The organism is Pseudoalteromonas rubra (genome assembly GCF_000967655.1).
GTDB classification, from domain to species: domain Bacteria; phylum Pseudomonadota; class Gammaproteobacteria; order Enterobacterales; family Alteromonadaceae; genus Pseudoalteromonas; species Pseudoalteromonas rubra_A.
This window is the reverse complement of the sequence record NZ_JXYA01000001.1, coordinates 1-115,343: the sequence shown is the minus strand read 5'-3', so window position 1 is coordinate 115,343 and position 115,343 is coordinate 1. Positions and strand designations below refer to the sequence as shown.

113 protein-coding genes, 5 tRNA genes and 1 riboswitch (1 of these 119 running past the window's edge) are annotated in these 115,343 nt (G+C 49.5%); of the genes, 61 read left to right on the top strand and 57 right to left on the bottom strand.

What is annotated here, in order from left to right; genetic code table 11:
• Positions 1-177, top strand: partial view of a bifunctional D-glycero-beta-D-manno-heptose-7-phosphate kinase/D-glycero-beta-D-manno-heptose 1-phosphate adenylyltransferase HldE gene (hldE, locus tag TW77_RS00580; RefSeq protein ID WP_046003017.1) — the end only. 1,269 nt of this gene lie to the left of the window's left edge; 177 of the gene's 1,446 nt are visible here — the last part of the coding sequence; the start codon falls outside the window, past its left edge; the stop codon is at positions 175-177.
• A 23-nt stretch (positions 178-200) separates the two neighbouring features.
• Here hldE and TW77_RS00575 read toward each other — a convergent pair whose 3' ends face one another.
• The gene (locus TW77_RS00575) at positions 201-1,067 is read right to left on the bottom strand and encodes a 3-deoxy-D-manno-octulosonic acid kinase (RefSeq protein ID WP_240479437.1); all 867 of its coding nucleotides are present in this window, start codon (positions 1,065-1,067) and stop codon (positions 201-203) included.
• A gap of 2 nt (positions 1,068-1,069) precedes the next feature.
• Between TW77_RS00575 and TW77_RS00570 the strand changes: the two genes are divergently transcribed.
• The 6 genes from TW77_RS00570 to glpG all read left to right on the top strand — a co-directional run bounded on the left by TW77_RS00570 (position 1,070) and on the right by glpG (position 6,367).
• Complete coding sequence (locus tag TW77_RS00570; RefSeq protein WP_046003016.1) at positions 1,070-2,113, top strand: glycosyltransferase family 9 protein; 1,044 nt, start codon at positions 1,070-1,072, stop codon at positions 2,111-2,113.
• A complete protein-coding gene (gmhB, locus tag TW77_RS00565) occupies positions 2,110-2,667 on the top strand; it encodes a D-glycero-beta-D-manno-heptose 1,7-bisphosphate 7-phosphatase (protein WP_046003015.1) in 558 nt (185 codons plus the stop codon). The genes TW77_RS00570 and gmhB overlap by 4 nt, the downstream gene beginning before the upstream one ends.
• 172 nt (positions 2,668-2,839) lie before the next feature.
• Positions 2,840-4,036 carry a glycine C-acetyltransferase gene (locus TW77_RS00560; RefSeq protein ID WP_046003014.1) on the top strand — a complete coding sequence of 399 codons (1,197 nt, stop codon included), beginning with the start codon at positions 2,840-2,842 and terminating at the stop codon, positions 4,034-4,036.
• An 82-nt stretch (positions 4,037-4,118) separates the two neighbouring features.
• Complete coding sequence (tdh, locus tag TW77_RS00555; RefSeq protein ID WP_046003013.1) at positions 4,119-5,144, top strand: L-threonine 3-dehydrogenase; 1,026 nt, start codon at positions 4,119-4,121, stop codon at positions 5,142-5,144.
• 87 nt (positions 5,145-5,231) lie between these two features.
• Positions 5,232-5,549: a thiosulfate sulfurtransferase GlpE gene (gene glpE / locus TW77_RS00550; protein WP_046003012.1), complete on the top strand. Its 318-nt coding sequence runs from the start codon at positions 5,232-5,234 to the stop codon at positions 5,547-5,549.
• Entirely contained in the window at positions 5,546-6,367 is an 822-nt protein-coding gene (gene glpG / locus TW77_RS00545; protein WP_046003011.1) for a rhomboid family intramembrane serine protease GlpG, read from the top strand. Before glpE ends, glpG begins: the two co-directional genes overlap by 4 nt.
• A gap of 24 nt (positions 6,368-6,391) precedes the next feature.
• Here the strand turns inward: glpG and TW77_RS00540 are convergent, their stop codons facing one another.
• The gene (locus TW77_RS00540) at positions 6,392-6,787 is read right to left on the bottom strand and encodes a flagellar basal body-associated protein FliL (RefSeq protein WP_046003010.1); all 396 of its coding nucleotides are present in this window, start codon (positions 6,785-6,787) and stop codon (positions 6,392-6,394) included.
• 176 nt (positions 6,788-6,963) lie between these two features.
• Between TW77_RS00540 and TW77_RS00535 the strand changes: the two genes are divergently transcribed.
• Together TW77_RS00535 and ubiA are read left to right on the top strand one after the other, a co-directional pair.
• On the top strand, positions 6,964-7,470 hold the full coding sequence (locus TW77_RS00535; protein ID WP_162197929.1) for a chorismate--pyruvate lyase family protein: 507 nt from the start codon (positions 6,964-6,966) through the stop codon (positions 7,468-7,470).
• On the top strand, positions 7,467-8,333 hold the full coding sequence (gene ubiA, locus TW77_RS00530; protein ID WP_046003008.1) for a 4-hydroxybenzoate octaprenyltransferase: 867 nt from the start codon (positions 7,467-7,469) through the stop codon (positions 8,331-8,333). Before TW77_RS00535 ends, ubiA begins: the two co-directional genes overlap by 4 nt.
• A gap of 148 nt (positions 8,334-8,481) precedes the next feature.
• Here the strand turns inward: ubiA and TW77_RS00525 are convergent, their stop codons facing one another.
• From TW77_RS00525 to TW77_RS00515, 3 genes are all read right to left on the bottom strand, one after another.
• Positions 8,482-9,387 (bottom strand): LysR family transcriptional regulator, encoded by a 906-nt coding sequence (locus TW77_RS00525; RefSeq protein ID WP_046003007.1) that lies wholly within the window; start codon positions 9,385-9,387, stop codon positions 8,482-8,484.
• A gap of 109 nt (positions 9,388-9,496) precedes the next feature.
• Positions 9,497-11,023 (bottom strand): DUF3369 domain-containing protein, encoded by a 1,527-nt coding sequence (locus TW77_RS00520; RefSeq protein WP_046003006.1) that lies wholly within the window; start codon positions 11,021-11,023, stop codon positions 9,497-9,499.
• Positions 11,024-11,082: 59 nt separating this feature from the next.
• Positions 11,083-11,481 carry a DUF2721 domain-containing protein gene (locus tag TW77_RS00515; RefSeq protein WP_046003005.1) on the bottom strand — a complete coding sequence of 133 codons (399 nt, stop codon included), beginning with the start codon at positions 11,479-11,481 and terminating at the stop codon, positions 11,083-11,085.
• A 63-nt stretch (positions 11,482-11,544) separates the two neighbouring features.
• On the opposite strand from TW77_RS00515, the gene TW77_RS00510 reads away from it, so the two are divergent.
• The 3 genes from TW77_RS00510 to tsaD are packed head-to-tail and all read left to right on the top strand — an operon-like array spanning position 11,545 to position 13,507.
• Positions 11,545-11,877 carry a DUF2007 domain-containing protein gene (locus tag TW77_RS00510; RefSeq protein ID WP_046003004.1) on the top strand — a complete coding sequence of 111 codons (333 nt, stop codon included), beginning with the start codon at positions 11,545-11,547 and terminating at the stop codon, positions 11,875-11,877.
• Complete coding sequence (locus TW77_RS00505) at positions 11,861-12,457, top strand: YjaG family protein (RefSeq protein WP_046003003.1); 597 nt, start codon at positions 11,861-11,863, stop codon at positions 12,455-12,457. The genes TW77_RS00510 and TW77_RS00505 overlap by 17 nt, the downstream gene beginning before the upstream one ends.
• 36 nt (positions 12,458-12,493) lie before the next feature.
• Positions 12,494-13,507, top strand: a complete 1,014-nt coding sequence (gene tsaD, locus TW77_RS00500; RefSeq protein ID WP_046003002.1) for a tRNA (adenosine(37)-N6)-threonylcarbamoyltransferase complex transferase subunit TsaD — start codon at positions 12,494-12,496, stop codon at positions 13,505-13,507.
• A gap of 10 nt (positions 13,508-13,517) precedes the next feature.
• Here the strand turns inward: tsaD and plsY are convergent, their stop codons facing one another.
• A complete protein-coding gene (gene plsY / locus TW77_RS00495) occupies positions 13,518-14,108 on the bottom strand; it encodes a glycerol-3-phosphate 1-O-acyltransferase PlsY (RefSeq protein ID WP_156158562.1) in 591 nt (196 codons plus the stop codon).
• 109 nt (positions 14,109-14,217) lie between these two features.
• Between plsY and folB the strand changes: the two genes are divergently transcribed.
• Genes folB through TW77_RS00480 form a run of 3 tightly spaced genes read left to right on the top strand, consistent with a single transcriptional unit; the run spans position 14,218 to position 15,858 of the window.
• Entirely contained in the window at positions 14,218-14,568 is a 351-nt protein-coding gene (gene folB, locus TW77_RS00490) for a dihydroneopterin aldolase (RefSeq protein WP_046003001.1), read from the top strand.
• Between the two features lies 1 nt (position 14,569).
• A complete protein-coding gene (folK, locus tag TW77_RS00485) occupies positions 14,570-15,058 on the top strand; it encodes a 2-amino-4-hydroxy-6-hydroxymethyldihydropteridine diphosphokinase (RefSeq protein WP_046003000.1) in 489 nt (162 codons plus the stop codon).
• Positions 15,055-15,858 (top strand): undecaprenyl-diphosphate phosphatase, encoded by an 804-nt coding sequence (locus tag TW77_RS00480; protein WP_046002999.1) that lies wholly within the window; start codon positions 15,055-15,057, stop codon positions 15,856-15,858. Before folK ends, TW77_RS00480 begins: the two co-directional genes overlap by 4 nt.
• A gap of 34 nt (positions 15,859-15,892) precedes the next feature.
• On the opposite strand, the gene TW77_RS00475 is transcribed toward TW77_RS00480, so the two are convergent.
• Positions 15,893-16,432: a GNAT family N-acetyltransferase gene (locus TW77_RS00475; RefSeq protein ID WP_082078771.1), complete on the bottom strand. Its 540-nt coding sequence runs from the start codon at positions 16,430-16,432 to the stop codon at positions 15,893-15,895.
• A gap of 63 nt (positions 16,433-16,495) precedes the next feature.
• Here TW77_RS00475 and TW77_RS00470 point away from each other — a divergent pair, with 63 nt between their 5' ends.
• From TW77_RS00470 to TW77_RS00450, 5 genes are all read left to right on the top strand, one after another.
• Positions 16,496-17,164: a tRNA-uridine aminocarboxypropyltransferase gene (locus TW77_RS00470; RefSeq protein WP_046002998.1), complete on the top strand. Its 669-nt coding sequence runs from the start codon at positions 16,496-16,498 to the stop codon at positions 17,162-17,164.
• A 718-nt stretch (positions 17,165-17,882) separates the two neighbouring features.
• On the top strand, positions 17,883-18,887 hold the full coding sequence (locus tag TW77_RS00465) for a Fe(3+) ABC transporter substrate-binding protein (RefSeq protein ID WP_046002997.1): 1,005 nt from the start codon (positions 17,883-17,885) through the stop codon (positions 18,885-18,887).
• Entirely contained in the window at positions 18,888-20,519 is a 1,632-nt protein-coding gene (locus TW77_RS00460) for an ABC transporter permease (protein WP_046002996.1), read from the top strand.
• The gene (locus TW77_RS00455; protein ID WP_046002995.1) at positions 20,519-21,550 is read left to right on the top strand and encodes an ABC transporter ATP-binding protein; all 1,032 of its coding nucleotides are present in this window, start codon (positions 20,519-20,521) and stop codon (positions 21,548-21,550) included. Before TW77_RS00460 ends, TW77_RS00455 begins: the two co-directional genes overlap by 1 nt.
• A gap of 142 nt (positions 21,551-21,692) precedes the next feature.
• Positions 21,693-22,607: a Dyp-type peroxidase gene (locus TW77_RS00450; RefSeq protein WP_046002994.1), complete on the top strand. Its 915-nt coding sequence runs from the start codon at positions 21,693-21,695 to the stop codon at positions 22,605-22,607.
• A gap of 6 nt (positions 22,608-22,613) precedes the next feature.
• Here the strand turns inward: TW77_RS00450 and argR are convergent, their stop codons facing one another.
• Positions 22,614-23,081, bottom strand: coding sequence for a transcriptional regulator ArgR (argR, locus tag TW77_RS00445; protein WP_046002993.1), 468 nt, complete (start codon positions 23,079-23,081; stop codon positions 22,614-22,616).
• Positions 23,082-23,354: 273 nt separating this feature from the next.
• Here argR and mdh point away from each other — a divergent pair, with 273 nt between their 5' ends.
• Positions 23,355-24,287, top strand: coding sequence for a malate dehydrogenase (gene mdh / locus TW77_RS00440; protein ID WP_046002992.1), 933 nt, complete (start codon positions 23,355-23,357; stop codon positions 24,285-24,287).
• Positions 24,288-24,379: 92 nt separating this feature from the next.
• On the opposite strand, the gene serA is transcribed toward mdh, so the two are convergent.
• The 5 genes from serA to TW77_RS00415 all read right to left on the bottom strand — a co-directional run bounded on the left by serA (position 24,380) and on the right by TW77_RS00415 (position 29,321).
• On the bottom strand, positions 24,380-25,609 hold the full coding sequence (gene serA / locus TW77_RS00435; RefSeq protein WP_046002991.1) for a phosphoglycerate dehydrogenase: 1,230 nt from the start codon (positions 25,607-25,609) through the stop codon (positions 24,380-24,382).
• Between the two features lie 12 nt (positions 25,610-25,621).
• Entirely contained in the window at positions 25,622-26,275 is a 654-nt protein-coding gene (rpiA, locus tag TW77_RS00430; RefSeq protein WP_046002990.1) for a ribose-5-phosphate isomerase RpiA, read from the bottom strand.
• A 134-nt stretch (positions 26,276-26,409) separates the two neighbouring features.
• Complete coding sequence (locus TW77_RS00425; protein WP_046002989.1) at positions 26,410-27,027, bottom strand: 5-formyltetrahydrofolate cyclo-ligase; 618 nt, start codon at positions 27,025-27,027, stop codon at positions 26,410-26,412.
• A complete protein-coding gene (locus TW77_RS00420; protein WP_046002988.1) occupies positions 27,027-27,569 on the bottom strand; it encodes a hypothetical protein in 543 nt (180 codons plus the stop codon). The genes TW77_RS00425 and TW77_RS00420 overlap by 1 nt, the downstream gene beginning before the upstream one ends.
• A gap of 225 nt (positions 27,570-27,794) precedes the next feature.
• On the bottom strand, positions 27,795-29,321 hold the full coding sequence (locus tag TW77_RS00415; RefSeq protein ID WP_046002987.1) for a S10 family peptidase: 1,527 nt from the start codon (positions 29,319-29,321) through the stop codon (positions 27,795-27,797).
• A 337-nt stretch (positions 29,322-29,658) separates the two neighbouring features.
• On the opposite strand from TW77_RS00415, the gene TW77_RS00410 reads away from it, so the two are divergent.
• From TW77_RS00410 to mrcB, 4 genes are all read left to right on the top strand, one after another.
• Complete coding sequence (locus tag TW77_RS00410; protein ID WP_046002986.1) at positions 29,659-30,894, top strand: GGDEF domain-containing response regulator; 1,236 nt, start codon at positions 29,659-29,661, stop codon at positions 30,892-30,894.
• Positions 30,895-31,087: 193 nt separating this feature from the next.
• Positions 31,088-31,426: a P-II family nitrogen regulator gene (locus TW77_RS00405; protein WP_046002985.1), complete on the top strand. Its 339-nt coding sequence runs from the start codon at positions 31,088-31,090 to the stop codon at positions 31,424-31,426.
• Between the two features lie 11 nt (positions 31,427-31,437).
• Complete coding sequence (locus TW77_RS00400; RefSeq protein ID WP_046002984.1) at positions 31,438-32,667, top strand: ammonium transporter; 1,230 nt, start codon at positions 31,438-31,440, stop codon at positions 32,665-32,667.
• Positions 32,668-32,773: 106 nt separating this feature from the next.
• Positions 32,774-35,116, top strand: a complete 2,343-nt coding sequence (mrcB, locus tag TW77_RS00395; RefSeq protein ID WP_046002983.1) for a penicillin-binding protein 1B — start codon at positions 32,774-32,776, stop codon at positions 35,114-35,116.
• 17 nt (positions 35,117-35,133) lie between these two features.
• Here the strand turns inward: mrcB and TW77_RS00390 are convergent, their stop codons facing one another.
• The 5 genes from TW77_RS00390 to TW77_RS00370 all read right to left on the bottom strand — a co-directional run bounded on the left by TW77_RS00390 (position 35,134) and on the right by TW77_RS00370 (position 41,810).
• Positions 35,134-36,972: a methyl-accepting chemotaxis protein gene (locus TW77_RS00390; RefSeq protein ID WP_046002982.1), complete on the bottom strand. Its 1,839-nt coding sequence runs from the start codon at positions 36,970-36,972 to the stop codon at positions 35,134-35,136.
• 137 nt (positions 36,973-37,109) lie between these two features.
• On the bottom strand, positions 37,110-38,396 hold the full coding sequence (gene hemL, locus TW77_RS00385) for a glutamate-1-semialdehyde 2,1-aminomutase (RefSeq protein WP_046002981.1): 1,287 nt from the start codon (positions 38,394-38,396) through the stop codon (positions 37,110-37,112).
• A gap of 78 nt (positions 38,397-38,474) precedes the next feature.
• Entirely contained in the window at positions 38,475-39,491 is a 1,017-nt protein-coding gene (locus TW77_RS00380; RefSeq protein WP_046002980.1) for an aspartate carbamoyltransferase, read from the bottom strand.
• 173 nt (positions 39,492-39,664) lie between these two features.
• Complete coding sequence (locus TW77_RS00375) at positions 39,665-40,099, bottom strand: CopD family protein (protein ID WP_046002979.1); 435 nt, start codon at positions 40,097-40,099, stop codon at positions 39,665-39,667.
• A gap of 28 nt (positions 40,100-40,127) precedes the next feature.
• Positions 40,128-41,810 (bottom strand): chloride channel protein, encoded by a 1,683-nt coding sequence (locus TW77_RS00370; protein ID WP_046002978.1) that lies wholly within the window; start codon positions 41,808-41,810, stop codon positions 40,128-40,130.
• 400 nt (positions 41,811-42,210) lie between these two features.
• Between TW77_RS00370 and erpA the strand changes: the two genes are divergently transcribed.
• Positions 42,211-42,549 (top strand): iron-sulfur cluster insertion protein ErpA, encoded by a 339-nt coding sequence (erpA, locus tag TW77_RS00365; RefSeq protein WP_010382953.1) that lies wholly within the window; start codon positions 42,211-42,213, stop codon positions 42,547-42,549.
• A 136-nt stretch (positions 42,550-42,685) separates the two neighbouring features.
• Here erpA and TW77_RS25565 read toward each other — a convergent pair whose 3' ends face one another.
• Positions 42,686-42,862, bottom strand: coding sequence for a hypothetical protein (locus TW77_RS25565; RefSeq protein WP_164488155.1), 177 nt, complete (start codon positions 42,860-42,862; stop codon positions 42,686-42,688).
• Positions 42,863-43,202: 340 nt separating this feature from the next.
• Between TW77_RS25565 and TW77_RS00360 the strand changes: the two genes are divergently transcribed.
• Entirely contained in the window at positions 43,203-43,448 is a 246-nt protein-coding gene (locus TW77_RS00360) for a helix-turn-helix domain-containing protein (protein ID WP_046002977.1), read from the top strand.
• A gap of 76 nt (positions 43,449-43,524) precedes the next feature.
• On the opposite strand, the gene TW77_RS00355 is transcribed toward TW77_RS00360, so the two are convergent.
• From TW77_RS00355 to TW77_RS00340, 4 genes are read right to left on the bottom strand one after another with little or no spacing between them, the layout of a single operon-like run.
• On the bottom strand, positions 43,525-44,922 hold the full coding sequence (locus TW77_RS00355; RefSeq protein WP_046002976.1) for an AmpG family muropeptide MFS transporter: 1,398 nt from the start codon (positions 44,920-44,922) through the stop codon (positions 43,525-43,527).
• 56 nt (positions 44,923-44,978) lie between these two features.
• A complete protein-coding gene (locus TW77_RS00350; protein ID WP_156158566.1) occupies positions 44,979-45,587 on the bottom strand; it encodes a peptidylprolyl isomerase in 609 nt (202 codons plus the stop codon).
• A gap of 30 nt (positions 45,588-45,617) precedes the next feature.
• The gene (locus TW77_RS00345; RefSeq protein ID WP_046002974.1) at positions 45,618-46,181 is read right to left on the bottom strand and encodes a YajG family lipoprotein; all 564 of its coding nucleotides are present in this window, start codon (positions 46,179-46,181) and stop codon (positions 45,618-45,620) included.
• A gap of 2 nt (positions 46,182-46,183) precedes the next feature.
• Positions 46,184-47,347, bottom strand: coding sequence for a methyltransferase (locus tag TW77_RS00340; RefSeq protein ID WP_046003085.1), 1,164 nt, complete (start codon positions 47,345-47,347; stop codon positions 46,184-46,186).
• 85 nt (positions 47,348-47,432) lie between these two features.
• Here TW77_RS00340 and TW77_RS00335 point away from each other — a divergent pair, with 85 nt between their 5' ends.
• From TW77_RS00335 to ung, 21 genes are all read left to right on the top strand, one after another.
• On the top strand, positions 47,433-48,014 hold the full coding sequence (locus tag TW77_RS00335; RefSeq protein WP_046002973.1) for an alpha-ketoglutarate-dependent dioxygenase AlkB family protein: 582 nt from the start codon (positions 47,433-47,435) through the stop codon (positions 48,012-48,014).
• Positions 48,015-48,069: 55 nt separating this feature from the next.
• Entirely contained in the window at positions 48,070-48,387 is a 318-nt protein-coding gene (locus TW77_RS00330; RefSeq protein WP_046002972.1) for a BolA family protein, read from the top strand.
• A 72-nt stretch (positions 48,388-48,459) separates the two neighbouring features.
• Positions 48,460-49,650, top strand: coding sequence for an enoyl-ACP reductase FabV (gene fabV, locus TW77_RS00325; protein WP_046002971.1), 1,191 nt, complete (start codon positions 48,460-48,462; stop codon positions 49,648-49,650).
• A 381-nt stretch (positions 49,651-50,031) separates the two neighbouring features.
• Positions 50,032-51,375: a Na(+)-translocating NADH-quinone reductase subunit A gene (locus TW77_RS00320; protein WP_046003084.1), complete on the top strand. Its 1,344-nt coding sequence runs from the start codon at positions 50,032-50,034 to the stop codon at positions 51,373-51,375.
• A 1-nt stretch (position 51,376) separates the two neighbouring features.
• Positions 51,377-52,576: an NADH:ubiquinone reductase (Na(+)-transporting) subunit B gene (locus TW77_RS00315; RefSeq protein ID WP_046002970.1), complete on the top strand. Its 1,200-nt coding sequence runs from the start codon at positions 51,377-51,379 to the stop codon at positions 52,574-52,576.
• On the top strand, positions 52,569-53,315 hold the full coding sequence (locus TW77_RS00310) for a Na(+)-translocating NADH-quinone reductase subunit C (RefSeq protein WP_046002969.1): 747 nt from the start codon (positions 52,569-52,571) through the stop codon (positions 53,313-53,315). Before TW77_RS00315 ends, TW77_RS00310 begins: the two co-directional genes overlap by 8 nt.
• Positions 53,315-53,947 carry an NADH:ubiquinone reductase (Na(+)-transporting) subunit D gene (locus TW77_RS00305; protein WP_010382928.1) on the top strand — a complete coding sequence of 211 codons (633 nt, stop codon included), beginning with the start codon at positions 53,315-53,317 and terminating at the stop codon, positions 53,945-53,947. Before TW77_RS00310 ends, TW77_RS00305 begins: the two co-directional genes overlap by 1 nt.
• Before the next feature lie 10 nt (positions 53,948-53,957).
• Positions 53,958-54,566, top strand: coding sequence for an NADH:ubiquinone reductase (Na(+)-transporting) subunit E (gene nqrE, locus TW77_RS00300; RefSeq protein WP_010382927.1), 609 nt, complete (start codon positions 53,958-53,960; stop codon positions 54,564-54,566).
• 20 nt (positions 54,567-54,586) lie between these two features.
• Positions 54,587-55,813 (top strand): NADH:ubiquinone reductase (Na(+)-transporting) subunit F, encoded by a 1,227-nt coding sequence (gene nqrF, locus TW77_RS00295; RefSeq protein WP_046002968.1) that lies wholly within the window; start codon positions 54,587-54,589, stop codon positions 55,811-55,813.
• A 182-nt stretch (positions 55,814-55,995) separates the two neighbouring features.
• Positions 55,996-56,973 (top strand): FAD:protein FMN transferase, encoded by a 978-nt coding sequence (locus tag TW77_RS00290; protein WP_240479441.1) that lies wholly within the window; start codon positions 55,996-55,998, stop codon positions 56,971-56,973.
• Positions 56,974-57,082: 109 nt separating this feature from the next.
• Positions 57,083-57,295 carry a (Na+)-NQR maturation NqrM gene (gene nqrM / locus TW77_RS00285; RefSeq protein WP_046003082.1) on the top strand — a complete coding sequence of 71 codons (213 nt, stop codon included), beginning with the start codon at positions 57,083-57,085 and terminating at the stop codon, positions 57,293-57,295.
• 64 nt (positions 57,296-57,359) lie between these two features.
• The gene (locus TW77_RS00280; RefSeq protein WP_082078769.1) at positions 57,360-57,974 is read left to right on the top strand and encodes a histidine phosphatase family protein; all 615 of its coding nucleotides are present in this window, start codon (positions 57,360-57,362) and stop codon (positions 57,972-57,974) included.
• A 29-nt stretch (positions 57,975-58,003) separates the two neighbouring features.
• Positions 58,004-58,122, top strand: a riboswitch (cobalamin riboswitch).
• An 80-nt stretch (positions 58,123-58,202) separates the two neighbouring features.
• Complete coding sequence (locus TW77_RS00275) at positions 58,203-59,000, top strand: ABC transporter ATP-binding protein (protein WP_046002966.1); 798 nt, start codon at positions 58,203-58,205, stop codon at positions 58,998-59,000.
• Positions 58,997-59,989 (top strand): FecCD family ABC transporter permease, encoded by a 993-nt coding sequence (locus TW77_RS00270; RefSeq protein ID WP_046002965.1) that lies wholly within the window; start codon positions 58,997-58,999, stop codon positions 59,987-59,989. Before TW77_RS00275 ends, TW77_RS00270 begins: the two co-directional genes overlap by 4 nt.
• A gap of 16 nt (positions 59,990-60,005) precedes the next feature.
• A complete protein-coding gene (gene cobT, locus TW77_RS00265) occupies positions 60,006-61,070 on the top strand; it encodes a nicotinate-nucleotide--dimethylbenzimidazole phosphoribosyltransferase (RefSeq protein ID WP_046002964.1) in 1,065 nt (354 codons plus the stop codon).
• A complete protein-coding gene (locus TW77_RS00260) occupies positions 61,067-61,843 on the top strand; it encodes an adenosylcobinamide-GDP ribazoletransferase (protein ID WP_046002963.1) in 777 nt (258 codons plus the stop codon). Before cobT ends, TW77_RS00260 begins: the two co-directional genes overlap by 4 nt.
• Entirely contained in the window at positions 61,840-62,382 is a 543-nt protein-coding gene (gene cobU, locus TW77_RS00255) for a bifunctional adenosylcobinamide kinase/adenosylcobinamide-phosphate guanylyltransferase (protein WP_046002962.1), read from the top strand. Before TW77_RS00260 ends, cobU begins: the two co-directional genes overlap by 4 nt.
• A complete protein-coding gene (locus TW77_RS00250; protein ID WP_046002961.1) occupies positions 62,379-63,860 on the top strand; it encodes a cobyric acid synthase in 1,482 nt (493 codons plus the stop codon). Before cobU ends, TW77_RS00250 begins: the two co-directional genes overlap by 4 nt.
• The gene (gene cobO / locus TW77_RS00245; RefSeq protein WP_046002960.1) at positions 63,857-64,456 is read left to right on the top strand and encodes a cob(I)yrinic acid a,c-diamide adenosyltransferase; all 600 of its coding nucleotides are present in this window, start codon (positions 63,857-63,859) and stop codon (positions 64,454-64,456) included. Before TW77_RS00250 ends, cobO begins: the two co-directional genes overlap by 4 nt.
• Positions 64,456-65,337, top strand: coding sequence for a cobalamin-binding protein (locus tag TW77_RS00240; protein WP_082078768.1), 882 nt, complete (start codon positions 64,456-64,458; stop codon positions 65,335-65,337). Before cobO ends, TW77_RS00240 begins: the two co-directional genes overlap by 1 nt.
• Positions 65,338-65,339: 2 nt before the next feature.
• On the top strand, positions 65,340-65,999 hold the full coding sequence (gene ung, locus TW77_RS00235) for a uracil-DNA glycosylase (protein WP_046002959.1): 660 nt from the start codon (positions 65,340-65,342) through the stop codon (positions 65,997-65,999).
• A gap of 45 nt (positions 66,000-66,044) precedes the next feature.
• Here the strand turns inward: ung and TW77_RS00230 are convergent, their stop codons facing one another.
• Both TW77_RS00230 and tal read right to left on the bottom strand, forming a co-directional pair.
• Positions 66,045-66,236, bottom strand: coding sequence for a DUF3545 family protein (locus TW77_RS00230; RefSeq protein WP_046002958.1), 192 nt, complete (start codon positions 66,234-66,236; stop codon positions 66,045-66,047).
• A gap of 299 nt (positions 66,237-66,535) precedes the next feature.
• Positions 66,536-67,486, bottom strand: a complete 951-nt coding sequence (gene tal, locus TW77_RS00225; RefSeq protein ID WP_046002957.1) for a transaldolase — start codon at positions 67,484-67,486, stop codon at positions 66,536-66,538.
• A 124-nt stretch (positions 67,487-67,610) separates the two neighbouring features.
• Between tal and TW77_RS25900 the strand changes: the two genes are divergently transcribed.
• The 4 genes from TW77_RS25900 to TW77_RS00210 are packed head-to-tail and all read left to right on the top strand — an operon-like array spanning position 67,611 to position 70,067.
• Complete coding sequence (locus TW77_RS25900; RefSeq protein ID WP_275041919.1) at positions 67,611-67,742, top strand: hypothetical protein; 132 nt, start codon at positions 67,611-67,613, stop codon at positions 67,740-67,742.
• Positions 67,743-67,786: 44 nt separating this feature from the next.
• Positions 67,787-68,566, top strand: a complete 780-nt coding sequence (gene yaaA, locus TW77_RS00220; protein WP_046002956.1) for a peroxide stress protein YaaA — start codon at positions 67,787-67,789, stop codon at positions 68,564-68,566.
• A gap of 13 nt (positions 68,567-68,579) precedes the next feature.
• Entirely contained in the window at positions 68,580-68,837 is a 258-nt protein-coding gene (locus tag TW77_RS00215) for a hypothetical protein (RefSeq protein WP_046002955.1), read from the top strand.
• A gap of 54 nt (positions 68,838-68,891) precedes the next feature.
• Positions 68,892-70,067 (top strand): MFS transporter, encoded by a 1,176-nt coding sequence (locus TW77_RS00210; RefSeq protein ID WP_046002954.1) that lies wholly within the window; start codon positions 68,892-68,894, stop codon positions 70,065-70,067.
• Here the strand turns inward: TW77_RS00210 and TW77_RS00205 are convergent.
• From TW77_RS00205 to srmB, 4 genes are all read right to left on the bottom strand, one after another.
• A complete protein-coding gene (locus TW77_RS00205) occupies positions 70,039-70,839 on the bottom strand; it encodes a hypothetical protein (RefSeq protein ID WP_046002953.1) in 801 nt (266 codons plus the stop codon). The genes TW77_RS00210 and TW77_RS00205 overlap by 29 nt on opposite strands.
• A 69-nt stretch (positions 70,840-70,908) precedes the next feature.
• A complete protein-coding gene (locus TW77_RS00200; RefSeq protein WP_052712983.1) occupies positions 70,909-72,888 on the bottom strand; it encodes a flavohemoglobin expression-modulating QEGLA motif protein in 1,980 nt (659 codons plus the stop codon).
• On the bottom strand, positions 72,878-73,924 hold the full coding sequence (gene gshB / locus TW77_RS00195) for a glutathione synthase (protein WP_046002951.1): 1,047 nt from the start codon (positions 73,922-73,924) through the stop codon (positions 72,878-72,880). The genes TW77_RS00200 and gshB overlap by 11 nt, the downstream gene beginning before the upstream one ends.
• A 169-nt stretch (positions 73,925-74,093) precedes the next feature.
• A complete protein-coding gene (gene srmB / locus TW77_RS00190; protein ID WP_046002950.1) occupies positions 74,094-75,326 on the bottom strand; it encodes an ATP-dependent RNA helicase SrmB in 1,233 nt (410 codons plus the stop codon).
• 67 nt (positions 75,327-75,393) lie between these two features.
• Here srmB and TW77_RS00185 point away from each other — a divergent pair, with 67 nt between their 5' ends.
• Positions 75,394-76,092 (top strand): tRNA1(Val) (adenine(37)-N6)-methyltransferase, encoded by a 699-nt coding sequence (locus TW77_RS00185; RefSeq protein ID WP_046002949.1) that lies wholly within the window; start codon positions 75,394-75,396, stop codon positions 76,090-76,092.
• Between the two features lie 134 nt (positions 76,093-76,226).
• Positions 76,227-76,760: a hypothetical protein gene (locus TW77_RS00180; RefSeq protein WP_046002948.1), complete on the top strand. Its 534-nt coding sequence runs from the start codon at positions 76,227-76,229 to the stop codon at positions 76,758-76,760.
• 68 nt (positions 76,761-76,828) lie between these two features.
• Here the strand turns inward: TW77_RS00180 and TW77_RS00175 are convergent, their stop codons facing one another.
• The 12 genes from TW77_RS00175 to xseB all read right to left on the bottom strand — a co-directional run bounded on the left by TW77_RS00175 (position 76,829) and on the right by xseB (position 89,212).
• Complete coding sequence (locus tag TW77_RS00175) at positions 76,829-77,062, bottom strand: helix-turn-helix domain-containing protein (RefSeq protein WP_046002947.1); 234 nt, start codon at positions 77,060-77,062, stop codon at positions 76,829-76,831.
• Between the two features lie 440 nt (positions 77,063-77,502).
• A complete protein-coding gene (locus tag TW77_RS24065) occupies positions 77,503-80,109 on the bottom strand; it encodes a fibrinogen-like YCDxxxxGGGW domain-containing protein (protein ID WP_052712978.1) in 2,607 nt (868 codons plus the stop codon).
• Positions 80,110-80,363: 254 nt separating this feature from the next.
• Positions 80,364-80,915 carry a phage tail protein gene (locus TW77_RS00165; protein WP_046002946.1) on the bottom strand — a complete coding sequence of 184 codons (552 nt, stop codon included), beginning with the start codon at positions 80,913-80,915 and terminating at the stop codon, positions 80,364-80,366.
• 216 nt (positions 80,916-81,131) lie between these two features.
• The gene (locus TW77_RS24060; RefSeq protein ID WP_052712977.1) at positions 81,132-81,749 is read right to left on the bottom strand and encodes a phage tail protein; all 618 of its coding nucleotides are present in this window, start codon (positions 81,747-81,749) and stop codon (positions 81,132-81,134) included.
• A gap of 317 nt (positions 81,750-82,066) precedes the next feature.
• Positions 82,067-82,687, bottom strand: a complete 621-nt coding sequence (locus tag TW77_RS00155) for a phage tail protein (protein ID WP_046002945.1) — start codon at positions 82,685-82,687, stop codon at positions 82,067-82,069.
• Between the two features lie 116 nt (positions 82,688-82,803).
• Positions 82,804-83,304 (bottom strand): hypothetical protein, encoded by a 501-nt coding sequence (locus TW77_RS00150; RefSeq protein ID WP_046002944.1) that lies wholly within the window; start codon positions 83,302-83,304, stop codon positions 82,804-82,806.
• 85 nt (positions 83,305-83,389) lie between these two features.
• On the bottom strand, positions 83,390-84,112 hold the full coding sequence (deoD, locus tag TW77_RS00145; RefSeq protein WP_046002943.1) for a purine-nucleoside phosphorylase: 723 nt from the start codon (positions 84,110-84,112) through the stop codon (positions 83,390-83,392).
• On the bottom strand, positions 84,112-84,876 hold the full coding sequence (deoC, locus tag TW77_RS00140; protein WP_046002942.1) for a deoxyribose-phosphate aldolase: 765 nt from the start codon (positions 84,874-84,876) through the stop codon (positions 84,112-84,114). Before deoC ends, deoD begins: the two co-directional genes overlap by 1 nt.
• 540 nt (positions 84,877-85,416) lie before the next feature.
• A complete protein-coding gene (locus TW77_RS00135) occupies positions 85,417-85,647 on the bottom strand; it encodes a hypothetical protein (RefSeq protein WP_046002941.1) in 231 nt (76 codons plus the stop codon).
• Positions 85,648-85,999: 352 nt separating this feature from the next.
• Entirely contained in the window at positions 86,000-87,868 is a 1,869-nt protein-coding gene (gene dxs / locus TW77_RS00130) for a 1-deoxy-D-xylulose-5-phosphate synthase (RefSeq protein ID WP_046003078.1), read from the bottom strand.
• Positions 87,869-88,078: 210 nt separating this feature from the next.
• Entirely contained in the window at positions 88,079-88,966 is an 888-nt protein-coding gene (ispA, locus tag TW77_RS00125) for a (2E,6E)-farnesyl diphosphate synthase (protein WP_046002940.1), read from the bottom strand.
• Positions 88,967-88,969: 3 nt separating this feature from the next.
• Positions 88,970-89,212: an exodeoxyribonuclease VII small subunit gene (xseB, locus tag TW77_RS00120; RefSeq protein WP_046002939.1), complete on the bottom strand. Its 243-nt coding sequence runs from the start codon at positions 89,210-89,212 to the stop codon at positions 88,970-88,972.
• 241 nt (positions 89,213-89,453) lie between these two features.
• Here xseB and pomA point away from each other — a divergent pair, with 241 nt between their 5' ends.
• The 3 genes from pomA to TW77_RS00105 all read left to right on the top strand — a co-directional run bounded on the left by pomA (position 89,454) and on the right by TW77_RS00105 (position 91,853).
• Complete coding sequence (gene pomA / locus TW77_RS00115; protein WP_010382858.1) at positions 89,454-90,221, top strand: flagellar motor protein PomA; 768 nt, start codon at positions 89,454-89,456, stop codon at positions 90,219-90,221.
• 2 nt (positions 90,222-90,223) lie between these two features.
• Complete coding sequence (locus TW77_RS00110; RefSeq protein WP_046002938.1) at positions 90,224-91,156, top strand: flagellar motor protein MotB; 933 nt, start codon at positions 90,224-90,226, stop codon at positions 91,154-91,156.
• 172 nt (positions 91,157-91,328) lie between these two features.
• On the top strand, positions 91,329-91,853 hold the full coding sequence (locus tag TW77_RS00105) for a hypothetical protein (protein ID WP_046002937.1): 525 nt from the start codon (positions 91,329-91,331) through the stop codon (positions 91,851-91,853).
• A 182-nt stretch (positions 91,854-92,035) separates the two neighbouring features.
• Here the strand turns inward: TW77_RS00105 and TW77_RS00100 are convergent, their stop codons facing one another.
• The 3 genes from TW77_RS00100 to putA all read right to left on the bottom strand — a co-directional run bounded on the left by TW77_RS00100 (position 92,036) and on the right by putA (position 98,235).
• The gene (locus TW77_RS00100; RefSeq protein WP_162197928.1) at positions 92,036-92,974 is read right to left on the bottom strand and encodes a hypothetical protein; all 939 of its coding nucleotides are present in this window, start codon (positions 92,972-92,974) and stop codon (positions 92,036-92,038) included.
• A 47-nt stretch (positions 92,975-93,021) separates the two neighbouring features.
• Entirely contained in the window at positions 93,022-94,242 is a 1,221-nt protein-coding gene (locus tag TW77_RS00095; RefSeq protein ID WP_046002935.1) for an aromatic amino acid transport family protein, read from the bottom strand.
• Between the two features lie 189 nt (positions 94,243-94,431).
• Complete coding sequence (gene putA, locus TW77_RS00090; RefSeq protein ID WP_046002934.1) at positions 94,432-98,235, bottom strand: bifunctional proline dehydrogenase/L-glutamate gamma-semialdehyde dehydrogenase PutA; 3,804 nt, start codon at positions 98,233-98,235, stop codon at positions 94,432-94,434.
• A 371-nt stretch (positions 98,236-98,606) separates the two neighbouring features.
• Between putA and TW77_RS00085 the strand changes: the two genes are divergently transcribed.
• From TW77_RS00085 to TW77_RS00075, 3 genes are all read left to right on the top strand, one after another.
• A complete protein-coding gene (locus tag TW77_RS00085) occupies positions 98,607-99,095 on the top strand; it encodes a winged helix-turn-helix transcriptional regulator (protein WP_046002933.1) in 489 nt (162 codons plus the stop codon).
• A gap of 143 nt (positions 99,096-99,238) precedes the next feature.
• Positions 99,239-102,463 (top strand): S41 family peptidase, encoded by a 3,225-nt coding sequence (locus tag TW77_RS00080; protein WP_046002932.1) that lies wholly within the window; start codon positions 99,239-99,241, stop codon positions 102,461-102,463.
• Positions 102,464-102,582: 119 nt separating this feature from the next.
• Entirely contained in the window at positions 102,583-103,329 is a 747-nt protein-coding gene (locus tag TW77_RS00075; protein WP_046002931.1) for an SDR family oxidoreductase, read from the top strand.
• Positions 103,330-103,751: 422 nt separating this feature from the next.
• Here the strand turns inward: TW77_RS00075 and TW77_RS00070 are convergent, their stop codons facing one another.
• From TW77_RS00070 to miaB, 8 genes are all read right to left on the bottom strand, one after another.
• Positions 103,752-105,710 carry a discoidin domain-containing protein gene (locus tag TW77_RS00070; protein ID WP_046002930.1) on the bottom strand — a complete coding sequence of 653 codons (1,959 nt, stop codon included), beginning with the start codon at positions 105,708-105,710 and terminating at the stop codon, positions 103,752-103,754.
• A 353-nt stretch (positions 105,711-106,063) separates the two neighbouring features.
• Positions 106,064-106,597, bottom strand: a complete 534-nt coding sequence (locus TW77_RS00065; RefSeq protein WP_052712976.1) for a GNAT family N-acetyltransferase — start codon at positions 106,595-106,597, stop codon at positions 106,064-106,066.
• Positions 106,581-106,841 (bottom strand): helix-turn-helix domain-containing protein, encoded by a 261-nt coding sequence (locus TW77_RS00060; RefSeq protein WP_046002929.1) that lies wholly within the window; start codon positions 106,839-106,841, stop codon positions 106,581-106,583. Before TW77_RS00060 ends, TW77_RS00065 begins: the two co-directional genes overlap by 17 nt.
• Before the next feature lie 318 nt (positions 106,842-107,159).
• Positions 107,160-108,740, bottom strand: a complete 1,581-nt coding sequence (lnt, locus tag TW77_RS00055) for an apolipoprotein N-acyltransferase (protein WP_046002928.1) — start codon at positions 108,738-108,740, stop codon at positions 107,160-107,162.
• Entirely contained in the window at positions 108,718-109,596 is an 879-nt protein-coding gene (gene corC / locus TW77_RS00050; protein WP_046002927.1) for a CNNM family magnesium/cobalt transport protein CorC, read from the bottom strand. The genes lnt and corC overlap by 23 nt, the downstream gene beginning before the upstream one ends.
• A 22-nt stretch (positions 109,597-109,618) precedes the next feature.
• Entirely contained in the window at positions 109,619-110,077 is a 459-nt protein-coding gene (gene ybeY, locus TW77_RS00045; RefSeq protein ID WP_046002926.1) for an rRNA maturation RNase YbeY, read from the bottom strand.
• On the bottom strand, positions 110,077-111,159 hold the full coding sequence (locus TW77_RS00040; RefSeq protein ID WP_046002925.1) for a PhoH family protein: 1,083 nt from the start codon (positions 111,157-111,159) through the stop codon (positions 110,077-110,079). The genes ybeY and TW77_RS00040 overlap by 1 nt, the downstream gene beginning before the upstream one ends.
• 53 nt (positions 111,160-111,212) lie before the next feature.
• Positions 111,213-112,646 (bottom strand): tRNA (N6-isopentenyl adenosine(37)-C2)-methylthiotransferase MiaB, encoded by a 1,434-nt coding sequence (miaB, locus tag TW77_RS00035; RefSeq protein WP_046002924.1) that lies wholly within the window; start codon positions 112,644-112,646, stop codon positions 111,213-111,215.
• Positions 112,647-112,972: 326 nt separating this feature from the next.
• Between miaB and TW77_RS00030 the strand changes: the two genes are divergently transcribed.
• Positions 112,973-114,136 carry an FAD-dependent oxidoreductase gene (locus TW77_RS00030; RefSeq protein ID WP_046002923.1) on the top strand — a complete coding sequence of 388 codons (1,164 nt, stop codon included), beginning with the start codon at positions 112,973-112,975 and terminating at the stop codon, positions 114,134-114,136.
• Between the two features lie 133 nt (positions 114,137-114,269).
• Here TW77_RS00030 and TW77_RS00025 read toward each other — a convergent pair.
• The 5 genes from TW77_RS00025 to TW77_RS00005 all read right to left on the bottom strand — a co-directional run bounded on the left by TW77_RS00025 (position 114,270) and on the right by TW77_RS00005 (position 115,292).
• Positions 114,270-114,354: transfer RNA gene (locus TW77_RS00025), tRNA-Leu, on the bottom strand.
• 372 nt (positions 114,355-114,726) lie between these two features.
• Positions 114,727-114,811, bottom strand: a tRNA-Leu gene (locus TW77_RS00020).
• Positions 114,812-114,838: 27 nt separating this feature from the next.
• Positions 114,839-114,913, bottom strand: a tRNA-Gln gene (locus TW77_RS00015).
• Between the two features lie 117 nt (positions 114,914-115,030).
• Positions 115,031-115,115, bottom strand: a tRNA-Leu gene (locus TW77_RS00010).
• A 102-nt stretch (positions 115,116-115,217) separates the two neighbouring features.
• Positions 115,218-115,292, bottom strand: a tRNA-Gln gene (locus TW77_RS00005).
• Between the last annotated feature and the right edge of the window lie 51 nt (positions 115,293-115,343).

The window sequence follows — 115,343 nt, the reverse complement described above, 5'->3', positions numbered from 1 at the left end:
GCTAAGCTGATTGAACAGATCAGCCCACATATTCTCGTCAAGGGCGGGGATTATCAGGTGTCAGAAATTGCAGGTGCCGATCATGTCCTTGCCATGGGCGGTCAGGTTGAGGTGTTAGCCTTTCTCGACGGATGCTCCACATCCAATATCATTGCCAAGGCCAGAGAGACTGAGTAGCCTTGTCTGACAAAAAAGCCGGTTTACGCCGGCTTTTTTGTCATTGCACCCTGGTAAGTATCAATAAAACTCTGCCAGTCCTGCTCTGTGCAGAAAAACTGTGTGGAACGCGATGCCTCTTTTTTTAGCGAACGGGCAAGCCGCTCAATGTTGGCCATGTGCCATTCTTTTGCAGGCGTTTTGAGCGCACCTTTGTCAAAATCAATCAGATAGACTTTGCCCTGATCATCAAACAAAATATTGTTGCAGTTTAAATCGTCGTGATAGGCACCGGCGTGATGAAAGCGTGCCAGCGTGGTTGCGACTTTCTGCCAGTCCTGCGACGGCAGCGGTGCTGATTGTAGCCTTTCACACAAGCTTTGTGCGCCTGAGATGGCGTCCGTCAGAATATCCGCACGATAAATACCTGTCGACACGGTGACTCTGGCGCCCAGCGGCGTTGGAACTGGTAAGCCCAGGCTGGCAAGTTGAGTGAGCAAGTCCAACTCGAGATACACGCGGGTGTTTTTTAGACCGGTGAACAGATACTGATCTTTGAGCACTTTACCAATTAAGCCCCCGCGCCAGTAGTGTTTGAGGACCGCAACCTGTTGCGAAGCATAGCGCACAAACCAGGCTGCAGCGCGCCCCTGCTTTGAGGTTACAACGGCGTTTTGCCGTTGCCAGAATGCCACGTCGAACCAATCCGAAGACAAAGACTCTGGCGTATGGCGGGTACGCAGCAAGTAGTGATTATGGTGTTGTTCTATTTTTAACATGACTTCTCTGAAGTGGCACTGCAACGACAAACGCCCAGTGTAACGACTTTTCTTGTCGGGGAAAATCTCATAGGTTGCAAAATAGTGGGTTTTATTTAAGATCGGGTGCTTATTTTCAGTTACGGGCGACATGTGTGTCTCAGGCAATTTCTTCCATTTGTATTCTCCGTCTTTCAGCCATCGGTGATGTGTGTCATGCCGTTGCGGCTGTTCAGGCCATCCAGCGCGCGCATCCACAGGCAAAGATCACCTGGGTGATAGGCAAAGTTGAAGCCATGCTACTGGCAGATATGCCTGGGGTTGAGTTTGTTATTTTTGACAAGAAACAAGGTAAGGCTGCATTTAAGCAGCTTAGGGCGCACTTTAAAGGCCACAAGTTCGACGTCCTTTTGCATATGCAAGTGGCGTTTCGCGCCAACCTGGCTGCACGTTGCATCCCCGCCCGAGTCAAAATTGGTTTTGATAAAGGCCGCTCTAAAGAGCTGCATTCACTGGTGATCAACAAGCGGATCACCCCACAGAGTGAGCCCCATGTGTTGGAAGGTTTTCAGAATTTTGCCCGCGCCATCGGGGCTGAGTGTGACGCACCAACATGGGATATGCCTGTGAGCGAGGCGGATAAGCAGGAAGCCCGTGAACTGCTGCAAGGCCTGACGCGCATTTTCGTCATTTCTCCGGCAGCCAGTAAAGCAGAACGTAATTGGCTGCCAGAGCGTTATGCCGCGCTGGCTGATTATGCCGCAGCGCAGGGGTTTAGCGTGGTGCTGACAGGCGGACCGACCGAGCTGGAGCGCAAGCTCAGTGATGCCATCCTGACGCATGCACAGTGCGATATCACCAATCTGGTGGGCAAAACCAAACTTAAAACCTTACTGTGTGTGCTGGCGCAGGCGCAACTGGTGCTGGCACCGGATACCGGACCTGCTCATATGGCGGTAACGGTTGGCACGCCAGTCATTGGTTTGTATGCGCATTCAAACCCCAAACGCACTGGTCCGTATTTGTATCAGGATTATGTGGTCGAGGTGTACCATGACAACCTGATGGCACAAAAAGGCAAAAGTGCACAGCAGCTTAAATGGGGTACGCGTTTAAAAGGCAGTGATTTGATGAGCCAAATCTCAGTGGAGCGGGTGACACAGATGTTCGACCAGGTAGTAAAACAGGAACAATTATGACACACAAAGCGGTATTTCTGGACCGGGACGGGGTGATCAATCAGGATCATGCCTACGTGCATAAAATCGAGGACTTTGAGTTTATTGATGGGGTGTTTGAGGCATGTCAGCAATTTCAGGCTCAGGGTTACAAGCTGGTGGTGGTGACCAACCAGTCAGGTATTGGCCGGGGATATTATGATGAAGCTCAGTTTGCACAGCTCACTGACTGGATGTGCAAGCAGTTTCTGGCCCATGGCGTGTCGATTTCAGGCGTGTACTTTTGCCCTCATCATCCGACAAAAGCACAGCCACAGTACCTGCGTGAGTGTGAATGCCGCAAGCCGAATCCCGGTATGTTGCTACAGGCAATTGAAGAACATGACATCGACCCAACACGCAGCGTGATGGTCGGCGATAAGGGCTCGGATATGCAGGCTGCACAGGCCGCGGATGTACGCACTAAGATTTTGGTTGAGTCGGGTCAGACGTTCAGTGAGGAGGTACGCGCGTCTGCCGACTATGTGTGTGGAACATTGCGTCAGGTACTTGATGTGCCTCCGTTTATCTCATAAGCGTTTACAAAGCGTCTGCGAACAAGATAATCACAATCCGTGCAATTGAGGTGCGAACCTTTTAAAATATAAGCAACGAATTTAATGACACAGCCGGTATTGAAAATAAACGATATCGGCGCTTCAGTGTGTGCCTGTCGCACACACCCCGTGCAACTAATGGAGACTCCCGATGAGAGCAGCGGCATTTTTCAGCCAGCTTCAGCAACAGATTGAAGAAGTAAAAGCAGAGGGTTTATACAAAAAAGAGCGTGTGATCACCTCTCAGCAGCAAGCAGAAATCGCAGTATCAACCGGCGAAAGTGTTATCAACTTCTGTGCAAACAATTACTTAGGTCTTGCTAATCACCCTGACCTGATTGCGGCTGCTCAACGCGGCCTGGATGATCATGGCTTTGGTGTGGCCTCTGTGCGCTTTATCTGTGGTACTCAGGATATCCATAAAACTCTGGAAGCTAAAGTCAGCGAATTCCTGCAAACGGAAGATACCATTTTGTACTCTTCTTGTTTTGACGCCAATGCCGGCCTGTTTGAAACCATTTTGGGCCCGGAAGATGCGATTATCTCGGATTCTTTAAACCATGCGTCTATCATTGATGGTGTACGCTTGTGTAAGGCAAAGCGTTTCCGTTATGCCAATAATGACATGGCAGATCTGGAAAAGCAGCTGATCGCAGCTGATGAAGCCGGTGTAAAAACCAAGCTGATCGCAACCGACGGTGTATTCTCTATGGACGGGGTTATTTGTAACTTGTCTGAGCTATGCGATCTGGCAGATAAGTACGATGCCCTGGTTATGGTCGATGACTCACATGCCGTTGGTTTTGTCGGTGAAAACGGTCGCGGTACACCAGAATACTGTGGCGTGATGGACCGAGTGGACATCATCACAGGCACCTTAGGTAAAGCACTGGGTGGTGCATCAGGTGGCTATACTTCAGGTAAAAAAGAAATTGTTGAGTGGCTGCGTCAACGTTCTCGTCCGTACTTGTTCTCAAACTCACTGGCACCGTCTATCGTAACGGCGTCTATCAAAGTACTGGACATGATGAAAGAAGGCCAGGCGCTGCGTAACAAGCTGTGGGAAAATGCCGCGCACTTCCGTAGTAAAATGGAAGCCGCAGGCTTTACCTGTGCGGGTAAAGATCACGCCATCATCCCGGTGATGCTAGGCGATGCGAAAGTGGCCTCAGACATGGCGGATCGCTTACTGGCTGAAGGCATTTATGTTATTGGCTTCTCTTACCCGGTTGTACCGAAAGGTCAGGCGCGGATCCGTACTCAGATCTCTGCGGCACACACCACAGAGCAGCTGGACAAGGCGATTGATGCCTTTATCCGCATCGGTAAAGAACTGGGCGTGATTTAATCATTGCCCGACAGCCACCTTTGGCTGTGAGCGATTTATAACGCAAGCCACCGGCTTGCGTGTTTCTGACGAGTGAAAACACATGAAAGCTTTATCCAAGTTAAAAGCACAAGAAGGGATTTGGATGACGGATGCGCCCAAACCGGAAGTTGGGCATAACGATCTGCTGATCAAGATCCGTAAAACGGCCATTTGTGGCACCGATGTTCACATTTATAAATGGGACGAGTGGGCACAAAATACCATTCCAACACCTATGGTAGTGGGACATGAGTACGTAGGCGAAGTTGTAGATATGGGCCAGGAAGTACGTGGCTTTGAAATAGGCGATCGCGTATCTGGCGAAGGCCACATTACCTGTGGACATTGCCGTAACTGTCGCGCTGGTCGTGTACACCTGTGCCGCAATACCATAGGCGTGGGCGTAAACCGTGAAGGGGCGTTTGCGGAGTACCTGGTTATCCCAGCGTATAACGCGTTTAAGATCCCCGATAACATTTCTGACGAGCTGGCCTCTATCTTCGACCCATTTGGCAATGCTGTGCACACAGCGCTGTCTTTTGACTTGGTTGGTGAAGATGTGTTGATCACAGGGGCAGGCCCGATTGGTATTATGGCTGCCGCAGTGGCTAAGCATGTGGGCGCACGCCATGTGGTGATCACCGATGTCAACGAGTACCGACTAGAGCTGGCACGTAAAATGGGTGCAACGCGGGCCGTGAATGTTGCCGAAGAAAAGCTTGAAGACGTGATGAAAGAACTGGGCATGACAGAAGGGTTTGATATCGGCCTGGAAATGTCGGGCGTGCCGGTGGCGTTCAACAGCATGCTGAACAACATGAATCACGGTGGTAAAATTGCCATGCTGGGCATTCCGCCAGGTGATATGGCTGTTGACTGGAATCAGGTTATTTTTAAAGGCTTAGTGATCAAAGGTATTTATGGTCGCGAGATGTTTGAAACCTGGTACAAGATGGCGAGTCTGATCCAGTCAGGCCTGAATCTGGAACCTATTATTACCCATCAGTTCCATATTGATGAGTTCCAGCAGGGCTTTGATACCATGATCTCTGGTCAATCAGGTAAAGTGATCTTAAACTGGGACTAAGGTCCAAACGATCCTAATTCAGAACACCTCGGGTCTGTGGCCGTTAACGAGGTGTTTTTTGTGTCTGCTTATTAAATTGAGAGTACTATGAGTTTTAAACATATTTCAGTGGCCCAAACCAAAGAGATGTTGGCGCAATCTGAGCTGGTTATCGCCGATATCCGTGATGCGAATTCGTTTGCGCAAGGACACATTCCTGGTGCAGAGCATTTATCGAATGATAACCTGGGACATTTCTTACAGGAAAAAGAGTTTGAGCAACCGATTATTGTGGTCTGCTATCACGGAGTCAGCTCGCAAGGGGCTGCCAATTACCTGGCAGAGCAGGGCTTTGAAGACGTGTACAGCATGGACGGTGGTTTTACACAGTGGGCGCAAGAGCTTCCGGATAACGTAGCAAAATGAAACATCTGGGCTCCTTTGATAACCCACGCGCGGTTCAGGGAGTCGCAGACTATCTGAAAACCCGGCATATTGCGTGCCGTGTTACCAGCGAGGACGGACAGGTGACGTCGTTGTGGGTTGATGAACAGCACTGGTCTCAGGCCAATGAGATCTGGCAGGAGTTTATCGCTGACCCTTATCATGAAAAGTATCTGGCGGCGTCCTGGCAACTGTCACCATCAGAGTCGCCACTGGTATATCAAGGTACTAAGCTGAATCTGTGGCAACGTTTCACCGCGCTGAGCTGGATGCTCAAAGCGGTGTTTATTATCTCTGTGGGGATATTTTTAAGCTTTTTTGTTTATGGGGTTGAACCCGTCTTTGCCGCTTTTCAGTTTGAACCACAGACCCCCTGGCGTTGGATCACACCTGCTTTTTTACACTTCGGATTGCTGCACCTGGTATTTAACCTGTCGTGGTGGTTGTATCTGGGTCACATGATTGAGCATCGCCTGGGCAGCTGGGTACTCTGGGTTATTTTTGCCGCCGGTGCATTGCTGAGTAACTGGATGCAGTACTTGCTAGCCGATGCAAACTTCGGTGGTCTCAGTGGCGTGGTCTACGCTTTGCTCGGGTTTTGCTGGATCCACTCAGCAAGGCACCCACAGTCGCCACCTTTGATTAGCACCCCGATTGTGGGCTTTATGCTGATCTGGATGGTGCTGGGCTTCACAGACGTGTTATTCGTCAACATGGCAAACTGGGCACATTTATTTGGCTTACTGGCAGGTATGGGCGTTGCTGTGTTATTGCCTGTGCGCGGCAGCAGTCAGGATTAATGCAAGGCCACTGGCCTTGCTGCGCTAATGGTATAAATACTTAGTAAATAAAACTTCCCGGATGATTTCTTGTCCGGTTTCTTCTTTCAATAACGTTTTGAGCTTTTCTGCACAACGCTGGCGTATTTCTTCCCGTCCCGTCAGCGATTTAATGGTCTCTTCCGGCTCTTTACTTAAGATTTGCACAATGGCGTCGCGAAGCAGGGGGGTGTGGTGTTCAACGACGGCGATATTGCTGACATCATCGAGCATCAAATCAACGGTAACCCGGACATAACCAAGCTTCTTATTGGACTGCCCGATGTAATTGGTGATGATATCAGGCTCAAATCCAAAGTAGCCGACGGTTGATTCTGCGCGTGAGTTTGTACTCACACAAATCAGCACAAGTGCCATCAACGCGATACAGATCCGATTCATAATAGCCTGAAAATACTTAACTAAATACCAACAATAGGATTAGTTTATACGTAAAACCGGGTTATGAACAGCAGTGAGGAAGGGAAAGGTAAACTTTTTTGCCGGAGTAAGCTTTGCTATCATGGCGCGGTTATTACCTGAATTGAATTACTGACTTGTTTAATCTGCCAAATTTATTGCGATCAAGCTGGGAACCTCTGGCCCGGCACCAGGACATTCCGGACGCCCTGCGCCCACTGTTGTGTGAAACTGGCTCTCTGACGGCTTTGCTGCGCGCGCAATGTCGTGTCTTGCATGTGGAAGTGCTCAACGAGCAGGTGCGTCAGCTTGATGGTGAAGTGCAGACGATTCTCGGTTGTGACCGCGCCCTGTGTCGGGAAGTCGTGCTATATTGTGATGATATTCCGGTGGTTTATGGGCAGAGCTGGCTCCCGGATAGTGCTGCGGTACTCGGACTCAACAATATTGGCAATACGCCACTGGGGGAGCGCTTGTTTGACCAGCAGGCCTGGCAACGCGGTGCAATTGAGGTTGCGATGCTGGATAAAGCAATGCTGCCCTCGTTTTTCCCGTTGAAAGAGACATCGAACAGTGATCTGTGTTACGCAAGGCGCAGTGTATTTACGCGTCAGAATAGCAAGGTTCTGGTGTGCGAAATTTTCCTAAATGGAGTTAAGGTATGAAGCTATTGTTGCTTCGCTCTGATCATATAGAGGAATACAAGCAGCTGATGCGTGTTGAGAAACCCATCGGCACTTTGTTGTTAATGTGGCCAACACTCTGGAGTCTGTGGATAGCGTCCGATGGTATGCCGCACTGGCACTTACTCCTTATCTTTGCGCTGGGCACTTTTATGATGCGCAGTGCAGGCTGTGTGATCAATGACTTTGCCGACCGTAAGGTTGATGGCGCTGTAAAAAGAACCGCACAACGTCCGCTTGCAAGGGGGGCAGTCAGTGAAGGCGAGGCACTCACTTTGTTTGCCCTGTTGATTGGGGCGTCTTTTGTACTGGTATTGCTGTTGAACTGGCAGACCATTTTACTGTCGTTTGGTGCTTTAGCACTGGCCAGTGTTTATCCTTTTATGAAGCGCTACACGCATTTACCTCAGGTCGTGTTGGGGGCAGCCTTCAGCTGGGGGATCCCCATGGCCTTTATGGCAGTGCAAGAGAGCGTGCCTGCCATTGCCTGGGTGTTATTTATCGCTAATCTGCTTTGGACTGTGGCCTACGACACAAAATATGCCATGGTGGATAAGGATGACGATCTTGTCATTGGAATAAAATCCACCGCTATTCTGTTTGGTCGTTGGGATCGACATGTCATTGCGGTGCTCAATCTGACGTTTTTAGCCTGTATGGCCTGGGTGGCAACTCAGGTTACTATGTCTATATGGTTCTGGTGTGGATTTACCATTGCCGGGGTGTGGCTGGTGAAACTGCAATGGCAGATCAATGACAGAAGCAGAGATAAGTGCTTTAAGGCCTTTCTGAGTAATAATTATGTTGGTTTGGCGATGTTCGCCGGTGTGGTCGCTGGCTTGTGATGGAAACAGGGGGGAAGTGAGTGAGCGAATTTTGTTTGACTCTATTCCTACGGTTGAAAACCGCGATACCCGAACAGAATATCTAGCTTAAAACTCGCTCAAATCTCCCATTTATCCAAACAGATAAGAAAACAGTTAACGCTTCCTGTTAACTGTTTACCGCTGTTGCAACGGCATTTTTCTGTGCTGTTTGCTCAATTAATGACAATAAATTACTGACGTGTGAACCACTGCCAAGCTGGTGGCTGGTTTGCACGACAATTTGTTCATGACTCGCATCCTTGTTAGTCTTGAGTAAGATCAGATCAGGGTCTTGTGCTATGACCTTAGAATGTTCAATGCTGGCTATTGCAAAGCTTTGGCTATTCTTCAGTCCGTCAATCACCTGGCTGATATTACCAATTTTGACATTGGTTGACTTGTTAAGCCCTTCAACCGCTTCATTCAACATGTTCTGTACCTGTTTAGACTGAGAGAAACAGCCATACATAGGGTACTGAGCAAGCTCGCTGCGGCGAATGCTGTCTTGTGTTGCCAGCGGATGTTGTTTGGCGACAAACAAAATCAGTTGGTCTGGCAGGTGGATATCACTCACTAAGCTGGTTGCAGATTCAAGATAAACACTGATATCTATTTCGCCAAGCTGGAGCTTGCGAAGCAGATCGTGTTCACTCAAAAGTTGCATTTCAACTTTGACGTTGGGGAAATCCGCCAAAAACTGTCCACATGACGTTGGCACTATGCTACTTGCTTGAGCAGTGTAACCAACAACAACGCGCTGTTGATCACGACCAAACAAGCTTTGTTTGATAGTGTTTCTGGTTATGTCTAATTCCGATAAGGTCGACTTACAATAATTGAGAAAAAGTTCACCTTGTTCGGTCAGTTTGACGGAGCGGGTCGATCGTTTGACAAGTTCACAGCCAATCTCATCTTCCAGTGTCTGAATGCTTCTGGTGAGTGCGGAAGTACTGATATTGGTTTGTTCTGCGGCTTGCCTAAAGTGGCGTAAATTGCCTAAAGCAACGAATTGCTCGAGTTGTTCAAATCTCATGTGAAATTCCTTTTATTTCAACAAAAATGCAATGACAACGTTGATTCCCTAATACTAATACAGTTTAGAGAAACATCCAAGTGAATTTTTTACATTTCGCTTACAAAAACTAATCTGGGTATTGATCACGTATTGCGACGAATTGTTCCAGATTTTCTACAAACAGATCAACCAGTTTGGGATCAAATTGTTGACCACGCTGGCGTTTTATCTCTGTTAGAATTTCTTCAAGTGTCCAAACCGGCTTGTAACACCGCACGCTTCCGAGTGCATCGAACACATCCGCCAGCGCTGTAATTCTTCCGGCAATGTCTATTTGCTCACCTTTCAAGCCTTGCGGATAACCACTGCCGTCCCACTTTTCATGGTGCTGGTGTGCGATGATTGCGCCGCATTGCAAAATATCATTTGTTGAGTTTTTTAGTATTTCATAGCCCTGTTGGGCATGAGTCTTCATTATTGCCCATTCATCGTCATTCAGTTTTCCGGGTTTATTTAGAATGACATCCGGGATGCTAATCTTGCCAATGTCGTGCAAAGGTGAAGCAAGTTTTATAATTTCGGCCCTATAATCGTTTAATCCGACCAATTTAGCCAGTAATAAACTGTAATGTGCTACTCGCTTTACATGAGAGCCGGTTTCTTTAGAACGTTTTTCTACCGCTTCACCGAGGATATAAGACAGCTCTTTTTGTGACTCTTTGACGGTTTCTCTGAGATTCAGGTTGTCGTACGCCAGCGCAATGTTATTAGCGAAAAAGGCCAGTAACTGGCAATCTGTAGGCTGCAACAGGCCTTTCTTACTAACATAGAGCATAGTCTCTAAACCAGCCTGACTGGTAAAGTAACCGACATACTCATGATCAGACTTGCTGGACGTTTTACGGTTATGGGTCTCTATAAAACGGCTTTTCACTTTGTCTGGCAGGGCGGTTTGTTCCGGTGCTATGCCTGCGCCAGAGGCCGCAAGCAGCTGAAATTTCGCCCCCGCGCCATATTGTTTATTAACGGCAGCCGCACAATAGATATCGGAATCACTGAGCCCCATAACATCCGCAACATGGGATAAGATGGTGGAGGCAAAGTCCTGGACATTATTACACTTCAAAAAGCTGGAAGACGCATCAATAATGCGCTCGAGCCCTTGTTTATGGCGTTCAATGGTTTGGATGTCGCGGTGAGAGCGCAGCGCTGAGTAAAGTAAGGTCTTTAATTTCACCGCAGTGAGCTCAGTCTTGTTTTTGTAGTCATTGATGTCGTAATCACGAATGACCGACTCTTCAGGTGCTTCTCCTGGCTGTCCGGTGCGTAAGATCAGGCGAATATCATGGTTGGCCATGTCATTACGAATGAACTTAATGAGATCCAGCCCGGCATGATTACTTTCCATCACTACATCAATTAAACCCACCGATATGGAGTCTTCTGAGTTGAGGATGTCCATTGCCTGTTTTGCCGAGTAGGCATGATGAAAACGCAATGGCTTTTGCTCAAACCGAAAATCCGATAACACTAATTTGGTCACCTGATGAATGTCTTCTTCATCATCGACCACCAGGATATCCCAGCAGGTATTATCGACAGTAATATGCTCTTCTTCCTTAAGTGGCTCATTTGAAAAGAGAAAACTGCTCACATAGAACCTCTGCTCAGTGCCTATTCTCTGTTAGTATAGCCAGCAAAAAAGTGAGTTGCTTAATCTTGTATTGGCTTTTTTTCAATATTGTTAAGTTCAATCTCTATGGCATCACAGGAAATATGTATCTCGTACAGTGAAAGCAATAAAGAAAGTGTCAGGCAGCACAGGCTGGCGCCAAACAACACGACCCCTAACAGTGCCACATCAACGAATAAGGCAAACATCGACATAGTACAGAGTAAAAAGGCAATGACACCCCATACCTGCATCAGGCGAATGAGCTTAATACGCTTTTTAAGATTATCAATCTGGGCGACAACCAAGGGCCTGAGCTGGTCGCCCTCTCTGGCGTTTAACTCTCTGATCAGCTGTGCCAGCACTAAAAATCGATTGGTGTAAGCCAGCAATAGCAAGGAAATGGCAGGAAATAGTAACCCGGGTGTGGTGAGCGTCATTTTTGTACTCCGTCTAAGCACGCTACAATAGTGAATATCATAGCAAAAATTTGGAGCCCGGCGATGAGTAATGCAATGCTTGAATGGACGTGCGTGTATCGTACGGATAACCCATTAGAAGCCCATATTGTGCTCGGGTTACTGGCCCAGGCACGGCTGAAAACACACGTAGAAGGGGAAGCACTGGCAGCGGCGTTGGGGGAAATGCCCTTCAGTCATAACACAATAAAAATATTTGTCTGTGCGATAAAAGTACCCGAGGCAGAAGAAATCTTGGTAAACTATCAGCAAACTAATTTATCGGAAGACTGGCAGTGTCACAGCTGCGCTGAGCACAATGGCTCGGGGTTTCAATATTGCTGGCACTGTGGAAAAAGCTATGACAAAGGCCAATAACTTTCAACGCATCAGAGAACTCAATTATTTACAAAAAGCGGTGCTTGCGGCTGCAATATTAGAACGTATGCTGCCAAATTATGGTTTATTCAGTGAAGCCACCGGGTTTGGTGACGAGACAACCCTGCGAAGTGCGTTGAATGTATGCTGGGAAAAAGTGTTGCTGCCAAAAAGCAAAATCAGCCTGGAAAAACAAATTGAAAAAATTGAGCCCAATGTTCCCGAGCTGAAAGACTTCGACATGTTTGGCACCTATGCCGCGATTGACGTTGCAACCGCGTTGCTTGGGTTTATTCAGGGCGTCATGAGTAAAGATGAAAGCGAGTTTGTCAATGTCGCCAAAATATCTCAGGCAACCGTGGCCAGGTACATAGAGTTCCTGCTTGAAGCAGAAGGTATTGAGCCCGACAATCAACATGTCAGAGAGCATCCGTTGATGCAATACGAAATTGACGTGCTTAGTGAGCTCATTGACTGTGTCGCTGAGATGCCGAGGATTGACAATCAATCGGTTAAAACCCTTAAAGCGCTGGCATTGAGCGACGGTCAGACCAACATAGGTCTGGCAATCGAAGCCTGATTTTTTATCCAAATTTTTTGTAGTGGAGAGTTAAAATTGCGAATTTTAGGTATCGAATCATCGTGCGATGAGACGGGGATCGCCATCTATGACGATGAGCAGGGATTGCTGGCACACCAGTTATATAGCCAGGTTAAAGTCCATGCTGATTATGGCGGCGTAGTACCAGAACTGGCTTCGAGAGATCATGTTCGCAAAACCATTCCTCTTATTGAGGCCGCCTTTAAGCAAGCCGGGTGTGGACCAGAGTCGCTGGATGGCATTGCCTATACAGCGGGACCGGGTTTGGTCGGCGCCTTGCTGGTCGGGACTTCTATTGGTCGTTCTCTGGCCTTTGGCTGGAACATTCCTGCCGTAGCTGTGCACCATATGGAAGGGCATTTACTGGCACCGATGCTGGAAGACGAAATGCCTGAGTTCCCGTTCGTTGCCTTATTGGTATCAGGTGGCCACACCATGATGGTAAAAGTCGCCGGTATCGGTGAGTACGAAGTGCTGGGTGAATCGGTGGATGATGCCGCCGGTGAGGCCTTTGACAAGACGGCCAAGTTATTGGGGCTCGATTATCCGGGTGGTCCTATGCTGGCCAAGTTGGCAACCAAAGGGGAAGCGGGTCGTTTTGTATTCCCAAGACCCATGACAGACCGTCCCGGACTGGATTTCAGTTTTAGTGGTTTGAAAACCGCGGCGGCTAATACCATTAAGTCGGCCGGTGATGACGAGCAAACGAAAGCGGATATTGCCCATGCCTTTCAGACGGCGGTTGTGGATACGCTGGCGATTAAATGTAAGCGGGCGTTAAAAGAGACGGGCATTAATCGTTTGATCATTGCCGGTGGGGTCAGTGCCAATACTGAACTGCGCACTAAGCTGGAGCGCATGATGCAGGGCATGAAAGGCAAAGTGTATTACCCGCGCACAGAATTCTGCACCGATAATGGCGCGATGATCGCCTACGCTGGTATGCAGCGTCTCAAGGCTGGTCAAACGGCAGAATTAAGCATGAAAACACAACCTCGCTGGCCGCTGGACAGCTTACCCTCGCTATAACCGTCTGGTTTTAATCGACGTTTTTCTTGCCGAGCTTAGGCTCGGTACCGCTCAGGAGCCGACGTATGTTGGCTCTGTGGCGGAATATAATGACCACAGTCAAAAAGCAGACGGGCAGGGTATACAAGGGTTTGATCATCCAGGTGTATGCGGGCGCGGCTAACACGGTAACAATGGCTGCGAGTGACGAGTAGCGCGTCAATGCCAGTACCAGCAACCAGGTACCTATCAACATGCCTCCCAATGACAGCCCGATCGGTAGTAGCGCGCCAAACGCCGTTGCGACCGCTTTGCCACCATTGAAATGGAAAAAGACCGGATAAATATGACCCAGGCAGGCACATACCGCAACCACCCCCAGCCAGATTGGCTCAATGCCAAGAAAATACGCTCCCCACACCGGAATGGTGCCCTTGAGGATGTCAAATACCAGTACCATCGCGGCAGGGAGCCTTCCGCCGAGGCGCAACACATTGGTTGCGCCGGGATTATTGGAGCCGGCAAAGCGGGGGTCGGGCAGTGAAAACAGCCTGGAGATCAAGATCGCGGAAGAGATTGAACCAAATAAATAAGCACAAATACATATTAAACTGACTATCACAAGCTTCCTTATTTTTTCTTGCCGCTATTTGGGCTATCATCGACGCTTTATTTTAAGGCGGCTGAGTACGTGAAAAAGCCGATCCGAATCAGTCATGTCAGGAGTTTACATGGACACGGTCTATATCTCGCAATTACACGTCGAGACCATAATAGGAGTTTACGACTTTGAAAAAGAAAGTAAACAAAGCCTTTTCTTTGATATAGAGATGAAGACCGATATCTCGGCTGCCGCACGTCAGGATGACATCACCCTTGCGGTGGACTATGCCAAGGTTAGCGAGCGCGTGATTGCCCACACCGAGGCAAGCCGGGTTGAGCTGCTTGAGACGCTAGTTGAGCAACTTGCTGCTTTGATCTTACAAGAGTTTGCTATTGAGGCAGTGACAATCCGGGTAAGCAAACCGGCAGCGGTCCCTCAGGCGCAAACGGTTGGCCTGGAAATTACGCGGAACAGATAATATGGCGCACGTTTTTATCAGTATTGGTTCTAATGTTGATCGTGATCGTCACTTTCGTCAGGGACTGGCGGCGCTCATCAGTCATTTTCCGGATTATGTTCATTCCGATGTCTATGAAAGCGAGCCGGTGGGGTTTAGTGGCAGGAATTTTTATAATTCGGTGTTTGCGACACACACGGATATGGCGCTATCGGATTTATGCGTTTTGCTAAAGCAGATAGAACGTGACAACGGCAGAACGCCTCAGGATAAGAAATTCAGCCCCAGAACGCTGGATCTGGATATTCTTTTTTATGACGATATGATCTGCGATACGCCTGCACAATTGCCGCGCGATGAGATCACTAAGAATGCATTTGTCTTAAGGCCGTTGGCCGAAATTGCCCCGGAATTTATTCATCCTGTGCAGGGCTGCAGTATTGAAGATATCTGGCAAGCGTACGACAACCACACACAAAAACTATGGAAAGTGGAGTTTTCCTTACCATGAGTATCATTGAAATAATTGTATTGGCGTTGATCCAGGGATTAACTGAATTTTTGCCTATATCCAGCTCGGCGCACCTGATATTACCATCACAGGTATTGGGCTGGCAGGATCAGGGCCTGGCCTTTGATGTTGCCGTTCACGTCGGCTCATTGGCTGCGGTACTGATTTACTTTCGTAAAGAAGTGGCAGATATACTGAGTGCCTGGTTTAAATCGTTCGGCAAGCAAGGCACGACGGATGACAGTCGGCTGGGCTGGTGGATCATAGTGGCGACTATTCCGGGTCTGGTTATCGGATTTTTAGCCAAAGATTTGGTTGAGGACTTTTCCCGCAGTGCCTGGGTGATTGCGGCAACCACCGTCATCTTTGGCTTGTTGCTGTGGTACGCTGATGCCACTGCAAAACAAACGAAAACCATCTATCAGCTTAACTGGCGCAGTGCCCTGATCATTGGCTTCGCTCAGGTGATAGCCGCTTTGTTACCGGGAACCTCTCGCTCGGGGATCACCATGACGGCAGGCATGATGCTGGGTCTGAACAAGCAAAGCGCAGCGCGTTTTTCATTTTTGATGTCAATCCCGATTATTGCTGCGGCAGGTGGCTACTACACGCTGAAACTGGCCACTGGTGATGAGCTAATCGACTGGAACGCCATTATTACTGGTGCTGTGTTGTCGTTTGTCGCCGCCTATGCGTGTATTCATTTCTTCCTGAAAGTGATTGAGCGGATGGGGATGTTGCCGTTTGTGATCTATCGGCTGTTGCTGGGCCTGTTCCTGGTGATTTTCCTGTCAGTGTAATGCACTCAAGGCGGGCCCAACAGCCCGCCAAGGTCTATACCGTTTTACGGTAGTACACCACATCCTCAGGCCCGTCCGGGCCTGAGTGTTTCCCTTCTTTTAAAAACGTCATCGACAGCTTCTTCATGATATTAATCGAGCCCAGGTTGTTTTTCAGGGCAATGGCGCTCAAATAATCCATCTTATTCTGCTTAGCCAGATGCGCGGCAATATGCCCGGCGGCCTCGGTCGCGTAACCTTTCCCCCAGGCCATTTGCTTAAATCGCCAGCCTATCTCCAGGTCCCGTTCATCCATGTCACCATCAAAAAAGTGCATGGGGCGGATCAAAACCCAGCCCAGAAAAGTGTCGTCGTCAATCAGGCTGCAATGCCACAGACCCCAACCTTGCTGAGGGTTGGTAAATTTGGCCAGGCGCGGCAGGTAAAACTGCTCAATTTGCTCGCGAGAAGTTGGCTGGCCATTGGTAATGTAGCGCATTACCACAGGGTCACTGTCGAGCTCAGCGAGCAGCTCACCATCTTGTTGTGTCATAAGCCGGTATTTCAGGCGTGTTGAAGGGGCAATTATCATCATTGTTATACTGCTTTTATGGTCAGAATTGTCTAAGATAGCCGACCCAAGTTTGAGGAGAGAAGTGTGGAAAACTCGGTACTGGCATTACGAGCTCAACAAATAGCATCCGCGCGGCGGGAATTCAAGGCCCGGGGATCAAAATTACCTCGCTGTGAGCGGTGTTTACTGGCCGAACCTTTATGTATTTGTGCGGGGGTTCAGGTCGCGAAATGCGACAGTGCGGTGTGTTTGCTCATGTATCATAATGAGAGTTTTAAACCTTCTAATACGGGTCGCCTGATAGCTGATATTGTCCCGGATAACCATGCGTTTCGCTGGGACCGTACCGATCCTGACCCGCGTTTACTGGCTTTATTAGCCGATCCCAGGTATCAGCCTGTGGTGGTGTTTCCGGCTGACAATGTCGAGCCGCAGCGCGTGGTCAATCGGGTAACACGGCAAAGCGATAAAGTGCCGCTGTACATTTTTCTCGACGGGACCTGGCGTGAAGCGAAAAAGATGTTTCGCAAAAGTCCTTATCTGGATCAGTTTCCGGTTTTGTCCGTGACACCAGAAAGCTTGTCGGATTATAAGCTGAGGGTGGCCCCACATGCGCACCAGTTGGGGACGGCAGAAGTGGCTTGTGTGGTTTTGGCTGAAAATGGTGAAACACAGGCTGCGGAATATCTGACCCAGCATTTTGTCGATTTTCGTGATGCGTATCTGAAAGGGAAGAAAAGCAAACTGGCGTAAGCAGTTGAACGCTAAATTTAAAAGGGATGGGAATAAGAAGAGCGCGACCCTTGCGGGCCGCGCTTGACGGAATCTTCTAAATAGCGTCCTGCTATGTTGATGAGATCAACTCCTTACATGCTCGTCCATGTCTCGCCTTGCGTTGTCATTCTGCGAGATGTACATCCTGTACTGTCCTTAAAGCAATCAGCGCTCCCATTTGCTGACTTAGTCCGTGCTAACCATCCTTTGTGTCGTCTTCCTGACTTGTTCCTGTTTCCCTGTATTCCTGTGCACCATCTGCCTGTGCATCAACGTCCTTACTTAAACGGCATATCCTGTTGTCCGAAGCCTAATCCTAGTTCCTGACAGTCCTACCGCACAAACTCCCTGACCAGCAACTCAATCCGTTTCCCTGTTGCTTTGTGCTCTCCCCTTGAGATGACTAAAGTATATGAGAGTCTGGGTGAGATAACAGCACAAAAAAACGCTTTGAAATTCGGTTAAAAAAGTTGCCTGTAAAAAAACTTGTTATCTAACAAAGACCTTTTTATATTTTGCTGATAAAGTCAGCGTTATCTTCATAGATAGCGACAAGCTTAGTGAGAGATCTCTCACAATCAAATGTCCGTATGTCGCTATTTAATAAAATTGCAATATGTTGAACTATCGGCTGTATTTTGTCGGGATCCGGGTTACCATAGCCTGAGAATAGTTATTGTTATTATTTGGAGCTTATATGAAAAGTGCAATTGCAACTCTGCTTGCTGCTGTAACCAGCTTGTCTGCTGTCGCCGCGGATGAGGTGAACATCTATTCCTATCGCCAACCTTTTTTAATTCAGCCTATCCTGGATGATTTCACCAAACAAACAGGCATTAAAACTAACGTGGTGTTCGCCAAGAAAGGCCTGATTGAGCGGGTAAAGCGTGAAGGCAAACACGGCCGGGCCGATTTGGTACTGACGTCAAACTTCAGCGCCATGATCCAGTTAGAAGAGCTGGGACTGACCAACCCGATTGACAGCGACACGGTGGATAAAAATATCCCGGCTAGCTTTCGTGATCCGGATGGCCACTGGGTTGCACTGACCAAACGCGTGCGTAACGTTTATTCATCGAAAGGCAGAGCGGGCAAGCTAACCAGCCTGAGCTATGAAGAGCTGGCTAGCCCTAAATACAAAGGTAAAATCTGTACACGCTCGGGTAAACACCCTTATAACCTGGGTCTGGTGGCGTCTATGATTGCCCACCACGGCGAAGCTGAAACCAAGACCTGGCTGCAAGGCGTGAAAGCCAATCTGGCACGTAAGCCTCAGGGTAATGACCGCGCACAGGTAAAAGCCGTGAAAGAAGGACTGTGTGACCTGGCGCTGGGTAACAGCTACTACTTTGGCAAAATGCTTGAAGACAGCAAACAAAAAGCCTGGGCTGATGCAGTTTACATTAACTTCCCAAATCAGAGCGACCGTGGCTCGCACCTTAACGTTTCGGGTGTGGTAATGACCAAGTACTCGAAAAACAAAGAAAATGCCTTGAAACTGATCGAGTTTATGACCGACAATAAAGCCCAGAACATGTACGCCTCGATGAATATGGAATATCCGGTTAAGCCGGGCGTCGAATTGTCGAAACTAGTGGCATCCTGGGGCACGTTTAAGGAAGACAGTTTACCTTTGTCCGAGATCAGTAAATACCGTCCGATGGCGCTTAAGCTCATCGATGAGGTAAAATTTGACCTGTAAATGCAATTAAAACAAAGTCTGTCCCCGTGGCAGTGCATGGCGTGGTTGATAGGTATTGGCCTGTCAATCCCGCTGGCATTTCTGATTTTCGAAGCGCTGCAAGGTGAGTCGGAAGTATTTAGCCATTTATGGCAGAGTGTATTGTGGGACTATACCCGTAATACGATTGTGCTGATCGCCGGTGTTGTGGTGCTCAGTGCGTTCATAGCCTTGCCGCTGGGATGGCTTACGGCCTATTGTCGTTTTCCTGGCAAACGGGTGTTTGAGTGGGCGCTGATGCTGCCTCTGGCGCTGCCCGCTTACATTATTGCCTATGTCTATACCGATTTATTAGATTATGCCGGTCCGGTCCAAATCTGGTTACGTCAGCAATTTGGCTGGCAGGGACCGGAGGATTACTGGTTTTTTGACCTGCGTACTTTGCCCGGCGCCATCGTGATGATAGCCCTGGTGCTGTATCCCTATCTGTATTTGATCTTCAAAACCGCTTTGCGTGAGCAGTCGTTTAAACTGGTGCAGGCCAGTCAGCTGATGGGTATGAGCCCGGCGCAAAGTTTCTTTAAAGTGAGCCTGCCGTTATCTCGTGGCGCGATTGTTGCGGCACTGGCGCTGATCAGCATGGAAACCATGGCCGACTTCGCCACCGTACACTATTTTGCCGTAAGCACCCTGACAACGGCCGTGTATGATACCTGGCTGGGTTATTACTCGCTGACTGCCGCCGCCAAGATCTCAGGCATTATGCTGCTGTTTTTATTTGTCGCACTGTTACTTGAGCGTATGAGTCGCAAAACCCAGGTAGTGCACGAGCGCCAGTCCGGGGTGAATGACACCCACCTTTATGATTTAACCGGTTATCAGGGGTGGCTGGCCTGGGGGTTTTGTATACTGATCCTCAGTGTGGCGTTTTTTGTGCCCGTTGGCATATTGCTCAACTATGCCTGGCATTATTTCGAGCAAGCCTGGAATGCCGAGTTTTTCAATTATGCACTGCAAAGCTTACAGATCAGCCTGTATGTCAGCGTAATTGCGATGCTGGTCAGTTTACTGGTGGTCTACTATCAGCGCATTGAGCCGGGCAAGCTGACTAATCTACCGGGGCGTTTTGCCAGTACCGGCTATGCCTTACCGGGCACTGTGCTGGCGATTGCCGTGTTGCTGCCACTGACCTTGTTTGATACCAAACTCAATGAATGGCTGGATGGCAGTGGTTTTGAGCCAGGTTTGTTGCTCAGTGGCACTTTGTTTGCCATGATTTTTGCTTACGTGGTGCGCTTTTATGCCATTGCGCATGGGGCAGTTGAGTCCAGCTTTGTGCGGATCAGCCCAAGCATTGATATGGCCAGCCTGTCACTCGGGAAAGGGCGCTTTCAGACGCTGACTCAGGTGCATATGCCGCTGCTTAAGCGAGGCTTGCTGACAGCCGGTCTGCTGGTCTTTATTGAGTGCATGAAAGAGCTGCCCGCAGCGCTGTTACTGCGCCCGTTTAATTTTGAAACCCTGGCCACCCATGTTTATCAGTATGTCAGCGATGAGCAACTGGAGCTGGCCTCGATATCCGCTTTGTTTATCGTGCTGGTAGGACTTGTCCCCTTATACTGGGTTAATCGCTCAATGGAACAACATAACTAATGCCAAGTTTAGAAATTCAATCGTTAAACTATCATTATGATGGTCACCCGGTGATCCAGCAGCTTGATTTGACGGTAGCTGAGAACGAAATTGTCTGCCTACTCGGTGCCAGTGGCTGTGGCAAAACCACAACTCTGAAAGCAATCGCAGGCCTGTTGCATCCCCAGCAGGGGGAGATCCGCATTAATGGCAAAAGTGTCAGCAGCGAGCGGCATTTTGTAGCACCTCAGCATCGTAACATTGGTATGATGTTTCAGGACTATGCACTGTTTCCGCACCTGACCGTTGCGCAGAATATCGCGTTCGGTTTGAGTAAGCTCAGCAAAACAGAAAAACAAAATCGCGTCGCGCACATGCTGGAACTGGTTCATCTCGAGCAATATGCCGGGCGCTTTCCCCACGAACTGTCTGGTGGTCAGCAGCAGCGCGTGGCCATTGCCAGGGCGCTTGCCTATCACCCTAACTTGTTATTGCTGGATGAACCATTTTCTAACATTGATGCGCAGGTGCGCTTTCAGCTGATCAAAGATATTCGCGATATTATTAAAGATCAGCAGGTATCGGCGATTTTTGTCAGCCATTCCAAAGATGAAGCGTTTGCCTTTGCCGACAGGCTCGCCATCATGCATCAGGGGCAAATTGCCCAGTTAGGCACACCCAAAGAGCTGTTCCAGCATCCAAATAGTCGTCAGGTAGCAGAATTTTTGGGACAAGGTGCTTACGTGGCTGCGCAGCGCCACAATGGGGCTCAGGTTGAAACCGCGTTTGGCTCCGTGGAGTCTCTGATTGATATCCAGAGCTCGGCCCAGGCCGGGCAGATTTACCTCAGACCCAGCCACATTGAGCTGTTTAATGCTGAACAGGGGCAGATCGAAGTAGCGCAACATCGCTTTGTCGGGACCGAGTATCTGTATGCCATCGAGCTGGAAGGTCAGATGTTAGAAGTGGCCATGCCCTCTGATAAACCACTGGATCTCAGCAGGCCGGTGAGTTTGAAAATTAAGCCTCATGCGATAAACTTCTTTTCTTAAGGCATAACAATTCGTTACATTAGCTAATAGCAACTCAGATGAGTGCGGTGGCCGGGCGTGCATAGATACGCCCAAAAGAAACGTGCTCAACCGCACCATTCGGGTTTAGCATGACGCGTTGATTTAATGATAGGAAGGGGTGATGGCGCAAGCACAATCAGGGGTATGTGCCGAGGCAAATCTACACGGTTTGCACTTGTTTTTTAACGTACTGGATGGTCACGATGAGGCGGTGCGCTCGGCGCTCAGCCAGGCGGGCAGGTTGCAGGATGAACTCAGTGACCGTTTTTCTGAGGCCATGCTCAGCAGCTTTGTCGCCATAGGTGCCCAATACTGGCCGCATATCTATCCCGAGTTTATTCCGCCGCAGCTGAAGAGCTTTCCTCTGATCAAAAGTAGTGAGCATTTGTGTCATAGCCAGCCATTCGACCTACTCTATGTGATCCGCTCAGACAGAGAAGACGTCAATCACCTGTTTGCCCAGAGTGTGCTGCACATGTTATCCGGGGGCGTCGAGCTGGTAGCCCAGGTGCGCGCTTTTCGTTTTCTTGACGGGCGGGACTTTAACGGGTTTGTTTATGGTGCCGATATTCCCCATGGCCGCTTTAAACGCCAGATTGCCTTAGTGGGCAATCCGGGAGGGCTTGACGATCAGGGCAGCTATATTCATGTTCAGCGTACTCAGTTTGACCTGACCCGCTGGCAGGCGTTGCCGCTGTCGGATCAGGAGCAGCTGATGGGACGCACCCGCCTTGATAACCTGTTGATTGACGATGCGCCGCCGTACAACCATGCCCGACTCAATGAGATTAAAGACAGTGAAGGTAGACCTCTGCTGCTGAATCAAAGTATGCCCTATGGCGATGTCTATGAGCAGGGCAGTTTATGGCTTAGCTGCGCCGCGAAAGGGGATGCGTTTGAGCAGCTGTTACACAGTCGCTTTGGCTTGTCGGGGGATGGAGATTACGATCCGCTGCTGGATTATTCTCAGGGTGATATGGGCGCGGCATTCTTTGCGCCATCGCTGCAGTTTTTACAGCAAATGGCGCAGTCTTAACCGTGATCAGACGTTATCAAAAAGCGTTTTAACCCGATCCAGGGTGGCATCAATTTCAGAGACTTTGGCGGGGGCGATAAAAATGGTGTCGTCACCTGCAATTGTGCCTAGCACGCCATCGGCAGATCCCAGCGAGTCCAGCAGGCGGGCAATCAGTTGTGCGGCTCCCGGGCTGGTGCGTATGATGATCATCATTTCGTTATGTACTATGTCGATCACCAGCTGGCGCAGCGGGCTTTTTGCGGTGGGTACGCCCATTTCCGCGGGTAAACAATATACCATTTCCTGTTTGGCATTGCGGGTGCGTACGGCACCGAACTTACTCAGCATACGAGAGACTTTACTTTGGCTGATGTTGTCAAACCCCTGCTCTTTAAGGGCATCGACAATTTCACCTTGAGAACCAAAGTTTTCTTCTTTTAACAGGGCCTTAAAGGCTTTGACTAGGGCTTCTTGTTTTTCCTGCGGCTGCATACTCAATACTTCTTTATGACTCAATTGTTAGGATTTTACACAAAACGCGCCTGTTACCCAAATTTCAGGACGAGAAGATTCTTCAAGCGATGGTGGTTTTCCAGATTAGAAACGCGGGACCAAGCGTAAACCATTAGTAGCAGTATCTGCCGCGAACTTTACAACTATAGTCGAAAAAAAGACGAAAATTGCGCGTATAAATTTGTTTTTGGCGGCGCTTTTCATTATCTTTACAGCACATTTAATTCCACCTTCAAATTATGGAGAATTCCAATGAAAGTTGCTGTATTAGGTGCCGCTGGCGGTATCGGTCAAGCATTGTCTCTTTTGCTTAAAAACGGTTTACCTGCTGGTTCTGAGCTTGCGCTATACGACGTAGCGCCAGTAGTACCTGGCGTAGCGGTTGACCTGTCTCACATCCCAACAGCGGTAAAAGTAGCTGGTTTTGGTAAAGACGACCTGGATGCAGCGCTGGTTGATGCAGACATCGTATTGATCCCTGCGGGTATGCCACGTAAGCCAGGTATGGACCGTGCTGACCTGTTCAATGTGAATGCGGGCATCATCAAGACTCTGGCTGAAGGCATTGTTAAAAACTGTCCTAAAGCGCTGGTTGGTGTGATCACTAACCCAGTAAACGGCACTGTGCCAATCGTTGCTGAAGTATTCAAAAAAGCAGGTACTTACGATCCAGCTCGCGTATTCGGTGTGACTACACTGGATGTTATCCGTGCAGAGACTTTCATCGCTGAGCTGAAAGGCCTGAACGTAAGCGACGTGAAAGTGCCTGTGATTGGTGGTCACTCAGGTACTACTATTCTGCCTCTGCTTTCTCAGGTTGAGGGCGCTGAGTTCTCTGACGAAGAAGTAGCTGCACTGACTAAGCGTATCCAGAATGCCGGTACTGAAGTAGTTGAAGCTAAGGCGGGTGGCGGCTCTGCAACTCTGTCTATGGGCGCGGCTGCGGCACGTTTCTGCTTCTCACTGGTTAAAGGCCTGCAAGGTGAAAACGTGGTTGAGTACGCTTATGTTGAAGGCAACACGGGCGATGCGCCTTTCTTCGCACAACCTGTACGCCTTGGCAAAAACGGCGTAGAAGAGCTGCTGCCTTACGGCGAGCTGAGCGCGTTTGAGCAACAAGCAAAAGACGACATGCTGGCAACACTTGAAAAAGACATCAAAGAAGGTGTTGATTTCATGGCATAACTTGCCAGTTTACTGAGCAATATTCTTGCCCGGTAAGTGAAACGAAAAAAGCCTGACTCAGTCAGGCTTTTTTGTGTCTGATTACAAAGCCGCTAGTGCAGGATCCGGGCGCGGATCGTGCCTTCAACCGCACTTAGCTCTTTTAATGCAACTTCAGAATGGTCGCTGTCCACATCAATCACCACATAACCAATGCTTTCATCGGTTTGCAGGTACTGCGCTGCGATGTTGATGCCATGCTGTGCAAACGCCTGGTTAATTTGTGTCAGCACACCAGGGCGGTTCTCATGCACGTGCAGCAGACGGCTGCGGTTTGACAGTTCAGGCAGCGACACTTCCGGGAAGTTGACCGCTGTGACGGTTGAGCCGTTATCAGAGTACTTCGCCAGTTTACCCGCGACTTCTATTCCAATGTTTTCCTGTGCTTCCTGCGTGGAGCCGCCGACATGTGGTGTCAGGATCACATTGTCGAACTGGCGCAGTGGTGAGACAAACTCTTCGTCATTAGACTTAGGTTCGACCGGGAATACATCAATCGCAGCACCAGACAGTTTACCTGCGCTAAGCGCTTCAGCCAGGGCGTCGATATCCACCACAGTACCGCGTGAGGCATTGATCAGGATCGCACCCTGTTTCATTACTTCCAGCTCCGCCATGCCAATGAGGTTTTTCGTTTGCGATGTTTCCGGCACGTGTAAGCTCACCACATCAGCACGTTGCAACAACTGAGTTAAGCTTTGCACCTGTTGCGCATTGCCCAATGTCAGCTTGTCTTCAATGTCGTAAAACTCGACCTTCATGCCAATGTTTTCGGCCATGATCCCCAGCTGAGTGCCGATGTGGCCATAGCCAATGATCCCCAGTGTTTTACCACGTGCCTCAAAAGAGCCAATCGCGGATTTAAACCACTCGCCACGGTGCGCCATCGCGTTACGCTTTGGAATGCCCCGTAGAAGCAGCAGGATCTCACCCAGCACTAGCTCAGCCACCGAACGCGTATTTGAAAACGGCGCGTTAAAGACGGCAATACCACGCTGCTTGGCCGCATTCAAGTCAACCTGATTGGTGCCAATACAAAAGCAGCCAATTGCAACCAGCTTATCTGCGGCTTCCAGAACGGTTTCACTCAGGTGTGTGCGCGAGCGGATCCCCACAAAGTGGACATTTTTGATCCGCTCAATCAATTCATTTTCAGGTAGCGATGTCTTCACGTACTCGATATTGCTATAACCGTTGCGTTTGAGCGTTTCAACGGCGCTCTGGTGTACGCCTTCCAACAATAAAATGCGAATTTTGTCCTTAGACAAGGATACCTTACTCATGACTCATTCCTGTTACTTAATTTGTGGCCCCTCTGGGGTCCCTGTGATGACGATGTTGGCGCCGCGCTGAGCGAACAAGCCATTGGTAACAACACCGACGATTTGATTAATTTTTTCTTCCAGTTCGGCTGCCTGTGTGATGGATAATCCATGAACATCCAAAATCACATTGCCGTTATCTGTGACAACGCCCTGACGATAGACAGGATCGCCACCCAGCTTAAGCAACTCACGGGCTACATAGCTGCGCGCCATTGGGATCACTTCAACCGGTAAAGGAAATTGTCCCAGCGCATCGACATGCTTAGTGTTGTCGACAATACAGATAAACTGTCTGGCAACCGCTGCCACGATTTTTTCGCGCGTCAGCGCCGCACCGCCGCCTTTGATCATCTGATTGTGTGCATTAATTTCATCCGCACCATCGACATAAATGTCCAGCTCAGACACATCATTGAGCTCAAACACGTCGATACCCAGCGCCTTGAGCTTTTCAGTTGATGCCTCGGAGCTAGAGACGGCACCTTTAATGGTGTCTTTGACACTGCCCAGCGCATCGATAAAGTGGTTGACGGTAGAGCCTGTGCCTACGCCGACTACTGTGCCGGCTTCAACATACTGTAACGCCGCCCAGGCAGCTGCTTTTTTCATTTCATCTTGAGTCATAACGCGATCACTGTTTTAGTTGATTATTCGCTCGCAATTATACGCTCAAAGCACAAAAAAAGTATGTCAGATGCCACTAATGGTGGAATTTATGATCGGATGCTTTCGGTTATGATCCAGTGGTAACGCTTACATTACCACTGATAGCATTGTTGTGGCGTGATTATGGTTGGCAGAGGCACATCCCAGGCTTCGGTTGGCAGGGCTGCCACCTTTTGACAGTCATGGGCCAGACCTATCAATTTAGGCTGTTGCCACTGTTCACGATAATAACGCGCCAGCGTGCGATCATAGTAACCACCGCCCATCCCGAGGCGGTTGCCGGCGTCGTCAAATGCGACGAGCGGGAGCAGCAGGTAATCTAGCTGCGCCAGCGGGCAAATGTGGCTACAATTTAACTCTGGCTCTAAGATAGCATAGCGATTCTGCCTCATGGGTGAGTTTTTTTCATACTGCTGAAAGAGCAAAGTGACGCCGCTGAAGGGGTGAATAACCGGTAAATAGAGGTCCATACCTTTAGACCAAAGTGTTTGAATTAAAAGGTTAGTTCTCAGCTCTCCATCATTTTCAAGGTAGACCCCGATACGGGCGTTTTTAGGGAGTTTCACATGTTGAGAAAAATTAATAGTTAAATTTTGTTCAGCCTCTTTTTGTTGTTCTTCTGTCAGGCTGTTACGCAATTTTCTAATAATATTTCTAATTTCTTTCCTTGATGTTGTGATTTTTTCATCTGAGAGTGAATTTGTTTTCATTACACAGGCACCAACTCAGGAAAAGCAAGGCTGATCCCCAGAACAACCAGTAGCAACACTAATAGTGACAGCAAGATGTACAGGAGCTTTTTAGAGCGCTTGGGCGGCTCACTGTCGAGTTCCAGTTCGCTGAACAGCGGCTCATCTTCCCACTCATCTTCTTCATGCTGCTCATCTTTGACTTGTTTGCCGTCGATGCGTTGCTCCAGCTCATCCAACTTTTCTTCAATGCGGATCAGGCTGCTGGTAATGTAGTCGAGCGCATCGAATACGCGCTCGTTGGCCGCATTTTGCGCTGTGTCAGAGCCCGCAACGGGTTGAGACTGCGATTGCAGCTTACTTTGGATCCCATACACGGCCAGTAACTTAGCCTGTTTAAGGCACTTTTGTTTGTCTGCGGGGCCAAACAGGGGTTTACCTGTGGTGAAGTCGGCCACCTTCTGTGCTGACACTTTTAGTTTTGCTGCGAGTTGCTCTGTGGCTGCCTGGCTGTCAGTACCTGGCTTAAAGCCGGAAAACACTACGCGAAATTGCTCGCTCATGAGGTTCCCTCAATATCATTACTTCGGGTCCATTATTCATGCTAGTTCCCGGCGAATTGTTGTTAACTTATTGCTGGGTAAGCGGAATAAAAAACGTGGACATCGTCAATTGTTGTTTTGAGTATACCTAACTTTTCCATTCTGTGTGTGAAGTTATCTGTGCACGCCGTAAGAGAAAGAAAAACGGCGCCTAAGTGGGCGCCGTATGTTGGTCATTCGCTGTGTTTAATATTTCGCTGATTGGTTGTATTTGAGTGAGTCGGTAATGAATTCGCGCAAGTCCTGATTGGCTTGGGTAAGGTCCGGACGACGCAGGTACATCATATGACCCGAGCGATAACCCTTAAAGCGCAACCTGTGCTGCATTTTACCGCTGGGATCGAGGTGCCAGAGGTTGTACTTACCATCAAAGTAATTAGTCGCACCATCATAATAACCCGACTGCACCATCACATTCAGGTAGGGGTTTTTTGCCATGGACAGGCGCAACTGTTCACCCACTTCGTTGTTGCTGCGATCCCAGGGGCGTACATCGCCAAACATATTATATTTGATGTCCGTTTTATAGTTCAGCTCGTGACGGAAATAGTGATTGATAGCGGGTGTAAAGGCATGCAGCCAGGCGTCCAGCTCCGGCCAATAGTCAGGGCCTTCGCCCGCATCGCGTTTATCAATCCCCAGATAACGGGAATCGAGGCGACCGACCGTATAGCCACGCTCGCGCAGCAGCTCTTTCCAGAAAGCGTGATTGGGGATGTCGAGGTTATTTTGCAGTACGAACTGCTGTGACAGGCCACTGAAGTACGCGACTTGTTTTGCTACTTCCTGGCGTGTCTGCTCGCTCAACATGGCGCCTTTGGCTAACGCGGGCAAGTAATGATCTAAGGTATAAGCTTCCACCTGCTTAAGTACGCTCAGCAGGTCCTGCTTTTGTAAAGCTTCTGGCAGCGCCTTGTGATACCAGGCGGTTGCAGCAAAATACGGTAGCCGGTTGGCGCTTTTTACCGGCCCCTGACGTTTAATGCCAATATCCGTCGGAGACACCAGCACGACACCGTTGAGGAATAGCCATTGCTTGTTTTGTAGCTCATGGGCGAGGCCAGAAACGCGAGTTGTGCCATAGCTTTCACCGATCAAAAATTTTGGCGACAGTGCACGGCCATGACGGTTAATGAAGGTATTCAGCCACCCAGCCAGATACTCAATATCGGCATTCACACCAAAAAATCGTTTTTGCAGAGTCTGTTTGTCGGCCATTGTACCGTCTTGTTCGGGCAGCACGCGGGAGTAGCCGGTATTGACCGGGTTCACAAACAGAATATCGGCGACATCCAGCACCGAATCCGGATTGTCTTTCAGACCGTAGGGCTGCATTGGGTAGCCTTCATCATCGATTTTTAGCACTCGGGGGCCAGTGTAAGCAATGTGCATCCAAACCGAGGCTGAGCCCGGTCCGCCATTGAATGAGATCAGCAGCGGGCGGGTGGCAGGATCTTTCACTTTGTTCTTTTTATAGTAAGTGTAGTGCAGCGTTGCGATTGGGTGACCCGCTTTATCCCACACAGGCTGAGTGCCTGTGATTGCTGTATAGGAGAGGCGCTCCCCGTTAAAGGTCCCTTTATGCTCTGTGATGACCTGCGCATCAATTTGTTGGGTTAGCTGACCCTGGGTATCGGCTTGTGCCAATGCTTTGTGAGGGAGCGTGGTAAGTAAGGTCGCAGAAAGTGCGAACAGTAATGGCTTCAACAACATGTTTTTTTAATTTTTTGATGAAATGAATTGGCACATTTAAGACCCATCCTGCGCAGAATTCAAAGAACTTGAGACTAACAGCCAAAAAATAGGCTACCCGAGCGAAGGTGTTAATACTTGTGTCCAAATGGTTTGTTTTTTGTATCTGTTTTAGGCGAGGTAAACGGAGGGTTGACGTCTATCCGTTTCCACCTGTTTACAAATTAATTGAAGGGCGAGTTTTTTTTGTCACAGAAATCGCGTATATTTAATCCTTATGTCCGTAGTATGAAAGTATTTAGCGCTGTTAAATTCTTGTATCTCTTCCCTTTTCTCGTAGTTTTAGTAGAGCATAGTAATGCAAAGAGTATTAATCGTCGAAGACAGTAAGGTAGTGCAGCAGATCCTTCGCCACCTTGCGTCACAACACCTGGATGTGGAAATCGATTTTGCCTGGTCACTGAAAGAGACCCAGGCATTACTCGAGAGCCAACATTACACCCTGGCACTGGTTGACCTGACCTTACCAGACGCCTCTGATGGCGAGGTAGTGCAACTCACTTTAAGCCGCAATGTGCCCACTGTGGTGCTGACATCCAAAATCGATGAATACAGTCGTCAGCAGATGCTTGAGATGGGGGTCGTCGATTATGTGATTAAGGACAACCGCGACTCTTATTTGTATGCCATCAAGCTGGTATCGCGTTTACTGCGCAATGAAGGGTGTCAGGCGTTGATCGCCGATGACTCGATGATCAGCCGGGCGGTGATGCGCCAGATGCTAGAAAAGCAGTTGTTTACGGTGTTTGAAGCGCAAGATGGCGAGCAGGCATTAAATATGCTCAACGCTAAGCCCGAGATCAAACTCTTGCTGACAGATTATGCTATGCCCACGATGGACGGCTTTGAGCTGGTAAAAGCGGTGCGTAACAGTCGCGGGCGCGATGATCTGGCCATCATTGGCTTGTCCGGTGCCGGAAGTCACGGCCTGTCTGCCAAGTTCATCAAGTACGGCGCGAATGACTTTTTGACGAAACCCTTTATGAATGAAGAGTTCCATTGTCGGGTGATGCAAACTATGGATCAGCTAAACCTGATAGCCGACATTAAAGAGTATGCGCATCGGGATTTTCTGACAGGTCTCTACAATCGTCGCTATTTTTGCCAGCACATGGATAAGGTTTTAAAAAATAAGCCAGACCAGTTTACACTGGCTTTGCTGGATCTCGACCACTTCAAAGCAATCAATGATGAGTATGGTCATCTTGGCGGTGACAAAGTCTTGTCCCAGGCCGCTGAATTGCTGAATAGTTCATTCAACCACTGCTTAGTTGCCCGGGTGGGCGGGGAAGAGTTTGCAGTACTGATGCCGGGCAATGATCTGAGCGTGGCCAAAGACAGTTGTCAGGACTTCAGAGAGCGCTTTGCCAATACCCAGTTTATGATCCAGGACCAGGCGCTGCATTGTACTCTCAGTGTCGGCATTGCCCGATGCGATAAAGCCACCCTCAGTGACGTTATGCGCGCTGCAGACAATGCGCTTTACCAGGCGAAAGAAGCGCAGCGCAATTGTGTTATGGTGAGTGAAAGCTAAACGACCACTTACTAATCACCACTTTGCACCATTTCAAGTCAGACAAAAAATAAGCGCACCAGCACGGTGCGTTTGTTGTTTCTGTAGCCCCCTACAAATACGCTAACTAATTGTAAAAAAGTCACTTTTATTTTTGGCACAAAGGTTGGATTACCTTCTCCCGACAGGATCATCTGCCCTGGGGGGGCGAATAATGAAAATGATAAGCGCAATAATTAAACCATTTAAGCTGGACGAGGTCCGCGAAGCCCTGGCCGAGCTGGGCATTGAGGGTATGACCGTGGTAGATGTCAAAGGCTTTGGCCGCCAGCGTGGCCACACTGAGTTATATCGGGGAGCCGAATATCAGGTCGACTTTATTCCAAAAATTAAGCTCGAAATTGCGACACGCAGTGAAAACACTCAGCGTGTTGTCGAGGCCATTACTGCCATTGCCAGCACCGGCAAAATTGGCGACGGCAAAATCTTTGTTTATGACCTTGAGCAAATAGTCCGGATCCGTACCGGCGAACTCGACGAAGAAGCGATTTAAGGGGCGATACAATGGAAAACACGGTAATAGAACTACAATTCTCTCTGAACACCTTTTACTTTCTGGTCTCCGGTATTCTGGTGATGTGGATGGCGGCAGGTTTTGCCATGCTCGAAGCCGGGCTGGTGCGCTCTAAAAATACCACGGAGATCCTCACTAAAAACGTCGCCCTGTATGCCATTGCCTGTACCATGTTTTTACTGGTCGGCTACAACATCATGTATGTGGATAATGTCGAAGGCGGCGTAGTCCCGAACTTTGGCGCGCTGATTGGCAGTGCGGCCGCAGATGCAGACCATGCGCTGGAGTCAGATTTCTTCTTTCAGGTGGTGTTCGTGGCAACCGCCATGTCGATTGTATCCGGTGCGGTCGCTGAACGTATGAAGCTGTGGGCCTTTTTGCTGTTTACAGTGGTGCTGACTGGGCTTATCTATCCAATTGAAGGGTACTGGACCTGGGGCGCCGGATTCTTATCTGAGATGGGCTTTGTTGATTTTGCAGGGTCCGCGATTGTGCATGGGGCAGGTGCAGCAGCGGCACTGGCAGGTGTTTTACTGCTTGGTGCGCGTAAGGGGAAATATGGTAAAAACGGTGAAATCTACCCAATTCCGGGTTCAAACTTACCCCTGGCCACACTGGGTACCTTTATTTTGTGGATGGGCTGGTTTGGTTTTAACGGCGGCTCGCAACTGTTTTTAGCAGATAAAAGCAACGCCATCGCCGTCAGTCAGATCATGGTGAATACCAATGCGGCGGCGGCTGCCGGTGCCATTGCTGCGTTGGTGGTGTGCAAACTGATGTGGAAAAAAGCCGACCTGACCATGATCCTCAATGGCGCATTGGCAGGCCTGGTCACCATTACTGCGGAGCCGGCATCGCCTACGCCTGTACTGGCCTGCATTTTGGGCATGCTGGGTGGCTCTTTGGTGGTATTCAGCATAGTTGCGCTTGATAAGCTGCGTATTGATGACCCTGTGGGGGCCATTTCGGTGCACGGTGTGTGCGGCGCGCTGGGAATTATGATGGTGCCTTTCTCTAACAGCGATGCCAGCTTTATGACGCAGGCCATTGGACTTGTGACCATACTGGGTTTTGTGTTTATCGCGTCTTACATCGTCTGGGGGATCATTAAAACCCTGATGGGGATCCGGGTTGGTGAAGAAGAAGAACTCAGTGGCATGGATCAGCATGACTGTGGTATCGATGCGTATCCGGAATTTGTGACCATTCGCAATAAGTAAATAAGAAATAACCAAAAAGCGCGGCTCATTGCGCTTTTTGGTTTAAGCGACCGTTAATCTGAGATAATCTAGCATCTATTCACTCTCAGTAAGCATTTCATGGTCGATGGCAGACAATAAAAAAGCACCAGGCAAACCGCGCAAGTCCACTCGTAAAACTCCAGCCAAATCTGGCAAAAAACGCACTTCTTCTTCTGCGACTTCGTTTCGCCAGCGCTTGCGCGCTTTTCGCAGTCGAATGCTGAGCTCCTTGTGGTCATTGTGCTGGAAGCTCAGTCTGGCCATGGTGTTTGCGGTTGCCGGTTACGTGGTTTATCTGGATGCGAAAGTCAGCCGTCAGTTTGAAGGCAATAAGTGGCAGTTACCTGTACAAGTGTATGCCCGGGCTATGTCGTTTTATCCGGATCAGTATCTGGCTGAGCAGGAGGTGATCTGGGAGCTGGAACGACTCAATTACTCCCGGGTTAACCGCATCAAACATACCGGCCAGTTCGTGGTTCAGGGCCGTACAATCACAGTTTACCGGCGGACTTTTGAATTTTATGACGGGGTTGAACAGGCGCGTGTTTTTACCCTCAACTTTGCCGGTAAGAAGCTGGCCAGCATAGTCAATGAGCAGGGGCGGCGCATTGAAGCTGCCCGGCTGGAACCGGTGCAAATAGCCCGAATAGGTAATGAAAGTCGTCAGGACCGCGAATTTGTGCCGCTGGATAAAATACCGGGGATCCTTAAAGACACTTTGCTGGTGGTTGAGGATAGGGCCTTCTACGAACACCACGGGGTGTCGGTCTGGTCCATTATGCGTGCTTTGTATCACAATATTCGTGCCGGGCGCACGGTGCAGGGCGGCAGTACCCTGACTCAGCAGTTGGCTAAAAACTTCTACCTGACTCGGGAGCGCTCATTACTGCGCAAAATCAACGAAGCCTTTATCGCTCTGATCCTGGATTTTCGCTACAGTAAGGACGAGATCCTCGAAGCCTATCTTAACGAGGTTTATCTGGGTCAGGCCTATAATCAGGGCGTGCATGGCATGGGGCTGGCCGCCGAATTTTACTTTGCAAAACCCGTTGATGAGCTGGAATTTGATCAGATAGCCATGTTAGTGGCTATGGTGAAAGGTCCGTCTTACTATAATCCCCGCCGCTATCCGGAGCGAACCATGGAGCGGCGCGATCTGGTATTGCGGCTGATGGCCGAAAACGGCCTGATCACCACAGGTGAATACCGTCAGGCTCTGGAGCGGCCTATTGATATTCAACCGTTAAAAGAAAGCCTGATGCAGACCTACCCGGGGTATCTGGAGCTGGTGAATAGAGAGCTGCAACGCTTGCTGCCTGATGAAAACGTCATCAATGCAGGGATCCGTGTATTCACCTATTTTGATCTGCAAAAGCAGTCAGCCATGGAAGACGCGGTTAGTGAGGGCTTACCTTATCTGGAACGACGTTTCTCCACCGCCCAGCTCGAAGTGGGTATGATTTCTGTGAACACAAAAAAAAGTGGTGTGTCTGCCTTGGTCGCCGGGCGTCAGTTGCGCTATTCCGGATTTAACCGGGTACTGGATACTCGCCGTAATGTTGGCTCTTTGGTCAAACCGGCAATTTACCTGTCGGCACTGGAGCTGCCAGACTACAACCTGGGCACCTTGCTGGAGGATGCGCCGTTGCAGGTGACCAATGCAGCAGGGAAAACCTGGCAGCCCGAAAACTTTGATCATACCTTTCGGGGCTCGGTACCTTTGTATCGGGCGTTTAGTGAAAGTATTAATATTCCGGCCGTTAATCTCGGTCTGGATGTCGGCGTAGATACGGTTGCCCGCACCATGGCGCAGCTGGGGGTCGACAGTGATATTCCTTTGTATCCTTCTATGTTGCTGGGGGCCGTTGAGTTATCCAGTTTTGACGTGGCGCAGATGTATACCACGCTGGCTGCCAATGGCCGTTACGCGCCCCTGACAAGTATCTCAGCTATTACCAACACCACAGGCAAACGTTTGTATCAGCATCGCGTTGCCAAACAGTCCCGATTCTCTCAGGAAGCCATGTATATGACGCGCTACGGACTCAAGCGCGTAACCAAGAGCGGCACGGCAAAACGCCTGAATCGCCATTTCCCTTCCATTCAGCTGGCAGGTAAAACAGGTACAAGTAATGAGCTAAGAGACAGCTGGTTTGCCGGTTTTGATCACAATACCGTGACGGTCACCTGGATCGGTCGCGACGATAACAAGCCGGCCAAGCTGACAGGCGGGCGTGGGGCACTGGAGCTGTATATTCGCTACTTAAAACCGCTCAACCCGCAGGCCATTGCCGATCAGCGCCCGACAGGTGTGCGCTGGGCATTCGTCAATGAACAAACCGGTGAGCAGGCTGCACCCCATTGCGGACCGACCATTCAGCTGCCTATCCGCATTGAAGAGTTCAATCCCCGGCCTGGTTGTGGTTGATCCGCACGCCGAGCCGCTCAGGTTTTGAATTTGGCGATCAGTTGATTTAACGTCGCCGCCATGTTGCTGAGCTTTTGCGCATCGCCCCGGGTGGCTTCGGCGGAGCTCAGGGTGTGGTCGGCCAGATGGCTTATCTCACTGGACTCTGCCAGCGCCTGCTGGGTGGCAACCGCCTGACGTTGCACCTGATCGCTGATCACATGGCCCTGCTGGTCAATGTCGGCCATGCTCTGCTCCGCGGCGCTGAGTACCTGATTGGTCTCGTTGGCCGCACTAACACCTTGTTCCATTTTTTCTACGCTGCTGAGCATTTTCTTTTGGGTGTCGTTTGATGCCTGCTGTAATGAGTGAATAATCGAATGGATCTCTTCGGTCTGTTGCTGAGTTCTTTGCGCCAGGGTGCGTACTTCATCGGCCACTACGGCAAAACCGCGGCCCTGTTCACCCGCGCGCGCCGCTTCAATGGCTGCATTGAGTGCCAGTAAGTTGGTTTGTTCGGCGATTTCGCTGATCCCCAGGCTCACCTTACTGATGTTCTGGCTGTCTTGTGCCAGTTTATCAAGTGCAATGCGGCTTTCTTCAAATTCACGTTGCAGAACCGTCATATGTTCTGCCAGTCGGGTGGTATTCTCACTGCCTTGCTTAACTTGTTGCGCCGCCGTTGCAGCCAGCTCGGTGGCATGATGGGCCGAGGTCTCAACTGCATCTGCGGCATTGGCCATTTCACTGAGTGCCTGATGCACGGTTTGGATCTTCGCCTGCTGCTGCGCCACATCTTCACGGGTGTCCTGGCTTATCTGGCGCAGTTTATCCGTGGCACCATGTAAGTCGGTGGAGGTGGTTCTGACATTACCCAGCAAATGCACAAAGGCATCCAGCACCGCATTGTACTGACGCAGGATCTCGCTCAGTTCATCTTTACCGCGAGGTTGCGCCCGTGTGCTCAGATCGCCAGATGAAGCACGCTGAGCAGAGGCCGAAAATTCGGCAATGGTATCCACCACCGCAAAGTAAAAGCCCAGCATTAAATAGAGCGCCAGCAACAAGCTGAGCACAGACGCCAGTGCCACCAGGTTTCGGATCCAACGCTCCTGCGTCAGTTTGTCATCAAGCAGGGTTTTTAAAGTGGGGGTGGCGGTGTTGATAAGGGCAGTGAGCTGAGTCAGCACATCACGATGCAGGGAGTTAAATGCACTGCTGGTCAGTTCAATGTCATCTGGCTCCAGGAGCTTGTCTTTAATGGCGCGATGATAGTTATCGAGCGCACGGTTGAGCGCGGTGATTTTGTCCTGAAGGCGCTTGTTGACGTGTTTACTGTTGGCTGTTGCCACTTCCAGCTTATTGTTGAGCTGGGTTTTTACCACAGGTAACACTTTGTTCAGGTTAGACAGCGCGATAAAAGAGTCGGGGGTAAAACGGCCGTTGCTGATTATCTCCTGCGCCTGAGAGGCGATATTATTCACCTGGCTTATCACATTGGGCACGGATTCGACCAGTGAGCGGTTTAGGTAAGAGCGGCTCAGATCATTGTCGATCGCCAGTTTAGAGGTAATGGATAAATGTTCCAACTCGTCACCGGGTTTGAGCCCTTTGGCAAATGGGCTGCGCGCCAGTACCTGGGCGTTACGCTTCGCCTGCTGGTTCAACAGGTTTTCTAAAATGGGTGGGTAATATTGCAGGCCGGCACGCTGTTGCTGACTGACCTGAATTGACTGGGTCAGGGTCGAGTTGAGAAAAAATAAACTCAGACTGAGTGGTAGCAGAAGAATACCAAATACCAGGCTGATTTTGGTTTTGTATTTTAACTGTGCCATAAAAGCAATGGCGGGGCTGGCAGCTGATCTGAGTCCTGTCATAATTTTATCTTTGTTTATAAGTCATTGGTAAGAGACCGGGTATAAGCAAAGAATAGTTCAAAGCGGTGAAAGTTTTTACTGACAGAAATAAAAAAGCCCCGCAGGGCTTTTTTGTAAGATTAACTGAAGGTCAGTGCTCAGGCTGCAAGCTTGGCGAATGCACGCTCTGCTGCTTGAATTGTCTGTGCAATGTCATCATCACTGTGCATAGTGCTGACAAACCCGGCTTCGAATGCCGAAGGAGCCAGATACACGCCTTCTTCCAGCATCAGGTGGAAAAAGCGTTTGAAGCGTTCCAGATCGCACTCAGTTGCCTGCTGATAGGTATCAACACGTTGCGCTTCGGTAAAGAAGAAGCCAAACATGCCACCGGCATAGTTGGTGGTCAGGGCAATACCCGCGGCATCTGCGGCTTGCTGGAATCCGTCGCACAGTTGCTTGCTCTTGGCCTCGAGGTCATCGTGCAAACCCGGTTCAGAGAGCAGTTCCAGGGCTTTCAGACCGGCAGCCATAGCGATTGGATTACCAGATAAAGTACCTGCCTGATAAACCGGGCCTACGGGGGCAATATAATCCATGATTTCACGCTTACCACCAAAGGCACCCACTGGCATACCGCCGCCAATTACTTTACCCAGACAAGTCAGGTCAGGGTCGATATTGTAATATTCCTGAGCACCGCCCAGCGCAACCCGAAAGCCGGTCATCACTTCATCGAAGATCAGAACCGATTTATGGGTATCACACACTTCGCGCAGGCCTTCCAGGAAGCCTTCAACGGGTGGAATACAGTTCATATTACCCGCCACTGGCTCGACAATAATACAGGCGATTTGGTCTGGGTATTGTGCAAAGATGGCTTTGACTTCGTCCAGGTTATTGAACGACACGGTTAAGGTGTGCTTTGCAAAGTCTGCCGGGATACCCGGAGAGTTAGGCACGCCCATGGTCAATGCACCAGAACCCGCTTTTACCAGCAAAGAGTCGGCGTGGCCGTGGTAGCAGCCTTCAAACTTCAGGATCTTATCTCTGCCAGTGTAACCGCGTGCCAGACGAATGGCGCTCATGGTTGCTTCAGTACCAGAGCTTACCATGCGCACTTTGTCGATTGAGGGTACCAGCGCTTTGACTTTTTCAGCCATCAGAATTTCGCTTTCAGTCGGTGCGCCATAGCTTAGGCCATTTTCAACTGCATCCAGCACGGCTTGTTTGATCTGGGGATGGTTATGGCCCAGGATCATCGGTCCCCATGAACCCACATAATCGATATAGCGTTTACCGTCCGCATCGTAAGTATGCGGGCCTTCAGCTTTATTGATAAACAGCGGCGTGCCACCTACACCGTTAAATGCACGAACGGGTGAATTAACACCACCCGGGATAGACTCCTGGGCACGAGAGAAGAGATCTTGACTGATTGTCATAATGTGTCCTTTTGTTTTGTGCCGGGTGTATCTGAAACGTCATTCAGCTACACCCGGCCATGAAACGAAATAAGTGGATTAGGTGTCGCGCTTACGGCTGAACCAGGGCACGTCTACTTCGTATTGCTCAACTTTGTCGGCAACACCCAGTGTCAGTGCAAACAATGCCATGCGGATCAACACGCCATTTTGAACCTGGCGGAAGATGGCCAGGTTATCGTTATTATTCAGGTCGTTATCCAGCTCGTTGGCATCGCCACGGCTGTCGCGCGGTAATGGGTGCATTAATACCGACTGCGGCTTACAGTGGGCCTCATAAATGGCCTGGCTAATGCGAAAACCACCGCGGTACTTGTTGGCTTCTTCCTGTGATGGAAAACGCTCTTCCTGAATGCGGGTCTGATAAACGATATCGGCCGCCAGGTTACCTTCCATTTTTGATACCAGTTCAATCTGGTGACCGGCGTTACTGACCGCATCCAGAATATAATCAGGCATTTGTAAACCGTCTGGCGCAACCATAGAGAAACGCACGTTTTTATAGTGACACAGCAGCTTAGACAGAGAGTGGACCGTGCGGCCATACTTAAGGTCGCCAACCAGGGCGATGTGCATACCATCAATGCCACGCTCAAAACGACCCAGCTCACGTTCAATCGTGAGCAAGTCCAGCAGTGCCTGGGTTGGGTGCTCATTCGGGCCGTCACCGCCGTTGATCACTGGCACATCTGAGCCCGTTGCAAATTCCGCCACGGATCCGGCATCCGGGTGACGCATAGCGACGGCATCGGCATAGGCTGAGATCACCCGGGCCGTGTCATACAGGGATTCGCCTTTTGCCAAAGCGGAACTTTGCATACCTGTGGTCTCTCTGACCGTGCCGCCCAGCAGGTTAAAAGCGGTTCCGAAACTGACACGCGTTCGGGTACTGGGTTCAAAAAACAGGTTGGCTAATACGGCACCTTCTAATACGTTGGTGCGCTTGTACTTTTTAGCGTAGGGTTCCATTTTCTTTGCAACATTGAAAATCAGCTCAATGGCTTCTCTGTCGAGTTCGTTGACGGAGAGGATGTTTTCACCTTGGAAACTTAACATGCGGCGATTCCTAATCACAGATTGACAACAGGAGGCGGGGAGCACTCCTAACCGAGCTCGCAAAACAGGGCGTATCAGACGCACACTGCGTTGAGTAACTGGAGCGACATAATAGCACAATTCTGTTTTTTAGGCGTGGAAAATGACGGCCCAATAGCCGCCATAGTGTGAGATTAGAAAACCGGTTTCAGGATGGCGAGCATAACGATGATCAGCAGCAGTATGACCGGGAATTCGTTAAAGATACGATAGAAGCGATCGCTACGCTCGTTACGGTCGTGCTTAAAGTCTGCCAGCAGTTTAAAACAGTAGGCATGATACAAATATAATATAATCACCGGCACCAGCTTATAGTGCAGCCACAGGTTAGCGCGGAACCATTCGCGGCCATAACTGGTGATCAACAGTACCCCGAACACGGCCGTGAGCACGGCAAATGGGGTAACAAAGTAGAGCAGCCGCCGCTCCATGATTTTTAACATGGCGGAGCAGGGCTTTTCATCGGTCATGGCATGGTAAACAAACAGCCTGGGCAGATAGAAAATACCAGCAAACCAGGCAACCATAAAAAAGATGTGCAGTGCTTTGTACACAAGTATCGTCGTCATAAAACCCCTTGGTTGTCTTAAAATGCAATTACAGCAAGCTGTTTCTCATGGTGAGAATATGGCGGATCTGATCCCACCTTAGCAAGCCCATAATTTGTTTGTTATCTTTTTGATTATACACATAGACGGCGCCGGAGCGTTTGTCTTTGAGAATATCAAATGCGTCTGCCAGCGTTGCCTGTGTACTTAGTCCCTGTAACTCGATATAAGTGATGGTCATGCTTTGTTCAGAGATCAAGCTGAGGTCATATTCGGCCAGTCGGTAACCGTGTTCTTCGTCGTAAACGATCAGCGGAGTCTGGCTGTCAATGGCCGACAGGGTTTCTCTGATCTGCTCTTTGTCATCAGAATAGAGCAGCTTGAAGCCTTCTTCCATTTCTTCCATGATCCCCACTTTTTGCAGGGCCTCTTTGGCGGGAGAAACCTGATAGGGCAGTCCCTGAAAGTCTAGCTGCTGTAAGAAAATCGAGCGGTTACCAAATACCTGCAGCGCGGTAACATAGGCGCAGGAGATCACTATCATGGCCGGCACCACAATCTGTGGGCTTGAAGTCAGCTCCATCACTGCGGTCAGCGCTGCCAATGGTGCGTGCAAAGTGGCTGCCAGCAGGCCTGCCATGCCCAGTACACCATAGGTGCCCGCAACACTGACTTCGGGAGAAATAAACTGAGCAAAATACGCCATCAGTGTGCCAATTAACACTCCCAGACCGATAACCGGGCCAATGATCCCACCAGGGATCCCCAGGCCAATGGCAAAGATGGTGGCCAGTAGCTTAGCTATCAGAATGGTTGTCAGCAGTTGTAATTCACCGGGCGTCTCAACGGCGATTGTAATGGCGCTCATACCTGAGCCCATGGCTTCTGGCACCAGATATCCGATCAGACCGGCCAATAACCCGGCCAGCATCAGGCGGGGAAACATGCTGATGGGCTTAAAGGTTTTGATGATCATCATCAGGTTCTGATTAAATGCAAAGGCAATGGCACCAAGCACGAAGCCACATAAAATCAGAAATGGATAATGCCAGAAGGACAGGGTAGACACACTGATCAGCGACAGCTCCAGATCATGGCCAAACACATATTGGGTGGCAAGTGCGCCAGTTACCGCTGCGAGCATAATGGGGACGAAAATATGGATCTTGTATTCCCGCAGCACCACCTCCATGACGAAGATCACCGCTGCCAGGGGCGTGTTGAACGACGCCGCTATGCCAGCAGCCACACCACAACCGGCCAGTGTCCGTGCAGCGTTCATTGGCAGATGGAGGCGCTCAGCCAAAATACTGGCTCCGGTTGCCCCCATGTGTACTGATGGGCCTTCCCGGCCAACGGAAAAACCGCTGATGAGTGCAACCGCACCGCCAAAAAACTGGTTAACCGAATTCCAGATTGGCATTTGCCCGTAGTGTTGTTTAATGCGATAGATGACAAAAGGAATACCGAGGCGGTAGTGCTTGAAGCCCGTCAGGCTGGCAAACAGGGCGATCAGCAAGGCCGCGCCCACAGGCAACAGGACGCGTTGATGTTCAGGTAATGTGGTAAAGTCGTCCGGGCTGTCTAAAAACATCCCCTGCACCAGCAGTATGGTCAGGCGAAATAAGATGATCAATACTGCTGCAATTAAGCCCGCGCCAATTCCCAGCAAGCACAGCTGAATGGACGTTTTTGGTTTCGCTAAGCGACGGCGTAAATTATCGAGCGACATACAATATTGGCCTGTTGAAAATCTGAATTGGCGCGAGCATCAGCTCGCTTTATTGCTTGCGTACACTGAATCTAGCCCTAACCTGAATATTTTAGGACCACAAAGGTCTCCAAGTAGCGTTGTGACGTTTATCCATCGCGACGAACGCGAAGCGCATTGCTCGGTTACTCAAAGTATCTTGTGGTGCGTGGTGCCCGTGATATCAACAGTTGTAGCATAGTATACTTGGTTGATAAGTGTATCAAATAATCTAAGTCCTTGTAATTAAGTAAATCAATCGGCTGGGCAAAGAAATGAGACTAAAACAGGAACAGCCCATCTGAGAATGCCAGTCTATACTTGATTAAAATAGTCAGGTATTAGATAATTCTGCTACTAAATGTACAGGGGTCGAATACACATGTCTGATCAGATACCGATTAAATTTTCCGACGCGGCGGCAAGTCGCGTGAAAGAACTTATCTCAGAAGAAGAAAACCCGAACCTTAAGCTGCGAGTGTATGTGACCGGCGGCGGATGCTCAGGGTTCCAATACGGGTTTACCTTTGACGAAAAAACCAATCCGGGTGACCTGGAAATTGAGAAAAACGGGGTGTCTATGGTGGTTGACCCGATGAGTATTCAATATTTGGTTGACGGTGAAGTTGATTATACCGAAGGCCTGGAAGGGGCGCGCTTTTTTGTCAGCAACCCCAATGCGACGACAACCTGTGGTTGCGGTGCAAGCTTCAGCGTATAAACCGCCCTTAACCTATCAAGCCAAGATACAAAAGCCATGCTATCGCATGGCTTTTTTGCATCTATATAGATTCATTGCGACCCGCTATCAGGCGCGTGCTTTGTGACGATATTGCCGGGAAGTCAGAGCAGTTTAGTCAGCCCGGGTTGGTAAGATGCATCATCAGCGCAAAAAAACCTAATACGAAAGTGGAAAAAGCGAGAATGTAGATGAATCCGCGTTTGCCTTGTTTAAGTGGTACGCCGTTTACGCGTAAAAAGTAATACCACCCCAGACAGAGCAAAATGGGCAGCAAAAATATGAGCCGGATCATCAAAAATTCTCCCAAAATTTGTTACTTTAAGACAGATTAGCGCTAAACCACTATTTTTAAAAGAAAAAATAAATTATTTCGTATACTGGTACAAGATATAAAATTTTTGTTAAAGTGTCACAGTAATCTTACCTCTCTATTTTAGGTAAGAAAGTTGCAAATTTAATTAGGTGTTAGAGAAAAGATCGTCTATACCTAATTTGGTACATAGGAACAGGACAGATGGATCGGGTGTTTTTTCACTCAGTTTAGCTGGCTTGTCATAACATAAGCTGCCAATCGAGACGGGCAAATTTCGTACGGCAGTATCAATTAATCATCGAGTAGGAGATGTTTTATTATGATGGGGAAAACGGTTTCTTCTGAAGAGAACAGTAAGTTGACTAAGTGGCTAAAATCAAAACGTCACGAGAAAGGTCATACAATGCGCAGTCTGGCCCAGGTGTTAGGTACACCACATTCTTTCATTGGCAAAATTGAGAACCAGGAACGTCGTTTAGACGTGATTGAGTTTCTGCGTTACTGTGAAGCGCTGGAAGTCGACCCATATGAAGGTCTGTCTCTGATCAAAGAAGAGCAGATGTAATAACGCTGGGATCACCAGTATGTGCAGGTGCAAGGAGCTGCACCTCTATCCTTCTAGCATGGACCAGACACACCCATCACTTTTCCTGCTGAGATTTCCCCTGATTGTGATAGTTTTGCTCAATCTCGTAGAGTTTATGACGGATCGCATATAAGAATATCAATGAAGGTAGCACCATCAGCGCTGTCAGTGCGAAAAATACCGCCCAGTTACCGCCCAGCCAGTCATCAATGACGACGCCGCTATAGCTCGACAAAACGGTTCTGCCCAGGCTACCAAGAGACGCCAGCAGGGCGTAATGCGTTGCACTAAAGGCACGATCGCACAACATTGAGATAAACGACACCATGGCGACCAGTGACCAGGCCTGAGTAAACCCGTCAATAACAATGGCAAGGGCATACAAGTGTTCTTTGGGGCCCGCGACCGCTATCCAGGAAAACATCAGGTTAGATGCAGCCATAGCCACACCGCTGATAAATAAGCCTTTTACAATGCCATATTTATGATTAAAGATGCTGCCCAGAAAGGCGAAAATAATCGTAATAAGGCCGGTTCCGAGCTTAGAGTACTGGGCTATCTGACTATTACTAAAGCCGATTTCTTTATAAAACACGATCGACATACGAGCCAGGAAGGCTTCGCCGATTTTGAACAAAAAGATAAAGGCCAGCAGGGCTAAGGCGGCCTTTACGCCATTACGGTTAAAGAAGCTGCGAAACGGCTCGACCAGGGTGACCGCCAGCCAGGCCAGCATACGTTGCAGTCTGCTGTGTTCCAGCCCTGCAAGCTTGGATTGATATTGCGCTTGCAGCTGTTGTTGGGTGTGTTCACGATGGGATACGGGCTCACGGGCGGCCAGTGTGATACCAAACAGCATAAGCATGATCAGTGCCAGCAGGGCGTAGATTTCGGGCCAGCTGATGCCGGGTAAATCGGCGGCAAAAAACGGAATGGCACCGAGCAGGGCATAGCCACTCCACCAACCTGAGGTGGCCATGGCAGCGGCGGCCGTGGACTTTTCACTTTCCTCGGGGGGCAGAATATCGATCCGATAAGCGTCTATTGCAATATCATGGGTAGCCGCACTCAGAGCAATAATGAAACACAATAATGCAGCCTGATAAAGGTCCGCTTTAAGATCGACCTGGCTTAAGGCCAGTGCAGACAAGGCAACAATCAGTTGTCCCGCGGCTATCCAGCTGCGCCGCTGGCCCAGCCACTGGGTAAGCAAGGGCAGACGCACCCGGTCCAGCAACGGAGACCATAAAAAGTTAATGGTGTAGGCGCTAAACACTATGCCAAACAAGCCTATCATGCTGCGGCTCAGGCCTTCGTCTTTCAGCCAGGCAGACATGACTGAGCCGATTAGAACCCAGGGAAAGCCCTGACTAACGCCAAAAGCAAAGACGGTGAGCAGGCGTTTATCCCGATAGTAGCTGGCGTAGTCACGCAGGCTGGATGAAATGAGCATAGTGTTTTCCAACACAGCCTGGCCCTGGCGAGCAGTAGGGCCAGGCTGATAAACGATTATTCGAAGGTTTCTTCCGGCAGCATCTCAATGCTGTGGATGATCACGGGCTTTTTAGGGATAAAGGTATAGCCGAGCTTTTTGTTGTAGTCCGTTTCAACCTGCATGATTTTGTCGAGTGTCTCGAAGCCATCAGTGACACTACCAAATACGGCAAAGCCCCAGCCACGTCCCGGGTTGAGGTGATCGTTGTCATCCATATTAAAGAAGAACTGTCGAGTACCTGAGTGAGGCTTGTTATCCTGGTAGGCCATGGCGATGGTGTACATGTTATTTTTCAGGCCATTGCCACTTTCGTTAAAAATAGCCGGGCGCTCAAACATGCCATCATAGTCTTTGTTGTAGCCGCCGCCCTGGATCACAAAGTCTCGCTCATTGGCTTCATCTCGTTCAACGCGATGAAACACCGAACCTTTATAGTCACCATTAATCACGTAGGTGAGAAAATTATTGACTGTGATGGGCGCGCGCGAGCGGTCCAGCTCGACGATGACTTTGCCCAGCGAGGTGTTGAGCTGAACCTTAGGGAAGAGGTTATCTTTTTGGACAAAGCGTCCTTCTTTATTGTTCGCAAAAGAGAAACAGCTGATCAGGATCAGCGTGGACATTATAAGGGTACGAAGCATAGCTTAGCCTTTTTATTGTTGTAAAAAGTCGATCAATTCTTTATCCGACAGCATGCGGGTGATCACCTGCTCTGCGAGTCGATTCAACTGTCCCTCAACCTGAGACTGATCATGTTTCAGAGGTTTACTGAATTGCGCCTCACCATTGAAGGGCTTGGAGAAGGTGCGTTGTCCTTTAGCTACCTCAACAACGAACTCAGCACGCGCTGTGCTCTCATGGCGACTCAAAGATTCGTCCACTTTAGCAATAAAGGTGCGAATACGCAGCGTCAGTTGGGTGTCACTGTGTTGTGCCAGTGTTGCCCCATTGGCTTCAAGCGCCTGGGCAAGCAGCCCGGTTAGGGTCACAGGTAAATCGGCATTGGGCAGATAAACCGCAGGTTCCTGCTCCAGCACTTTAATGGTGAACTTAGTGGTTCGGTTATCAACAACTTTAATCGCCAGAGTATCTGATAACTGACTGATATTGCCCCCCTGATAGCTGGGGCTGAGGATCACTGTTTTTGGGGCAGTGCTGCATCCCGCAAGTAAACTGAGTGCTGTGCCAAAGAGGCAGGCAGAGAATGCTAAGCGCATGATTAGCTCCTTTTAATAGAACTTAATACGGTAAACTTTTTATTATTGCCTATCACCTTACAATTCCCGAACAGGCGCTGCAACTTATCAAGGTAATCAAGATGACGATTGCCAATGATCCTGAGTTCTCCGCCATTTCTCAGAGTATGTTTTGCTTGCAGGAACATTTGCCAGGCGATGTGATCGGTGATTGCCTGTGCCTGATGAAACGGCGGGTTGCACAGCACCAGATCAGCAGAGTTTGGCTCAAAGTCGCTGAGGCAATCATTTTGCACAAACTGGCAGTCGCCCAGTCTGTCTGGCAAGTTACTGCTGACATTCTCTTTGGCGCTGGCCACAGCCATGGCTGATTCATCAACAAAGGTTACCTGAGCGTTCGGCATCCGTGACAGCGTTTGTAACCCAATCACGCCGTTACCACAGCCCAAATCGATTACCCGCAATGGCTTTTTACCCGCTGGCAGATAGTTGATAAAAAACCGTGCCCCGATATCCAGAGAGTCCCGGGAGAAAACATTGGCATGGTTATAAATGGTGAAGGGTGAGTTTTCCAGTGCCCAGCTGACCGGGAACTTGTCCGCAACCGGCTTACCTGTGGTCGCGCAAAAGATCAGTCTGGATTTCTTGACCGCCAGGCTGGTGGTCGGCTGTTGCAAAAAATGACTAAAACTTTTTAGGGTTGAGGTGTGAATTTCTTTGGCTTTGCCTGCGGCTACAACGGGAATATCCGCAGCCATATGGCTGAGCTGAGACAACTGATGTTGTAGCAGTCCGGCATTTTTAGGTACCTTAATTAAGATCAGATCGCACTGCGCTGGCAAGGTTGCCAGGCTATCTTGCTGCTTAAGTTTCGCGTCGTCCAGCACCCAGTCGAGTTGGTTTTCAGCGAGGTTATGACAGGTTGCCTGCTGAGCCACAAATGAATCGCTTACCTGTGTAATTTGCCACTGGGCGTGATCTTGCAACTTGGCTGCCAGCGTACAACTCAGAGCGCCAAAGGCATCATTGAGGATCAGAATATCGCGAGCGTCAGGGTAAGCTGTGGTAATATGTTCCAGCAGGTATTCGTCAGCCGCATCCCAGGCTTGCAGGCTGCGATTTTTTTGCTCGAGAGGAAAACGATGCAGGGTCAGAGCCGTGCCGGCCAGTACAGCGTCGGTGATCATGATGGGGCGAATCTCACTCATGGTTGGTGCCACTACCTTGCATAGGTGCAAAGTACAGCAAAACTAACAGAACGCGTAATATAGCATGTCGAGACTGAACAAAGAATGTTTGCCCCCGGGTTTTGAGTATCTGCCAGCATGTCTGAGCTTTGAAAAAAGTCTGGCGCTTTATGCACATTTAGCCTCCACCCTGGTTTGGCAGCAACCTGATATCACCCTGTTTGGCCGTACCACACCAATTCCCAGGTTGCAGTGTTTTGTGGCGGACAAGTCAGTGTCCTATGGCTACTCGGGCACCCAGCTTGAAAATACTCCCTGGCCACCGGTTCTGAGTGCAATGCGAACCCGCCTGATGCGTCAGTTTGGTCAGGATTTTAATGCGCTGTTGGTAAACTGGTATCGGGATGGGCAGGACAGCATGGGCTGGCACAGCGATGACGAAGCAGAGCTTGGCGCTTGTCCGACTATCTTTTCTTTATCTCTGGGTGCTACCCGTCATTTCAAAATTCGCCACAAGCAGAGCCAGGAAATCCTGACTTTGCCTCTGCCTACAGGCAGTGGTTTACTGATGACAGGGCGCAGTCAGCAAGACTATCAACATGCATTGCCCAAACAAGCGCGCGTTACTCAGGGGCGAATTAACCTGACCTTCAGAACAGTTGGTTAATGACGCATAAGTGCGTATAGTAGGCGCTAAATTTTCTCCGTACTGGGAGTGAGTTATGTCAATGCAACAACAAATCTATAGTAAACTTGCCGACGCTATCGCTTGCAAACACCTTAACGTTGTCAACGAAAGCCACATGCACAGTCGAGGTAGCGAGTCGCATTTTAAGGTGATTGTCGTCAGCGACAAGTTTGCCGGGCAGCGACTGTTACAGCGCCATCGCCTGATCAATGAGGTATTAAAGGAAGAGCTTGCCAATCACATTCATGCGCTGGCCATCCACACTTATACTCCAGAAGAATATGCCGATCAGCATGGCGAAGTGCCTGATTCCCCAAGCTGCCTGGGCGGTTCAAAATTCGATAGCGAGTGATCAGACCTGTGTTTTCAGGATCTGCATTTAAACTAACGCGGTTTTCATAATACAGAATATGTAGGAATAGACATGGTCATCAAACCTAAGATCCGTGGTTTTATCTGTACAAATGCCCACCCGGTGGGTTGTACTGAGCACGTAAAAGAACAAATTGCTTATGTTAAGGCTCAGGGGCCGCTTAATAATGGTCCTAAAAATGTCCTGGTGATCGGTGCATCAACCGGTTATGGCCTGGCTTCTCGTATCACTGCTGCATTCGGCGCAGGCGCAAAAACATTGGGTATCTTTTTTGAAAAGAAAGGCACTGAGAAAAGAACCGCGTCTGCTGGCTGGTATAACACGGCGGCATTTCAGCAGGCTGCGGATGAAGCTGGCCTGTGGTCCAAGAACATTAATGGCGATGCCTTCTCCGATGAATTAAAAGCCAAAGCGATTGAAACCATCAAAGCCGAAATGGGCAAAGTAGACCTGATTATCTACAGCCTGGCATCACCACGTCGTACCGATCCTAAGTCGGGTGAGACCTTTTCATCGGTACTTAAACCAATCGGCCAGACAGTCACCACTAAGAACCTCAATACGACAATGCGCAGCATTGAAGAAGTGTCTGTAGAAGCGGCCAGAGAGGAAGAAATTGCCAACACAGTGAAAGTGATGGGTGGTGAAGACTGGGAGTTGTGGCTGGAAGCGCTGAAAGAAGCAGATGTACTGGCCGAAGGCTTCAAAACGTCGGCTTACACTTATATTGGTAAAGAGCTGACCTGGCCTATTTACGGTCATGCGACCATAGGTAAAGCCAAAGAAGATCTTACCCGTGCGGCGGATGCCATTAAAGCATCGACACAAGCGTTGAATGGAGAAGCTTATGTGGCGTCACTGAACGCGGTAGTCACTCAGGCGAGCTCGGCTATTCCGATTATGCCTTTGTACATTTCTACGTTGTTCCGGGTAACTAAAGAAGACGGCACCTACGAGGGAACCATCGAGCAGATCCATGGCTTGTTTAGCGAAAACCTGTACGGCGAAAACCCACGTTTTGACGAAGGTGGCCACCTGTTCCAGAACTATAAAGAGCTGGAAGACGGTGTACAGGCACGTATCAAGGTGATTTGGGATAAAGTAGACACCGACAGCATCGACGAGCTGACAGATTACGCTGGTTATCACAATGAGTTCCTGAAGCTATTTGGCTTCGGCATTGAGTCTGTCGACTATGATGCAGACGTGAATACGGTGGTTGAGATTAATCACTTAATCTAGCCCGCCAACGGGCAAAATCGCTGATTTTGCCCGTTCTCCCAAATACGCAGCACAGATAAACACCCACCCTCAATACCCGTCTATTTTTCATCAATACCACTTTGGTCTATATTTAAATTCTTGCAGTGTCGTCCGATGAACTAAATCCATTGTTAAGTCGTATTATTTTCATATTTCCACTCGCATAGTCAGTACGATTAATGTTAAAATTGCGGAAATATGTAAGGACTATATACCACGGTGCTCGTTTGCGGTTGCGGACAGGTTGGCCCGACTTTGTGTATGTTGTGCCAGCTCTTTGAATCCAATACAACTTAGAGAATAGTGCCGTGGTAAGTAAAGATTTTTCAATTTCTTTCCGTTAATGTAATGCAAGTGCGTATGATCAACATAAAAAAAGGTCTGGACTTACCCATAGAGGGCGCACCACAGCAAGTTATTCATGATGGTTCTGCTGTCAAACGAGTAGCTGTGTTGGGTGAAGAGTTTATTGGTATGCGTCCAACCATGCGAGTCCGTGTGGATGACCAAGTCAAGAAAGGCCAAGTTCTTTTTGAAGACAAAAAGAATCCTGGCGTCAAGTTTACTGCGCCAGCCTCTGGTGTAGTTAAAGAAATTAACCGTGGAGCCAAGCGTGTTCTTCAGTCCGTTGTGATTGAAGTACAGGGCGATGAGCAAATCACTTTTGACAAGTTCCCGGCTGCTGAACTCGGCAACCTGGATCGCGAAAAAGTGAAAGAAGTGCTGATCGAATCGGGTCAATGGCCAGCGTTGCGTGCACGTCCTTTCAGTCGTGTAGCAGTACCTAGCGCGTCGCCAAGCTCGATCTTTGTTACCGCAATTGACACTAACCCTCTAGCTGCGGATCCTGCTGTTGTGATCGCCGATAACGTGGAAGCGTTTGAAGCTGGTCTGGCTGTGGTTTCGCGTCTGACTGACGGCAAAGTGTTTGTTTGTAAGCAAGCTGGCAGCAAGGTGCCGAGCTCTTCGCTTTCTCAGGTAGAAGTACATGAGTTTGCGGGTGTTCACCCTGCTGGTCTGGTTGGTACACACATCCACAATCTCGATGCTGTTGGCGCTAACAAGCAAGTATGGCACCTGGGATACCAGGACGTCATTGCTTTCGGTAAGCTATTCCTAAGCGGTGAAGTTTACTCAGATCGTGTTGTTGCTTTGGCCGGTCCGAGTGTGAAGAACCCGCGTCTTGTTAAAACTCAAGTTGGTGCGTCGTTAACCGATTTAGTTGCAGGTGAACTTGAAGATGGTGAAAACCGGGTCATTTCTGGCTCTGTGTTAGCTGGTAAAACAGCCGCCGGTCCTCATGCTTACCTGGGTCGTTACCATGTACAGGTTTGCGTGCTGTCTGAAGGTCGTGAGAAAGAGCTGTTTGGCTGGATCGCACCGGGTAGTACTAAGTTCTCTGTAACCCGTACTTTCATCTCTCACTTTGCGCCAAGTCGTCTGTTCAAGATGACGACCTCTACGGGTGGCTCAAAGCGTGCGATGGTGCCAATTGGTAACTATGAGCGTGTAATGCCGCTTGATATCCTGCCAACTCTGTTGTTGCGTGACCTGATCTCTGGTGATCTGGACAGCGCGATTTCATTGGGTGCGCTAGAGCTGGATGAAGAAGATCTGGCGTTGTGTACCTTCGTTTGTCCGGGCAAATACGACTATGGATCAATCTTACGTGATTGCCTGACTACAATCGAGAAGGAAGGTTAAAATGGCCTTAAAGAAATTTTTAGAAGACATTGAACCTCACTTTGAACCTGGTGGTAAACACGAGAAGTGGTATGCCCTGTACGAAGCAGTTGCAACTGTTTTCTACACGCCAGGTTATGTCAACAAAGGCGGCACTCACGTACGTGATAATATCGACCTGAAACGTATCATGATCTTAGTTTGGATGGCGACATTCCCAGCTATGTTCTTTGGTATGTTCAACATTGGTCACCAGGCAGCTATCGCGCTGGGCAATGGTTTTGAAATTGCAAACACTTGGCAGGCGGCACTTTTCCAGCTGTTTGGCGGTGAGCTTACGGCCGACTCTGGCTGGGGCGCGAAGATGTTCTACGGGGCCTGTTTCTTTCTGCCTATTTATGCGACTGTATTTATCGTTGGTGGTTTCTGGGAAGTATTATTTGCTTCAGTGCGTAAGCACGAAGTAAATGAAGGTTTCTTCGTAACATCGGTACTGTTTGCCCTGATCCTGCCTGCAACGATCCCGCTGTGGCAAGTTGCACTAGGTATCACCTTCGGTGTGGTAGTGGCTAAAGAAGTATTCGGTGGTACAGGCCGTAACTTCCTGAACCCGGCACTGGCTGGTCGTGCATTCCTGTTCTTCGCATACCCTGGTGACATCTCAGGTGACACAGTGTGGACAGCGGTAGACTCTTTCTCAGGTGCAACTTACCTGGGTCAGGCTGCAACAGGCGCGCTTGATTATGACAACATGGTACTGTGGTGGAACGCATTCTACGGCTTTATTCAAGGTTCAGTAGGTGAAACCTCTACACTGGCTATCATGATTGGTGGTTTGTTCCTGATTTATGTTCGTATCGCATCGTGGCGCATCGTCCTGGGTACTTTCCTGGGTATGGTTGTGATGTCTATGCTACTAAACATGATCGGCTCAGACACTAACACAGTATTTGCTATGCCTTGGCACTGGCACTTAGTACTGGGTGGTTTTGCATTCGGTATGTTCTTCATGGCAACCGACCCGGTATCTGCGTCTTTCACAGACAAAGGTAAGTGGGCATATGGTGCATTGATTGGTGTAATGGTTGTGCTTATCCGTGTTGTTAACCCGGCATACCCAGAGGGTATGATGTTGGCAATTCTATTCGCAAACCTGTTCGCACCACTTTTCGACCACATGGTTGTGCAGTCAAATGTGAAGAGGAGATTAGCACGTGTCTAGTAACAATGAATCTATCGGCAAAACGCTAGGCGTTGTTGTTGGCCTATGTTTAGTGTGTGCGGTTGTCGTATCTTTTGCGGCAGTACAGCTTCGCCCACTGCAGCAGGCAAACAAAATCGAAGACGTGCAGCGCAACATTTTGGCGGCTGCTGGCGTTGAGAACGTTGAAAACGTGTCAGAAACCTACAATCAAGTGATCGATGCACGCGTTGTAGACATGAACACCGGTGAGTTTGTAGACACAGATCCTAACTCATTCGATTTCACTATGACTAAGTTCGATGCAGAGCGCAGTGTGGCGCTTCCTAAAGAGGAAGACATTGCAGGCGTTCAGCGTATGACGACTGAGTCTCCGGTTTACCTTGCAAAGAACAGCAACGGTAAATATGAGTCTGTGATCCTGCCAATTCAGGGTTATGGTCTTTGGGGTATCATGTACGGCTTCGTAGCATTGGATTTGGATGGTGAAACCATTCAGGCAATCAAATTCTACCAGCACACTGAAACTGCGGGTCTGGGTGGTGAAATCCAGAATCCTAAGTGGACTGCAACCTGGGAAGGCAAAAAGCTACCAATCGACGTAGTGAAAGGCACCGCAGGTAACGATGTGCATAAAGTAGATGGTCTGTCTGGTGCAACGTTAACGTCTAACGGTGTTGAAAATACATTTAAGTTCTGGACAGGCGACGATGCGTTTGGTCCATTCCTTGCGAAAGTACGTGAAGGGGCATTGAACTAATGGCAAACTCAAAAGAAATGAAGCAAGTCCTGTTTGGACCTGTCTTCGCAAATAACCCAATTGCACTGCAAGTACTGGGTATCTGTTCTGCGCTGGCAGTAACATCAAGCCTGAAAAACGCACTGATCATGTCAATTGCATTGACTGTGGTAACTGCGTTCTCAAGCTTGTTCATCTCTATGATCCGTAACCACATTCCGTCAAGTGTGCGGATCATCGTTCAGATGACCATCATCGCGTCTCTGGTTATCGTTGTTGACCAGGTACTTCAGGCATTTGTGTATGCCACGGCAAAAGAACTGACGGTATTCGTTGGTCTGATCATTACCAACTGTATCGTAATGGGTCGTGCAGAAGCCTACGCAATGAAGTCGCCACCTCTGATGTCATTCCTGGATGGTATCGGTAACGGTCTTGGTTACTCGGTTGTCCTGATCGCGATTGGCTTTGTACGTGAGCTGTTCGGTGCTGGTGCACTGTTCGGTGTTGAAATACTGCCACTGATCTCTAACGGCGGTTGGTACCAGCCTATGGGTCTGTTGGTTATGCCATTTAGCTCGTTCTTCTTAGTAGGTATCTTCATCTGGGTACTGCGTACTTGGAAGAAAGACCAAGTAGAAGCTAAGGCATAAGGGGAGAGAGATGGAACATTATCTTAGTTTATTTGTAAAAGCGGTTTTCGTTGAAAACTTAGCGCTATCTTTCTTCCTGGGGATGTGTACTTTCCTGGCGGTATCTAAGAAAGTCACTACCTCATTCGGTCTGGGTGTTGCGGTAATCTTCGTACTGGGCGTTGCTGTTCCAGTCAACAACGTGGTTTATCACGCTATCCTGGCACCGGGCGCACTTGAGTGGTTAGGTTTCCCTGAAGCTGACTTAAGCTTCCTGAAGTTCCTGACATTTATCGGTGTAATCGCGGCACTTGTACAGATCCTTGAGATGACTCTGGACAAGTTCTTCCCGGCACTTTACAACGCTCTGGGTATCTTCCTGCCTTTGATCACAGTTAACTGTGCGATCTTCGGTGCGGTATCCTTCATGGTTGAGCGTAACCTGAACTTTGGTGAGTCAGTGATCTTTGGCTTAGGTTCTGGTGTGGGCTGGGCGCTTGCTATCGTATTGCTAGCAGGTCTTCGCGAGAAAATGAAGTATGCTGATATTCCTGATGGTTTACGTGGTCTGGGTATTACCTTTATCACTGTAGGTCTGATGGGCTTTGGCTTCCTGTCATTCTCTGGTATTTCACTTTAAGGTAGCGAGGAAACTATACGATGGAAACTATTGTATTAGGTGTAAGTATGTTCATCGCTATCGTTGTGGTGTTGGTACTTATCATCATTGCAGCGAAATCTAAGCTGGTACCTAGCGGTGACATCATGATCGGCATTAATGGCGATCCTGAAAAAGCAATTAAATCTGCACCAGGCGGTAAGCTGTTAGGCTCACTGGCTGATGCTGGCATCTTCATTTCATCTGCCTGTGGTGGTGGTGGTTCATGCGGTCAGTGTCGCGTCCACGTTCACTCTGGTGGTGGTGACATTTTGCCAACTGAACTTGATCACATCACTAAAGGTGAAGCCCGTGAAGGCTGTCGTCTGGCGTGTCAGGTTGCTGTTAAAACAGACATGGAGATTGAAGTTGAAGATTCAATCTTCGGTGTGAAGAAGTGGGAATGTACTGTTATCTCTAACGATAACAAAGCAACCTTCATCAAAGAGCTTAAACTGGCTATTCCTGACGGTGAGGTTGTACCTTTCCGCGCGGGTGGTTATATCCAGATTGAAGCGCCTGCACACCATGTTAAATATGCAGACTTTGATATTCCTGATGAGTATCGTCCGGACTGGGAGCGTTTTGGCTTCTTCAAGCTGGAGTCTAAAGTAGACGAAGAAACGATCCGTGCATACTCAATGGCGAACTACCCAGAAGAGTACGGCATTATCATGCTGAACGTACGTATCGCAACTCCGCCGCCTAATAACCTAAGCCTGCCTTGTGGTAAGATGTCATCGTACATCTGGTCACTGAAAGAAGGCGACAAAGTCACGATTTCTGGCCCATTCGGTGAATTCTTCGCGAAAGACACTAATGCAGAAATGGTCTTCGTTGGTGGTGGTGCAGGTATGGCGCCAATGCGTTCACACATTTTCGACCAGCTTAAGCGTCTTAACTCTGATCGTAAGATGTCTTTCTGGTACGGTGCACGTTCTAAGCGTGAAATGTTCTACGTGGAAGACTTTGACGGCCTGCAGGCTGAAAATGATAACTTCCAGTGGCATGTTGCACTTTCCGATCCTCAGCCAGAGGATAACTGGGAAGGCTACACAGGCTTCATTCACAACGTACTTTATGAAAACTACCTGAAAGATCATGAAGCACCAGAAGACTGTGAATTCTACATGTGTGGACCACCGATGATGAACGCGGCGGTTATCAACATGCTGAAAGACCTGGGTGTTGAAGATGAAAACATCCTGCTTGATGACTTCGGTGGTTAAGCTGAAATACATATGATCTTAAAGTGGTTTTTAAGATAAAATATAAGCCCCTTAGCAGTTTTGCTGAGGGGCTTTTTTTATGGGTAATGCTCCGTACAGAGCGGGGGTTACTGGCAATTGAATTCCAAGGGATGACACTGATGCTAAGACAGAGCCAGTTTTGTTTAGTTTTTTTATTGAGCATGCTGCTTGTGGCATGTGGCCAGGCAAACAAATCAGCTGAACCTATTGTGCTACAGGGCAGTACAATGGGCACAACCTACAACATTAAGGCTTTTCCCCAGCAAAGCACACTGACTAAAGAGCAGTTACATACTGAGGTTGAGACCGCGCTAAAAGCGGTGAATCAATCTATGTCGACCTATATTCCAGATTCAGAGATCAACCAGTTCAATCGCCTGGCTGCTAACCAGGTCATGCCTGTCAGTGAGGACTTCAGAAAGGTGGTGGCTGAGTCCATTCGCCTGGGTCAGTCTACAGAAACTCTGGATGTAACCATGGGGCCGCTTATTGATTTATGGGGATTTGGCCCGGACAAGCGCCCGACCAAGCGACCTTCCGATCAACAGCTGGCGCAGATGCGCGAAGAAATTGGACTGGATAAGCTCATTTTAACCGATGCGGGCCTGGCAAAAACTCTGGACCACCTGGAGCTGTCTTTTTCAGCAACTGCGAAGGGCTACGGCATAGATAAAGTGGCCGAACTCATCGAGTCTCACGGTATCACGAACTATATGGTGGAAATTGGCGGCGAGCTGAGACTGTCGGGTACTAAGCCGGGTGATGAGCCCTGGCGCATCGCCATTGAGAAGCCAGATGCACCGGTTGGACAAAGACAAATTCACAAAGTGATTGAGCCGGGTAAGAACAGTGTGGCGACGTCAGGCGATTATCGTATTTTTTATGAAATGGATGGTGAGACCTTTACCCACCTGATCGATCCGGGTACGGGTAAACCTGTCAAACACGATCTGGTGTCTGTGACGGTATTACACCCTTCTGCGATGACGGCTGATGGACTCGCGACAGCGCTAACCGTGATGGGGACGGAACGTGCCAGAGCCTACGCCGAGTTACATAACTTAGCGGTCTATTTGATCAGCAAAAGTGATGACGGTCTGAAGGTGTATGCCAGCAGCGCATTCAAGCCTTATTTATAAGCGGATCTGTGTTGCGAACGTTTCAACTTAAGCGCGTTTAGTTATATAATGAGCACAATTCACCGTCACACATCCACACCTGTGGATGAATATGCAAAAGGGGCCTGAGATGTCACTATTTTTACTTACCTTCGGATTGCTGTTGTTGATCGCCGTTGCGATGGCGGTAGGCGTTATAGTACAGAAGAAATCAATGGCCAGTAGTTGTGGTGGACTGGGCTCCATGGGCATCGACAAGATCTGTGATTGTGACGACCCGTGCGACAAACGCAAGAAGCGTCTTAAGAAAGAGCAAATGTGGAAAGAGAATCAGATTCTTTAATCCGCTGCTTCCATCAAAAACGCAAGCCCAGGCTTGCGTTTTTGCGTTTCTGGCCCCCGAATAAATGAGCCCTAACCCAATGCAACAAACCTTGTACTTTATTCGCCATGGTGAGCCACTTGAAACCGGTCGTTTGCTTGGGCGCACAGATATGCCGGCAAGCGTATCGGGTAATGAACAGGTCTTTGCCCGCCTTCAGGTGTGTGATCCGATAGCTCAGGTGATTAGCTCTCCGCTGCAGCGGTGTCAGACAGTGGCGCGCGCGTTTTGTGAATCAGCCGGTTTGCCACTCCAGGTTGACCCCAGACTCAGTGAAATGGATTTTGGCGACTGGGACGGACAAAGCTATGAGGCGCTCTGGCAGTCAACACAGTCGCCCGGAATTGGGGATTTCTGGCAGAGCCCGTGGCAGCATACGCCACCAAACGGTGAGCAAATGTCAGCATTTCACTTACGCTTAAGTGACTGGTGGCAGGAGTTCACAACAACGCCCTCATTTCAGAGCACCGCCATTGTTACCCATGCGGGGGTGATTAAACAGTTGCTGGCGATCTGGTTAGGTTTACCAGAGGGCTTTGATAGGCATTTATCTCATCTCGAGATAGGCTATGCCAAAGTGATTAAAGTAATCGTCTTCTTTGATGACACCGGTCGTGCCTGGCCGAAAGTTGTGTTTTAGACGTCTGGACTTCATAATAGGCACTAAATCTAGAATCGTATTGTATTGGCAGTCATTGGGAATGAGGTGCAAACCCTCAGCTGTCCCCGCAACTGTAATGGACTTTTGGTCTGAAGCCAGATACCAAGGCCAATACCTACACTTAAGCGGGCGCACTTAAGTCAGTACAGAAGGCCAGTCGTAGCAATGCGAGTGGCCAGCTCTGCTGCCGTCCGTATTTGAGGCGGTATGACTTCACCACAAATCTCCGTACACAACCTGAGCCTGAACCTCGGCAATAAGCCTGTGCTGAGCGGATTAAATTTTGCTATCGCGCGCGGTCAGTTTATTGGCCTGATTGGGCCAAACGGGGCGGGAAAATCCAGCTTATTACGCTGCCTGTATCGTTACTGGGAGCAGACTGAGGGCGAAATTCTCTATGCGGGTAAACCTGTGTCTGACTACCCCCGCCGGGCTTATGCGCGTCAGGTTGCGGTTGTTTTACAGGAGATCCCCAGTCAGTTTAACCTGGCGCTGTTTGAGGTGGTGGCGATGGGGGTCACACCACATAAAACCCTCTTTAGCACAGTCAATGCCGACGATAAGCTGCGTATTTTAGAAGCCATTGAGCGTGTGGGCCTGAGCCACAAGGCGCAGCAGCAGTTTGACTCCCTGTCCGGTGGCGAAAAACAACGAGCAATGATAGCGCGGGCTATGGTTCAGCAACCTGAGCTGTTAATAATGGACGAGCCAACCAGTCATCTCGATGTGAAATACCAGATCCAGATCATGGAGCTGGCTAAAGCCATGGGGGTGACTGTGATTGCCTCTTTTCACGACCTAAACCTGGCGGCAGCGCTCAGCGATGAGTTGCTGGTGCTGGCACAAGGCACACTGGTGGCTCAGGGCACACCTCTGGATATCATAACCCCCGACTTACTCAGCGACATTTTTGGGGTGTGTGCCGAAGTAGAAACGGTACCCGGACTTCATCGCAGTGCACCGGGTGTGCCTCACATTCGTTATCATTATGGGTATCAGTTATGAAGGCTTTGCTGATACCTGGCCTAATTTTGGCCTGCATCTTCAGCTTGCTCTGTGCGCTGTCTGTCGGCGCTGTATCTCTGAGCTGGGGTGAAGTCTGGCAGGCACTGAGTAACTATGATAGCAGCATACTGACCCAGAAAATTGTGGTAGAGCTGCGATTACCCCGCACCCTACTGGCATTCTTTGCCGGTGCCGGGCTGGCCATTGCCGGGCTTATTTTGCAAACAGTTACCCGAAACCCGCTGGCCGATCCTTACTTATTTGGCATCTCCTCTGGCGCCTCATTTGGTGTGGTGTTGCTGGTAGCGCTGTTTGGTGTGCAAAGTGCGCTGGCGTTGTCCGGTGCCGCGTTTGCGGGCAGTGCTGTGGCAATGGGTCTGTTGCTGCTGATTGCCTTTCACAAAGGCACCGCCCTGGTTGAAAACATGTTGTTGTCGGGTGTCGCTTTGACCTTTTTATTCTCTGCCTTTACCAGTTTGCTGTTGTACTGGAGCGATCCGCAAGCCATCAGCGCGATTATATTCTGGAGCCTGGGTAGTTTCAGCCGCGCAGACTGGCAATGGTTGTGGCTGCCTGCATTGGTTGTTTTAGTCGGTTGTGTTTTGATGCTGTTAATGCGCCGCAGCCTGAATGCCCTGCTGGTTGGAGATGAGAGCGCGGTCACACTGGGGGTGAATGTCCACCGGCTCAGGCTGGGCATGTTAATTTTGGCATCGATGTTAACGGCCGTGATTGTCGCGGCCTGCGGTGGCGTCGGCTTTGTGGGCCTGATGATCCCCCATATCGTGCGCTTTTTTATCTCTCAGGTTCGCACTGTGGGTATGTTAGCGACGGCCTTATCAGGTGGACTCATGATGCTGTGGGTCGATGTACTTGCCCGTACCCTGATAGACAATCAGGAGCTGCCGATTGGGGTGATCACCTCAGCGATTGGCAGCGTGTTTTTCTTATCGCTGTTAATCGCCAAAAAGCGTGCCGCCAGCATCTGATCTAACCGGAGACTTTATGATCCCACAACTCAACCGCCAGCATGACACGCATATTCAGCACACCATAGAAATGAAGACTAAGCCTCAGGGCGCTTTGGGCAAGCTTGAAACGCTGGCACATCAGCTGGTCACGATTTTAAGTCAGGGCATGGAGCGCAGTCAGCTTGAAAGCGAAAGGCCAGATATCGTAAGGCCTCAGATGCTGATCTTTGCCGGCGATCATGGCATTGCAGGCGAAGGCGTTTCCATTGCACCCAGTGAAGTGACCGCCCAGATGGTGGCTAACTTTGCCACTGGTGGCGCGGCCATTAATGTTTTATGCGCTCAGCTTGGCTGGCAACTGAGTGTGATTGATTGTGGTATTTTGACGCCACCGGCGCCTGAGCTGAATGTGGTGTCGCAGCGTCTTGGTAATATCACCCGACCTTTGCACCTTGAACCAGCACTGAGTGAAGCGCAGTTGGATCAAGGCCTGGCATTAGGTCAAGAAGCGGTAAAGCCAGCACTGGCATCAGGCACTAACTTATTTGCATTGGGCGAAATGGGGATCGGCAATACCACCGCCGCGGCGGCCATTTTTTCTGCCCTGAGCGGGCTAACAAGTGCCGAAACGGTCGGGCGAGGCACCGGCGTCAGCAACGAGGTGGTAGAGAAAAAGCAACAACTTATCGAGCAGGCTTTGCGATTACATCGTGAGGCATTGCATGACCCACGTGAAGTATTGCGCCGTTTAGGTGGGTTTGAAATATGTCAGATGGTCGGCGCCATGCTGGAGATTGCCCGTGCTCAGAAGATCGTTCTGGTGGACGGTTTTATTGCGACAGCCGCGGCCATGCTGGCTTATCGGATTGCCCCTGCGTGTAAAGATTATATGGTTTTTGCCCATTGCTCAGGTGAGCAGGGGCATCAGGCGATGCTGAACTGGCTCAATGTTGAGCCGCTGCTTAACCTGAACATGCGGCTCGGTGAGGGCACCGGTGCCGCACTGGCCTTGCCCCTGTGTCAGAGTGCGCTGGCGTTTTATTATCAGATGGCCAGCTTCGAGGCCGCGGCCGTCACTCAGGTGGTTGAACCCTCATGAATGCGCTGAGACAATTTAAGCTGGCGGTGATTTTTCTGACCCGTATTCCCGTTAAAGTGACGGGCGAGGTCAGCGAGCAGGATATTAATCAGGCCAGTGGCTACTTTGCCTGGGTGGGCGTGTTATTGGGTGCTCTGCTGGCCCTTATCTACTTATTGCTGAGCAGCTTCTTGCCCGAAGGCATGGCGGTATTGCTCACGCTAGGCGGCGGACTGCTGATCACCGGCGCATTCCATGAAGATGGCTTTGCCGATGTCTGGGACGGCTTTGGAGGCGGCTGGAGCGTGGCCGACAAGCTGGCCATTATGAAAGACAGCCGCCTTGGCACTTATGGTGCTGCCGCATTGATCATCTTGCTGCTTAGCAAATATCAGGCTTTGCTGGCACTGAGTGAGCGCGCCCTTTATGTCTGCGGTGCGCTCATTCTTGCCCATGGCCTGAGCCGGGCTATGGCGACCAGCCTGATCGGTAAACTGGACTATGTGCAGGCGGATGCGCAGAGTAAAGTGAAGCCGGTTGCCCAGTCTCTTGCCTATGAAAGTAAACAGTTACTCTACGTTTGTGGCTTTGCTTTGCTGATAGTGAGCTGGTTAGCCGGGCTGTTTACGTTATGGCAAAGCATCGCGCTGCTTGGTGTACTTTGGCTATGCCGCACGATTTGTATTTACTGGTTTAAGCGCCAGCTTGGTGGCTATACCGGAGACTGTCTGGGCGCGGCGCAGCAACTGGGTGAGGTCGCTGTGTATCTATTTTGCCTGGGTGTCTGGTTATGACAGGACGGGTGGAATTGCTCCTCGGCGGGGCTCGCTCAGGAAAAAGCAGGTTAGGTGAGCAAAGAGCCAAGCGCTGGCTGAGTGACGGCGAAGTTACCCGGCTAATTTATGTGGCCACGGCACGCCCCGGGGATGAGGAAATGGCCGCGCGGATCGCCCATCATCAGGCAACGCGCACCAGGCACTGGCAGCTAGTCGAGGAGCCCTGGGCATTAGATCAGGTTTTGAGCACGCTTGGCCCCAATGATGGCGTATTGATTGACTGCCTGACGTTATGGCTGACCACAGCGCTGTGCGACTACAGCAACTCGGCATTTCAAAGCAAGCGCGCGGCGCTGCTGAGTGCCCTGAAATCCAGCCATGCACAGATTATTCTGATCAGCAATGAAGTGGGCCACGGCATCGTGCCGCTTGGCGAGTTGAGTCGCCGTTTTGTTGATGAAGCAGGCTGGTTACATCAGGACATTGCCGCACTGGCGGATAAAGTCGATTTTGTGATGGCGGGTCTGCCGTTGACACTTAAAGGAGGGGAGCTATGAATACGTTAATGGTGCAGGGCACCACCTCTGATGCGGGTAAAAGCACGCTGGTAGCTGGCTTGTGCCGGGCATTACAGCGCCGTGGCGTTAAGGTCGTTCCGTTTAAACCACAAAATATGGCACTTAACAGTGCGGTCACACCAGATGGTGGCGAGATTGGCCGGGCTCAGGCGCTACAGGCCATGGCCGCTAAAGTACCGCTCAGTACCGACCTCAACCCCATCTTACTTAAGCCGAATTCAGATACCGGTGCCCAGGTCATCGTACATGGCCGAGCGCTGAGCAACATGGAAGCGGCGGGCTATCATGACTACAAAAAAGTTGCGATGCAGGCGGTACTGACCTCACACCAAAGGCTCAGAGAACAGTATGCACTGTGTGTGGTAGAAGGGGCCGGGAGCCCGGCGGAAATTAATCTGCGAGAGAACGACATTGCTAATATGGGATTTGCCTGTAAGGTAGATTGCCCGGTGATCATCATTGCGGACATCGACAAGGGTGGCGTGTTTGCTCATCTGGTTGGTACCCTGGCGCTGCTGAGTGAATATGAGCAATCTCTGGTTAAGGGGTTTGTGATCAACCGCTTTCGCGGCGATATTGCCTTACTGCAAAGCGGCCTGGACTGGCTGGAGCAGCATACCGGTAAACCTGTATTGGGCGTGCTGCCTTACCTGCATGATCTGGCGCTGGATGCCGAAGATGCCGTGACTATGGCCAATCGCATCGACAGTCCTGAGGTCAAAGTAGCGGTACTGCTACTGCCACATATTAGTAATCACACCGACTTTGATACCCTGCGATTAGACCCCAAAGTGGACTTGCGTTATGTGCGCCACACCGAAACCATAGGCGCAGCCGACTTGGTGATCATTCCCGGCAGTAAAAATGTCCTTAATGACCTGGCCTTTTTACGCGCAGAAGGCTGGGACCTTGAGCTGCAACGCCATGTACGTTACGGCGGCAAGGTGCTTGGGATCTGTGGCGGATTTCAAATGTTGGGCAATAGCATTTGCGATCCGGAGCAGGTTGAATCGACGCTGGGCGCTATTAAAGGCCTGGGACTGGCGGAATTTGATACCGAACTGACGCGTAATAAAACCCTGACTCAGGTGCAGGCAAACTGCCTTTTAAACGCACAGCAAACGCCATTGAATGGCTATGAGATCCACTGCGGGATCAGTCAGGGCCCGGCACTGGCGCAGCCATTTTTACAGTTTGTTGCACATCCATCAGGGTGGCAAGTTGATGGGTTTATCAGTGAGGACAACCAGCTGGCAGGCACCTACTTGCACGGACTGTTTGACAGTCCCGAGGGGCTAACCTGTGTACTACACTGGGCAAGCGAAGGTCGCTACAGTGGTGGCGGATTCAATCTGGCTGAGCATCGGGAGCAGCAACTTGAGCGGCTGGCAGATATGTGCGAAACCCATTTAGACATAGATAAAATTCTGGCAATTAGTGAGCAGAGGACAACATGAGCGAACACAATCAGGACAAACACAAGGCAAGACAGCAAAAAGTAAAAGAGCAGGTCGATGCCAAAATCGAGCAGGCACAGGAAGAAAAAGGCATATTGCAGGTGATCACCGGCAATGGCAAAGGTAAGTCGACTTCAGGGTTTGGTACCGTGGCTCGCTGCGTGGGCCATGGCATGAATGCAGCGGTTGTGCAGTTTATTAAAGGCATGTGGGAGTGCGGCGAGCGTAACTTGCTGGAGCGTGCGGGGGTGCCGTTTGCCGTTATGAAGACGGGCTTTACCTGGGAGACACAAAATCGCGAAACAGATACCCAGGCGGCACAGGACACCTGGCAGCAGGCAAAGCTGTGGTTGCAAGACGAGAGTATCGATCTGGTGCTGCTGGATGAACTCACCTATATGGTCAGCTATGACTATCTTGATTTGGATGAAGTGATTGAGGCGCTGGAAAACCGCCCTGCGATGCAGTCGGTGATCATCACCGGTCGGGGTGCACATCGTCGCCTGACTGAACTGGCCGATACCGTCAGTGAGGTGCGCAATGTGAAACACGCGTTTGAAGCGGGGATCAAAGCACAAAAAGGATTCGACTTTTGATGAACAAGGTCCTTATCATCATCTGGCTGAGCATGGTATTCTTGTTGACTGCGATTTCAGCGAGCGCAGATGATAGCTCCTCGCCGCCTGCCAAACGGATTGTGGCTTTGGCGCCACACATAGTCGAGAACTTATATGCCATTGGCGCAGGGGAGCGCATCGTCGGGACCGTGGAGTACGCGGATTTTCCGGCTGAGGCCAATCAGATCCCCCGTATTGGCGGTTATCATGGCATTGCACTGGAGAAATTGCTGGCTTTGTCGCCCGATCTGGTGATTGCCTGGCAGGGTGGCAATCAACAAGCCGACCTGGATAAGCTTGAGCAGCTTGGCATCAAAGTGGTGTACAGCAAAACCAAAGATTTAAAACAGATCCCGCACTCGCTGCGCTGGCTGGGTCAGTTAACCGCTCTGGAAGATAACGCTGAGCAAGTGGCCCGACGCTTTGAGCAAGGCCTGGTAAAATTGCTGGAACGTTATCGCTCGGCCGCGCCTGTATCTGTTTTTTACCAGCTATGGCCTGCGCCTATGATGACAGTCAATGGTACCACCTGGATCCATCAAACCCTGGAGGTGTGTGGAGCCAGCAACGTATTTGCTGATGCCACCACGGCATATCCGCAGATCAGTATCGAAAACGTGCTGCATACTAAGCCACAGGTGATAGTGATCCCGCAGGAAAAGTCCAAAAAAGCGCAGCCAAAAATAGACTGGCAAAAGTGGCCAGAAATCCCGGCTGCCAAGCATCAGCAATACATAGAAGTGAACGCCGATCTATTGCACCGATATACCAGCCGGGTGCTTGAAGGACTGAGCGGATTATGTGATAAACTGAATGCTTCGCGAACTTACTATCAGAAACTCACAATAACTGGGAACTAAACATGACAACCTGGAGTGACGTGCTCGGGCACGAAAAACAACAAGCGTATTTTCAGGACACCCTAAACTATGTTGCCGAGCGTCGGGCGCAGGGCGTCACTGTCTATCCTCCTGAGGACTTTGTGTTTGAGGCGTTCAAGGCGACCCCTTTTGATCAGGTCAAAGTGGTGATCCTGGGACAGGACCCTTACCACGGACCGAATCAGGCTCACGGACTGTGTTTCTCTGTGTTGCCAGGAGTCAAGGCGCCGCCATCGCTGGCCAATATGTATAAAGAACTGGCACAAGACATCGCGGGCTTTCAAATCCCTGACCACGGCTATTTGCTGCCTTGGGCAGAGCAGGGCGTACTGCTACTCAACACCGTACTGACGGTGGAGCAGGGACAGGCACACTCGCATAAGCATCTCGGCTGGGAGCGCTTTACCGACGCCGTGATTGCACAGCTTAACCAACACAGCGAAGGGGTTATTTTCTTGCTGTGGGGCGCGCATGCGCAAAAGAAAGGCAAGGCAATTGACCAGCAACGTCATCACGTGTTGCACGCACCTCACCCATCTCCGCTGTCAGCGCATCGCGGTTTTTTTGGCTGTCAGCACTTCTCGCAAACCAATACGCTATTACAAAGCATGGGCAAAACGCCCATTGACTGGCAAGTCTGAGCTCAAACTTAGGCAACAAAAAAGGCGCAAAATGCGCCTTTTTTGTTAAATAAAGTCAAGTTCGTCCAGGTCAATGCTGTCTGCGAAGATATCCAGTTCTTCCAATTCCTTACGCAGGCGTTGTTTGTCTTTCAGCGCTTCAATTTCACGCCACTTTCTTTTTTTGCCTTTTGCTGAGGTTCTTCTCTTTGGTGCAGGACTTTCTAGTGTTGAAATAAAATCGTCTAGGCTATCCATGAATTTCTCCTATTGATGTACTAACCTCAAAGATTTGTGTTTACGCATTACCCAATTTGAATGAAAAACACACTTCAAGTAATGCTGGTATACCACAGACAAGAGAAAAGTAAAATAAAAATGTGTCTGGCAGGTTAAAAGCAGGTGACAGTTTGATGAAGCTCAAATTTGCTTCAAGTTATGCTGGAGTCAGGAAAATAAAGCGCTGGCGGGCAGGAAGGTGCAGAACGGAGTGATAAATCGTCGGGAATAAAAAAACGCCACACAAGGTGGCGTTTTTCGCATTATATGCTTTGTGCTTATAGCGCTTTGAAGCGTGCTTCCAGAGTTTCCTGAGCCGCAGCAAAGGCACGAATACCTTCAGCCAGTTTTTCAGTGGCCATGGCATCCTGGTTGTGCAACCAGCGGAACTCGCTTTCGCTCAGAGGTGCCGGTTTAGCAACAACCTCATACTCGCTGTCCAGCAGGTATTCTTCTGCAGCTGGCAGCTCACCCAGCTCTTCTAGCAGTGCCGGGCTGATAGTCAGCTTGTCACAGCCGGTCAGTGCAACAATCTCGCCGGTGTTACGGAAGCTTGCACCCATCACAACCGTGTTGTAGCCATGACGTTTGTAAAATTCAAAGATACTGCGTACAGACTGTACGCCTGGATCTTGTAGTGGATCAGTCGGCTTTTCCAGGCCATTGGCGACGTGCCAGTCCAGAATACGGCCAACAAATGGCGAGATCAGGAACACGTTAGCATCGGCACATGCACGGGCCTGCGCCTGACTGAATAGCAAGGTCAGGTTACATTTCACGCCTTGCTTTTCCAGCGCTTCTGCGGCTTTGATGCCTTCCCACGTAGACGCGATTTTAATTAAAATCTTGTCTTTGCTGACACCCAGCTGCTCATAGAGCGCCAGTAGCTGCTGTGCTTTGGCAATGGTTGCTTCGGTATCAAACGATAAGCGTGCATCGACTTCGGTTGAAATATAGCCAGGTACAATATTGGCAATCTCTTTACCAATCAGTACGGCAAAGTAATCACAAGCCAGTTCCAGTTGTTGTGCCGCGTCGTCATGCTGACTTTTGGCGTAATCCCAGGCTGCTTTCAGGTAGTCCTGATAAGCAGGCATCTCGGCTGCTTTTAAAAGCAGAGACGGGTTAGTGGTGGCATCTTCCGGTTGGTGTTTACGGATTGCCTCGATATCTCCGGTGTCGGCGACGATAGATGAATGCTGTTTTAGCCTATCTAATGCTGAAGTCATGCTGTCCTCATTCCAATTCATAGCAGCGTGTCAAAAAGTCTACTTTTCCTATGTTGCATTACCGTGACCTGTGTGAATAGGTCATATGTCCGTATTTGCGAGGTCACTTCACGAGAAAATCCGAATGCTGGATGCAAGAGCGCATTTCGTCAGTCGGGGTTTGCGTGACGAACTGCAAACAGGCTGGTCTGCCAGCAACTGGGCAAGCAGTGTCGAACCCCCGCTGAATATTGCGCTTGCGCTCACCGGGGGATAGTGTTGAAATTGACATTTATCAATAGTTAAGTCAATAGGCAGGCCATGATCACTCTCGTTTCCCCGGCAAAAAATCTCGATTATGATACTCCGGCGCATACCGCGCGTTTTACCCAGCCCGAACTGCTCACACACAGTGAAGAATTGATCCACGTGTGTCGCGACTTATCACCGCAACAGATAGGCACGTTGATGAAGATCAGCGACAAGCTGGCGGGTCTGAATGCGGCGCGTTTTGCCGACTGGTCGCAGCCTTTTACTCCCGATAATGCCAAGCAGGCTGTGCTGGCGTTTAATGGCGATGTGTACACCGGCCTGGATGCAGCGAGTATGGATGACGCAACACTGGACTATGCACAGCAACATTTGCGTATTTTGTCTGGCCTTTATGGCGTGCTTAAGCCACTTGATCTGATGCAAGCGTATCGCCTTGAGATGGGCACTAAGCTGGATAATCCGCGCGGCAAAAACCTCTATGAATTCTGGGGCCGTATCATTGCCGACAAGCTTAACGAAGCGCTGGCAGAGGCGGATAGTCAGGTGCTGATCAACTTGGCATCAAATGAATACTTTAAAGCGGTAGACAAAAAGGCACTCAAAGCCGAGATCATCTCGCCTGTTTTTAAAGACTGCAAAAATGGTCAGTTCAAGGTCATCAGTTTTTATGCCAAAAAAGCCCGCGGCATGATGGCGCGTTACATTCTGGACAACCAGGTCGAGTCTCCCGAGGCATTAAAAGCGTTTGATGTGGCGGGTTACTACTACAGCGAAGAAGCCACCCAAAAAGCCAATGAGCCGGTGTTTTTGCGCGCTGAGCAAAACTAAGCAGGAGTAAAGCATGATGACTAAAGGACTAGGGTTAAGTGTAATTATGGGCTTACTGGCTGGCTGTCAGGGTCAGTTCAGTACGCAGGCTGGTGGCGTTATTGTAACATGCGAGCATAATGAGCGTGCCTGTGTGCAGCGCTGCCAGGACGATTATGTCAGTGCTGATCCGCTTCAGGCACGGTGTATTCAGCGTTGTTATGAACAGGCGAATCAATGCCGTGTGAGCGCGCCTGCTGAGCGTAAAACTATCCCTCCTGAGTGGGAGTGATAACCCGCGTAAGGGCGACAAGCCCTCTTCTCAGATCTTTGGAGCGCTATCTCATTGAATAAAAATGTCTTGCTGCTGGCCTGCTGTCAGGGCCTGATCACCACGGGAAATATTCTGCTGGTGACCATCTCTGCGCTGGTGGGGCAGCTGCTCAGCCCGTCGGCGGCGCTGACTACTTTGCCTGTGGCTATGCAGATGGCAGGGTTGTTGATGGCGACCATTCCGGCCTCGCTGATCATGGCTAAAACCGGTCGCAGACTGGGCTTCTCACTGGGTAATCTGGTCGGGATCAGCGGCACCTTGCTGGGTGTCTGGGCGCTCAGAGAAAGCGATTTTGCGCTGTTTTGTGTGGCGACCACTTTGATTGGTATCGGTATTGGTTTTGCCACCTTGTATCGATTTGCCGCCATAGAGGCCAGTGACAAGCCCGCTACGGCCATTTCGACTATTATGGCCAGTGGTGTGGTGGCAGCGATTTTAGGACCGAATCTGGCCGTCTGGGTCAATGAGGTATACCCGGCGCTTAATTATGCCAATTCATTTGTTGCGCTCAGCGGCTTGTATGTGCTCGCCTTGCTGCTGCTACAGGGCGTACGCTTTACGGAAGTGGATCCACATACCACTGAAGCACCCGCCCGGACACTGAAAGAAATCGTAGCACAGAAGCAGTTTCAGCTGGCGGTGCTGGTGGCCATGATCAGTTATTCCGTGATGAATTTTCTGATGACAGCAACGCCGCTGGCCATGCATCGTCATGGCTTTGATCTGGCAGATTCCGCACTGGTGATTGAGTGGCATGTGCTGGGCATGTTCCTGCCGTCGTTTTTTACCGGCAAGCTGATTGAACGCTTCGGGGCACGCGTTATGATCCTGTTAGGCTGTGTGTTGTATCTGGCGAGTGCCGGTATTAACCTGCTGGGCGTGAGCCACTGGCATTTTTTACTGGCCTTATTTGCCCTTGGCGTAGGCTGGAACTTTATGTTTATCAGCGCCACACAATTGGTCAGTCAGACGTATGCGCCGCAGGAGCGTGCCAAGGCACAAGCCTGTAATGAATTTCTGGTCTTCAGCATGGTGGTGGCATCCTCACTGAGTGCTGGATTCCTGGAAGCCACGGTGGGCTGGCAGACGCTCAACTTGTGGAGCATGCCTGTGGTGGTGGCCGCTTTAATAGCCACCCTTGTGCTGTCCAGAGGCAGTGTTACACCTGCACGTTTACCGGCAGGCTGAGGTAGGCAAGCACCACTTCATCGCGAAACAGGATATCTTGATGTTTGCCCTCGTTGCGGTAGTGCTGGCACATGGCCTGGGCACTGCGTGTCTGCGTTTTTAACAACTGGCTTGGCATATCAACACTGGCCGCGGCGCTGAGCCATTTGTCGGTGAGTGCCGGTGGCGGCGCAGGCAAGGTGGGCAGCATCCGCTCGACCAGCTCAAAGGCACTGTCGCGTGCCAGTAGCAGCATGTCGTCGTTGGCGGCGGCAAACCAGCTGACACCGGTATGGCTCACACACACCAAAGGCAAAAACGGCGCCAGTGCCGGGAAAATCTCATTACGATAGACGTCGACCTCCCAGTAGCTGCGAGCGATTTTAACGAATTGCTCAAAGCTGGTAATGGCACCAAACCCTGACTCTGCGAGTAAACGGATCTCGACCCGGGGTTTATTGGGGTTGACGGTATCATTGGCTGCATCCAGGTACCAGGGGCCGACCACCAGCGCATTCTGAAAATACTCATCACGCAGCGAGCCCCATACCGGCTCGAGCGTCAGGCCGCTATCCAGTAGCGCTTTGAGCGGTTGTAGTGGTGCGGCAACTGGCTCTTTTGCCAGCTCAGCTTTGAGCAGCTCCTGGATAGCATTGCGGACTTCTTTACAGCGCCCAAGCGGATAAGGCTTGCCCGCAAAGATGGGATACTTTTGTGCCAGTGCGGGGTCAATCTTCAGGCGTAAATGGGCCAGATACACTTCCAGATCGGTGACTTGTTGTGCTGTGAGCATCGGGGTTCCTGCATCAGTGAGTACTGTATGCAGTGTAACCCCGTGTCTGACAAGATAAAAGCCGTTGGCTTATTTTATACAGCTGATCAGATAGCTGAGAATAGCATCCGGTTGAGCTGGATCGCGGCTATAATCCGGCAGGTAGGCCGGTTTATCCAGTAACTGACGTTCAACCAGCATGTCTATAGCATCCAGCTGTGCCAGCCCGGTTTTGCCCAGATAAAGATTATCGAGCGAGCGCTGCTGCGACAGCTTCACCACGTCTCTGAAGCCTTTCAGATATAGATGGTCTTTGGTAAACCCGCCACCGCGAAACACCCGGGTCGTCAGGCCAAATGCCTCGGCGCTGCCCAGGTAGCTGGTATCACGCAAAAACTCATACACCTGATAAAACTGCTCACCTTTGACCATTTTATCCACCGCCAACACCCGCAGCGCCAGGGTTTTCAGGCGCATCAGGTTGATATTCCCCGACTGGAACTCACGGAAAATCGCCAGGCCTTCCTGAGTATAAGTGTTGCCCGGCAGGCCCAGGCGCAGCAGATGCAGCGGCTGTTGCTCGGCATTAAGCGTGGTGAGCAGGTGCACACCAATTTCATGTTCAATCAGCGCTCGCACATCCAGTTCAGAGAACATCGCCGTGCTGTTAACCAGCAGGGTTTTCTTGCCATTATCCACCATGGCCTTGGCCACCAGCTTAGTCGACAGGCTCACCTTACAGGGCAGCTGCATCTGTGCAATGGCCTGCTCAAACCGGCCCAGTGCCTGCTCGGCATTGATGGTTTTTGGGGCCGCCGGTTGTGGCTCAGTGGCATGAATGATAAAGCGCGCGTTGGCGATGTCATCGACACTCGGTTCACCATAGTAACGCAGCGAGTTATACAAGAACTGCTCTTTGCCGACCTGAGTGATCACGTCAATTTTTGTGGCAAAATTATCAATCAGCTTGCGATAAATGTCTTTGATCAGCGGATCGCCGATGTCCGCCACGGGCAGGCGATAGAGCTGCTCTTTAAATTCATAGGGATCCATGCGCAGCGGGCGATACTTAAACTGGGGCCGGTAATGGCTTTTGTTAAAGAATCGGCGCTTTTCCTGAGCAATGTTCGTTGGGTTCACATAATGCAGGGTGTCCAGGTTACGGGCCAGTTTATACAGCGCCAGATCGACCGCCTTAATTGCCGGATCTATATGTTGCTGAACATGGTTAAACTGCACCATGGCTTTGGAGCAATAGCGTTTAATAAAAAACCGCGCGGTCTGGGTCAGGGCAATATGCAGATTGCGTTTGAGCTTTTCGAACACCAGCGGATAGAGCTCTCCGGTCAGCTCATCCATAAAGAACTTACGCACTTCCAGCGGCAGGATCAGGGTGTTTTTGTATGTTTTAGTGACAAACGTGGCCTGGTAGCCGTCTCCCTGAAACACGCTGTTTTCGGCAAAGCTCAGCGGCGCGCCCTGAAACTTCTTGCGGCACAGCTGCTGCCTGAGAGTATTAAACACCGGACGCCAGCGTAGCGCATCAAGCTGGGCAGTGCCGAGGTTAAAGTCGGGCGCAAAGTCATACTGGCGAACCTGCCAGTTGTAGCTGTGAATGTCGAACACCAGACAGGCACCGAACTTTTTCTCCAGTGTATCCAGTACCAGCTTAAGCACCTGATAGTAGGCCGCATGTTTAGACAGACTTAGATCGCGCTCGGTGCCATCGGGCTGCAGTTGCCAGACTTCTTTGCCCCACGCCTGAGTATAAATGGCTTGCTGCGGTGCACGGTTAAGATCGTACTCGTAACGGGAGTCACGGGCTATCAACACAATCGGCATGGCATCAATCAGCTCGCCGGTGTGGGGATCTTCCTCTTCAAAACGGGCCTGCTCGCTCAGCGCCATATTGCCGTGCAAGGAAGTCCGCAAGCGGCTTCCGGCATGGACGGCTGTCGCCACATAAGGCACATATTCGCGAATGTGCAAATACACGGCACCGCCGGCCACTTCCCCTTCAAAGGGTTGCTGGGCGGCAAGGGCCGCGACCAGCGCTTGTTCAGACTGCATGGGCATCTTCAATTACCTGACGAAATGCATTTTTACGATGGTTTACCAGCTCTTTGGCATGCACCACACTTTCAACAAAGTCGATCACTTGCACCTGTAGGCGGGTGCGGTTCAGACGGTTGATACGAGAGATCCCGCCCGGACTGAGCACATTCACCTCAATTAGCTTGCCGCCAATTACATCAATGCCCACAAAGTACAGGCCATCACGTACCAGTTTAGGGCCTATGTGTTTACACAGTGCTTGTTCCTGCGCGGTCAGTTTATGCTTAACCACTTTGCCACCGGCGTGCACATTGGCACGTACTTCATTACTGGCCGGAATCCGTTTCATCGCTCCAATGGGCTCGCCATTGAGCATCAGGATCCGCACATCGCCCTCTGCAGCGCCGGGTACATACTCCTGCAAAATCACATAATTGCTGCCTTTACCAGATTCATCGCCACCAATATAAAACTCCAGCAGAGAGCTGAAGCTCTGCTTGGCGCTTTTTTCCAGCACAATGACACCACGACCACCGTAGCCGTCGAGTGGCTTGAGGATCATTTTGTCGCAGCTGGACTCGGCGAAGATCCGCTCCAGGTACTCTTTGTTTTTTGACACATGGGTGGCTGGAATAAACTCACTGGCGGTGCCCTGGAAGGACGCGGTATACAACTTATTGTTGGCAATACGCAGCCCGTCGATGTCGTTCACGATAAAAGTATCGTCGCGCACAGAGTCAAGAAAGTTCATGGCCATGGTATCGAGCGGCGGATTGGCGCGCATAAAAATCACATCAAAACCGGCCAGCGGTAACTGAGTACGCTTAAACTGGGCTTTGTTGTAAAAACTGACGAAGTTGTCGGAGACCTTGTCCTGCTTGACGAACACATCGCAAAACGCGCTCGCAACGCTGTCGCGGATGGTCAGGGCATTGACTGTGGTAATGGCAACAATGTGATTGCGCGACACCGCTTCGTGGATCAGGCGCAGGGTACTGTCGTTCTCGGCGTCAACCCGCTCCCACGGGTACATAATAAAACAAATTTTCACTGTCGGAATAGATCACTTAATCAGGCTTATTTTTGGCGACTATAACGACAAAAGCTGTGCTTAGCTCGCGAGTTATTTTTATCGTCAGGATAAAAAATAAAGGGAGTAATAAGGGCTGGAAGGAAAAATGCAGGACGCCGGGCGGCGTCCTGATATGGCTCTGGTCAGGCTACTTTTTCTTTTTCGCTTTGACTTTGGCGGCCTTTTTCTTGGCTTTGATTTTTGCCGGATCTTTTTTCTTTTTCGGCAGCTTAGCTTCTTTGTGTTTTGGCTCCAGGCCTTCGATCACCCGGCGTTTTAGTTTCTGCTCCGTATAGCGCTCAACCTTACCGAGGATCTCAGCATCATGGGCCTCAACCAGTGAAATAGCGGTGCCTTTTTTACCGGCACGACCGGTACGGCCAATACGGTGGACATAAATGTCGGCGGTCCGCGGCATATCAAAGTTAATCACATGGCTGATATCCGCAACGTCGATACCACGTGCCGCCACATCGGTGGCGATCAGAATGCGGGTGCGACCACTGTGGAAGCTGGCCATGGCGGCCATGCGCTTGTCCTGTGGCATTTCACCACGCAACCAGGTGGTTTTGATGTCCTGGGTGTATAGCTCGCCAACCAGTGTTTCGAGACGCTCGCGGGTTTTGACAAACACAATGGCTTTAGTGACGTCTTCACTTTGCAGCAGGTTGGCCAGCATCGCCAGTTTATGCTCGTAATCATCGGCCAGATGGATCCACTGATGAATTTTACCTTTTTCTTTGCGTGATGATTCGGCTTCAAGTAGCGCCGGATCTTTTAAGATACGCTCGGCAAACAGCTCAACACTGTCGCCCTCCAGGGTCGCTGAAAACAGGAAACACTGACGGCGGTTTTTCGCTTCGTTGCAGATCTTGAGCATTTCTTTTTTAAAGCCCAGGTCCAGCATGCGGTCGGCTTCATCAAGGATCAACAGCTCAACGTTATCGGCATGGAAGTTCTCGGTTTCGAGGTATTCCATTAAACGCCCCGGCGTGGCGATCAGAATATCGTTGTTCTTTTCGAAGATCTCTTTGTGACTGCCGTAGTTGATCCCCCCGGTCACCACCCCGATTTTCAGGTGCGTGCCTGCTGCCAGCGCTTCGCATTGCTCAAACACCTGGTAGGCCAGCTCGCGGGTCGGCGTCATGATCAGCACACGGGCAAACCCCGGGTCGCGACGCGGAAAATCCATCAAATACTGAATTGCCGGGATCAGGAACGCGGCTGTTTTACCTGTGCCCGTTGGTGCGGAAGCAAGGATATCGCGGCCCATCAGGGCCTCAGGAATGGCCAGCTGTTGAATGCTGGTGGCTTGCTCAAAGCCCATTTTTTTTATGGCAGTCAGTAGTGTGCCGTCGAGATCGAATTCAGTAAATTGCATAGTGCATCACAAATAAAGGACAATAGCGGAATTATACTTGGCAATCCGGGTTTCTCAAAGGAGCAAAATGGCAGGCTTTGCATTTAAGCAATTTACGGTGGCGCAATCGCGCAGTGCAATGAAGGTGTCGACCGATGGGGTGTTATTCGGCGCCTGGGTTTCTGTGGCCGGTGCCCAGCGCATGCTCGACATTGGCGCAGGCACGGGGTTACTGAGTTTGATGTGCAAACAGCGCGCCCCATCGTTGGCTATAGATGCGGTTGAAATTGATGCACAGGCCTCTCTGGATGCAAAGGATAATATTTGCGCCAGCCCCTGGGAGGGAATTTGTATACACCAGGCACCCATTCAGGCATTCGTCTCGGACCAGTCTTATGATTTGGTGATCAGCAATCCTCCGTACTTTAACCACAGCTTAAAAGGGCCGGATGCCGCTCGTAACACTGCGCGCCATACCGACAGCCTGAGCTTTGTGCAGCTTATAGACGCATTTATGTGTCACAGTCACGCACGAGGTCGGCTGGCGGTGATTTTGCCAGCTCAGGAAGGGCACGATTTTATTGCACTGGCTGTTCAGCGCGGTCTATATCTGGCACGCCGTTGTAATGTGTCCATGACGCCCGACAAACCTGTGAGCAGGCTGATGCTGGAATTCCACCGCAACCAAACCACGCAGGAGCTGCACAGTCTGTGTGTGAGAAACAAAATGGGGGAGTATAGCGAGGCGTTTATTGATCTGTGTCGTGATTTTTATCTAAAAATGTGACCCAAATCGGCGGCGTAATCGGCATTCATGCAGTAATCTTATGTAATATCTAAGATGTATTAACAACGCTACACTCGCAAATCATCAAATAAGACCAAACTGGGTCAATGCATGCCCAGTGCAAGGAGCCGATAATGGACCAAGATACTCAAATCATCTGTGACTTTCTGAGCGACATTAATTTGCCCTATGCGCTTTGCCCTGTTGAGGGCGAGATGTTTATGCCGGGACTACAAATCGTACATGGCGTACTGCATATAGACGTTGAACAGTTGGTTTGTCCCGGGGACATACTCCATGAAGCCGGCCATATCGCGGTGTGTGAGCCGATATTCAGGCCACAGCTACACAAAGACGTTTATAAAAACGGGCTCAAAAATGGGCGCGAAAAACAAGCGATGGACGGTGAAGAAATGGCGGCAACGGCCTGGTCTGTAGCGGCCATTAAGCACCTCGGGTTACCAATTGATCTGGTGTTCCCGGAAGACAGTTATCGGGGCATGAGCCAGTCTCTGAAGGAGACATTTCAAAATGGGGGAATATTTGGCGATCCGCTGTTGACGGCTTGGGATATGACCTGTCCGGATCAAGGGTTTCCTAACATGACTAACTGGATGAGGGAAGTACGTTGGGTGCATGAATTGCCTGAGGCACTGGCTGAAGCCTGAAGAAATTTTTAGCTGTTCTACTATAACCCTCAGAGCAGTCTTATTTCGAACGCTCTGAGGGAAGAGAGTCATGCCTGACCGTGCTGACGTATTTTGGTCAGAAAATCAGAGATATCTACGGAGCAAAAGGTCACCATTGCAAAGAATTGGTTGAGTTTAGGTTGGCCAACATCGCGTTCCCAGTTTTCATAGGTTTTACGACATACACCAAGCTGAGTGGCCATTGCTTGTGTTGTCACGCCTTTGTTCTTTCTTAACTTCCTGAGATCATCACCGGTAATGTATCGGGAAAAAAAGTCCATAGTGGTAGTTCCTTTGTTTATTGTTGTAAAGGTAAAGCCGGGTTGGTTCTATGCTCTTTGCCGCATTGTCTGACAGTCACTTTCCCGGACGCCTATTGCTATTTCCTGCAATGGGTAATTTGTAACTCAGATCGCAATGAAAAAAATAATAATGTGCGACTTTTTTGTAGGTTATGAATTGATTCATTTACAGGCCCTGTAATGCGTAAATCATAAAGAAATATTGGGCATCTTGTTCAGAGGGAGCAAAGGCGTATTTGAGTCTTACGAAGCTATCGTCGAGATATTGGCAGTGTAGAATTTAAAATGATGAACTGATTACAGCGCGTGTGTTGTTAGCAGCGTATTTATACTGACAGACAAGGCAGTTAAGAGCGCGATTAGTCTGACTGAAAGGCTGTAGTGCTGGCTAATGTGTTCATTAGCCAGCACCTGTTGCGTTATTTAATGTAGTACTTCAGTACATCCTGTTCTGGGTGAGAATACAGGGTCGCATACGGCCAGATGGTAAATTGTCGCTCCGGATTGCCATTAAAAATCGCCGCACCGGCAATATCCCATTGATAATATCCGGTATTATCGGCTAGTTGCGCCATGGTGAAAGTGCCGCTATCGACATAACTACAGGGCACCCCCGTGGGCTCAGACCTGAAAATATTCAGGCCTTCAAGGTGAGGGGTGTTGTCGAAAGTGGCCGTTAAGTCTGCGGCGGTGTTGTCCAGTAGCCCCTGGCATCCAACGCCTGTTGGGTTGGTGACATTGAAGGCCGAGATCATCGATACTTTACTGTGCTCATCAACAAACATCATCCCTTCGGTCATAGCCGCGCGCAGTGCCTGCCACCTTGAGGATTCCAGCACCCCATATTGGTCGACTCTGACAGGCTCACGGATCAGTTTTCTGTAAATACCATCGGCATGGTTGGCGAACAGCGTCCAGCCACCGCCCAGGGTCTCCATATCGCAATACGCCACAAACGGTGCGACACTGCCATCCCCGTCCGGGTCTATCGTGTAATAGCCTGACTGGCTGGTCGGATTGGTTTGTTGAATGTCATGACAGGTTTTGCCCTGTGCCTGTGGACTGTTATTGGCAAATTCATCAATAAAGAAGCCGTAATATTCCATTTCGTCGATTTGAGTATAGTCGCCAGAGCCATGGGTGCTCAGCACCAGCAGTCGGAAGCTGCTTCCTAAAGCAGCCTTCGAGAGTTTAACGTGGCTGGTCCCTTTTTCCATCGTAATGGTTTCATGATCGGTGAACGTGATGCCATCGTCTGACACCTGAACAATTACTTCTTTGGGTGTCCGTGGTGAAAATTCTGCGTGCTTCATCGACACCTGAGTGCTAAAACCGGTGATCACAGCTCTTCTGGCAAAGGAGACTTGCAACCACTCGTTGCTGTTGGTTGGGCCAAGCCAGATCCCGTGCGTCAGCATTTCACCTGCCTGAGGGTTAATTTTCGGATTTGGATCCGTGTAATACAGATGGCCGTCAAATGCGCCAGCCGGACTGAACTGGTTAACGGTGCCACTGGCGCTGTAGTTACCCGGTGAAAGTGAATTCGTGTAGACCAGCGCAATGTTATTATTGGCGCCCGTGGTATCACCATCGGTGACAACCGGACGGGAAAGACTCAAATCTTCAAAGTGACAGAAGTACTGGATAGCAGGTGCGCCACCGGGTCCGTCTGCATCAATCAGATATAAATTGGACGTAGCAATTGGATCACTGAGGGCAATGCTTTCACAGCTGATCCCGTCGCTGGGGTACACTTCCTGATTGAGGACATTGACCATATCGAGTAAACGGGCATATTTGGCTTCCAGTGACTGGCTGGCGTTATCAACATAGCGCTTAGTGACCAGATGGTTTGGTGCTATCGGGTCATTGGCTATGGCATTTCCAATGACCTCAAGCGCTGCACTGGGTGACTGGGTGCCGACACCCACAGAGACATTGGTAGAGACTGATGAAGCAGCATCGCGCCAGTGTGTGGTGCCAGGCAGGCCTTGATCCCCTTTCGGGCCCTGGATACCCTGGTCGCCTTTTGGCCCTTGTACACCCGGCTCACCTTGTGGTCCTTGTACTCCTTGTAAGCCCTGCGGACCCTGTGGCCCCTGTAGTCCTTGTTCACCTTGCAGACCTTGCTCGCCCTTTAATTCACTCCAGAGTGTTCCATCACAGCTGAAAATCTGCTTTTGTACGCTGCTGTAATATATTGAGCCTGTGTGCTCAGGGTTACAGGGCACTGGTGCACTGGCATTGGGCGTTAACCTCAGGGCGCCGGGTATTTCCAGATTAGCCTGCGCCAGTGGTTCAAACAATGCAGGATAGCTACTGGAGTCGGTTGGATCGGTACTAGCCAGAAACTCAGCTAAGTTACTGGCATTATCCTGATCTATATCCGTACCTGCATCAGTTGCATCTGCCGGATTGAGTCCATAGCGAATTTCCCACTCATTGGTCATGCCATCGCCGTCATCATCCAAGGGCTTAGCCATGCTGACAACAGAGATGGCGTCTACGTCAATGGTGTTGGCATCAATGCTGATATTGTGTATTTCCAGTGCCATGGTATCAGTTAACTCAGCAAGTGCGCGATGCGTCTCGGTCGGCTCAAATGTCACATCAAGTTGGACAAATGCCCCCTCGACTAAGGTGAGTTCAGGAGTTACATCGATAAAGTGTTCTGCAATGCGAAAGCCAACTCTAAAGTTGGCCGGGTTAACACTGGCGCGCACACCTAATTTAGCTTGGATCCTGTAGTCGCTGGTTAAACTCAATGGCACAGGCAGGGCCTGGCTCAGGGATGCACCCTGACCAATGAAGGCGACGTTATTTACAGCCTGATGATCGGCGTAATGAGCTGCGGAAAGGTTAATGATCCCGGCCTGGCTATCGGAAAATGTCCAGATATCAGAGGTGTGGCTTAGTTGTGCTTCAGCCAGTGCTTGTTGTTCGAACTGGCCATCCTGTACCAGTTCGGTTGCCGATGCATGCCAGCCCAGGGTGGCAAGCATCAAAGGTAACACTTGTTTTTTCATATTTTTTCCTGTGTAGAAGTAGAGTTGGATTAATGTGCGATGAATAGTGTACAGGATTACGTATTAATGATTGCTATAAATGTTTTTTGTCATTCTTTGGTGTGGTGTTTTTGGCGCAAATAGATTCATTGCCGTGTGAGTGTGAAGCAAAAGCGTGGGTCTGCGAATCGATGCGTTTGTAGAAAGTGACTAAGAGCGGGAGAGTAATAAGACTGACAGGTCAATCCGGGTGCATGGCACCCGGTTAGTATTGATTAAGCGCGCCTCGGGTAGGCACCCAAGACGCAAATTTGCCAGCCGACGGCTAAATAGGGGTTGCGAACATTGACGCTATTAGGTCTATCAGGCAAGTTGCTTTTATTCGTAATAATCCCCTGGATTTGAGCCAGGTGTGCTTCTTCAAACGCCGAAGGGTTGAAGAACATGTCATATCCGGAGGCAATCAACCCTTTATCCGGTTCGGGTTCAGTTGCATTGCCGTCATTTTTTGCGATTGTCAGCTTGCCGTAATGTGTGTGCGCTGGCAGGTTGTTTCGGTTCAGTACTGTTTGTTCTAAACCGCCCATTTGCCCTGGCCTATATTGTGCCAGACCCGGGCCTGCACCATATCGTATCGGATTTCTGCCACGCAGGTCCGGGAGCGCAAAGGTGGTGCGACCATCACCACCATATCTGGTGCCTAATATAGTATATAGTGCCTGATTCTGGTTGATTGATATTAAAGTATTGTCGCACGGGCCGTAACCTTCTACAGTAAAGTCACCAGCAAAGGGCATCATATCACCCAGGTATGCTTCAACAGCCATATTTCTACCTCACAGTTAGATGTTGTTTAAATTAGTACTTCAGGTGTGTTCAACGCATGGCAGGCACCAGTCGACTCAACCCTATACGCTGCCTGTTGCCTATAATAAACTCATTGTCTGGCCCACCTCCCAAGGCAGGCTATGTGATGTTGCTTTTTAACCTTAGTAATTCGCATCAGGAGGTGAGCTCCCTGTGCGTTTTGGTTTCACCCGCCATTATGGACGGGATGGCCACAGTCCATTTATGCACACTTGCCAGTTAACTGTGGTAAATGGGCTGAGTATTTCAACCTCCTCACCTAAACCTGCCTCATCTAATGTGACTGATGCACTCTCTGACACTGTTTGCACCTGAATGTCTGGTCCCTTGATCTCCACCAGCTGCTCTGGGTCAAATGCATTGGGCTCAAAGAAACAGGGATCTTCCGGTGTGCCGAGGAAAGCACCTGTGCTCGGTCTAAAGTCAATGGCATCGTTAGTGGCCACAGACAGGGTGGCCTCAGCGGTACTTGATACGTTGACTGTAGCACTTGCCGTATGGGAGTGTGCAGGGAGATGTGCGGTCGTCAGCTGAACGGTTTCGCTACCACCCCAGCTACCTAAGCGGTAGACGGATAAGCCTTTCCCTTGCCCATAACTGATAGGGCTTCTTCCACGCAAGTCTGGTAGCGCAAAGGTGCTTCTTCCATCACCCCCATAGATTGTACCCATAATAGCAAACGTTGCTGAGTGTTGAGAGATTGACATGATTAGCCCGGTACACTCTGCGAATTGGCGTACCGCAAAGTTACTTGTAAACGGCATCATTTCACCGATAAATGCGCTGGCTGCCATAACATGCTCTCCCTAAATCATTGTTGTTAAATACTATATAGATTAATTGACGATACCTTATCCCTTTTCAGAAGTATATTACTTTGTATTACAACACATTTCGAAAACACCTGTGGCAGGTGTGTGCTGATAGGAACCGCACAAAAGAAGTGAGTGAGAAGAGCATTTATTTATTTTGAGCAATCAGCCTGCAACCTTGGCAAACTGCTCTAATCGTCAGTATAAAACAAAGCGACTTGATATTGTTTTGTATGTACACAATCAGACGGTCCGGCCTGTTAAGTCCATATTGACAGCGCAATGACAGATTTCTGTTGTTAACCGCGTTCCGGATAGAGGTTGTCTGTACAAATAAGCCAGTTTACTGTTTTATATGGAGTTTGGAAATTAACAGGTTTGCTCTGACCTGTTCGTTGGATTGCAACGTCAGCTGAGGCAGTAGAGTGAACATCCACATTCACTCCTCTGAGTCCAATTGGTACAACGGGGTCAGAGTCGTTTGGTACAACGTAGTTTTTATACTGTGGCCTGCCAAGGTAAACTTTGGTGTTGGGTATCCACGTGTTTGCAGCGTTGTCTGCAACCGCCATCGGAGCAACCGCTTGGCTATAGGTGTTCGGTATCTCCAGCGATGCGGCATGATTGTGCATAGGTAAAGCATATTCAGTGAGCGTTATAGAGTCAGCACCACCTTTCTGGCCGATTTTATAATCATATTTTAAATCTGGTGCCTTTCCACGGCCAGTAAGACGACGCCCGCGAAGATCTGGCACAGCAAAGCTGACCCGGCCGTCACCACCATAAAAGGTACCTATCAGTGAGTAAAGGGTCGAATATTTCGCTATGTCAAGTAGCTGGCCTTCACACGCTAAATAGCCCCTGACAACAAAATTACCGAGAAAGGGCATGAGTTCGCCCGTAAATGAATCTGATGACATAAAACAGTCCCTAGCGCTTTGAAATTAGATACTTACACCAGCATTTATCCTACATGCATGAATACCGCAAGTATATTACTTTGTATTACAGGGGATGAGGCACGCCAGGCATAGGCCTAAAGCTGATGCTTTTCTATGTCAATGGCCGCGATTCTGTACGCTGCTTTGAGCATCACAATGAGCGCAATCACATTAAATACCAGGCTGAAGATGGCTTCAAATGCCATAATGTCGATGTCAAAGGTACGAAGATATCGTGTGATTTGGTCAACAATTTCGACGGCAATACCGATGACAATCAGCATAAAGCCATAGTATTCAGAGGTGGCGTTCAGGGCGCTGTGCTGTTCAAGGGTTGGATCATTTTTACTTTCCAGCAAACGCTTTGAGAAGATTTTACGGCCATCCATAATTGCCCCAAACCCGATCAGCAAAATGGTAATGGTGGACTCGTTATCAATCACGCGCTGATAACCGTGTGTGTCCATATGCCCCAGTAAAAAACGCAGATCGTCTGCGGTAATACTGCCAACCAGCAGGCTGATAAGCACCAGTGGAAACAGTAAAAATCCTCGGTTGAGCACAACCGCATAAATAATTTGTCGGGTTTTGGTCATAAGTTTTATGTAATTCGTTCAAGCAATGGTGTTGAATTTGCCTGATGGGGCTCAGCGCCAAGCTTGGCGCTTAAGCCCGGAACAGTTACAACGCTTTGGCTGTCGTCAAAGCCAGCTGAGCCATCTGTGCAAAGGAAGACTGCCTGGCGTCACTGCTCAGGTGCGTGTCTAGGGTGATGTGATCGGCAACGGTTAAAATAGTCAGGGCCCTGGCACCATATTGTGCCGCGACGCCATATAAACCGGCCGCTTCCATTTCTACACCCAGGATCCCCATGTTATTCATCAGGTCAAACATTTCTGGCTGAGGAGTATAAAACAGGTCGGATGAAAATACATTGCCAACTTGCACTTTTAACGCCAGCTGTGCAGCGGTATTGACGCAAGTATTCAGCAGCTCAAAATTGGCAATGGCGGCAAAGTCATGATCTTTAAAGCGTATGCGATTTACCTTGGAGTCGGTACACGCGCCCATCGCAATAATAATATCGTGCAGTTTTACCTGTTCTGACACAGCACCACAGCTGCCCACCCGGATCAGATTTTTCACTTTATATTCAGTGATCAATTCTTTGGCATAAATGGAGCAGCTGGGGATCCCCATGCCGGTGCCCATCACAGACAGCCTGTGACCCTGAAAGAAACCGGTGTAGCCAAGCATATTGCGCACATTGTTGACTTCTTTCACGTCCGTGAGAAAGTGCTCAGCAATAAACTTAGCGCGCAGCGGATCGCCCGGCAGTAACACGGTATCGGCAAATGCATCGGCTGGCGCATTGATGTGAACGGTTTGGTGGGGGCTGCTCATCAGTAGTCTCCCGATAACGTTTTGGCAGAGCCTGTCAAAGTACTCAGCACATCGCTGAGTAAGCCCGAAGCGCCAAATCTAAAATGCTGTGAGTTGACCCAGTCGGGGCCCATAATTTGCCGGGCGGTGTCCAGATAAGCGCAGGCATCATTCACCGTACGTACGCCACCGGCGGCTTTAAAGCCAACGGCTTTGCCACTGTTTTTGATGGTATTGAGCATCACATGTGCGGCGTCTAATGTGGCATTAACCGCCACTTTGCCAGTGCTGGTTTTGATAAAGTCGGCACCCGCTGCTATGGCAATGTGCGACGCTTGTTCTATGAGTTGCGCGGTTTTTAACTCACCAGATTCTATGATGACTTTGAGCTGTGCCTCAGTGCCACATGCCGCTTTACATTGCTGAACCAGTTGCGCACCAACCTCGCTATTGCCAGCCATCAGTGCCCTGTAAGGAAACACCACGTCGACTTCGTCGGCACCGAGCATGACTGCCGCACGGGTTTGCTCAACTGCGCTGGCGATATCCTCTGAGCCATGGGGGAAGTTAGTGACCGTGGCAATCCTGATCCCCTCAGCCAGGTGCTGTTTGGCCAGAGGAATATGCTGAGGAAAAATGCAGATTGCGGCCACGGCGCCTGCCTCTGAGCTGGCCTGCTGGCAAAGCTGGATAATATCGTCGTCGCTTTCTGCGCCGGTCAGGCTGGTTAAATCCATACAATTGAGCGCCAGCTGAGCGGCCTGTTGGGGGGTTATTGATGACATAGGGAAACTCCTGATGTGCAGCCAGTATGGTGTGGTCTGGCTACTAAGAACCACTTACCCGACAATACGAAGAGGGCACAGTTCAGGCGTCGCTCACTCGTATTTTGGGAACTCGAGTGGACTTGGTTCCGTGAAGACTCGTCCCGGCGGGACACGCTAATTCCATTTAATCACCGACGTATTGTCTGTTAGTTGGTGACACTTTTCCAGTATAAAGAGCCTGTGTCTTGATATGGCGCAAGATAGTTTCCAGGCGGTCTGCATATTACGGCGCAACAGAACGATGTCCAGAAATGGCTTAAGCCGGCAATATCGCTAAGGCGAGTCAGTATGATGGGAGGTGGGTTGGGTGTACTTATTTAGGTCAATGGCGTCATGGCAAAGCCGATTGTACGGCGGCCACTCCCTGATAAAATATCTGCAAAAGCGTGAGTGCCAGTTTATTGAGTTACTAATAACGCACAATTGCTATTTGAGATACTAAAAACGCCTCATAGAGGCGTTTCATTAAGTTCTCTGTTTTTAAACACAGAGAGGTAGTTACAAAATATCACCACAGCCATTACGACCGCAAGTGTATGCTACACAGTGTGTTACACCATCTGCACTTAGTGAGGTATCATTACCACCACCGCCACCACCACAGCGATAAGAAGGGTAGCTGCTGTTAATGTCAGTACCACCAGCAATCTGAGGAGTCATGTTCGCTGGCAGGTTTGAATGGTCGGTAGACAGGGTTTTCATTTTCTTTTTGTTTAGTTTTAATTTCATAATCATTTCCTTGTAGATATTAAACTTTTTGTTATTTTCAAATGTACCAAATCACTTTGTACCCATTTAAGCTACAATAATTAGCGATTAAGTGCAAACTAAAAAGTAGAGTTAATTGTAGCATTGCAGAGGCACCAACCAGGCCTGGCAAAAAACTTCGCGTTCACACTCAAAATAAACACTTTAAATAAGAAATTTTGAACAGTTATCGGTGGGTTTTATTTGATGGGCTGGTTGCAGAGTGCAAACGGAGTTTTTCTGGGGGATTTGTCAGAGGGGAGTTGCATATAGCCACTGCACAGCAGTGACTATATGCAAGAAGGAAGTGACGAGTTTATCAGGTTCTGTGAACTCACCAACCCGATAACACAGTCTCAATCCTTTGCTGGATCCCGTTTGCGTCCAGCCCCATTTCAGCATGCATTTCATTTTGAGTACCATGCTTGATAAACTCATCGGGAATGCCCAAATGCAGAGTGGGTTTTAGTATATGCTTAGCGGCCAGATACTCACTGACGGCACTACCGGCACCGCCTGCGATGGCATTATCTTCCAGTGTGACTAGCAAGTCATGCTCGGCTGCTAGCTTTTCAATCATGGCGCCATCAAGTGGCTTCACAAAACGCATATCCACCAAACTGGCATCCAGCGCGTCTGCGACTGGTTTTGCATTGTGTAGCAAGGTACCAAAGTTAAGAATAGCGACCTTCTTACCTGAGCGCAGCTGGTTGGCTTTACCTACTTCCAGCTCGGTCATCTGTGCTTCAATCTCTGCTTCACCTGCAGAACCACGCGGGTAGCGCACTGCGGCAGGCTGTTGCAGACGATGGCCGGTGTAAAGCATCTGACGGCATTCGTTCAGGTCGCTCGGAGCCATAATCACCATGTTGGGAATACAGCGCATAAAGCTCAAATCGTATGCCCCCTGGTGCGTCTCGCCGTCGGCACCCACAATCCCGGCGCGATCAATGGCAAACAGCACCGGCAGGTTTTGTAGTGCGACATCGTGGATCAGCTGATCGTAACCACGTTGCAAAAAGCTAGAGTAGATAGCAACGACGGGGTTAAGACCTTCACAGGCAAACCCGGCGCCTAAGGTGACGGCATGTTGCTCTGCAATGGCCACATCAAAGTATTGATTAGGGTGTTCTTTAGAAAAACGCACCATGCCGGAGCCTTCACGCATGGCCGGGGTAATGGCCATTAGCTTGGCGTCCTGCTCTGCCATGTCACACAACCAGTCGCCGAACACTTTTGAGAAAGTCGGGGCACTGGGTTTGGACTTAGGCAGGCTATGAATACTGGGATCAAACTTAGGCACACCGTGGTAACCGATCGGATCGGCTTCCGCAGGTTGGTAACCTTTGCCTTTTTGCGTTTTAACGTGCAACAACTGCGGACCTTTTAGATTACGCATGTTTCTGAGCGTATCGACCAGCATATTCACGTCGTGGCCATCAATTGGGCCTATGTAGTTAAAGCCCAGCTCCTCGAAAAAGGTACCCGGTATCACCATGCCCTTGAGGTGTTCTTCAACTTTACTGGCCAGCTCTTTCACCGGCGGTACACCCGAGAGCAGCTTTTTACCGCCTTCGCGGATATTCGTGTAAAAGCTGCCGGATAAAATTCGTGCAAAGTGGTTGTTCAGCGCGCCGACGTTTTCAGAGATAGACATTTCATTGTCGTTGAGGATCACCAGCATGTCTGATTTCACATCACCGGCGTGGTTCATTGCCTCGAAAGCCATGCCTGCGGTCATCGCACCATCACCAATCACGGCAACGACTTTACGCCCCTGTTGCTCCTTTTCTGCGGCAATGGCCATGGCCAGCGCTGCTGAGATAGAGGTACTGGAGTGGCCAACACTGAAGGTGTCGTACTCGCTTTCTTCACGGAACGGGAAAGGGTGCAGACCATCTTTTTGTCGTATGGTATGCATCTTATCTCGGCGTCCGGTGAGGATTTTATGTGGGTAGGCCTGGTGGCCCACATCCCACACTAGCCGATCTGCCGGCGTATTGTAGACGTAGTGCAGTGCGACTGTCAGCTCAACAGTCCCAAGGCCCGAGGCCAGGTGGCCGCTACTTTGTGAAACTGAGTTGAGCAAATAGTCACGTAGCTCATTGCTGAACTCGGTCAGTTTGTGTTGTGGCAAAGTGCGCAGCTGCTCAGGCTGCTCTATCAATGCCAAAAGGGGATACTTGCTGTTATCAAGGCTCATATTGATTACGTTATCCTGGGCAGAGTTTGCTGACTTAGTTGTCATTGTTATCTGCCATTAAATTTATGAATTCTGTTCCAGGGCTCAGCCTATTTACAAGCCGCTTTCTAGGCGCTTGATTCGGCGTGCTCAGTGCAATGCACCACAGTATAACTTAACTAGTTATTAATTTAGCGACTTATCAGTCGATTGCTAGTCTGTGCAGTGTCATTAATGGTCTCTGGCGATGATATAGTCTGCCAGCAAAGCCAAGGTTTGTGTGTCTGCATTTATGTCTTGCAGTGCCCGCTTGGCGTCCTCTACGAGTGCCTGTGCTTTTTGCTTGGCGCCTGTTAATCCCAACAGTGCAGGATACGTAGATTTATTATGTTCCAGATCAGACCCCTGAGGTTTACCCAGTACTTCTGTGTTGCCTTCAATGTCGAGAATGTCGTCCTGAACCTGAAACGCCAGACCTATATTCTGGCCATAGTCACGTAATCGCTCCAGAGTAGTAAGCGAGACGTCGGGGGCACACAACGCGCCCAGTTCAATGGCACAGGTCAGCAGGGCGCCTGTTTTTAAGCGGTGGATCCGCTCGAGCTCAGCCAAACTCACCGACTTATCAGTCGCGGCCAAATCCAGCGCCTGACCACCCACCATGCCCTGTAATCCAGATGCTTTGGCCAGTGTTTTTATCATCGCAATCTGATTTGCTGTCGGCACCGAGAATGTGTGCGTAGACAACAACTCAAACGCCAAGGTTTGCAAGGCATCACCGGCTAAAATGGCTTGTGCTTCATCAAAGGCAATGTGACAAGTGGGCTTTCCTCTGCGCAGGTCGTCGTCGTCCATGGCGGGCAGATCGTCATGCACTAACGAGTAGCTATGAATGCACTCAACCGCCGCGGCAGCGATATCCAGGTCGCGCGATGAGGCGCCAAAAATTTGCCCCGTGGTGTAAACTAAAAATGGGCGTAACCGTTTGCCACCATTACTGATGCTATAGCGCGCCGCGGCAATGGCTGTCTCGTCACTGTCCAGTGTCTGGGCGAAATAGGTCGCCACAGTGTTTTCGACCTGCGCTCTGGCATGGGCAAGTTGTGCTTGTAAATCCACCGTTTATTCCAGCTCGTCCGTAAAGTCACTCAGTGGGCTTTGCTCGTCGTTACCGAGTAAAATCGCCACTTTCTGTTCTGCCTGTTGCAGCTTGTGGGAGGAGGCGTTAGCCAGCTTGATCCCACGTTCAAATTGTTTGAGGGATTGCTCCAGGGTCAATTCGCCCCGCTCCATACCCTGTACAATGCTTTCAAGCTCGTCAACGGCTTCTTCAAAGCTCATGTTTTCCGGTTTTTTTGTCGCCATGTGCAATATTCACTTTGAGCTAAATTAAAAAACGCCTAATTTTATGAGTATTACAGATTGAGGTCAAAGATCTCTCAGACTTTTTGCGTTATACAGTTCGGACGGCCTGTCAATGGTTTATGAATTCGCAATTTCAAGGCAATTTAATATAATTGAGTTAAGTTATTGCAAAACTGGCCGATAACTCTGTCGATAATAATAACTGCGTGATAGATAGCGGGTAAATTCCTTTGGAGGGTGTGTGGATTTAGCAACCGTGATTGGGATCTTAGGGGCCATAGGCTTGATTGTGATGTCCATGGTACTTAGTAGTGATGGCCAGGTCGCCATGTTTTACAACACTCCATCAGTGGTTATTGTGTTTGGTGGCTCGATCTTCATCGTGCTTTCTAACTTTACCATGAGCCAGTTTTTTGGCATTGGTAAGGTGGCCGGTAAGGCCTTTATGTTCAAGCTCGAAACCCCGGAAGAGTTGATTGAAAAAGCGGTTGAGCTTGCGGACTCTGCGCGTAAAGGCGGCTTTTTGGCCCTGGAAGAAGCGGAAATTCCCAACTCGTTCATGCGCAAAGGCGTAGATATGCTGGTGGATGGTCATGACGCGGATGTGGTTCGGGCGACCTTGCAAAAAGACATAGCGCTGACCTCAACGCGTCATGAAATGGGCGCAGGTTTGTTTAAATCCCTGGCAGACATTGCGCCTGCGATGGGGATGATTGGTACCCTGATCGGCTTGGTAGCTATGTTATCTAACATGGATGACCCCAAAGCGATTGGACCGGCGATGGCCGTTGCGCTATTGACCACGCTCTATGGGGCCTTTTTGGCCAACGTGGTAGCCATTCCTATTCAGGTTAAACTGGAGCTGCGCAAAGACGAGGAAGAGCGTAACCAGCGCTTGATCCTGGATGCCATTTTGGGGATTCAGGATGGCCAGAACCCGAAAGTGATTGAAGGCATTTTGAAAAACTACCTGCCTGAGTCCAAGCGCGGTGGTGAGGCCGAGGAGTAGTTATGTCAGACGAGAACGAATGCAAATGTCCTCCCCCGGGTCTGCCTGCCTGGATGGGAACTTTTGCTGATCTGATGTCACTGCTGATGTGTTTCTTCGTTCTGCTGCTGGCGTTTTCGGAAATGGATGTACTCAAGTTCAAGCAAATTGCGGGTTCAATGAAGTTCGCATTTGGTGTTCAGAATAAGATTGAAGTAAAAGACATTCCCAAAGGCACCAGTGTGATTGCAATGGAATTCACACCAGGTAAGCCCGAGCCGACTCCCATAGAAACCATTCAGCAACAGACCGTTGAAATGACCCAGCAGATGCTGGAGTTTCAGGCAGGTGACGAAAGCTCCGCAGGTGGACGACAAGAGCAGCGCGGTAACAAACGCGGTGGCGAATCGTCCAGTACAGCACAAGAGCAGTCGATGACTCAGGCAATTGCTGCGGCTGAACAGGAGCAGGTGAATGAGCTGGTGAAAAAAATTGCGCAACAGCTCGAAAAGCAAATTATGGATGGTGCTATTGAATTGGAATCGCTCGGTCAGCAAATCATCATACGAATTCAGGAAAATGGCTCTTTCCCGTCGGGCAGTGCATTTTTACAGCCTAAGTTTAAACCGGTGATCCAGGATATTGCTCAGCTACTCAAAGATGTACCGGGCGAAATAACCGTGTCCGGGCATACGGATGACTTTCAGTTTTCTAATGAGCTGTACAGCAATAACTGGGATCTGTCTGCTACCCGGGCGGTGGCGGTCGCGAGCGAAATGCAAACCGTTCCAGGGTTTGATAAAAATCGCATGGTGGTGGTTGGGCATGCAGATACCCGACCGCTGGTGCCTAATGAAACAGATGTAGACCGACGCCGTAACCGGCGTGTTGAAATATCGATTATGCAGGGCAAAGCCAAAGAATCTGACCCAATAAATGTCCGTGGAAACAACTAGAAGTATTGCGTGGTACCGATTCTTGGGCTAGGCTATTCAGCGGAATTTAATCTGATAATGTTAATGGAGAAAACAATGCTTAATAAATATGCTTATATGCCGGGTTCAAATGGTGGCGGTGACGATGGAAACGAGCAGCCGAAGTAAGGGCTAACGGTTTCAGATAACCATAATGACGAATATCGATATTAACAGTGACAGTTTAAAGCCACTTTTGGGTGCCATTTTTGACAGCCAGATGATGCTTGTCTCTCTGTCAGTTATCTTGTTTTATTTTCTGAAAGACAGGCTGGCGCTGCGATATTCGTTGTTGTGTTTCGCATTTTTTGTGAACGGGTATTTAACGCACGATCTCATTCTAGAGCTCGATACCCATATGGTATTTAGGTACATTTATTGGGCTGCTGCTGACATTCTCTTCATCGCCATCGTTGCTTATTGGGCTCTCAAAGACAAAATGTACATGTGGCAGAGTATTATTTGTCAGCTGGTTGTGATCCCTGCACCGCTATTACAGCTGTTCAGGCTGGTTGATAGACATCTGATGGAGCTGAGCTATTCAGGTTATTTTTATAAAACCATTTTGCCTTTAGTCAACTACGCGACCGTGTTTTTATGTTTTGCGCCATTGATATACCTTCTTGGCCGAAATGGCAGAAAACGCGCCTCTTCACAGCCCCCTCAGGACGTCAGTTAATTGCTTGAGCGTTAGTCCGTTTACTTAGGCAAATATCTGGTCTTCATTTTTCACGTTTGTGCACAATGTGTGCATCAAGCCTTTCACCTACTATCATATCTATCTCTAGCGTACCTGATAAACCAGCGTATCTGAACACTGGCTTATCTATACTTATCGTCCTGAACAATACCTGATATCAATCAGCGAATATCGATTTGGCTAATATTTAGTTCTGCACCTGTGGTGAGAACGCTCAGCTCCCCCGCGATTTTTACCGCAGTTTTAGCGCCTGTACTGTCTGGCAATGCTATGCTGGTTGCACCAAATTTGCACGACTCTAGTTTATCTGTGGTGGTCAGTGCCACACTCAGACACTGAGTAACCGCGTTATCTCCGGTGCCCTGAGTTTCACAGAAGCTGGGATTCAATGTATCTCTCTGGCTTTGTGCGACCTGAGCAAGAGAATAGGACAGTGCAAATCCATCTTGATCACAATTCAGTGTTAGCGGATTTTGATTGCTCTGTGCGGTTCCTAAAGTAAAGCGATTCTCGTCCTGGTTACGATACCAAATGGTCATTTCACTATCTGGTGTTGCGATCACGGTTTGCGCAGGCGCGCCCTGAGCACGCCAGTCATCCAGTGAGGTGAACTCCGGTAAACTCCCTGTGAATGTGAGGGCAGGGCTGTAATAATAGAGTTCACCCTGTTTAACTGAGCCATTGTCTGCTCCCATCCAGGTTTGAGCACCACTGGAGCCAAAGATATTTGCCGCCAGCAGACACAGAGTCGCATCTGAACTAAGTTCGTGAGACGCATTCAGAGAAAACTTATCAGCAAACATCATCAATTGCGGTTTTGACTGTAGCTGTGCGCCCTCTATTTGCCAAAATACGGCACTGCTTTCGAACTTATTAAGCGACCGCTGGGCATTAAAATCGTTACCGCAGCTTTGTACCAGGTTGCTGGTATCCTGGCTACTATTGTCCGTTGACGCGCCATCAGAACTATCAGGGTTGGCTTTCAAAGGCTCGCTATTTTCGCCACCACAGGCGACAAGCAATGCGGCTGGAAGAATAAGGGGGATCAGGTGCTTCATACGGTCCTTCTTAACTACGGCTGGAATGTCTTGGTGGGACATTATATCGCCAGCCGCGGTTAAATCGAGGCAAAAAATGTGGTTATTTGTTAAAGCGCTGGTATCACGCCGAGCATTTGCAAACATTGGGCTGAGATGATCAGGACCCCACACAGGCCGGCACACAATAGACCCAGGTTTCCGCCTACCACCTGATAGCCGTCAGCTGGCTGATTTGCGCTGTCCGCCTGGTGCGTTTTACGCTGTTGCCAGACCATAGCCACAGGCAGAAAAATGGCCAGCACCACGAGTGCAATGGCGGCATAGCCCAACGCCATGATAAATCCTTGCGGATAAAACAAGGCAAAGCCAAGCGGAGGTAAAAAAGTAATCAGTGCGGTGATGATACGCTCCGACACGGTATTACGCTTTTTAAATGCATCGGCAAAAAAGTCAAATAACCCCAGGCTGACACCCAAAAAGGAGGTCGCCAGTGCCAGGTCGGCAAACAGGGTAACGAAGGTACTGACCTGAGGACTATGGGCAATACTTGAGATGCTGTCGACAAACCCAGGTAAACCTTCGCTGTTTAGTAAGGCACTTTGTGCCATCACGCCCTGGCTGAGTAACTGCCAGCCAATGTAAATGACCAAAGGCAGTGAGGCACCCACTATCATTACTTTTCTCAGTGTACGAATATCAAGTCCGACATATTTTACGATAGAAGGGATCGAGCCATGAAAGCCAAATGAGGTAAAAATCACCGGCAGAGCAGAGACGATCAAGCCTTGCTCAATTGGCATATCCAGTAAATGCTGGCCACGTACATAAGGAGTCAGCACGAAAAACAAACTGGCCAGAACGACCAGTTTGATAGTGAACAATACCCGGTTGAGCTTATCCACGGTACTGGTGCCTAATGTCACGATTGTCGCAACCATAATAGCCAGAAGCACTGAGCCTGCTTGTGGAGCAATCTCCATGCTGGTGAGTGCTGTCAGCTTTTCTTGCAATTGGGCGCCGCCGCCGGCGATATAAGCCGCGCACAGGGCATAGAATAAAAACACCATGGAGAAGTTGGCAATATACTGCCCTTTCTTACCTAAAATACGTTTGGCCAGCGTGTTTAATGTGGCCTCTTTGCTGGCATATTGATGCAATTCCAGCATCAGTAAGGCGGTGTAAGTCATTAAGGCCCAGGTGGCCAGAATCAACAGTAATGCGGTGGTGAACCCCAGCCCTGCGGAGGCGATGGGTAATGCCAGCATACCTGCGCCAATGGTGGTGCCGGCGACAATTAACATGCTGCCGATAGTTTTGTTTTTTTGCACACATAGCCCCTAACTTAGTGAGAGAAGCTGGCACCATATAACGGTTAACTAAAAAATGAAATAGTTTTGCTACAAATCAAGGTACAGGTATGTAATTTGTGCATTACATATCCGTTTAAGGCTATGGAAACTTTACATAAAAAAGCCGGCGAATGCCGGCTTAAGGTAAATGTAACTTAACGACTAACGTTATTCGTCGTCTTCTACCAGCGTCATCAGTGAGGTATTTCCGCCCGATGCTGTGGTATCGATACTGATCGTTTTCTCTGTAACCAGACGGCTGATCAGCGTGTCGTAGTATTCTGCGCTGATCACCGGCAGGATAGCGCCTTTACGCGCAGCCAGCTGCTGACTGAAGTAACCCAGGCGCGAAGAGCGCGCGGCAACTACGGCACCCGCCAGGTGAGGATGCGCCAGGATAGCTTGTAGCTGATTTGGCTTAGCAACCTGGAATACCCCTTCGGCAACGCCGGTGGCGATAAACTTATCGCGAAACGCCTGCGCTTCCTCGTAGAACAGCTCAGAGGCAACGGTGATCACTGTGTTACCCGCCGCCAGTGCGGTGATAATCGACAGCGCCCAGAAGTTAAACGAGGTACTCTTATCGGCATAACACACCACACAACCGCGCGGTTCAAGGTGCAGGGTGTTAGACTCACCCGTTGGCCCAGGCAATACGATGTGTGAACGCATACGCTTTTCAAGGCGGTTAAGCTGTGCACGGGCATCTGCCAGTGTCAACGCTAAATCGTCCGCCAGCTCGTCGATGATTTCAACTGTGGCGACTTTAGCAAGCAGCTGACGTACCGCAGAAACACGGTCATTCAGCGGTGTAGCACGCCAGATCTTCTCGTCGCGCAGTGAGTTTTGCATCAAAGCTTCGACCTGCTCAACGGCACCCGGGAAGTGGTGTGTTTCCAGCTCATCCGGTGTCAGGTTGGTCATCTGTACGTTATCCGGAGACGCTTTTTCTTTCACCAGGCGCAGCAGATAGTTTGGACCACCCGCTTTAGGGCCTGTACCAGACAGACCACGACCACCGAACGGCTGCACACCAACGATGGCGCCGATCATGTTGCGGTTAACATAAACATTACCCGCGCGAGACATCTTCGCCAGGTACTCACAGCGTGATTCGATACGTGAGTGAACCCCCATGGTCAGGCCGTACCCTGTGCCATTGATCTGGTCAATTACCTTATCCAGCTCTTCGCCCTTGAAGCGGATAATATGCACTACCGGACCGAAGACTTCACGTTTAAGTACAGACAAGTCAGAGATTTCATACAAGCGCGGCGCAAAGAAGTAAGCACCGTTCTCGCTGTTATCCGGGGTCTTCGCTTCGAACAACAGCTTGCCGTTGCTCTTCATATAATCAACATGCTTAGTCAGCGTGTTCAGGGCTTTCTCGTCGATCACCGGGCCAACGTCCGTCGACAACATGGCCGGATCGCCAACATGCAGCTCCTGCAATGCACCTTGCAGCATCTTGATGATGCCATCAGCGACATCGTCTTGCAGGAACAATACTCGCAGTGCAGAACAACGCTGACCGGCGCTTTGGAAACCTGATGAAATCACATCATCCACAACCTGCTCTGGCAGAGCCGTAGAGTCAACCACCATACAGTTCTGACCACCGGTTTCTGCGATCAGTGGTACCTGAATGTCGTTACGTTCAGCCAGAATTTGCGAGATCAAAGTACCGGTTTCAGTAGAACCTGTGAACATCACGGCCTGAATACGCTCATCCGGTACAATGTGCTTACCAACTTCACTACCTCGGGCAATCACTGGCTGTACAACGTGCTCTGGCAAGCCGACAGTACGCATCAATTCGATACAACGCAGGGCAATCATACTCGTCTGTTCAGCAGGTTTAGCAATAACCGTATTACCCGTCACAATGGCAGCGGCAACCTGGCCAAGGAAAATCGCCAGCGGGAAGTTCCACGGGCTGATACATAAAATAACGCCACGGGCTTCAAAACGTTCATCTTTCGACAGCTCTTCGGCACGCGCAGCATAGTAGCGACAGAAGTCGACGGCTTCACGGACCTCATCTATGCCATCCTGAGTGATTTTACCGGCTTCTTTGATACAGATAGCTACCAGCTCATCGTGGTGACGCTCAAGAATATCGCCAACGCGGCGCAGCAGATCCGCACGCTCTTTTACAGGCGTTTGTGACCACTCGGCAAAGGCATTTTCGGCATTGCTCAGAATGCTTTGCATGTAGGCGTCATCGTGCATTGGAACATGGCCGACAATTTCTGTGTGATTGGCCGGGTTACGCACGGCCATACGGCTCTCAGGCACGTCGCTTTCTTCAATGCGGTGTTCGTTGAACCAGTTGTCCAGATTCTCTTTAAATGGCGTCAGTACATTGATATCAGTCAGATCCATACCTTTTGAGTTGGCACGCTCATCACCGTATAGCTCGATAGGCAGGCTGATCTGCTTGTTGTACTTATTGCGCAGGCCTTGCAGGGTTTCAACCGGATCTGGCAGTAGTGACTCAACAGGCTTAGTGGTGTCTACAATGGCGTTTACGAAAGAGGAGTTTGCACCGTTTTCAAGCAGACGACGTACCAGATAAGCAAGTAAGTCTTCGTGATGGCCAACCGGGGCATAAACACGGCACTGAATGCCTTCGCTGGTCACGATTTGGTCAAACAGTGACTCACCCATACCATGCAGGCGCTGGAACTCAAACCCGGTGTTGTCGCCTTTCGCGACTTCCAGGATAGTGGCTGCAGTGTAAGCGTTATGTGTGGCAAACTGCGGGAACAGCACATCACGGGCTTCTAACAGCTTGATGGCACACGCTTTGTACGATACGTCTGTGGTTGCTTTACGGGTAAATACCGGGAAGTGGTCCAAACCATCTTGCTGTGTGGTCTTAACTTCGGTATCCCAGTAGGCGCCTTTTACCAGACGAACCATTAGTTTGCGGCCAACGCGGCGCGCCAGGTCGGCAACCCACTCAACAACAAAAATAGCACGCTTCTGATAAGCCTGTACGGCCAGGCCAAAGCCATTCCAGCCGTCCAGTTCAGGATCAGAGAATACCGCTTCAATCACGTCCAGAGAAATATCCAGTCGATCTGCTTCTTCGGCATCGACAGTAAAGCCAATATCATATTGTTTGGCAGCCAAGGCCAGCTCTTTCAGCTTAGGCACCAGCTCGTCCATTACGCGGTCGCTGTGAGAGAACTCATAGCGAGGGTGGATTGCAGAGAGCTTAACAGAGATACCCGGGCTTTTAATTGGCCCACGTCCTGCTGCGGCTTTACCGATAGCGTGGATCGCATTCATATAACTTTGATAGTAACGCTCTGCATCGGCCATAGTGCGGGCGCCTTCGCCCAGCATATCGTACGAGTACACATAGCCTTTTTGTTCTTTTTCTGCGGCGCGGGTGATAGCGTCTTGGATGGTTTCACCCATAACAAACTGCTTACCCATGATCTTCATAGCGAAGTTTACCGACTTGCGGATCACCGGCTCACCCAGGCGGCCAATGGTACGCTTTAGTACACCAAACTGCTCTTCCTGGTTTTTGTCGCTGTAGTTGACCATTTTACCGGTGACCAGCAGGCCCCAGCTTGAAGCGTTTACGAACAGCGAGTCGCTGCTGCCTAAGTGTGAACTCCAGTCACCTTTAGCCAGCTTGTCGCGGATAAGTTGATCCTGAGTTTCTTTATCTGGCACGCGCAGCAGGGCTTCTGCCAGACACATCAATACCACGCCTTCTTCTGATGACAGAGAGAATTCGTTCAGCAGTGCGTCTACACCATTCTGGCCATCCTGATCGCGACGAATATTGAGCACCATCTGGCGCGCTCTTTCCCAGGCACGGCTACGTGCAGTTACACCCACTTCGGCCAGGGGCAGAATATGGTCGATAACTTCGTTTTCATCGATGCGGTAAAAATCGCGGATCTTCTGTCTGATAGGACAAGTGGTTGTCAAATCGCCGTTATAAAGCATAACTCAGCCTCATAAAATAAGAGTCAAAAATGATTGTAAATTGAACAGCTTAATGTAGCGGTGCGAGCAAGGTTGGTAAGCGCTTGCTAGCGGGTTGTAACTTTTAAACGTTACAGAGCACCTACAAGAAGTATCAATTACGACAATATGATGCGGTCATAATGCTAACCTTAACACACCTCAGTGTGTGTTCAACTTTTAGCCAGTCTCGCGTTCAATAAAATCTAGCGCCACGGATAAGTCTGAGGTGTGGCGGTTACGTCAAATTTCGGGGACATTCTATCGAAAAGACAGCAGAATATGCTGTCTTATTTTTTTTGATTACGGTAAATTTGCGGGTAATTGCCAAGCTGTGCAGAATTATATGCTGAATGACCACTTCAATTAAAACGCGGGTGCTCGACAGGATTGATATGGCGATCCTGGACATCCTGCAAAAAAACGCCCGTATTTCCAATGTAAATCTGGCTAAAGCCGTCAACCTGAGCCCCAGCCCTTGTTTGGATCGAGTAAAAAAGCTCGAGGCGGAAGGCTATATCGAGGGCTATGCTGCCCGCTTAAATGCCGCCAAACTGGGCCAGCACTTGGTGGCCCATGTTGAGATCACGCTCAAAAGCTCAACCGAGTCGGTATTCGAGACGTTTAAACAGCATGTGCTGGAGATCCCCAACGTGGTGGCCTGCGATATGGTGGCAGGCGGGTTCGACTACCTATTAAAGATCCGGGTACAGGATATGCGCCAGTATCGTGAGGTGTTGGGGCAGATTGTTGAAATACCGGGGGTTGGTACCAATCACACTTATATGGTGATTGAACACATCAAAGAAGATATGGGTGTGGAAGTGCTGAACTTTCAGTGATCCGAGCCCGGATGCATCCAATTTAGATAAAAATATCGGGGTTTCATATTTTGTAACAAGCTTTTGGCCGCAAGTTAGCTGTAATTAGGAACAGAATTGTTATTATAAATGAGATAAAATAACAAAATGAACTTGTGAGGCTTATGAAACTCAAGCACTTAGTTGCCGCCATTGCGGCTGTGGCAGCGCCGCTGGCCGCTGCTTACCAAACTGAGGATACGCGCCTGCTGCGTTTCCCGGATATTCACCAGGACAAGGTCACCTTTGTATATGGTGGTGATATTTACATTGCCGATACTAAATCGGGCAACAGCACCCGTCTGACCGACCACGTTGGTTTTGAGGCTTTCCCTAAATTTTCGCCGGACGGAAAGCGCATTGCCTTTGCTGCCCAGTACAATGGCAGCCGTCAGATTTATGTGATCAATGCCGATGGCTCTGACCTCAAGCAGCTGACCTATTATAATGATGTGGGCCCCATGCCACCACGCGGCGGCTTTGATTACCGAGTGTTTGACTGGACACCGGATGGTAAGCACATTGTGTTTCGCGCCAACCGTACCCCTTGGGGTAAGCGCATGGGTCGCCCCTACATGATCCCCGCAGATGGCGGACTGGAGCAGCCACTGGCTATTCCTGAAAGCGGTGGCGGTATGCTGTCGCCTGATGGCAAAAAGTTTGTGTATACGCCCATAGATCGTGAATTCAGAACCTGGAAACGCAGCCGGGGCGGTCGTGCCCAGGATGTCTGGGTGTATGACCTGGAAAACAACACCTCAAAACAGCTGACTGAGCACAGAGCGACGGATCAGCAGCCAACCTGGGTAAATGACAGCATTTACTTTGTCTCTGACAGAGATTATACCCTGAATCTTTACAAATACCGTGATGGCAAAGCACCGGTGAAAATGACCAACCACAGTGACTATGACGTACTGTGGCCATCGGCCGGACCAAATGCCATTGTGTATGAAAATGGCGGTTATCTGTATCGTTTTGATGAGGCAACCAAAGCTACAGAAAAGCTGACCATTAATGTGCCTGGGGTACGCAAGTACGCTATGCCTTATACCAAAAATGTTAGCAAGTTCATTGATTCAATGGATGTGTCGCACGATGGTAAGCGGGCGTTGTTTACTGCGCGGGGTGAAGTTTTCTCAGTACCGGTTGAGCAGGGTACAACACGCAACCTGAGTATGACGGCACAGGGGCGCGAAATTGCGGCCAGCTGGTCACCAAACGGTCGTTACATTGCATATATGAGCGATGCCACGGGTGAGTATGAGATCTACCTGAAAGACCGCGCCAACAACAACGCAGTTAAGCAGCTTACCAACAACGGCACCATCTGGCGATTTGACCCAATCTGGTCGGCCGACAGCTCAAAGCTGTTGTTTGCCGATAAAAATCACACTATGTGGTGGCTGGATGTTAAATCGGGCGAATTACACAAAATAGATACCGGTAAGTATGATGACGATGGCATCACTCAGTACACCTGGTCGCCAAACAGCGAAGATCTGATCTTTGTGAAGAACAATGCCAACCGATACGCCTCTTTGTGGCATTACAACACCCGGAGCAAAACGCTCAGTCGCCTGACGGATGATATGACCAGCGAGCAGAACCCGGCTTTCTCTCCGGATGGTCAGTACTTGTATTTCACTTCAGAGCGCGATTTTAATCTGACTTTCAGCTCCTATGAGTTCGCTTATTTGTATAACGATGCAACGCGCCTGTATGCGGTTGCTGTGAACGATAAGGTCGCCTCGCTGACGCAATTTAGCAGCGACGAAGCTGCGATTGTCAGTGACGAAAAAGATGACAAAGCCGATGAGGGTAAAGCCGACAATCAGCTCCAGGTTGAGGGCTTTATGTCACGGGTTGTGGCACTGCCAGCGAAAGCGGGCAGCTATAATGACTTGGCTGGCGTTAAAGACGGTGTACTGGCATTGTCTGAGGGCGCATTGCAGCTGATCCCGAATAAACAAGACGGTAAAGTGCAAACGGTCGCTAAGGGTGTTCAGGCCTACAAGCTGGCGGCAGGTGGCGCGCACCTGATTGTTCGAGCTGGCGGTAAATACAGTGTGATTAAGCCCCAGGCCAAGCAAGATCTGAAAGCAACACAACTTGATCTTGGCAACATGACGCTGAAGATAGACCCTAAAGTTGAGTGGCAACAAATGTATGTGGAAGGCTGGCGCACACTCAGAGACTGGTTCTATGATGAAAATCACCATGGTCAGGACTGGGATGCCATACTAAAACGCTATCAGCCAATGGCCGATGCCGTGGCACACCGCAACGATCTGGACTATGTATTGAGCGAAATTGCTGGTGAAATCAATGCCGGTCATATATATGTTCAGTCTGGTGATGAGCCAAAAGCCAAGCGCAAGAAACATGGCCTGTTGGGCGCTCAGATCAGTGCCCACAGCTCAGGCTTTGTGCGCATCGAAAAAATCTACCAGGGTGAGAACTGGCATGAAGAATTCCGCTCGCCGTTAGATGAGCCCGGTGTAAATGCCAGTGTAGGCGACTACATAGTCTCGGTGAATGGTCGTGCGGTTAATACCGTCAGTAATTTCTACGAGCTGCTGGAAAATACCCAGGGTACACAGGTTGAGCTGCGCCTTAACAACACACCGAGCCTGGAAGGCGCCTGGCAGGTGACTGTCAAGCCAAGTGCCAGTGAGAGCGGCCTGCGCTATCTGGAATGGGTGCATTCTCGTATGGCTTATGTAGACAAGTTATCGGGTGGCCGCATTGGCTACGTTCACTTGCCAAATACGCTGTTTGAAGGCAACCGTGCCATGTTTAAGCACTTTATGCCCCAAACAACCAAAGATGCCCTGATCATCGACGACCGCTACAACGGTGGTGGCTTTATCCCTGAGCACATGATCACCTGGCTGGCGCGTAAACCGTTGAACTACTGGAAGCGTCGTGGCGTGGAGCCGACGAAAACCCCACAGTTTGCTCACGATGGTCCTAAGGCTATGTTGATCAATGGTTACTCCAGCTCAGGTGGTGACGCACTACCTTATTACTTCCGCCAGGCGGGATTAGGTAAACTGATTGGGACCCGTACCTGGGGTGGTCTGATCGGTATCTCTGGTAACCCGAGCCTGGTCGATGGTGGTCAGGTGATCGCGGCGACTTTCCGTATTCTCGATACCGAGGGTAACTGGATCATTGAAGATGTGGGTGTCAGCCCGGACATTGAAGTGATCGACCGTCCGGAGCTTATCCATGCAGGTAAAGATCCGTCAGTAGAACGTGCCGTTGAGGAGCTGCTTAAAGAAATGAAAGCAAATCCGAAGCAGCCGCTCACTGTGCCGCCAGCGCCTACAGAGTTTGGTCGCTAAACAAGCGAGTGAGTATTTGATGAAAAAGCGTTGAGTCTGATAGATTCAATGCATATCAATTAAAAAGGGGTGCTAGGCACCCCTTTTTATTAGCAAACAGGTGTAAGGAAAAAATAATAATGAAAAAGGTGGTGTTAATCACAGGTGCCAGCCGGGGAATTGGCGCGGCAGCCGCGAACTTTCTGGCTGAGCAGGGCTACCAGGTGGCGATTAATTACAAATCGAATCATGCGGCTGCTGAGCAGGTGGTTGCTCAGATCCGCGCCCTGGGTGGTATTGCCCAGCGCTTTGCGGCCGACATCAGCGATGAATCGCAGGTAGTTGAGCTGTGTGATGAAATCAAAATGCAGCTGGGTCCAATTTCACACCTGGTCAATAATGCCGGTGTGCTGGCCACTCAAATGCGCGTGGAAGAGATGACCGCAGAGCGCATTAATCAGATGTTATGTACTAATGTGACCCCGTACTTTATCTGTGCCAGAGAAGTACTGAAACAGATCCGTGCCCATCATCAGCCGGACCAATGTGCCATAGTCAATGTCTCATCGGCGGCTTCTTATCTGGGCGGTGCCAATGAATATGTTGATTATGCGGCGGCAAAAGGTGCCATTGACAGCTTCACGCGAGGTTTGTCTCTGGAACTGGCTGCAGAAGGGATCCGGGTCAATTGTGTACGTCCGGGCTGCATTTATACCGATATTCATGCCGATGGCGGTGAGCCTGGCAGAGTTGATAGACTCGCTTCACTCCTGCCACTACAAAGAGGCGGCAAACCCGAAGAAGTCGCCAGTGCCATCGCCTGGTTGCTCAGTGAGCAGGCAAGCTACGCGACTGGTACTTTTATTGATTTAGCGGGTGGTAAGTAGCTTAAAATAATAGCTGGTGGCATGATAGGGTACCTTGTTGAGTGCTGGTACTTGGTACCCTGTAAGCTAACCTGACTCTTCCTCGCCATTGGCATAGTCTGCCATCCTCAGTCCATTGAGTATTAACTAAAGGTAGACGGCGCACTTCCTGTGCGCCAGCATGAATGGGTGCCCCCAAAACTTCTTTTTTCTTTTGCTTACGTGCTTTTAATATTAGCCTTTATTTCGAAAGGATATAACCAAAAGAACTGTCACAGCTATGGCGACACTTAGTGTATAGTCATATAAGTTTTCTGTGTTTAATGTGAGTAAGTCATCAAATACTGACTTCACCAGAAAAGTACAACCAGCGACTGCAAAAAGTTGTAAGTACCTATTCATTGGATCCTCGTAAACTCCTTGTATTACAATTGCGACCTTTTTTATTTTACGTAGTAATACAGAGTATTTTGCTCTGCGCCACTGTAAGTTCCATGGCTGTAAGGCCATACATCGAATTTAACGCTGTGTTGGTATAAGGACGCGCCTGCGCGCAGGTAGCCATCGCCTCGGCTGGTAGATTTTATGCTCAAAGCAATAAATGAGTAATCTAATCCTGACATGCTACAGCCAGTATTTTCGTTATGCCATAATACGGCAATGTCGTAAGGTACTTGAGGCTCAGTTAAGTCATTATTTTGTTTTACAGAAATACAGTTTGCGTTTACGAGTTTGCTTTTGCTTATTTGTGAAACCTTGCTGTGTTCATCAACAAACATCATACCCGTTGTCATGTTGTCACGAATGGCCTGCCATTGATCATTTGCAAGTACACCGACCGTGTTTAAGGTAACAGGTGAGGTATGTACGATACTCTCAAGTCCATCGCTATGATGCGCAACTAACGCCCAGCCACCGTTATTTTGTGTCATTTCACAGTATGCGCTAAACGGTGCAATGCCATTGTCACCATCAGGGTCAATTTCGTAGAAACCAGAACCAGCCGCAGGGTTGTCCTGCTTAATGGTGGCGCAGGTAATGCCATTTGCTGGGTTTGGCTCTTCAGTTGGTACTTCAGGTGTGCCATTGCCTACAAAACCGCCATAGTATTCTAATTCTGAAATCACACGATAGTTATGCCCGTGCGTAGAGTGGATCTTCAACCTGACGTATTTACCGATTGCTGGCTGTGTAAGTTCTACGGTTTGATCATAACTTCTGGTTAGGGTAAATGACTCATGATCAATAAAGTTGGTATTATCATCAGACACTTGTAACGTGATATCTTTTACACCCATACCAAGGTCAGCAGCACTGTTATGCACCATAAGTCTAAATGACGTAATGTAAGCTTGTTTCTCAAAGGCAACTTGAAGCCAGTGTTCCTGAACCACAGTACTTAGCCAAATACCTCGTTTAATCTTTCCTTCAGTGGCGTCATTATTTACCAGTGTTGAATTGTTATAGCCGTCGAATGCACCAGAGGCACTATCCGCATAGTAGCTTTGGCTAGTCGTGTAAGATGATTCGGTTAAGCCATTTGAACCGATTAAAGCGATGTTCCCGTATTGGCCTGTTTTATCACCAGGCTCAATCGTGAATGTGCTGGAGGTTTCCAAGCGAAGCGACATGGTATCTTTACCGTAGTGGGTGATGTCTTGCGCAAACAGTTTGTTTTTTAAATTTAGAATGTTCACCACTTCCAATACATGGTTTGTCTCGGAGTCTTTAGATTGTTCTTCTTGTATAAAAAGCTTGCCGTTTAGGGTTTGAAAACCGGTTTGATTGGTTGCTTGATGTGTTAGGTTATAAGCTAGGTTTTCATTGGTAAAACCATTATTAGTTTCTTTGTAGATAGCAAGATAACCAATGGTTTCTTCTGCATGTGTGCTGCCAAGTTCTTGCACTTCTAAGTCTGCACCTAGAGTCAGTTTCGAAACGCTAGAGGCACGTAATGTATATGCATCACTGCGGTTTTGAGTTTGGCCACTCAGGAGTACATTAGGGGTATGCGCAAAGCTTTCTTTAAAAAATAGCTGAGCATTGCCACTTTTAAGGTTAAATTTGCCAGCTTCCCATATGCTGCCATCGTCAAGCTGGTGGCGGCCATTTTCAACAACTAAAAACGATACACGTTCCTCTTCATGCATGCCATCAAGATATGGCCACTCTTTAAATTGCACATCAAAACTTGTCGAGGTCACATTCGAAATGGAAACAACACCCGGTTCACTGTCATTGAGTGTTGGCACCGATGAAATAATAACGGGATCAGTGTAACCGTTAAATGTAATGGTTTGTTTTTCATTGGTAACTGCAATATCTTCAATTAATGTAAATGCGTGCGCGCTATTCACTATGATGGTAATGAGTATTGCAACTATTCCAAGTATTGCCCTCATGCAGGCTCCTTTTTATAAGTAAAAAGGAAATTGAATCAGGGGGTTAATCTAAAGTCAACAATCTTTGAATTTTGCTTCTGTAACCGGTCTGATTGCAAAGGTTTATTTACATACTTGTCACCCATATACCTTTTATAGGTATTTGGTGGAAAGCTCACAACCTCACTGGTTCTCGCTTCAGCTAATTACCTAGATTAGTGAGTAGAGTAAATCAAAATGGAGGGGGCCTTTACCCTATAATCGCTCGCACTGTTCTGGGCTGGCTCATCGCTTTTGATACCAATGGTCGCAGTACTCTGTCATTACCTGCTTTCGCCTCATTACGTCATGAAGCTCTTTTATATGGCTGCCTGTTAAGCGGTCAGTGAACAGGCAAGCCGCTTAAAATAATAGCTGGTGGCATACAGAGTACCTTGTTGATCACTAACAAAGTGTGGGATCTCTGCGCTTTTGGTAAAGCCAACGGCCTGATAAAACTGTTCCGACTTATCACCACTTTGTGTATCCAACACTAAGAGCCTAATGCCCAGCTGACTGGCATAGGTTTCAAGGTGATGCATCAGTGATTGGGCAATGCCCTGACGCTGATAATCCGGATGTACGATCAGCTTTTCTACTTCTGCACGATGCTGGCCATTTTGTTTTTGGCAAGGTACTAGTTGCACCGAGGCAACCAACTGTTGGTTGAGGTAAGCGCCCAGCAAGAGGCGCTTACTCTCTTTGAGTTCAGTGTTGACCTGAGACCAGTAGTCGGCCACGTCCGCGTCACAAAGCGGGTGGTAGAACCCCAGGGATGCGCCCTGAGCAACACAGGCTTGCAATTGCCAGGCAAGTGCTTGCTGCTGCTCCGCAGTAAGTTGTGCCAGGGGTTCAATTATGAGTGGCATAGCTATCCTTTTGTATACAAGCCAGTTCTTCGCGGATCTGACGAAGTTGAGATTCGAGTTGCTGTTTTTGTTGTAAAAGCTGCGAATAGCGTGTACCGGGCTGTTTACCCCGAAGTGCCCTGTAAAGCGTGCGCTGGGATAAGGCAAACTGGCTGGCCGCTTCATGAATGGTCAGTTGCTGGCTTTGTACCATATGCACCGCACGCATCACACTGGGGTGCGTGGAAGAGAGTTTGGCGGCCATCTTAGCTTTCCTCACTATTAAACTGTTGGTCCTGCAGTGGCCATACACTGCAGTCTACTCGCCAGATCAAACTTAAGGTGTCGATAAATGTATGGAGCATGTTTTCATTCCTTCCAAGTTGATACAGGTTAACAAGGAAGAACTATGCCAAAAATATAATGCCAATATTTTCAGTTGGTTAATGAAAAATAAAGACATAATGAGCGTGATTGTGCACTTGACTAAAGCAGCAAGCTCACAAACATGGTGCAGTATCTGAGGGAGATTCAGTGTGCAAAGATTAGCTGGAAATCTCTTTGCTCAGAGCGTGGCTACTTTTTACAAATAGTCACGCTCAACCCGGTATTTAAATCTGATTAATCCTTTTTCGAGCATGACCAGCGTGGTCAAAAGTACCAGCAATATCCAGATCCATGTGTTTCCATGTTGGCTATACCAGCTGTTTCCGCTCACCAGTTTTACGTCCAGTAACATGGTTTCCTCAACAAACTGAGGGAGCGTATGCTGAGTCTGGCTGAGTGGATCGTAAATTCCACTGATCCCATTGTTGGTTACTCTGATCAGAGGGCGTTGTAGCTCCAGCGCACGCATGCGGGCTATTTGCATATGCTGATGCGGGCCGTGCGAATCACCAAACCAGGCGTCGTTACTCACGGTAAAGAGTATATCCGACTCACTGGTGTAGTTGTTTCTCACCAGTTCGCTGAAGGCAATTTCATAGCAGATAGCAGGTAAAATATGCAGTCCATTGGCTATCAGATTCGGCTGCTGCGCTTCGCCTCGCGAGAAGGACGACATAGCCAGGTTGAACAACGGCGCAATCGGTCGCAACCACTTCTCGAATGGGACAAACTCTCCGATGGGCAGCAACTGGTGCTTCTGATAACGGTTGGGATGCAAGTAGCGATAGTGACCTTGCTCATCGTCTGCGTGCTGTTTACCAACCACAATCAGAGTGTTATAGACATTGCGGGTATCAAATTGATAATCCGGGATGCCGGTAATGAGTGCGCTTTGATTAAACGCGGCGGCTTTATCCAGATTGTGTAAAAAGTCGAACGCTAAGTCTTCCAGCTCAGGAATGGCGGCTTCCGGCCAGACAACTAAGTCGGCCTGCTGCCACAATGGGCGGGTCATATCCTGATATTTAGACATAGTCGGCCAAAACTGCTCAGGCTCCCAGCGCAGGCTTTGCTGAATATTGCCCTGAACCAGTAAGGTTCGGGTTTGCTCGCCGTTATAGTGCACCGGATTATCCGCTAGGCGTGTAAACAGGATGAGTGCCAGCACAGGTAGCAGGGCAATCATGGTCAGCTGATAGCGCCTTTGCCAGAGCAGGTAGTACAGCAGCGCACCAAATAACACGCACACCAGGGTCAGGCCAAACTCGCCAATCCAGGGAGCAAGCATGTTAAGTGGTGCGTCGGTCTGGCTATAGCCAAAGCTCAGCCACGGAAACCCGGTCAGTAAGGTGCCACGCAGGTATTCAAATATTGCGAATCCACTTAGCAGCAGCGCAATGCGTTGCCAGGGCTTATCCGAAAAACGTGTTGCCAGCGCAAAGGCCAGCGCAGGGTAAATCGCCAGATAGGCACAGAGCAGGCCCATTAATAACAGCGAAGCTGGTAAAGGTAACCCCCCGAACTGAGCAATGGAAACATGTACCCAGCTTATTCCGGCTGCAAACCAGCCAAAGCCAAATAAAAAGCCATATTTAGCGGCGTGTCGGGTTGTGGGCTGATCGGTGACAAAACACGCTACTGCGAGCGCTACAAAAGTCAGGGGCCAGAGGCCAAACGGGGCATAACTAAAGGTCAGTGAGGCACCGCTAAGCAGTGCCAGCCACGCAAACTTGTCTTTTAGTAAGGTGGCGAGTTTATTCGAAAATGTCTTCAACATGTTCAGCTTTTGGCATGGTCACCTGTAACTGCAAAATACGGCGATTGTCCGAGTTGGTAACCTTGAACTGCAATGGTGCAATATCAATGGTTTCGCCCCGGCTTGGCATATGGCCAAAAGCATGCAAGATGATCCCGCCTATGGTGTCTGCTTCTTGCGTGTCATATTCCGTTTTAAAGAAGTCGTTGAATTCATCCAGTGGGGTCAGCGCCTGAACGTTGAACACGTGTTTAGAAAGCTGGCGAATGGCCTGCTGTTCGTCTTCATTGTCATGCTCATCTTCGATTTCACCTACGATGGTCTCCAGAATATCTTCGATGGTCACCAGGCCCGAAACACCGCCGTACTCATCGATGACAATGGCCATATGATAGCGTTTTTGACGAAACTCATTGAGCAGTGCGTCAACACGTTTACTTTCTGGCACCACAACGGCAGGTCGCAAGTATTCACGGATGGTTGGCAGTTCACTGTCGCGCTGAACAATCAGCGGTAGCAGATCTTTGGCCAGTAAAATGCCTTCGACATGATCTTTGTCTTCGCAAATGACTGGAAAGCGCGAATGGCTGGATTCAACCATAGCGGGTAACTGCGACTCCAGGTCCTGATCAATATCCAGCGTCACCATTTGTGAGCGCGGGATCATGATGTCACGGACTTTCAGTTCAGAGACACTGAGTACGCCTTCCATCATGTCTTTGGTTTCAGGGTCGATCAGGGCTCGTTCCTGTGCGTCGGCAATTACTTCTACCAACTCTTCTTTATTTTGGGGTTCCCCTTGCAGCATCTGAGTGATGCGTCCCAGCCAGGTCTTGCTCGAAGAACCCTGACTACTTTGCGAGTTTTCGTCGCTCATTGCGGTGTGTTACTCCAGTCGGTTAAACGTCATCTCGATATGGGTCAGCAATGCCCAGATCGGCTAAGAATTCTTTTTCAAGACTTTCCATTTCATCGGCGTCCTGTTCATTTATATGGTCAAAGCCCAACAAATGCAAGCACCCGTGTACCACCATATGGGCAAAATGATCATGGAAAGTTTTTTCCTGTTCTTCGGCCTCACGAAAAACCACCTGAGGACAAATAATTAGGTCGCCAACTAAAGGCAGCTCAATCCCAGGCGGCGCTTCAAAAGGAAAAGACAGCACATTGGTTGGCTTGTCTTTACCACGGTACTGACTGTTCAGTTCCTGGCTTTCTGCTTCGTCTGCAATTCGTATGGTGACCTCGGCCTCTTCCTTATACGCAAGGAGTGCTTTTTCGGCCCATAACTGAAATTGTTCAGCAGAGGGCAGGTTGGCGAAGTCACTGGCAATCTGTAGATCTACCTCAAGCGACATTATGAGCGCTCCTCATCGTTGGCGTTTGGCTGTGTATCAGCCGGCGCGGTATTGGCCTGTGCCTGTAATCTTGCCTGCTGTTTGTTAAACTTTTCCTTTCGCTCGGCTTCTTCTTTTTTCTCGTAGGCCTCAACAATGCGTGCCACCACAGGGTGACGCACTACATCATGAGACTTGAAGAAGTTAAACGAAATCTCGTCTACCTCACCCAACACATCAATGGCATGGCGCAGACCAGAGCGCGCTCCGCGTGGTAAATCCACCTGAGTGATGTCACCGGTGATCACCGCTTTGGAATTAAAGCCAATCCGGGTCAGGAACATTTTCATCTGTTCTGTGGTGGTGTTCTGGCTTTCATCCAGAATAATAAAGGCATCGTTCAGTGTACGACCACGCATGTAGGCCAGTGGTGCAACCTCTATCACGTTCTTTTCGATCAAACGCTCAACTTTTTCAAAGCCCAGCATTTCGAACAGGGCGTCGTACAGCGGGCGCAAATAAGGGTCTATCTTTTGCGTCAGGTCACCGGGTAAGAAACCGAGCTTTTCGCCAGCTTCAACGGCCGGACGAGTCAGCAGAATACGACGAATTTCCTGACGCTCAAGGGCATCTACCGCCGCGGCTACCGCCAGGTAGGTTTTACCTGTGCCCGCCGGACCAATTCCAAAGCAGATGTCATGGGTCAGAATATTGGCCACATACTGGCTCTGGTTGGGGTTACGAGGCTTAACCACACCACGACGTGTTTTGATAAACACTTCTTTTTCCCACACATCCGGGGCTTCCTGCTCCAGGCAGTTCGCTTCGGTGATAGCCAGGTGAACCTGATCCGGTTCGATATCCGCAAATTTACCGCGCACAGGCTGGGTTTCGACATACAGAGATTTTAAGATGTCGACGGCGGCTTTTGCCACAACCGGCTGGCCGGTCACTTTAAACCAGTTATCTCTGTGGGTAATTTCTATGCCCAGACGACATTCGATTTGCTTCAGGTTGTCATCAAAAGGCCCGCATAAAGAAGATAGGCGGTGATTGTCGGAGGGTTCCAGATAAAATTCGATATTCTTGACTTGGTTACTCAAAACAACTTCCTAATAACAAGACGCCAGCATCAGCTGGCGTCGAAATTCCAAGACTAAGGCGTAAAGGTCGCTACACCCAGTTCGTTGGCTTCAGGTTCTGCCGGGGCACGATTTAAGATATCAGATGGCGCCACATCACGGCGTAAGTCCATCTCAGCTTCGGTCCTGATCAGCTCACCACGTAGCGAGTTTGGCAGTGCTTCTGTGATACGTACATCAACAAACTGACCGATCACTGAGTGAGGACCTTCAAAGTTCACTACTCGGTTGTTCTCGGTACGGCCACGTAATTCCATCGGATTCTTTTTCGACGGGCCTTCGACCAAAATACGCTGCTCAGTGCCATGCATTTTGCGGCTGATATCCTGCGCCATTTGATTAATGCGGTTTTGTAGCAAGTACAAACGCTCTTTCTTTTCCTGCTCGGTAACATCGTCAGGCAGGTCAGACGCTGGCGTGCCCGGACGCGCTGAATAGATAAAGCTGAAGCTCATATCAAAGCCAATGTCGTTGATAAGATTCATGGTCGCTTCGAAGTCAGCTTTGCTTTCGCCCGGGAAGCCAATGATAAAGTCAGAACTCATGCTCAGGTTCGGACGGATCTTGCGCAGCTTGCGGATAGTCGACTTGTACTCAAGGGCCGTGTGGCCACGCTTCATCAGGTTCAGAATGCGGTCTGAGCCACTTTGAACCGGCAAGTGCAGGTGATCAACCAGCTCAGGTACGTCTGCGTATGCGTCGATGATGTCTGGTGTGAACTCAACCGGGTGTGAAGTGGTGTAACGAATACGGTCGATGCCATCAATGGCCGCCACAAAGCGTAGCAGATCAGAGAAATAGCAAATTTCGCCATCGTGCATTTCGCCGCGATAGGCATTTACGTTCTGACCCAACAAGTTCACTTCACGCACACCTTGCTCTGCCAGCTGGGCAACTTCAAGTAAAACATCATCAAGGGGACGGCTTACTTCTTCACCACGAGTATAAGGTACAACGCAGAAAGTACAGTATTTAGAGCAGCCTTCCATAATGGATACGAACGCACTTGGGCCTTCCGCTTTTGGCTCTGGCAGGCGGTCAAATTTTTCGATTTCCGGGAATGAAATATCGACCACAGAGCCTTGTTTGCTCTGCACTTGTTTGATCATCTCTGGCAGACGGTGCAAAGTTTGCGGGCCAAATACGATATCAACAAAAGGCGCGCGTTGACGAATGGTGTCGCCTTCCTGAGACGCCACACAGCCACCGACGCCAATCACCAGATCCGGGTTGTCGTCTTTGAGTAGCTTCCAGCGACCCAGTTGATGGAATACTTTTTCCTGTGCTTTTTCACGAATTGAACAGGTATTGAGTAGGATCACATCCGCTTGCTCAGCTTCTTCTGTTAGCTGATAGCCGTTGGTGGAGTCAAGCAGATCCGCCATTTTCTGGGAGTCATACTCGTTCATCTGACAGCCCCAGGTTTTGATATGCAACTTTTTACTCATTGAAATAATGCCTCGTTTTCAACTCGGTGAATAGCACGGTGTGCGACGCTAAAACAACTAATATCACTAAGCCGACCCGCTTATCACCTGTGCCAATACAGAGTATAACCTGTATCTTTGCCAGGATCTTGCGTGAAATTAGTTTAAAGGACGCGTATTTTATATGACCTAATGACACTAGCCAAGTATAGTTTTTAACTTTAGAAACCAAGATCAAGGCAACTTGTATTTGCTCGGCTACACTATGCAGGGCTGTGAACCTTTCACAGCGAATTGGGTTACAATAGCAGGATATGACTTAGCAAGCAGAACTAAGGAAAAAGGGTATGAAAAACAAAGTGCTGATAGTAGGTGGTGGCATGGTTGGCGCAGCAGCCGCCGTCAAGCTCGCACAGCAAGGCCTGACAGTCACTGTGCTCGAAACGCATCCATTGGATGCCATGCAAGCACTAACGGACGAGACCATAGATATTCGAGTCTCAGCCATTAATCGCTTGTCAGAAGCTTTGCTGGATGAACTCCAGGCAATGCCGTTGCTGCGCAATGCCAGGTTGGCACCGTATCAGCAGCTCGAAGCGTATGAGCAGGAAAATAACAGCCTGCTATTTGATTGCGAGGAGCTGGCTGCAACGCATTTAGGCCACATTGTTGAAAACCGTCTTATCCAGGCCAGTTTATGGGCACAGTTTGAACGCCTTGGTATTAAGGTCGAACAGGTTTCTGGTACGCCTCAGGCAATCAAACAAAATACTGATTCGGTTGAGTTGATTTACCCGGAGCAAAGTTATCAGGCCGATTTACTCTTGGCTGCTGACGGTGGACGCTCGGTGGTACGCAAACTGGCTGGCATTGGGGTGACCGGTTGGCAATATCAGCAGCATTGTATGGGTGTGCTGATCAAACTGGATGCGCCACAGCAGGTAAAAACCTGGCAGCAGTTTAAGCCGTCCGGGCCGATTGCCTTTTTGCCCATGCAATACCCGTATGCCAATCTTATTTGGTATCACCATGGTAATGAGCTGGCGCAGATGACGACGTTATCGAATGCGCAGTTAAAGCAGGAGATACAAAATCACTTTTTTGATTTACCCGGTGAGTTCGAGGTTTTACAAAGCGCGGTATTTCCACTGGCCAGACAACATGCCAATCAATACCATCAGGGGCGTGTCGTCCTGATTGGCGACTCAGCACATACCATCAACCCGCTGGCAGGGCAGGGCGTTAATTTAGGGTTCAAAGATGTGGCTGCGCTGGCAAGCGCACTGGAAGGCGCTGAGGACATTGGTAATGCCGCCTTGCTGCGTCGCTATGAGCAGAGCCGTCGTAACGATAATCTGATGATGATGAGCATGATGGACGCCTGCTACTTTGGCTTCTCTAACGAAATTGCACCTTTAAGGCATTTACGCAACCTGGTGTTAAAAGTGGCTAATCATGCTGGCCCAATTAAACGTGAAGTATTGAAACATGCTATGGGTGGCGTCGTTTAGACGTCATTCATGACAGGAATAGCAAATAGCAAAGTAATGAAACAAAATTAACTGAAAATTACGAAGAAGATGGGAAAGTAATTAAGATATATCGGAAGAGTAATAAGAGAGTTGAAATTGTCTTTGAACTAAATGGTGCGGAAGGAGAGACTTGAACTCTCACAACCGAAGTTACAGAAACCTGAATCCTGCGCGTCTACCAATTCCGCCACTTCCGCATCGTATATTTAGTTCATCAATGAAAAAGAAACCTGAATCCTGCGTCTCATTCGACAACAGCCAACTCTGCTACTTTTGCATCGTATATTTAGTTCATCAATGAAAAAGAAACCTGAATCCTGCGTCTCATTCGACAACAGCCAACTCTGCTACTTTTGCATCGTATATTTAGTTCATCAATGAAAAAGAAACCTGAATCCTGCGTCTCATTCGACAACAGCCAATTCTGCTACTTTTGCATCGTATATTTAGTTCACTAATGAAAAAGAAACCTGAATCCTGCGTCTTAATCGACAACAACTAATTTTGCTACTCTCGCATCGTATATTTAATTTTTAAAAAAGAAGAAAAGTTTCAAGATAAGAGTTAAATGGTGCGGAAAGAGAGACTTGAACTCTCACAACCGAAGTTACAGAAACCTGAATCCTGCGCGTCTACCAATTCCGCCACTTCCGCATCAAATTGTATCTCTTAAAGAAGAGATGGCTGGAGTACCAGGATTTGAACCTGGGAATGGCGGGATCAAAACCCGCTGCCTTACCGCTTGGCGATACTCCAGCAATAATTCAAATCTTGAATCCAGATAAATCTAAGAGATAATATCCTTCTTCTTAACGCTTGATACTACAGAAATAAAAAGCGTAATCAAGAGTTTTAGTTCTAACTTGAAGAACATGGTGCGGAAGGAGAGACTTGAACTCTCACATCCGAAGATACTGGAACCTAAATCCAGCGCGTCTACCAATTCCGCCACTTCCGCATATTTTTCGCTTTGATATTGGAACCTAAATCCAGCGTCTAGTTCAAGACATCTGGCCAATTCCGCCACTTCCGCATCAAATTGTATCTCTCAAAGGAGAGATGGCTGGAGTACCAGGATTTGAACCTGGGAATGGCGGGATCAAAACCCGCTGCCTTACCGCTTGGCGATACTCCAACGAAAAGTTGATTATTTTAGTTCTTATCGAGAACATGGTGCGGAAGGAGA

Coding starts and splice junctions, on each gene's coding strand:
- cobO (WP_046002960.1), top strand. CDS start 63,857: ATGAGCGAACACAATCAGGACAAACACAAGGCAAGACAGCAAAAAGTA.
- TW77_RS00230 (WP_046002958.1), bottom strand. CDS start 66,236: ATGGATAGCCTAGACGATTTTATTTCAACACTAGAAAGTCCTGCACCA.
- TW77_RS00275 (WP_046002966.1), top strand. CDS start 58,203: ATGACTTCACCACAAATCTCCGTACACAACCTGAGCCTGAACCTCGGC.
- TW77_RS00340 (WP_046003085.1), bottom strand. CDS start 47,347: ATGATCACCGACGCTGTACTGGCCGGCACGGCTCTGACCCTGCATCGT.
- TW77_RS25565 (WP_164488155.1), bottom strand. CDS start 42,862: ATGATCCGGCTCATATTTTTGCTGCCCATTTTGCTCTGTCTGGGGTGG.
- nqrE (WP_010382927.1), top strand. CDS start 53,958: ATGGAACATTATCTTAGTTTATTTGTAAAAGCGGTTTTCGTTGAAAAC.
- TW77_RS00380 (WP_046002980.1), bottom strand. CDS start 39,491: ATGTTAAGTTTCCAAGGTGAAAACATCCTCTCCGTCAACGAACTCGAC.
- glpG (WP_046003011.1), top strand. CDS start 5,546: ATGAAACATCTGGGCTCCTTTGATAACCCACGCGCGGTTCAGGGAGTC.
- srmB (WP_046002950.1), bottom strand. CDS start 75,326: ATGCAATTTACTGAATTCGATCTCGACGGCACACTACTGACTGCCATA.
- TW77_RS00155 (WP_046002945.1), bottom strand. CDS start 82,687: ATGTCATCAGATTCATTTACGGGCGAACTCATGCCCTTTCTCGGTAAT.
- TW77_RS00345 (WP_046002974.1), bottom strand. CDS start 46,181: ATGCGCTTAGCATTCTCTGCCTGCCTCTTTGGCACAGCACTCAGTTTA.
- TW77_RS25900 (WP_275041919.1), top strand. CDS start 67,611: ATGCTGGATGCAAGAGCGCATTTCGTCAGTCGGGGTTTGCGTGACGAA.
- putA (WP_046002934.1), bottom strand. CDS start 98,235: ATGCTTTATAACGGCGATTTGACAACCACTTGTCCTATCAGACAGAAG.
- cobT (WP_046002964.1), top strand. CDS start 60,006: ATGATCCCACAACTCAACCGCCAGCATGACACGCATATTCAGCACACC.
- TW77_RS00370 (WP_046002978.1), bottom strand. CDS start 41,810: ATGTCGCTCGATAATTTACGCCGTCGCTTAGCGAAACCAAAAACGTCC.
- nqrF (WP_046002968.1), top strand. CDS start 54,587: ATGGAAACTATTGTATTAGGTGTAAGTATGTTCATCGCTATCGTTGTG.
- TW77_RS00575 (WP_240479437.1), bottom strand. CDS start 1,067: ATGTCGCCCGTAACTGAAAATAAGCACCCGATCTTAAATAAAACCCAC.
- TW77_RS00450 (WP_046002994.1), top strand. CDS start 21,693: ATGGCGCAAGCACAATCAGGGGTATGTGCCGAGGCAAATCTACACGGT.
- TW77_RS00290 (WP_240479441.1), top strand. CDS start 55,996: ATGCTGCTTGTGGCATGTGGCCAGGCAAACAAATCAGCTGAACCTATT.
- rpiA (WP_046002990.1), bottom strand. CDS start 26,275: ATGACTCAAGATGAAATGAAAAAAGCAGCTGCCTGGGCGGCGTTACAG.
- ubiA (WP_046003008.1), top strand. CDS start 7,467: ATGAAGCTATTGTTGCTTCGCTCTGATCATATAGAGGAATACAAGCAG.
- TW77_RS00330 (WP_046002972.1), top strand. CDS start 48,070: ATGTCAATGCAACAACAAATCTATAGTAAACTTGCCGACGCTATCGCT.
- TW77_RS00305 (WP_010382928.1), top strand. CDS start 53,315: ATGGCAAACTCAAAAGAAATGAAGCAAGTCCTGTTTGGACCTGTCTTC.
- deoC (WP_046002942.1), bottom strand. CDS start 84,876: ATGTCATCAATAACCCCCCAACAGGCCGCTCAGCTGGCGCTCAATTGT.
- TW77_RS00560 (WP_046003014.1), top strand. CDS start 2,840: ATGAGAGCAGCGGCATTTTTCAGCCAGCTTCAGCAACAGATTGAAGAA.
- tdh (WP_046003013.1), top strand. CDS start 4,119: ATGAAAGCTTTATCCAAGTTAAAAGCACAAGAAGGGATTTGGATGACG.
- TW77_RS00270 (WP_046002965.1), top strand. CDS start 58,997: ATGAAGGCTTTGCTGATACCTGGCCTAATTTTGGCCTGCATCTTCAGC.
- TW77_RS00185 (WP_046002949.1), top strand. CDS start 75,394: ATGGCAGGCTTTGCATTTAAGCAATTTACGGTGGCGCAATCGCGCAGT.
- corC (WP_046002927.1), bottom strand. CDS start 109,596: ATGAGCGACGAAAACTCGCAAAGTAGTCAGGGTTCTTCGAGCAAGACC.
- gmhB (WP_046003015.1), top strand. CDS start 2,110: ATGACACACAAAGCGGTATTTCTGGACCGGGACGGGGTGATCAATCAG.
- TW77_RS00460 (WP_046002996.1), top strand. CDS start 18,888: ATGCAATTAAAACAAAGTCTGTCCCCGTGGCAGTGCATGGCGTGGTTG.
- TW77_RS00335 (WP_046002973.1), top strand. CDS start 47,433: ATGTCGAGACTGAACAAAGAATGTTTGCCCCCGGGTTTTGAGTATCTG.
- mrcB (WP_046002983.1), top strand. CDS start 32,774: ATGGCAGACAATAAAAAAGCACCAGGCAAACCGCGCAAGTCCACTCGT.
- TW77_RS00455 (WP_046002995.1), top strand. CDS start 20,519: ATGCCAAGTTTAGAAATTCAATCGTTAAACTATCATTATGATGGTCAC.
- TW77_RS00205 (WP_046002953.1), bottom strand. CDS start 70,839: ATGCTCACAGCACAACAAGTCACCGATCTGGAAGTGTATCTGGCCCAT.
- TW77_RS00280 (WP_082078769.1), top strand. CDS start 57,360: ATGAGCCCTAACCCAATGCAACAAACCTTGTACTTTATTCGCCATGGT.
- TW77_RS00075 (WP_046002931.1), top strand. CDS start 102,583: ATGAAAAAGGTGGTGTTAATCACAGGTGCCAGCCGGGGAATTGGCGCG.
- TW77_RS00320 (WP_046003084.1), top strand. CDS start 50,032: ATGATCAACATAAAAAAAGGTCTGGACTTACCCATAGAGGGCGCACCA.
- serA (WP_046002991.1), bottom strand. CDS start 25,609: ATGAGTAAGGTATCCTTGTCTAAGGACAAAATTCGCATTTTATTGTTG.
- folB (WP_046003001.1), top strand. CDS start 14,218: ATGGACACGGTCTATATCTCGCAATTACACGTCGAGACCATAATAGGA.
- TW77_RS00390 (WP_046002982.1), bottom strand. CDS start 36,972: ATGACAGGACTCAGATCAGCTGCCAGCCCCGCCATTGCTTTTATGGCA.
- TW77_RS00060 (WP_046002929.1), bottom strand. CDS start 106,841: ATGGCCGCCAAACTCTCTTCCACGCACCCCAGTGTGATGCGTGCGGTG.
- TW77_RS00475 (WP_082078771.1), bottom strand. CDS start 16,432: ATGATGATAATTGCCCCTTCAACACGCCTGAAATACCGGCTTATGACA.
- folK (WP_046003000.1), top strand. CDS start 14,570: ATGGCGCACGTTTTTATCAGTATTGGTTCTAATGTTGATCGTGATCGT.
- nqrM (WP_046003082.1), top strand. CDS start 57,083: ATGTCACTATTTTTACTTACCTTCGGATTGCTGTTGTTGATCGCCGTT.
- TW77_RS00070 (WP_046002930.1), bottom strand. CDS start 105,710: ATGAGGGCAATACTTGGAATAGTTGCAATACTCATTACCATCATAGTG.
- TW77_RS00030 (WP_046002923.1), top strand. CDS start 112,973: ATGAAAAACAAAGTGCTGATAGTAGGTGGTGGCATGGTTGGCGCAGCA.
- hemL (WP_046002981.1), bottom strand. CDS start 38,396: ATGACAATCAGTCAAGATCTCTTCTCTCGTGCCCAGGAGTCTATCCCG.
- TW77_RS00425 (WP_046002989.1), bottom strand. CDS start 27,027: ATGAAAACAAATTCACTCTCAGATGAAAAAATCACAACATCAAGGAAA.
- TW77_RS00355 (WP_046002976.1), bottom strand. CDS start 44,922: ATGCTCATTTCATCCAGCCTGCGTGACTACGCCAGCTACTATCGGGAT.
- deoD (WP_046002943.1), bottom strand. CDS start 84,112: ATGAGCAGCCCCCACCAAACCGTTCACATCAATGCGCCAGCCGATGCA.
- TW77_RS00085 (WP_046002933.1), top strand. CDS start 98,607: ATGACCACTTCAATTAAAACGCGGGTGCTCGACAGGATTGATATGGCG.
- TW77_RS00360 (WP_046002977.1), top strand. CDS start 43,203: ATGATGGGGAAAACGGTTTCTTCTGAAGAGAACAGTAAGTTGACTAAG.
- TW77_RS00100 (WP_162197928.1), bottom strand. CDS start 92,974: ATGTCCCACCAAGACATTCCAGCCGTAGTTAAGAAGGACCGTATGAAG.
- TW77_RS00350 (WP_156158566.1), bottom strand. CDS start 45,587: ATGTCCACGCTGATCCTGATCAGCTGTTTCTCTTTTGCGAACAATAAA.
- miaB (WP_046002924.1), bottom strand. CDS start 112,646: ATGAGTAAAAAGTTGCATATCAAAACCTGGGGCTGTCAGATGAACGAG.
- TW77_RS00165 (WP_046002946.1), bottom strand. CDS start 80,915: ATGGCTGTTGAAGCATACCTGGGTGATATGATGCCCTTTGCTGGTGAC.
- TW77_RS00515 (WP_046003005.1), bottom strand. CDS start 11,481: ATGACGCTCACCACACCCGGGTTACTATTTCCTGCCATTTCCTTGCTA.
- TW77_RS00415 (WP_046002987.1), bottom strand. CDS start 29,321: ATGTTGTTGAAGCCATTACTGTTCGCACTTTCTGCGACCTTACTTACC.
- TW77_RS00065 (WP_052712976.1), bottom strand. CDS start 106,597: ATGCCACTCATAATTGAACCCCTGGCACAACTTACTGCGGAGCAGCAG.
- TW77_RS00180 (WP_046002948.1), top strand. CDS start 76,227: ATGGACCAAGATACTCAAATCATCTGTGACTTTCTGAGCGACATTAAT.
- TW77_RS00105 (WP_046002937.1), top strand. CDS start 91,329: ATGACGAATATCGATATTAACAGTGACAGTTTAAAGCCACTTTTGGGT.
- xseB (WP_046002939.1), bottom strand. CDS start 89,212: ATGGCGACAAAAAAACCGGAAAACATGAGCTTTGAAGAAGCCGTTGAC.
- TW77_RS00410 (WP_046002986.1), top strand. CDS start 29,659: ATGCAAAGAGTATTAATCGTCGAAGACAGTAAGGTAGTGCAGCAGATC.
- TW77_RS00175 (WP_046002947.1), bottom strand. CDS start 77,062: ATGGACTTTTTTTCCCGATACATTACCGGTGATGATCTCAGGAAGTTA.
- TW77_RS00510 (WP_046003004.1), top strand. CDS start 11,545: ATGAGTAATGCAATGCTTGAATGGACGTGCGTGTATCGTACGGATAAC.
- erpA (WP_010382953.1), top strand. CDS start 42,211: ATGTCTGATCAGATACCGATTAAATTTTCCGACGCGGCGGCAAGTCGC.
- TW77_RS00405 (WP_046002985.1), top strand. CDS start 31,088: ATGAAAATGATAAGCGCAATAATTAAACCATTTAAGCTGGACGAGGTC.
- ung (WP_046002959.1), top strand. CDS start 65,340: ATGACAACCTGGAGTGACGTGCTCGGGCACGAAAAACAACAAGCGTAT.
- yaaA (WP_046002956.1), top strand. CDS start 67,787: ATGATCACTCTCGTTTCCCCGGCAAAAAATCTCGATTATGATACTCCG.
- fabV (WP_046002971.1), top strand. CDS start 48,460: ATGGTCATCAAACCTAAGATCCGTGGTTTTATCTGTACAAATGCCCAC.
- TW77_RS24060 (WP_052712977.1), bottom strand. CDS start 81,749: ATGGCAGCCAGCGCATTTATCGGTGAAATGATGCCGTTTACAAGTAAC.
- cobU (WP_046002962.1), top strand. CDS start 61,840: ATGACAGGACGGGTGGAATTGCTCCTCGGCGGGGCTCGCTCAGGAAAA.
- tal (WP_046002957.1), bottom strand. CDS start 67,486: ATGACTTCAGCATTAGATAGGCTAAAACAGCATTCATCTATCGTCGCC.
- mdh (WP_046002992.1), top strand. CDS start 23,355: ATGAAAGTTGCTGTATTAGGTGCCGCTGGCGGTATCGGTCAAGCATTG.
- TW77_RS00135 (WP_046002941.1), bottom strand. CDS start 85,647: ATGAAATTAAAACTAAACAAAAAGAAAATGAAAACCCTGTCTACCGAC.
- TW77_RS00525 (WP_046003007.1), bottom strand. CDS start 9,387: ATGAGATTTGAACAACTCGAGCAATTCGTTGCTTTAGGCAATTTACGC.
- TW77_RS00420 (WP_046002988.1), bottom strand. CDS start 27,569: ATGAGCGAGCAATTTCGCGTAGTGTTTTCCGGCTTTAAGCCAGGTACT.
- argR (WP_046002993.1), bottom strand. CDS start 23,081: ATGCAGCCGCAGGAAAAACAAGAAGCCCTAGTCAAAGCCTTTAAGGCC.
- TW77_RS00250 (WP_046002961.1), top strand. CDS start 62,379: ATGAATACGTTAATGGTGCAGGGCACCACCTCTGATGCGGGTAAAAGC.
- TW77_RS00375 (WP_046002979.1), bottom strand. CDS start 40,099: ATGACGACGATACTTGTGTACAAAGCACTGCACATCTTTTTTATGGTT.
- TW77_RS00465 (WP_046002997.1), top strand. CDS start 17,883: ATGAAAAGTGCAATTGCAACTCTGCTTGCTGCTGTAACCAGCTTGTCT.
- dxs (WP_046003078.1), bottom strand. CDS start 87,868: ATGAGCCTTGATAACAGCAAGTATCCCCTTTTGGCATTGATAGAGCAG.
- TW77_RS00480 (WP_046002999.1), top strand. CDS start 15,055: ATGAGTATCATTGAAATAATTGTATTGGCGTTGATCCAGGGATTAACT.
- TW77_RS00400 (WP_046002984.1), top strand. CDS start 31,438: ATGGAAAACACGGTAATAGAACTACAATTCTCTCTGAACACCTTTTAC.
- TW77_RS00240 (WP_082078768.1), top strand. CDS start 64,456: ATGAACAAGGTCCTTATCATCATCTGGCTGAGCATGGTATTCTTGTTG.
- TW77_RS00505 (WP_046003003.1), top strand. CDS start 11,861: ATGACAAAGGCCAATAACTTTCAACGCATCAGAGAACTCAATTATTTA.
- TW77_RS00260 (WP_046002963.1), top strand. CDS start 61,067: ATGAATGCGCTGAGACAATTTAAGCTGGCGGTGATTTTTCTGACCCGT.
- TW77_RS00540 (WP_046003010.1), bottom strand. CDS start 6,787: ATGAATCGGATCTGTATCGCGTTGATGGCACTTGTGCTGATTTGTGTG.
- glpE (WP_046003012.1), top strand. CDS start 5,232: ATGAGTTTTAAACATATTTCAGTGGCCCAAACCAAAGAGATGTTGGCG.
- TW77_RS00080 (WP_046002932.1), top strand. CDS start 99,239: ATGAAACTCAAGCACTTAGTTGCCGCCATTGCGGCTGTGGCAGCGCCG.
- TW77_RS00200 (WP_052712983.1), bottom strand. CDS start 72,888: ATGCAGTCTGAACAAGCGCTGGTCGCGGCCCTTGCCGCCCAGCAACCC.
- TW77_RS24065 (WP_052712978.1), bottom strand. CDS start 80,109: ATGAAAAAACAAGTGTTACCTTTGATGCTTGCCACCCTGGGCTGGCAT.
- ybeY (WP_046002926.1), bottom strand. CDS start 110,077: ATGTCGCTTGAGGTAGATCTACAGATTGCCAGTGACTTCGCCAACCTG.
- TW77_RS00215 (WP_046002955.1), top strand. CDS start 68,580: ATGATGACTAAAGGACTAGGGTTAAGTGTAATTATGGGCTTACTGGCT.
- TW77_RS00110 (WP_046002938.1), top strand. CDS start 90,224: ATGTCAGACGAGAACGAATGCAAATGTCCTCCCCCGGGTCTGCCTGCC.
- TW77_RS00150 (WP_046002944.1), bottom strand. CDS start 83,304: ATGACCAAAACCCGACAAATTATTTATGCGGTTGTGCTCAACCGAGGA.
- TW77_RS00315 (WP_046002970.1), top strand. CDS start 51,377: ATGGCCTTAAAGAAATTTTTAGAAGACATTGAACCTCACTTTGAACCT.
- lnt (WP_046002928.1), bottom strand. CDS start 108,740: ATGTTGAAGACATTTTCGAATAAACTCGCCACCTTACTAAAAGACAAG.